Below are 115,343 nucleotides of genomic sequence, written 5' to 3' on the forward strand. Positions count from 1 at the left end.
AGCCCAATGGAACGATTTTTTCGCAGCCTGAAATCAGAATGGGTACCGAACTGTGGATACGCTAATTTTAGCGAAGCAAATAGATCAATAACAAATTACATCATTGGTTATTACAGCCAGCTCAGACCCCACCAATATAACGGTGGCTTAACACCCAATGAGTCAGAGCGATTGTTCTGGAAAAACTCTAAAACTGTGGCCAGTTTTTGTTGACCACTTCATTAAGCCAGAGAGGGGCAAACGGAGGCGGTGGCATTTTACTCCCCATTTTCCAAAACAAGCGCAAGATGGGGGGCGCATAATTGCTCCGCCACATCTTCTTATTTTCCATCAGGTCTATTGCCTTTTTCTTCTTTTCTTCAAATACCATCATCCGACTCCTTTCATTAGATACCAATAAAGACTTGCTAATGATATGCCTTATTCAACGTAAGCCATTAGAGTGAAATAAACTAAACACTCAGCCTCCTATATCAGAATCAGAGCAGCCAAAAACATCGTGAGAAGCACCTCAATAATCGGTTCAAACCGGAATTTTGCATTTTTTGGCCAACGGTTCATTGTAAGTGACCAGTTAGGGCAATCTCATCACCATTTAACCATTTGAAAAATAAAGCAAACATGTAGTGGACAGTTTGAGCATTTTATTCATAAATATTTTTTTGCTCTATGCCTGCATTTGATTTAGACTTTACTTAAATTAGATAAACCTAAAATAAAATATGAAAAATACCGACCTTGAATTTTTGCAAGATAGTGCGGCTCAGGCGACCAGGCTTCTCAAGTCCATGAGTAACGTTAACCGACTATTGATCCTTTGTACTCTCATTGACTCACCAGGAACTTCAGCAGGTAATCTAAGTAAACTGACTGGATTAAGTCCTTCAGCCACATCGCAGCACCTGGCGAGAATGAAGGAAGAGGATTTGATTGAATGTTCCATAGATGAGCAACGAAGAAATTATTTCATTAAAAATGAATCGATTAGAAAAGTTATCGCAACGTTAAAGGACATTTACTGCCCTGAGGATTTGAAATGAGCACAAGAACTGTAAGTCCTGCAGAAGCACATGAACTCATGAAAAATGGCAGCACTCTGATCGACATTCGGGAGCCTGCTGAATTTCTCCGCGAGCACGTTCCTGGAGCTATCTCTTTTCCACTATCAGATATTTTGTTGGGGAAAAAAATCAAGGACCTGCCTGTAAATCATCCTGTTATTTTTCACTGTTTGGCGGGTTCACGCACAGCTCAAAATGAAGATGCACTGGTCAGAACAGCAGACCCGGCAACGGTTTTATTGTTGTCTGGCGGCATTAATGCCTGGAAAAGTGCAAATCTTCCGACGATTGAAGACAAGAAGTATCCTCTTCCAATCATGAGGCAAGTTCAGATTGTAGCTGGAATACTTATCCTCGCAGGAATATTGATGGGATACGCAATAGATGAAAGCTTCTTTCTATTGTCGGGATTCGTCGGTGCAGGCCTGCTTTTTGCTGGTGTAAGTGGTTGGTGCGGAATGGCGGTTTTGCTTTCCAAAATGCCATGGAACAAGCTTAAAAATTAAAGATTAGGTATACGTTTAGGTATACAAACAAAAATTGAATTCAATTTTTTACGGAAACCCGGCAATAGCTGGACAAGCAGGAGTGAATGAAAGTTACACGCTGAAAAAAGGGGCCGTTGAGATGAATTCATCAGTGAGCTGTTCTGATAAAAGCTGAATATCAGTATTTTCATAGTCCAACATGGACCTCACTGATTCCCATGGCGTATTTTGTACCCAATCTGGTATGATCCCACGTATATTGTCGAAGCTTTTAATCAAAAAACCGTAAGTTCCTTTGAAATTAATTTTCATTAAAATAAAAAATTAAGTACTTGCGACTTTCAATAAAAAGATGAGAAGGCACAAATATTTTTAAAAACCACCACATCCCTAATCTTCCTGCATCCAAACCAATATGATTCAGGAGAATAAGCCATGACATCATCTAATGTTAAGGTTCTCCGCTTACCCGCTGTCGCGCTCAAAATGGGTCTTTCCAGATCCACAATTTATGACCGGATGAACCCAAAACCTCCCCCGCTTTGACCCAACGTTTCCCAAACCAAGGTCTTGAGAGAGTCAGTTGGTGGGATGGCGAGAGGCTGATCGTGAGTTCAGCTCCAATCCCTCTCCCCAATAATTACATTTATTTATAATTGGAAGCTAAAACATTTATTTAAATGATGCGAATACCTTTATTATTTAAATACACATGGTTAAGGGTAAGTTTAATTTACTCATTCTTAATATATAATTAAATACTATGCAAATAATGCAAATGATATAAAGGCGCGTATTTCTTGTATCCTTGTTAATAAACGAGTTTATAGACAAATTAGGAAGTCACCTATGCGCTTAAATAAATTAACTAAAGCAATCCTGTTTTCTGCTATTGGATTCCCAATAATTTCGTCTGCTGCCACTGTGACGGCAAGCGATCAGACTAACACCTTCTCCGGCCTCGATTACTCAATGATGATCACCAAAGATGGTGGTCACACCTGGACTGCGTATACCAACGCATCGCAAAACAACTTCCCAGGTACTGTCTTAGCACAAGTCGCGCCAAAACAGGAACTGGCTATTATTTCTGAGGATTACGATCCAAACCGCACCTATAAAGGCGGCGATACCGTTCGCTTCCTGGGATACTACTGGACTGCACAATGGTGGGTTGACCAGGGTATTAGCCCGGGAACCGATCCGGTATGGGTATCTGGCGATGCAATCAACATCAAACCTTATGCAACTTTCCAGTTCACACCGTATACCGGTCAGGACGCTATCGACCTGCAGAACCGTGAAAAAGCCAAAGTGGCTACACAGCGTAAAGTCATTGGTTACTTCCCGGAATGGGGCGTGTATGAAGCACATAACTTCTTTACCCCGGATAAAGTGGACTACTCTGGCCTGACCCACCTTAACTATGGTTTTGCGGTGGTGAAAAACGGTGTGGTGACCATGCATGACACCGACAAAGCTCCGGGTCTGATGAAAGACCTTGAGCAGCGTACTGATGCCGCGAATGTCGCGCATATGATTTCTGTCGGTGGCTGGAATAATTCCCAGGAGGGTGTCTTCGAAGCGGCAACCGCCACGGATGCAGGTATTGAGAAGCTGGCCAACAGCATGGTCAGCTACATGGCACAGTGGCATTTCGACGGTCTGGATATTGACTGGGAATACCCGGACAACGACACGGAGAAAAATCAGTTCACTAAACTGCTCCAGTCACTGCGTACCAAACTGGATACCCAGGGCAAAAAAGATGATAAGTACTATCAACTTTCTGCGGCGGTCACCACTAACCACAACAATATTCAGTTCATCAACCCGGCCGTGACGGCACCGTTGCTCGATAGCGTGAACGTGATGGCGTATGACATCCACGGTGCATTCGAACCATTAACCGGCCATAACGCGCCGCTGTATGAAAACAGCCATGATGAAGATAAAGACCTGAACGTGGCCGACACCATGAATGCTTACGTCAACACCTGGCAAGTGCCAAAAACCAAGCTGATGATGGGGATCCCTTATTATGGTCGTGGCTGGGGTTATGTCCCTGGAACCGAGCTGATTCCTGGTTTACCGGGCATGTTTAACACCGGTGCGGCAACGGTGAAAGGTGCATGGGATGATGCTAAAGACTTCACCGGCACCAACCCGTGGTATGTGCTGAAACAAAAACTGAACAGCGGCGAATATACGCGCTATTGGGACTCAGAGTCGCACGTTCCGTATCTCTACAGCAAAACCAAGCAAGAATTCCTGACCTATGACGATCCGCAATCTATTGGCGAAAAAGTGGATTACATTCTCGATCAGGGCTTCGGTGGTGCGATCCTGTGGGATATCAGTGGCGATACTCCGGAACACGAACTGGGTAATATCGTTAAAGAAGTGAAAAACACGCCACTGCCGGATGATTCCGATGTGCCAGTACCAGATGAAGATCCGGTTATCGATAAGACCGATCTGAAAGCTATTCTGGTCAGTGTGGATGATGGTCAGACTCGTGTTTACATGAATCTCGATTCCAGCAAAATTACGAGTGGCACGGCATATACAGCCTATGTTGACGGGAAATATCTTTTCGGCACAGAAGGCACTCACTATTACTACAGCAACAAGAAAAGTTTAGGTAAAGAAGCTTCATTCCGTACCGGGAATGTTGAAAGCCGCCTGGCAGTAGGGTCTGTCATTTCGGTTAAACGTGAGTATCCGAATCAGGCTGTTCTCGGTCAGATTACGGTCACCCAGGATATGCTTGATGGTATTAGCCCAGTGATCACTGATGGCAGCGTGAAGTCGATGACCGTGTCGAAAATCAATAACGTGCCGTATATTTTCGTTGATTTTGATAACGCGAAACTTCACAGCGCAGATGGTTCTTCTTATGTTGCTAAAATCGTTGATGATAGCAAGAGAGGCAACTATATTTTCAACTGCGATAATGGCAAATGTGATTACAGTACCGAGACTGTAGATGGCGCTATTTCACACGTTAAGTCGGATGAAAAAGACATTTCTATCGGTGAAACCATTGTCATTCAGCGTGTGTCACCTAATCCGGCAGTTGTGGCCCAAATGGTGGTCACCAGTTTTGATCCACAACCGCAGCCAGAGCCAGAACCAGAGCCAGAACAGGTGCACGGTCTTAAAGCCACATTGTTCCAGAACGGTAATGCTACTGGTGATAGCCTGGATATCACCGGGGACATCGATTGCTTAGCCGATGTGAAGATGAAAAACGGTTTTGAAGCCAATGACGAAGTGTCGTCCGTAAAGGTGCCAAAAAGTTCGTTGGGGATATATTTATTCACAGACTGTCATTTCAAAGGAAGTAGTTACTCATATATATATTTTAAATCTAAACCTCTCTATGATATGACCCAGTCAGGCATCGACATGAACAAAGCAGCATCATCTGTTCAGGTCGTTAAAGCGATTGCTTATGACGGTTATTATAATGGCCAATCGATAAACATTATGGGTGATACTCCATTGCTCGATGGGGGTTATGAATATTGGGAATATATGCCTAATTTCGGTAGTAAGATGTCCTCAATAAAGGTTGCTGAGGGTTATAACGCCCGCATATATTCTGAACGTGACTATCGTGGGTCTTATATTGATGTGAAGTCAGGCGAACAGATCCCCGATCTTAAAAAATTGTCATTTGATAACAAAGCCCTTTCAATAAAATTCTCCATCGATAAAACTAAGTAATCTTCAATGAACAGCCTTTGACAATGTCATATTAAGTCAAAGTTAAAGCTTAAATCGCCTTTATCCCTGTGGGTAAAGGCGATTTTTTTGCCGGTTAGCCTCAGACATCGGAAAATTTATCCTGTTGTTTCTAATATGAAAAACAGAAATTACCCTGCTATATACCCCAAAAAACCCCTTACTTGTTCTCCCCAAAAACCAATCATCCCTATATCACGCCACTGCCCGTTTTGAACATAAGTTTGCCGCTTGACCACAACGGGCACGGTCGTCATATTCAAAACAGAGAACCCTGTTTTACCCTCGCCAAAGCCAGACGGGGGTTTATTGTTGAGTATCACCGGAGAACAATTGTGAATAAAATCCCCTTGCTGATCATCGCGGCATTATCGGCCACCAGCGGGCTGGCACATGCGGAGACGACATTGCGTTTCGGTGTGGATCCGTCATTTCCACCTTTTGAATCAAAAGCGCCAGATGGCAAGCTGGTCGGTTTTGATATCGATTTAGGTAACGCCATTTGTCAGCAGGCAAAAGTGAAATGTGAGTGGGTCGAAACCGCCTATGACGGCATTATCCCGGCGCTGAATGCTAAAAAGTTTGATGCGGTACTTTCTGCAATGTCCATGACACCAAAACGTAAAACGCAGGTCACTTTCTCCGACATGCTTTACCACGTGCCAAGTGTGCTGATCGCGAAGAAAGGGAGCGGCCTGCAACCCACAGCCGATTCACTGAAAGGAAAAACGGTGGGTGTTGCTCAGGGCACTACGCAGGAAGCCTACGCCCAGGGCGAATGGCAGAAAAAAGGCGTGGATGTGGTTTCCTATCAGAATCAGGATTTCGTGAACCAGGATCTGGCATCAGGTCGCATAGACGTGACGCTGACCAATGCCGCCGCCGCAGAAACGGGCTTCCTGAAAACCCCGGAAGGCACGGGTTATGCCTTCGCCGGGGAGCCATTAAACGACACCCGTTATTTGGGTGAGGGCACGGCCATCGGACTGCGTAAGGATGATCAGGCACATCTGACAGTGATCAATAATGCACTGGCAGAAATACACAAAAACGGCACTTATCAGACGCTGGAAAAGAAATACTTCACCTTTGAAGTTTATAACAAAAAATCCTGATTGCTTTTCCGTCGCCGCAGGGATCTTGCTCTGCGGCCTTTTTTGAATACCGCTTCCACTTATCAATAGCTGTTACTGAAACAGATAAAAATTTTCTTGCGCGTCTGCGCAACCCTCTGTTATGCCAGTATCTTTTAATCATCATCGGCCATAAAGTCGGCACAGGTTGAAGCCAGAAACCGGATAAAGATTAAACGACAATAATCTCTGTCGATGTTTGTTGGAGCGCCTGTTGCACATCATCGCTGATAGCGGAGTCAGTAATGATGGTGTCGATTTTTTCCATAGGCAGCACCAGGTTATATCCGCGTCGGCCAAATTTAGTCGAATCAGTCACCACGACAACACGCTGAGCGGCATCAGCCATAATACCGCTGATACTATAGCCTTCATTAAATGTGGTGATCCCTGTGGCCGCGTCGAGGCCATCAGCGCCGACAAACATGAGGTTAGCGACGATGCCCTGCAACGCATATTCCGTGATGTTGCCATGTAGCGAACGCGTTTTGTGGCGTAGTGTTCCGCCGCAAACGACCAGAGTGATATCCGGGTTTTCTGATAATACAAACGCAGCCGGTAAGTTGTTAGTAATGACAGTGATATCACCCGCTTTCACTAACTCCTCAGCCAGCAGCATGGTCGTGCTGCCACTGTCGAGGATCACGGTATCCCCCGGTTTAACCAACCCTGCGGCGGTCTGAGCAATGCGTTTTTTCGGGTCGCTGGCGTGAAGATAACGTTCTTCCAGAACCATTTCATCCAGTGGTTTTTCGTGACCAGGCGTTTCCTTTGCGATCCACTTTGCCGCCCCTCCGTGAAAACGACTGAGCGCACCTTTTTGTTCCAGCAAACTCAAGTCTGACCGAATTGTCACCTCTGAAACTTCGAAAGCAGTCGAAAGGTCAGTGACCAGAACACTGCCATTTTCATTCACTAAATCAATGATTTTATTGCGACGTTCATAAGTATTCATTATGAGTAATCCGAAAGGTCATATTCCTCACAGTGTAAACAAAAGGCACCTTAATGAGGAGTAAAAATTCCCTGCGCTGTGAAGCATAGCAACTCCGCATGTGCCTTTGCTGCATTCTCAGACGTTATCTTTTCAATCCCCGAGACGCCCCTGAAACGAAAGAAAACGAATGCAATAAACTTACGAAACATTTCGATCACCATCACATAATGCAGAAAACGCTATTGTTTGCCTTTCGGAAAGGTATGATCCTCTTCGGAAATAAACGGAGGCATAAAATGAAAGACATTATTGCTAAACACAAGACAGGCGAAAGGATCGGGATCTGCTCAGTATGCTCTGCGCACCCGCTGGTGATTGAAGCTGCATTACGGGAAGACTTGCACACTGGCCGAAAAGTGCTCATCGAGGCAACCTCCAACCAGGTAAATCAGTTTGGCGGCTATACCGGCATGCTGCCAATTGATTTTCGGGATTTCGTTCTCGCCATTGCCGAGAAAATCGGATTCCCATTACAACGTCTGATCTTAGGGGGCGATCATCTGGGGCCAAACTGCTGGCAGCACGAAAACGCCGAAACAGCGATGGCAAAAGCACAAGAGCTTATCGCGCGTTATGTCGAAGCCGGATTCAGCAAAATTCATCTGGATGCATCCATGTCCTGTGCAGACGATCCTGTTCCTCTGGATCCTTTCGTCGTGGCGCAGCGCGCGGCGCGTTTATGTCAGGTCGCAGAAGAAGTGGCAACTGCACAGCAGAAAGCGTTGCTGACCTATGTCATCGGTACTGAAGTTCCGGTTCCAGGCGGTGAGTCATCGGCGATTCAGCACGTTCATGTCACTGAAGCCAAAGATGCAAAAGCGACTCTGGATATGCACCATCAGGCATTTCGTGAACTCGGGCTCAATGATGCCATAGATCGGATCGTCGCCATCGTGGTTCAGCCCGGCGTTGAATTCGATCACAGCCGCGTGATTCACTATCAGTCTGATCTTGCTCAGGATCTGTCAGCTTATATTGCGGCTACACCACTGGTTTATGAGGCACATTCCACCGATTACCAGACCCGTGATTCCTACCGCAACCTGGTGAAAGATCACTTCGCTATCCTGAAAGTGGGTCCCGCGCTGACTTTCGCTTTGCGGGAAGCCGTCTTTGCCCTGGCCAACATTGAACAGGTCTTGATTGCGCCCGAATGCCGTAGCCAGATCCTGACGGTCATTGATGGCGTCATGCTGGATGAACCCGGTTACTGGAAAAAGTATTACAACCCAACATTCAGCCTTTCGCTTATCGATCTGCATTTCAGCTTATCCGATCGAATTCGCTACTACTGGCCTCATACACGCATCAACCGGGCGATGGACGTTTTAATGGCCAACCTGCGTTCAACAGATATCCCGCTTGGTCTGCTGAGCCAATATCTTCCTGCTCAGTTTGAACGGGTGATGAACGGCGAACTCGCCAGCGATCCGCATGAACTTATCATCGATAAAATTCAGGACGTTTTACGCGCATATCACTTCGGCTGCACGCCGTTGCAAACGATATGCGAAGGAGCCTGCCATGCATAATTGCGAAATCTTCGTCAAAACAGGTATCAGCTTTGCGGATTATCACGAAGCACTCATGCATATCGGTGAGCGCATGGTGCAGGAGGGCGTGGTGGAATCGACGTATCCGCAGGCGCTGGTCAATCGCGAGGCTGAATATCCCACCGGCATTCAGCTTGAACACCACGCCGTCGCCATTCCTCATTGCGAAGCCACCCATGCCCGCAGCCCGGCCATTTATCTGATCAGGCCAGATACAGCGGTGGAATTCTTTCAGGCTGATGATGAGGGAACGATTCCCGCGACACTCATTATTGCCCTGATTGTCACTCATCCTTCCGAACAGCTGATGTTGTTACGTCAGTTATTCAGCCAGCTACAGGATCCTGTTTTTTTCGAAAGCTTACTGACAGCGCCTGAAGAACAGTTATCCGCGCTTTTTGAACGGCACATTTTTATCCCGGCACCTGAGAAACGATCCGCCGTTTGTACCTGAAAATGTTCTCAGCAATAAACCCGACGTCTTACCTAGAAAAATAATATTTAAAACAATCTGTTAAGGAGCCTTACCGTGAAGCGAAAAATTATAGTCGCCTGTGGCGGAGCCGTTGCCACCTCTACGCTGGCAGCGGAGGAAATCAAAGAATTGTGTGAGGCGCATGGCATACATGTGGATCTCGTTCAGTGCCGGGCAGCCGCTTCACTGGCTAACTCTTAACTTTCATCGCGGCGGGGGGAAATCCCCCGCTTAAGGAATCTGACTATGAAATCAGTCGTTGTGCATGCTGACAGCAGGATAACTATTGAAGAGCAACCTGCTCCTACGCTGAGTGCATCCGATGAGGTTCTGGTTCGCATTGCCTACTCCGGGCTTTGCGGATCCGATATCCCGCGAATTTTCGCCAGCAGTTCACATTTTTATCCCATCACATTAGGCCACGAATTCAGTGGTCACGTCGTTAGCACCGGAGAAGAAGTCAGCGATTTATATGAGGGGGATGCCGTGGCCTGCGTACCTTTATTGCCATGCTTTCAGTGCGAAGAGTGCCGCAAAACAGCGTATTCCCAATGTAAGCATTATCAATTTATTGGCTCCCGACGGAGTGGCGGCCATGCTGAATTCATTGTGGTTTCGCGTAAAAACTTATTTAAATTGCCGGAGAATTTTTCACTTCTGCAAGGCGCTTTTTTGGAACCGCTCACCGTTGGCTTGCATGCCCTGAAGCTGGCAGGAGGCTGTGAGGGTAAAGAAGTGATAGTTATTGGAGCTGGCACCATCGGGCAGTTGCTTATTCAGGCAGCCAGCGCCCTGGGGGCTAAATCGGTGACAGCGATCGATATCAATCCGCAGCGCCTTTCCCTGGCGCAGGAAACAGGTGCCAGCCACGTTTATAACAGCGCAATATGCAACGCCGATGAAATCCGCCAGCAAACTCATGAACGGCGCTTTAATCAGCTGATTATTGAAACAGCAGGCACAGCGCAAACCGTGGCCTTGTCTCTCAATATCGCAGGCCCCAAAGCGCAAATCGCGCTGGTCGGCACCTTACACAAAGACCTGACTTTAGACGTCACTACTTTCGGCCATATCCTGCGCAAAGAGCTGACCTTGCTCGGCAGTTGGATGAACTACTCCTCTCCGTGGCCGGGCAGTGAGTGGCGACTTGCCATACAGCTTTTTGCTGAGAATAAGCTAAACCTGGCCCCCCTGATCGCCAGTGTTGCCCGTCCCACAGAGTTTGTCAGAGACGTCACGGCACTGGCTGGCAAGCCGATGACGGGAAAGATTTTGCTGGATATGACGGGAGGCTAAGAAAATGTATCTGATTTCAAACAGGGAAATGCTGCTCGCAGCTCAGCGCGGAGGTTACGCCGTCCCGGCTTTCAACGTTCACAACCTCGAGACGGTACAAGTCGTGGCAGAAACGGCGGCAGCCATGAGTTCTCCGGTGATCCTTGCCGGAACGCCGGGGACATTCAGTTATGCAGGTACAGACTACCTGATCTCGATATGCCATGAGGCTGCGCGGAAGTATCGCATTCCACTGGCGCTGCATCTGGACCACCATGAAGATCAGGGCGATATCGAAAACAAAGTCCGGTCGGGGATCCGCTCCGTAATGATTGATGCTTCGCATTTCCCGCTGGCAGAAAACATCCAACACGTGTGTGAAACTGTACGGTTGTGTCATGCCTTTGATGCCAGTGTCGAAGCAGAACTCGGCCGTCTTGGCGGGCAGGAAGACGATCTGGTGGTAGACGAAGGCGACAGTTTTTTCACCGATCCCGTTGTGGCCAGGCACTTTGTTGAATCCACACGCATTGACTCGCTGGCCGTTGCGATTGGCTCCGCGCATGGTCTGTATCAGGGCGAACCGAAACTGGACTTCTGCCGCCTTGGGCAAATCCGTCAGCAGGTCGATGTCCCGCTGGTCCTGCATGGTGCGTCCGGTATTCCTGAAAGCATGATCCGTCAGGCAATAGAACTTGGGATCTGCAAAGTCAATGTTGCGACCGAGCTGAAAATCGCATTTGCCGGCGCGGTAAAAGAGTATTTTGCACAACATCCGGATGCTAATGATCCCCGCAAATACATCGTGCCTGGAAAACTGGCGATGCAAAAAGTTGTTGAGGAAAAAATCAGGATCTGTGGCAGTGCCGGATGCTTATAACTGGCCTGTATTAACGAAGCGGGCTAAGCGCCCGCTTTCCGGATTTTTATTAAAGCGCCGGTTGCAGGCGTCATTCCATTCTGATTTTATGGAAGTTCATTGAGAGTAAAATGGAAACGCTATGACCACCCTTAACCACTTCGGCCAACCCATTGGTGATGCCCTTCCCGACTGGCAACCCCGCGAACGACCTTCTCATGTTCAGCTTGACGGCCTCTGGTGTCGTCTGGAGCCTCTGAACGTTGAACGCCATAGTCAGGATCTCTTCAAGGCCTGGCACAGCATTGATGATAATCGCGACTGGACATATCTCTCCGTCGATCGTCCTGCGACCCAGGCTGATTGCGATCTGTTTATTTCTCAACAGGCCAGAAGTGAGGATCCCCTGTTCTTTGCGGTTGTCGATATGCAGACACAACGCGCAGTCGGCAGCGTTTCTCTGATGCGCATTGATGCGGTGAATGGCGTTGCCGAAATTGGCTGGGTGAACTGGTCTCCGCTGATGAAACGCACGCGTTTTGGCACTGAAGCAATTTATCTGCTGCAACGCTATCTGTTCGATACGCTGAAATATCGCCGCTGCGAATGGAAATGCCACAGCCTGAATGAGCCATCAAAACTGGCCGCACAGCGTTTTGGTTTCCACTATGAAGGTATGTTCCGTCAGGCCATCATCAATAAAGGCCACAACCGTGACACCTGCTGGTATTCCGTTCTCGACTATGAATGGCCAGCGTCGAAAGCCGCGTTTGAACGCTGGTTAAGCGCAGATAATTTCACGCCGGAAGGTCAGCAAAAACAACGGCTGGAAACACTGCGTGGGTGAATATTGCCTGCGCTATTCACTGACGCAGGCGGGGGTTTGACCGCCAGGGGGATTTACAGTGCAGTCAGCACGGTAATATCAGGCCACGCATAGATTATGTTAGGCGAGCGCCAGAGTGGCCCGGCATCGGTATATCGTCCGGCTTCGCGGCCACCTAAAGCCTGGTAAAAACGAATGGCCGGTTCGTTTCCTTCGACAACACCCAACCCTGCGCTGCGAAAACCTTCAGCGGAAAGATGCTTTGCGGCTTTGGCGATCAACAGTCGGCCAATTCCCCGACGTTTAAATGCCGGAGAAACATACAGAAATTTGATTTCTGCCATGTCGCCAAATTCCGGGTTTGAGGAAGCCGAAGCCAGACAAAATCCGGCGAATGCTCCATCAGTTTCCGCAATAAAAATGCCCTGACCGTCAGCAGGATGTGCAAATTTATCCTGCCAGAACGCTTGCCGACGCGGTACATCGAGAGCCACAAAAGCCTCCGGAGGAGCAAGCTCACGATAAGTATCACGCCAGATGGCAACATGTAATTGAGCAAGAGCATCGATATCTTTGGGTTCAGCAATCCGTAAAGTGCAGGCTGGCACGGCATCCCTCGTTATAAAAAAGTTCATGAGATCATAAAGTCTGCTCAGTATAGTCAGCCCTTCTCTTCCCGCGCCAGCAAACTGCGTTTTCGTTCTACCCCCCAGCGATAGCCGGAAATATTGCCACCGGTTTTCACCACCCGATGGCACGGGATGGCGACCGCCAGCAGGTTCGCGGCGCAGGCCCCGGCCACCGCGCGGACGGATTTCGGCGAGCCAATTTTGTTGGCGATCTCGGCATAGCTGGCTGTTGTTCCCGGCGGAATATCACGCAATGCCTGCCAGACACGCTGCTGGAAAGCCGTGCCGCGAATATCCAGCGGCAAATCCAGACCCATCTCTGGCGCTTCCACAAAGCCGACGACCAGGGCAATACGCTGCTCGAAATCCGGATCACCGCCCAGTAATTCTGCCTGCGGAAAACTGTTTTGCAGTTCGTTAATCAGCTTTTCAGGGTCATCTCCCAGCAAAATGGCGCAGATCCCCCGCTGGCTTTCGGCGACCAGTATATCGCCGAGAGAAGATTTGCCGATGGCAAACCAGACGCGTACATCACGGCCGCCGGAGCGAAAATTTTGCGGCGTCATACCCAGTGTCGCCACGGAGGTTTCGTAAAACCGGCCATCAGAAGGATAGCCCGCCGCGTGGATCGCCTCGGTGACCGTCGCAGAATCTGTCAGTTTTTCACGTACCCGGCGTGCTCGCTGCGCCTGTTGGTACTCTTTAGGTGTCACGCCGGTTTGTGCTTTAAACAGGCGATGAAAATGATATGCGCTGATGCCCACTTTGGCAGCCAGCTGATTCAGCGTCATCATGTCGGCTGATTGTTCCAGCAACCGGCAGGCCTGAGCCACACGCTGAGCATGAAACTGCGCCAGTGAAATCAGCCCCTGACGGCAACGCTTGCAGGGACGGAATCCTGCCTGTTCTGCGGCTTCGGCATCATCAAAGTAGATAACATTTTCCGGATTAGGCTGCCGCGACGGACACGACGGTGCGCAGTAAATTCCGGTGGTTTTTACCGCATAAACAAATTTGCCATCCGCATTCGCATCACAGTTGACGACCGCTTGCCAGCGAGGATCCTGGCTCTGCACACAGGCAATATTTCCCCATGCCTTATCTTTGATGACTTCTGTTTTACCTGACATTTTATGCCTCACGTTTGCGACTGGATAACTGCCAGCATAAATCGCCGTGAACACCCGCGCCCTCCGGCTCTTGCTTTCTCATTCAGCGCGGCACCCTCAGCCTGCAACCGGCTTTAAGGGCGTTTCGAGGATCATCTGATAAAAAGCCAGATCCAGCCAGCGATCAAATTTGAAAGCCGCCTGTTTAATCGTGCCGGTATGGCTGAATCCATTTTTTTCGTGCAGGGCAATACTGCCACTGTTAGCCGCATCAATGGCGCCAATCAGCGTGTGCACACCCCGTTCACGGGCAGCTTCCACCAGCGCGCTCAGCAGGATTTTTCCCAACCCTTTTCCACGATGATCTTTATGGATATAAATCGAATGCTCGACCGAATATTTATACGCAGGCCAGGCGCGGAAAGTGCCATAACTGGCAAAACCCAGTAACGTCCCCTGCGCGTCTTCCAGCCCGATCACCGGAAAATTATGGGTCAGTTTAGTGGCAAACCACGATGTCATGCTGTCGATATGGCGTGGCTTATAATCATAAAGCGCCGTAGATGTCAGAATCGCATCATTAAAGATATCCAAAATTGCGACAGCATGCTGGCGTTCAGTGCAGGTAATCATTTTCATCAGTCGTTCCCCGGTGGCTTCCGTTATGCACTAAATTCCACTATAGTAGAATTATTTCCACAAAAGTAAACAACGGAACTTACCTCATGTCAATCGACCAATTGATCGCCACGCGCCTGCAGGCTTTGCGAAAATCTCAGGGTTTAAGCCTCGAACAACTGGCCAGCAGTTCGGGCGTCAGTAAGGCAATGATTTCGAAAATTGAGCGGCAGGACAGCAGCCCGAGCGCCAGTCTGTTAGGCCGCCTCGCGGCCAGTCTGGGCGTGTCGCTGGCGCAGTTGCTGTCAGAAGATAACGAGCAGCCTGCACCCTTGCGCCCGCTGGCGCAGCAGGAAGTCTGGCAGGATCCGGATATCGGTTATCTGCGCCGTCAGGTGACGGCGCATGAGGAAAACGGCGGCGCGGAACTGGTCGAAATTACGCTGCCAGCGGCGGCTCGCGTCAGTTATCCGGGCTGGAGCCATCAGGCCTATAAACAACGTTTATGGATGGTGGAGGGGTCGCTGACGATTGATTATGGTGATGAAAAATATGCGTTAACCGCGGGTGATGCGCTGACGTTCGGCGTTGATTTGCCCATCACATTCAGTAATCCCAGCACCAAGCCCTGCCGGTATCTGCTGGTCATGAGCGACAAATAGCCTCCACGCTGTCCAGCAGCGCCAGCGCACGGTCACGCTGACGGCGAAAACGGGTTGCCATCATCAGCCACATTTCCGGCGAGGTATCTTCCCGCCGTGCAGCCAGTTCCTGAAAACCGGGGAACGCACCGCCGCGATAACTCAGATCGTAATGGAAGTCATCCACGGAGCTGTAACGCAGGCGATGCAAACCGGCGATCGCTTGTTTCAGTTGCCGCTGCCAGGTCTGCGGATCCGCCTGCCAGTTCGTGGTCAGTTCGCTCAAAACAGGTTGTAATTGTTGCAATTTTTCAGCCACGGTAAAGAGATCAAATTCAGGTGAAATTGTGGCGGCGAGTTCTGCCAGCGATTGCTGCAAACCGTTCAGGTAAGCCAGCGGATCAAGCGGCAGCGCGGGTTGTGTCAGCAGGCCTTCCAGCCAGTGCGCGTGGATTTGCGTATCGCGCCAGAGAATATCCAGATCCACTTTATCGTAAGTGTCGTCCTGCGTGTGCCACCACCAGCCGCCGCCGCTGCCCGGCGACTGACTGTTTTTTTCCAGCGGGACTTCGCGAAAGGCAAAATGCAGTGGCAGACCGCAGCCCCAGAATGACTGATCGCCGCCTTTGCCCAGGGGGGTAATGCGCTGCGCCGGTTCACCGGTCACGGCTTTCACCGCCGCATTTAAAAAGGTCTGTGATTCCGCACCACTGACATTGAGCACAACATTCACCGCATCCTTACACCCCGGTGAATCGACGTTAATATGCGCCACGCAATGCTGTTTCAGTTGCTGGCGGTAGTTGTCAGCGTACCAGGCCGAGCCACCATAACGGGCGTTGGAATGGCCGGGCCACCAGATAATCCGCAGTCCGCGCAGCAACGTTTGTGGTTGTTGATGAATATGAATTGCCATCGCCAGACAAAGCGCATTACCGGTCGCGTTATCCGTGACGCCTTCGTGCCAGGAATCATAATGTGAGGAAAGGAGAACGAACTCCGGCGAACTGCCGGGAATCTCCACCACCGGCATGCCGCATTCAGCAACGTGAAAATTCAGTTCCGTGGCGATTTCCAGCGTCATCAGCGGGTGTTGCTGACACTGCGCCAGCAAACGCTGACCATCCTGATGATTAACGGAAATCACCGGCAAGCGCGGATAACGCAGAAAATCATCCGGTTCCGGCGTCCCCCAGACCGGCCCGACGGTTTCTTCATGCAATGCGGTTTCAGCCGACCCCCAGATATGGATAAGTCCGGCAGCACCTGCAGCGCACAGGCGTTGCACGTAATCTTCAAAGCCCTGCCCCGCAATCACAATTTTGCCTTTTACGTCCTGCGCCCAACGTTGCCATTCAAGATCGGTACGCGGCTGACAGGCACCGTCATCGTGATAACCCTGTGCTTCCACGCCCTGCGGGCAATGAGCCGAGAACGAACGGGTTTTGGCGTCGCACTGCCATTGCGGGAATTCAGGCAGCCGCAATCTTCCGGCCAGGGGATCGCTGAGATACAGCGGGCACTGCATCAGCCGCGCATCCAGTCCGTGATCCTGCAACACAGACACCATGTGCTGCGCCGCCCGTTGTGCATCATCGCAGCCGGAAAGCCGGTGCAACCCGGAAAACTCGCGCAACAGGTCATCCATCAGCGGTAACAAATGTTCACGAACAGGCGGGCGCAAGCTCATGATTATTTAGCCTTTTCCTGATGAACGGATATATCCAGCGGACCGAAGTATTGCGTCTTAATTTTTTCCCAGGTGCCGTCGGCAATGATTTTCGCCAGCCCGTCATTGAGCAGTTTTTTGATATGGTCGTCGCCTTTACGCAGACCGTACGACGAACCGATACTGAACAGTTTGTCGTCGCGCACTTCCGGGCCGGTCAGGGTAAAATTCTTGCCTTCCGGTTTGTTGAGGAAACCAAAGGTCACCGCCACCGCCGGGCTGAGCGCGCCGTCTAAACGACCGGCCACCAGATCCTGATAAATGGTGTCCTGATCGGCATATGCCACCACATCCACCCCTTTCGGCTGCCAGAAAGTATTGGCATACATTTCCTGAATCGACCCCTGCTGAACCGCGATACGTTTGCCCTGCAACGATTCCGGCGTCGGCAACAGCGGGCTGCCTTTTTGCACCACCAGTTTGGTCGGGATGTGATACACAAAATCGCTGAAGTCGATCACTTTACGACGTTTTTCGGTCGCGCCCTGCGGCGAAATAAAATCCACTTTTTTGGCGATCAGCGAAGGAATTTCAGCGTCAAAGCTGCTGACCACATAGTCACATTTCACTTTCATCTCTTTGCAGATGGCGTTGGTGACATCAATTTCAAAGCCGGTCGGCGTGCCCGCCGCATCACGGAACTGGAATGGCGGATAACTTAAATCTGCGCCGACACGCAAAGTTTCGCCTTCAGCATGTGCCAGCGCACTGCCAAACGTCAGTGCCATAACGGCAGCCACCAGTGTTTTTTTCATCATTATCCTGTCCTCTTACCCAAGGTTATTATTTTGATTGTTAAGTTAAAAATGAGACTTCCAGTTTAAAAACTCTTCCCGCACGGCCTGAAGTTTTGCGCCGTCCTGACACAAATCCACTGTCGTCATCGCCAGCGCTTTTGCCGCCTGCAACATGGCCTGCAAACCGGCTCCGGAACCGGCCGCTTTGGCAAATTCCGGTGTATGCGGCAGCACATCACCGATACGGATATACGGGTGGATCGCCGCTGTTATCTGACTGACATTGCCGATATCCGAAGAACCGATCCCGCCACTGAGCGGCGGCGGAACCACTTCCACACCCAGAATGTCCAGATTCTGTTTAAAGTATTCCGCCAGCGTCAGATTGTTATTGCGCTCGGCGTAGGTCAGCCCTTCTTCAATTTCCAGCCGCGCACCGGCCATCAGCGCCGCGCCCTGTGCCGCATCAAACACTTTTTGTTTAACAATGCTCAGCCCTCTGACCGTACTGGCCCGCATCAGGAACTTCGCCTCCGCATAAGCCGGAACAATATTGGTCGCGCTGCCGCCGTCGGAAATGATGCCGTGCACGCGCACATCGTCGGTGAACATCTGACGCAGGGCGTTAATGCCGTTGAAAGTGTGGATCACCGCATCGAGTGCGCTGATGCCGTTTTGGGGTGCCGACGCCGCATGCGCCGCTTTGCCATAGAATTTAAACACCGCATCGACACACGCCAGCCCGCCGCGCACCACCATGGTTTTGTCGCGCGGATGGAACATCATTACGGCGTCCACATGGTCGAAAATGCCTTTCTCGCTGAGAATAATTTTGCCGCCGCCCTCTTCTTCTGCCGGTGTGCCGATCACTTCCAGCCTGCCGGTCAGCAGATGCGATTGCTGCTTCAGCGCCAGCGCGGCCGTCACGGATGCCGTGCCAATCAGGTTATGTCCGCAGGCATGCCCCAGATCCTTCAGCGCATCGTATTCCGCCAGCAACGCGACCACCGGACCCGGCTTGCCACTGTCATAGGTTGCGCGAAACGCCGTCGCCAGGCCGCCAGGTTGTTCCTCAATCTCAAACCCCGCCGCGCGCAGTGGTGCAATCAGTGCCGCCGCAGATTCGACTTCCTCAAAGCTGAGTTCAGGGTTGGCATGAATATTCATCGCCAGCGCGCTGGCCTGCGCGGCGAGTGAATCCACAGCCGCAATAATCTGAGTTTTCTGTTCCCCGGCGTGATGAACTGATGTAGTGCAATTCGACATGTTTATTCCCTGCGATGGTGCAAAAACCAAAAATTATTTTCGGATGAATACAATCTGGCACTGCGATAAGTCGTCTCTGTGCCTTACAGAAATAGGGCTTTTGACGTTTTCGGTCAAATTGAGCCTTTTTATCTGTTGCGTCTTTTACGCAAAAATTATTTTATGACTGAGGGATTTTACTGGCGGCGGAAAACGATGAACGAGAAAGACTGGCTGATATTGCGGGCGGTATATCAGCATAAAAACATTACCCGGGCGGCAGAGCAGCTTTATACCTCGCAGCCCGCGCTCAGTTACCGTTTGCGCCAGATTGAACGCAAGCTGGCGATCCGTCTGTTTGAAGAAGGACAAAAAGGACTGGTCTTCAGCGCGCAGGGGGAATATCTCGCGCAACACGCGTTGACCGTGCTCAACGATTTACAGCAACTGAAACTCAATCTGCACAGTCTGGATCAGGAACAGCAGGGAGAGATTTCGCTGGGCGTGTCGAGCAACTATGCAGCCTACCGTCTGCCACCGTTACTCAGCCAGTTCCGGCAGACACATCCGGGGATCCGCGTGAATCTGATGAGTGGTTTTAGCGAGGAAATCATTCAGAAACTGTTGCGCGGGGAAATTGATATGGCGCTGGTCAAGGACGATTTTAACTGGAAGGAAGGCAAGCATCTGATTGAGGAAGATGATTACGTACTGATCAACCGTCAGGATTTTGATTTCGCCCTGCTGCCGCACATGCCGCAGATAAAAATTCATCACGGCCCGCACGTGACACAACTGATTGAGCGCTGGTGGAATGCCAACTTTTCCCATGCGCCGACTATCACGATGGAAGTCGATAAACTGGAAGTGTGCATGGCGATGGTGGAACACGGGCTGGGTTACGCGATTGTCGCCACTTATTTACCGCTGCCCGAGCATTTTTACCGCCGCCCGATTAACGTGGACGGCGCGACGGTAAAAAACCGCACCTGGCTGCTGCACCGCCATAACCTGAACGCCACGCCGTACATGCAGGCATTTATTCATCTGTTACAGACGGCACAGCACGGGCTGACGCCCCGCTGATCAGAGATCTAACGTGCCGTCGATCAGCGTACAGGTATCGCCACCGATCCAGGGTTCGCCATCCACAAACGTGACCGTCACGCGGCCATCGCGCTGGAGTTTGGTGCCCTGACGCACGCGGTAAGTTTGTGCCATGTGAGCGCCATCCGGGAAATTCGCCGCTTTCAGCACCCGGGCCAGACAGGCATTGGCGCTGCCAGTGACCGGATCTTCTTTCAGCACACCGTCCTCATCGATAATCGCCCGCACTTCATAATCCGCCGGGCCATTTTTATCGTGTAAACCATAGACCGCGATGCCGTTAATCCCGAGTTGTTTTTGTAGCTGGCTGACTGCCGCGGCATCGGCGGTGATGTTCAGGCAATCCTGCGCACTTTCCATCCGTACGACCAGCCAGATGATGCCCATATCAACCGCAACCGGCATGACATCAGCCTGAATATTGCCGCCGCGCAGCGCGGTTTCCAGCAAGGTGTGATGTTCAGCCGCCAGCGGTTTCATCTGCGCAGGCGGCGCGGAAAATGCCTGACCGCCATCTGCCAGTTGCTTCACCTGCACCAGCCCGACACCGCATTCCTGCACCAGATATCCCGCGTTTTTTGGCTTCAGCCCGCTTTGCAACAGCGCGTACGCCGTGCCCAGCGTCGGATGTCCGGCGAACGGCAGCTCTTTGTCGGTCGTAAAAATCCGCACACGGTAATCCGCTTCGGGTGAAACCGGTTTGAGCACAAACGCCGTTTCCGCCAGATTGGTCCAGCGGGCCATCGCAAACATTTCGGCATCCGTCAGTCCTTCCGAATCCAATATCACGGCCAATGCATTGCCTTTGAGTGGCTCAGCGGTGAACACATCAACTTGTTTAAAACGGCGCAGGCGGGTCATAGCAAATCCTTTTAAATCATTAAGAAAGAGAGGGCGAACTGACTGAGTTTAGAAATATTTCGATAAGTTATCGAGAAAAATGTCAGCCGCTGTCGGCTGACCTATGCTTAATAACGTCGTTTCCAAAATATCCTAAAAACATAAGGAACAGAAAGATGCCCGTGAAGGATTTAATTGGTATTGGTATCGGCCCCTTTAATTTAAGTCTCGCCGCCATGGCAAAAGACACAGAAAAACTCAACGCCGCTTTCTTTGATGCTAACCCGGAATTTAGCTGGCATCCCGGTATGTTATTACCCACGGCGACCATGCAGACCTACGTCCTGCAGGATCTGGTCACTACCGTTGCGCCGCGCAGCGAATTTTCGTTTATTAATTATCTGGTTGATCAGAAGAAGATTTACCGTTTTCTGGCCACGGAACAGCTGATCATCAGCCGCGATGAGTTTTCCGACTATCTGCGCTGGGCGTGTGACCGCATTGCGGGTTTGCATTTTTCCGAACCGGTTGAGCGCATTGATTTCGACGATAAGCGACAGGAATTTATCGTACAGAGTGAAAAAGGCGAGCACCGCGCGCGCAATATTTGCCTCGGCACCGGCCATGCGCCGTGGATCCCAAAACCGGCACGGGCGGCGCTGGGTGATAACTGTTTTCACGCCGCAGAAATAGAACTACGTGAGCCAGATTTCACCGGTAAACGTGTGGTCGTTGTCGGCGGCGGACAAAGCGGTGCCGACATCGTTCTCAACGCGCTGAGCGGCCACTGGGGCGAGTTCACCGAACTGAGCTGGATATCACGACGCCCTAACTTCCAGCCGCTGGATGAATCCATTTTCACCAATGAATATTTCACGCCGGAGTATGTGAATTACTTTTATACGCTGCCGGAAGAGGTGCGCGAGCAGGAAATCGAAACACAAAAACTGCCCTCTGATGGCATCAGTTATCACACGCTGGAAGACATCTACAAGCAGCTTTATCACCGTTTCGACGTGCTGCATCAGCGGCGTAACGTGCGTTTGTTGCCGCACCGTGCACTGGATCATATCGTGCGTAATGCGGCTGGCGATTTCAGTTTGCAGGCAAAACACGGGCTGGAAAAATGCGAGGAACATTTCAGTGCCGATATTGTGATCCTGGCAACCGGCTATCGTCCCGGTTTGCCGGATTATCTCGAGCCATTGCTGGATCGTATTCCTTATGACCGCGAGCAGCATCTGCCGCTGCAGCCGAATTTCAATCTGCGTTGGGACGGCCCGGAGCAGAACCGCATTTACGCGGTGAATGCCGGTATTCACAGCCACGGCAGCGCCGAGGGGCAACTGACACTGACTGCGTGGCGATCGGCGAAAATCCTCAATCATCTGCTGGGCGAAGCGCATTACGATCTGCGGCCGGTGCCTTCACTGGTGCAATGGTGGTCGGACGACGCGGGTAAGAAATAGCAGGCACAAAAAAGCGGAGCATCAGGCTCCGCTTTCCTTTTACTGAATTGAATTAAACACATCAGACGTAAAAATAGATGGCTAAAAAGTGGCAGGCGCTGCCGCCGAGCACAAATCCGTGCCAGATCGCGTGGCCGAACCGAAAGCGTTTCGAGGCGTAGAAAATAACCCCCAGCGTGTATATCACGCCGCCCAGCGCCAGCAATATCACACCGCCAAGAGAAAGTTTGGTCGCAAGCTGATAAATCACAATCAGTGACAGCCAGCCCATCGTCAGATAGGTGACCAGCGAAAGCACCTCAAAACGGTGCGCGAATGCCAGTTTAAAAATCACGCCGAACAGTGCCAGCCCCCAGATCACCGCCATTAATCCTTTTGCCAGCGGGGAGTTAAGCCCGATCAGCAGGAACGGCGTGTAGGTTCCGGCGATCAGCAAATAAATCGCGCAGTGATCAAGTTTTTTCAGCCAGTATTTGGCTTTCTGATGCGGTATCGCGTGATACAGCGTGGAGGCCAGATACAGCAAAATCATGCTGCCGCCGTACAAACTATAACTGGTGATCGCCATGGCGCTGGCGTTATCGCCTGTCGCCTGAACCAGTAACAACACCAGTCCGACAATCCCGAAAACCAGACCAACGCCGTGACTCAGGCTGTTGGCAATTTCTTCGGCCCACGGATATCCCTGTGGGGATGGAGACAACTTACCCATACGTTGAGAATCCTCAAGACAAAAAAGGGAAAATGATTGTTAATAAAACGGTCCAACAGAGTCAGATTAACTGAGAACCATTCCAGTGTACATCTGTAAGCTTAAAATGAGTATTATCTGATGTAACAGTCTCTTAGGCAGATCATCATTTCATTCACCCCGTTGTGTGAAGCCCTTCAATTCATTCAATTTGTTTATAATTTATTCAGATTCCATTTTTGAGACACATGCATTTTCCGCACCCAAAAACATGATTTTTTTATATCAAGCGACTAAGGTGTAGCGGAAAAGTGAAATAACGCCGTTTACCATGCCGTCAATATGACTAAGGTTTTAGTATGTCTGCAGCCACTACCCCGCTGAATTTCGGCGCAATGACCGAAGTTTTTCAGTTCCTGATGGAAATCGACAAACTGAAAAGCGTGCAACGTCGCACCAAAGTGTTAGGCACTGAGCGTCAGGAAAACTCCGCAGAACATAGCTGGCATTTCGCCGTGGCAGCAATGTCCCTGGCCCCTTTCGCACCGGAAGGCGTTGATATCAATAAAGTCATCCGTATGGCTTTGATCCACGACATCGTCGAAATCGATGCCGGTGATGTGCTGGTTTACGATCTCGCTGCCCGCGCAGCAGTTCATGATCAGGAAATCATTGCCGCGAAACGCCTGTTCGGCCTGCTGCCTGCACCGCTGAACACACAATTCCTGGATTTGTGGAATGAATACGAAGCGGGTGAAACCCCGGAAGCGCGCTTTGCGCTGGTGATCGACCGCGTGATGCCGATGATCATGAACCTGAATAATCAGGGGCAGAGCTGGGTGGAGAACAATATCCGTCTGGAGCAGGTGTTAGCCCGTAATGCCTTTATCGCCGATATCCATCCTGAACTGTGGCTGCATATCCGCAGCCATCTGGACAACGCCCACCAGCAGGGCTGGCTGAAGTAATTTTTTTGCTCCTTCCCCTCGTAAAGGGGAAGGAGCGAGATCACCTACTTTGGAACAGTCAGTGCCGTTGATTCCACATAAGGTTTCAGGATGGTGTCGGCGTCTTTCTGTGCCTGTGCCGCCGCCGCTTCCGGCGTGACTTTCTCATCATTAACCAGCGCCGCCAGCTGATTTTCCATCGCCTGACGCACCGCCACGGTTTCATACGTCGCATACCACGGATAGGCGTATTTCAGCTGCTCCAGCGCAATCGCCGCACGCGGATCTTTCGCCAGATATTCTTTCATTTCCGGTGTGTCATAAGACGCCATACGCGGTGAAAAATAGCCGGTAAAGCGGCTCCAGGCACCGTTCACTTTCGGGCTGACCAGATATTGCAGGAAGGTATAAGCCGCTTTTTTCTGGTCATCGGAAATGCCTTTAAAACTCACCAGACTCGCCCCGCCGATGGTGACACCGTTACGCACTTTGGCAGGCATCATCGCCACGCCCAGCTCAAAATCTTTGGTATTTTCACGCATAAAGCCCAGTGCACCGGTGCTCAGCATCGCCATGCCGAGTTTGCCGGAAAAGAACGCCGCGCTGATTTGCTTGGAGTTCAGCACACCCGACGGCATCACTTTGTCGCGGTATACCAGATTCTGCCAGAAGCGCAGCGCGCCCAGGGTGGATGGTTTGTCGTAATACACTTCGCCCGGATAATCGGCGTTGTAATACTGGCCGCCATTGGCGCGGGTCAGTGCCGATAAAATCCAGCCGCCGTAGTCATCGTTGGTCGATGGCAACATGATCCCCCACTGACCTTTCGCCGAATCCGTCAGCTTTTTCGAGTCTTCCAGCAATTCATCCCAGTCTTTCGGCGGCGCGGTAATGCCCGCTTTGGCGAACATGTCTTTGTTGTAATAGAGAATTGGCGTCGAATTATGGAACGGGATTGCGTAAGTGACGCCGTTAAGCTGAGCGTTCTGGCGCATGGCGGGCCAGAAGTTTTGCGTCAGGAACGGCGTGGCTTTCTGGTCGCCGAATTTGAACAGTTCGTCCATCGGCAGAATTTCGTTTTTGATCGCCAGATCCGCCGTGAAGTTAGCCGACATGATCACCAGCGCCGGTGGCTGGCCGGATTTCGCTGCCGCTTCGGCTTTCACTTTGGTGGTGTCATAACTGCCGGTAAATATCCCGCGCACTTCCACATCATTTTGTGACTGGTTAAATTCTTTGATAACGCGGGTCATTTCCATGGTCAGCTTGCCGTCAACCGGCGCAGGGAACATGAAATCGATATTTTCTTTGGCGGACGCCGTGCCTGCGGCAATAAAGCCGATGGCGAGCGCCAGCACAGATACTTTACGCATGATGGTGATTCTCCCGGTGCAGATTCTGCTGGTTTTGGCCTGAAAAAAGATGAAGGTCGTGCAAAGAGAAATACAAAGTAATGCGGTCGCCGGGTTGTGGAATGTCCCCGCTGTTTTCCCGCAGCTGGTTTTTACGTACGTAACGGATTTTCCCGAGCGGCGTGTCGGCATGGCACAGATACTCCGCGCCGAGCAGTTCGCGATAGGTCAGCGTCGCCTGCAATTGCAGGCTTTCGCCTTCCACCGGCCGGTCGCTGATGTGTTCGGGTCTGATGCCCAGATACACCTCATCGAGCGCCTGCGCATGTTCAGTTTGCGGCAGACGGACCGGCTGGTTTTCGACTGTCAGCACGCCAGCGGCGCACGGCAGCAGAAACAGATTCATCGACGGGGTGCCGATAAATCCGGCGACAAACAGGTTGGCCGGGTGCGCGTACAACGTTTCCGGCGCGCCGATTTGTTGCAAATGGCCTTTATCCAGCACCGCGATCCGATCCGCCATGGTCATGGCTTCCATCTGATCGTGAGTGACATAAACGGTGCTGGTTTTCAGTTGCTGATGCAGTTGCATGATGCCGTCACGCACTTCCGTGCGCAGCCGTGCATCGAGATTCGACAGCGGTTCATCCATCAGAAACAGCTTCGGATCGCGCACAATGGCGCGCGCCATCGCCACACGCTGACGCTGACCGCCGGATAACTTGCCGGGTTTACGTTTGAGCAACGGCTCCAGTTGTAATAATCCCGCTACACGATCCACCCGCGCCTGGTGCTGATCTTTCGGCTCATTGCGCATACGCATGCCAAAGGTGATGTTCTGTTCCACGGTCATGTGCGGGAACAGCGCGTAGTTCTGGAAGATCATTGAGAAATTTCGTTCGCGCGGCGACAGCCCGGAGATGTCATTGCCGTCGAGCATAATGCGCCCGTCGCTGACCTCTTCAAGACCCGCCAGCAGGCGCAGCAAGGTACTTTTTCCACACCCCGACGGCCCGACCAGCACCAGAAATTCGCCGTCGGCAATCTCCAGCGACAGCTTATTCACCGCCGTGCTGCCTTCAAACTGTTTGGTAATATTTTCCAGACGAATGCCAGACATCATTGCTCATCCGCCGGGCAACTGATTTGCGCGTCATACAGATACGGCCCCGGATATTGCGACAGCGGATGCAGATAGCTGACCAGCCCGGTGTTATCCACCAGACGGTGCATCACGCAGGCCGCCGGTTCGAGGTTATAAAACGGTGCCGGATTGTGATGATAATACGGCACCTGATGCACCGTGCCGGGAATGGTGGTGATGATCGCCTGTTTGTACTGGGTGAAAATCAGGCGGTGCGTGTGGCCGCAGAACACGCGAACCAGTGACGGGAAGCGGTCGATCAGCGCCAGCAGCTGATCGCCGTTTTCGCAGGAAATCGCGTCCATCTGCGCCGAACCGACTTTCACCGGCGGATGGTGCATAAACACCGCCGTCGGTTTATCGCCGCCCTGCTCCAGCTGACCTTCCAGCCACGCCAGCGTTTCGAGCGTCAGGTACCCTTTCGATTCTCCGGCCAGGCTGGAATCGACAAACAGCAGACGCATCGGGAAATCATCGATGGCATAACGCATATTTTGCGGATCAGTACCGAGCTGCGGGCACAGCGGATGCAGCGCTTCCAGAAACTGCGCTTTGTCGTCGTGGTTGCCGGGAATGATAAACAACGGATAGCGCAGGTTGCCCAGCGTGCGGCGCGCCACTTCATATTCCTGCGGCAAACCGCAGTTAACGATATCGCCGGTGATCACCACCGCATCCGGTTGTTCTTCCAGCGCGTTAAGCTGGCTGACCACTTCGGCGTTACAGCCGTTCACATCGATAAAGTCATACAGTTTGCGGCCGTGGCTGCGAAAGTGCATGTCAGAAATCTGAGCTAAAAACATGGATGACTCCTTTATTTGATGCCCGAGAAGCCGAAGCTTTTCAGGAACTGTTTCTGAAAAATAATGAACGCCAGCATCAGCGGCAGGCACACCATCAGCGTTCCGGCAGTAATTAAGCCCCACTGCCCGCCCGATTCCGCACCCATCGCGAAAGACACCAGTCCGACGGTCAGCACCTGTTTGTCCGGATCGTTAAGCACCATCAGCGGCCACAGGTATTCATTCCAGTGATAGGTAATGCTGACAGTGGCAAAGGCGAGGATGGCGGGCCACGACATCGGGATCAGCACGCGGAACACCACCTGCCACCAGCGGCAGCCCTCCATCAGCGCGGCTTCTTCGATTTCACGGGGAATGCTGAGAAATGCCTGACGCATCAGGAATACGCCAAACGCTGAGGCGAAATACGGCATCATCACGCCGGTCAATGTATTGAGCAGCCCGAACTGTTTGAGGATCATCATGTTCGGCACCATCATAATCACCGGCATGATCATCAGCTGGATCAGCAGCAGGTAGAACAGTGTCTGTTTGCCGCGAAATTCGTGATATGCGAACACGTAACCGGCAGTGGTGATCGTCACCAGCTGAACCAGAAAGGTGCCGAAGGAGAAGAATAGGGTATTGGCGTAAAGCCGCAGCCAGTCGGCGCTGTCCCACGCATCACGGAAGTTTTGCAACGTCAGCGGGAAGCGCGGCAACAGCGAGGCCATATCCGGCGAAAAACTGCTTTCACTGAATGCTGACGACAGCATCCACAGGAAAGGCGCCATCCATAAAAAGGCCGCGCACAGCAGTAAAACCGGCAGTGTCGAACGGCGCGCACCGCGCAATAACATCGATGGCGAACGCACGCCCGCCCGCAATTTTTTACCGGTCATCACCGGCGCTTCAGACGTTTCAACGCTCATAGTGAGCTCCTCTTTCCAGCACACGCAGATTCAGCATCGAAAAACCAAACAGCAGCACCAGCGTCAGGAATGTCGCCGCCGAAGCTTTGCCTAAATCATGGGTGTCATTCGCCAGACTCTGGATGTAATACAGCAAGACGGTGGTGGCGTTATTCGGCCCGCCCTGTGTCATCACTGCGACGTGATCTATCTGGGTAATCGAATAAATCAGCGCGATAGTGACCACAAAACTGATGGTCGGGCGCAGTAACGGCAGCGTGATATAGAAGAAAACCTGCGGGCGCGACGCCCCTTCCATCAGCGCCGCTTCGCGTGCAGAGGCGGGGATCGACTGCAATCCGGCGAGGAAAAACAGCATGTAATAACCGGCGAATTTCCACACGCCGATCACGCTCAGCGCAATCAGCGCACTGTTGCTCATACCGAGATAATTGTTATTCATCGGCCCGAATGCTTTCGCCAGGTAGTAATCCAGCAGCCCCATACCGGGCATGAAAATGAACAACCACAAGGTGGCGGCACTGACCAGCGGGATAATCATCGGGAAGAAAAACGCGGTACGCAGCCAGCGGTTCAGCGAGGTGTTTTCCCACAGCGCAACCGCCAGCAGCAGCGCAAGAATAATGCCGGGCACCACGGTCATCAGGATGTACGCCAGATTATTGAGCAGCGCGCGCCAGAAGACTGAATCCTGGATCAGGCGCAAATAGTTTTGCAGACCGACAAACGGCGGCGCGTCTGACGACAGACGGCTGTCAAACAGGCTGTCCGTCGCTGACTGAAATAAGGGGTAATAGGTGAATAAAAACAGAAAAATCAGCGTCGGCAGCAAAATCAGATAAGGGAACAACGTGCGGCGCATTACAGGGTACCGGTCAGCGAAATAAGGTGCCTATCCTGTCCTGCATTTGTGTCAGCCACATGGCGGGAATGTGATGGTTATTTGAATGAAATATGAGCATTGTTACTGAACAAAATAGAGGTCGGGTTTAAGATTGAACGGTAACATACGGATAAAACCCCACTAAAATGGGGTTGAGTTGAGGTATATAAAGACAGAATCAGATTGGTTGGTAAAACTATAAATAGTTCCTTTAACTGTAAAATAGAGATATCTGCCCTTCAATTGCATTTGGACATTTGAATCTGAAGTAAAAAGAACAGAAGGATAATCTCTGACATCCGCCAGAAACTCTTTCTCTGTTTTTACAGATGGATAAAGATAATATTTATACGTATTTTGGGTCGTTGCACCCGCACTACCTTCAGTCACATAAAGGGTATTAAACTCGCCTATACTTTCCTTTCGTATAATCGTTTGTTCATAAGGTGAAAAATCTAATACCACCTTAATTAAATACCCCAGGAAAGCTATAACCAACACGATGAAAATATATATTTTCCTAAAAACCCGTTCTTTTTGCATAATCAATTCCTGCTCTTATCCATGTCTGATCTTTAGGATCATCCCAATGGGAGTTTGGTCCCTCATAAGAATCCCATTCAGGATCATTTGTACCTGCAAATTTTTGAGCCACGCCAGCACCTCTTAATAAAACACCAGGTGAAATACCTGCTGCTGTTCCTACAGCCCCGTAATGAAAATTCCCGAAATTTTCATATTTTCCACCCAACTGTTTATAGTCCCAGGGTCCATGATTCCTGACCTGATTATAGAACCATATATAAGTTAATGCAGATGGACCTTTGTGTAAACGAGCCGTCATCATATGATTACTCATAGATATGCCTGGGGGGATGATTGCAGATATATCATAAGGAGGATGTTGATTTACACCTTTTACAGGGTGTCTGGACATAATTTACGCCCTTTCATTCCATGAGTCTGTGAACATGATGTTCCCATCGCAATGTTTCCACGTCATTTTTTCGTAACGGAGTTCAACAACTTCAAGATGATTGTGCTTTTCTTTGGTTGGATCTTTAATATCATGCATCAGCGGGGAAATGCTCACAACCTTAACGCCTTCGATAAATATATTGAAATACTCAACTTCTTGCCCTGCATCATTGATATGATACCATTTAAATTCTGCTGACTTTAAAGTTTGGCCTTTTGAAACCGCTTTATATAAATAAGGTGATGATGAATCAAACTCTTTTTGGAAAATCATCGCAGAATGATTACGCGTTGCTGTAATGCTTCCGGTTAAAGGGTCTGTTGGCAATCGTAAATTTATGTGAAAAACCTGTGACCTCAATACTACCTTCTCTATTATTTACATCCACAGACCCTTTGATTTCCGCACCGCCGTCATCTTTCAACCATAAATAAGCTGGAATTGCCATTTAAATATCCTTATTGAAATAATAAATTCACCATACAAACACTACCTCTTTGTAATTTAAAAATCAATCGTCTGAAACAGTAATGCTTTCGCTTAACTATATGCAATAATAACCATCATCAAATTTAATATAATAAATTTTTATCTAAATTGAGAATATCTTTATTAGATCCCAGCCAATGCCTCCGCATTGATTTTGGACGTGTGAGTAAATTGTTATATATATGGTTAAAATAAAGTTGTAATAACGTTCAAGATAAAATCTGGAAGATGTCTCGCAGGAATAACGCAGTCGGCGCCCTCCCCTGCGAAGGGGAGGGTTGGGGTGGGGTATTAAAGCAAAATCAAAAAGTTGAAGTGTGCTTTGAAAAGAGTTAGCCCTTAAAACCCCCTCCCGGCCTCCCCCTTCGCAGGGGGAGGAGCAAAGAAAAACCCGCAGCTTTTGCATGGGGATGAGCAAAAGATTACCCCCCCATTTTCGCTTTCGTTAACGCAATCCCCGCCTTCTCTGACAACTCAAACAGTGCCGGAAGCAGATGCGCAGAGGCTTTCAGATAGGCGCTCACCTGCGAAACGCCTTCCGGCGGCAACAGTTCGCTATTTTCCAGCCCTTCACTCAGGCACAGCAAACCCTGGCAAAGCCCTTCAGCGGATTCAGACGCGACAGCGCCGAGATCGTAAAGCTGGGGATCGGTGAAATGGCTCAGATCCAAATCGGCAATCAGGGCACGGAAAACGGTGAGGGAATTTTCGGGATGGGTGGTTTCGGTAATTGAATCGGTCATTTTAAAGTCTCGAGTAAATTATGTTTTGCCCCACACGAGACGCTAACCTCGGGTGGTGGCTCAGACAGAGTTAGCGTTACCGGACTCGAAAACCGGCGCTTCTGAGAAGCCCCTGCCTGAACCACCATAATTTACAGGTGACTCAAAACCTGCGGCATTATGCCACAGTGCAATCGAGTAAATCTGATCCAGAACGCTAATTCTGACTACGGTTCTTCCGCAGCGAAGCGACTATATTCCTGCCATTTTTCGAATGAAATGGGCTGGATGGAATTACAGGGAGTTACTTTGAAATCTGGAAGATGTCTCGCAGGAATAACGCCGGTCGGCCCTCTCCCAACATCCCCCTTCGCAGGGGGAGTAGTAAAGAAAACCCGCTTCAAACCACCACAACCCCCATCCTCTCCCGCGCTTCTTCATACGTCGGCATCGATGCCGCCGCGCCTGCTCTTTCCACACAAACCGAGGCGTAGGCGGATGCGAACTGCGCGGCTTCGGAGAGTGTGGCGCCAGCGGCAAGCTGGGAGGCCAGCGCGCCGTTAAAGGCGTCACCTGCGCCGGTGGTGTCGACCGGGGTCGCCGGACAGGCCTGGATAATCTGCGTTTCGCCGTTGACTGAAAGCAATGCGCCCTGCGTGCCCAGTGTGATGATCAGCGCCTGGATCCCTTTAGCGTGCAGCGCGTGGGCGGCGCGTTGGGCAGAGGGAATATCGCGGACTTCAATGCCGGTCAGCAGCGTGCATTCCGTGGCGTTCGGCGTCAGTAAATCAACCTGCGACAGCAGATGGTCGGACACCGGCTGGAACGGCGCGGGGTTGAGGATAATGTAGGTGTCATTTTCCTTCGCGATGCCGATCAGTTTTTCAATCGCAGGCAGGTTATTTTCGAGCTGCGTCAGCAGGATATCAGCGGCGGCGACGGCCGGACGGCATTGTTCGACTTCTTCGTCGGTGACCGTCAGGTTGGCGCCCGGATCAACGGCAATCATGTTTTCTGCATCGGCTCCGGCGACATAAATCAGCGCGTTGCCGGTCGGGCATTCGCTGGTGGAAAACAACGTGACGGCATCGAAACCGGCGCTGTCGAGATGGCGGCGGGCAAACATGCCGAAATCATCGCGACCAACTTTACCGATGTAATGCACCCGCGCACCGGCACGCAGTGCGGCGACCGCCTGATTGGCGCCCTTGCCGCCCGCGCCCATCATGCTGTTGCGGGCAATCAGGGATTCCCCCGGTTTGGGGAAACGCGCCATGCCTGCGACGATATCGAGGTTGAAAGACCCAAATACGCATACCTTGCCTTTGTTCATGCCTCTCTCCTGAAGGAAAATGTTCCGGCGGCCAGAGCTGGCTGCGACGGAAAAACGCGCTGTGCGGCTAAACAAGCGCCACGACAACCAGTCTCGTCGGTGACGGCGCTGAAATGAATGGTCAGACCGTTCGCCGGATACGGGCTGCGTAAATGGCTGCGTAACTGTTGTTCCAGTTCGGCCAGCGGGAAGTTTTCCATCGCCAGCACGCCACCGCCCAGCACCAGATATTCGGGATCCAGAATGTTCATTTCGCTGGCGACGGTGCGCGCCAGTCGTGCCACAAATTCAGTTAAATCCACATGCCCCGCATGACGTACAAACAGGTCGGCGAACGGTGTCTGCGGCGCATGTTGCCGTGCCCAGCCGGTCAGCCAGTTGCCGGACGTCAGCGTTTCGACGCAGCCGGTTTTGCCGCACGGACAAAGCAGCGGATTCCCCGCCAGCGGGATGTGCCCCAGTTCACCCGCACCACCGTGCGCGCCGTGGTAAAAATCACCGTGGATCCACAAACTGTTGCCCAGCCCGGTGCCGAGATACAGCCCGACGGCAACATCCGGCAGTGCGCTGTGCTGGGTTAAATCCCACCACATCAGATGGTTAACGTCTTTGTCCATCGCCACAGGCAGATGCAGGCGTTGCGAGAGCAACGCCGCCACCGGCTGATTATCCAGTGCGGAGATAAACGGCAGCGACAGCACGGTCTGGCGGTCGCGGGACAATATGCCCGGCAGCCCGAGCATCACCTGCGCCACCTGATGATGCGGATCCTGTTCCTGCAAATACGCCGTGATCAGGTTTTCCAGCCCCTGTAACGGATCGGACTGCCCCGCCCAGCGTTGGGTCGGGGTTTTGTGGTAGCCGCGAAAATTTTGCTGGCTGTCCATCAGCATTAAACGGGTATTGGTGCCCCCGACATCCACTCCAAGAAAGTGCGGCATACGGCTCTCCTGCCCTCAGGCTGCGTGACGCGCCTGACGCATCTGATCGAGCATTTTGTCCCAGGCAACATCCAGATCGTTGTCCAGCGTGAACAGGCCGGAACTGCCGACGATCAGCACTTCCGCGCCTGCGCCCATCAGATCCTGATAGGTGCGCAGGTTGCAGGATCCGTCGATTTCGATCAGATAGCGGTAGCCTTTTTGCTGTTTGAGATCGCGCAGTTGCGCGATTTTCCCCAGCATTTCAGGGATGAACGGCTGACCGGCGTAACCCGGATCGACGGTCATCACGGTGATTTTATCCAGCAGATGAATGTAGTGCTGTATGTATTCCACCGGTGTCGCGGGGTTGAGCACCACGCCGACTTTTTTACCCAGCGAACGGATCTGGTTGATGATGCGGAACGCGTCGCGGTTAATGGTTTCGGCATGCGGACAAATAAAATCGGCACCGGCAAGGGCTATCGGCTCGATAAAGTCAGCCGGGTTTTCCACCATCATATGCACGTCCAGAACCAGCGGCGTATGCGGGCGGATCTGCTCGATAAAGAACGGCGACAGCGTGATATTTTTGACGTAATGCCCGTCCATGATGTCGATGTGCAGCATGTCAGCGCGACGGTTCAGCACCTCGAGTTGCTGTTTAATGTCGATCAGGCTCATGCACATCAGCGACGGAGAAATTTTGTATTCCATGATGTTTTCCTAAGTCAGAGGCAATTTTAAAAAAGTGTTTAAGGTTGAGCCGCCCGCGCTTTGGCAGCGCTCATTCGCCCTGCCCTTTTTTGCAGATAACGGCTGCGGAAGAATTTCAGCGCCAGCACCACAATCAGTACTGCGCCCCACATCGCCAGGCTGAAATGCGGGCTGACGTTCATCAGATTCAGGCCGGTGGAAATCACCTGCAGGACAATCAGCGAGAGCACCACGCCCGCGACTTTGCCGAAGCCACCGTTGGGATCGGTGCCGCCGAGGATGATGGCCAGCACCGTCAGCAGCAGATACGAGTCGCCGTAGCCCATGCGCGCCGAGTTGAAACGCGCCATCATAATCAGCCCGGCAATCACGCATAACATGCTGGAAATCACGTAGATGGCGATCAGTACGCGGTGGGTATTCACGCCGCTGAAATGGGTGGCGTTGATGTTGCTGCCGCTCATGTAGATGTATTTACCGAGGCGGGTGCGTTCTAAAAACACCGCGATTAAGGCTGCAGTCAGCAGGAAGATAATCAGCGGAACCGGAACGCCGAGCAGGGTTTCCGCGCCGATAAAGCGCACGATGTCCGGCATACCGCTGATCGCCGCACCGCGTGAAAGGTAGATGCCGACGCCGTTCACCATGGTCATGGTCGCCAGCGTCACCAGAATCGGATGGGCACCGACATACGCCACCAGCGCGCCGGTCAGCATGCCAATCACCAGCGCCAGAATCATTGCGCCAACCAGCGCCAGCGTCAGCCAGACCGCCTGCATCGCCATGCTGGCATCCGGCGGCATCCAGGTGAGAAACACCCACGCCATCAGTAAGCTGGTCAGGTTAGCGGTGGCGATAATGCACAGGTTCAGACCACCGCTGAGGATCGGGATAAACATCGCCAGCGTCAGTAAACCGAGTTCCGGCAACTGGAAGGCGACGCTCATAAAGGTGGCATCACTGAAAAACCGCCCCGGCATCGCCAGGCTGAAACCGATGATCACCACCAGCAATAACAGCGATAATCCCAGCGTGGTGTTATCTATTTTCAGGGAAGCGATTTTCAGGCGAGGCCGCGCATCGGGCTTCGCTTTAAGACTCACATTTCTGCTTTTTGCGAACATAGCGGTTTTCCTCAGGCGAAGCCGACTTCGGTTTCTTTGCGTTTCTTGTAATGGGTGACGGTAATGGCCGCGACGATCACCACGCCGATAACGATGTTCATGAAGTAACTGGAAACGCCGATCAGGTTGAGGCCGTTTTTCAGCACGCCAATCAGGAACACGCCCATCAGGGTGCCGACCACGCTGCCTTTGCCGCCGTTGAGGCTGGCACCGCCGAGCACTGCTGCCGCCAGTACATCCAGCTCGCCGCCGACCAGTGCATTCGGCACCACTTCACCGACGCGATACACCTGCACCAGCCCGCCAATCGCCGCCATCGCGCCGAGATAACCGTAGGCAAAAAGATGCAGCAAACCGACGCGAATACCGATACGGCGCGCGGATTCCTGATCACCGCCGACGGCAAATAACTGGCGTCCGAGATGGGTTTTGTTAAGCAGGATCCAGCTCAGCCCGGCGACTGCCAGCATCACCACCACCGGCAATCCAATCTGATAATGCTGTTCGCCGACGCTGAACGGCAGCACACGGATTGGCGTCGTCAGCCAGTCCGGCAGGTCATACAGACTGGTGCCGTTGGTCAGCCACATCAGCATGCCAAACAGCAGCGACTGCATACTGATGGTGACGATGATCGACACGATGCGCAGGCAGTAGATCAGAATCGCGTTGATCATCCCGAGCACCGTGCCGATGGCGACCGCCAGTAAAATGCTGCCGGTCGGGCTGCTCAGGCCGTAGTGAATCGCCAGCGTGGCGATGAGGTACTGCACGACAGAAGCCACGGCGGCGAACGAAATATCGATTCCGCCGGTGACCAGCACCACGAACAGGCCGAGGGCAAAGATGCCGCTGACGGCGTAGCTTTCGGTCAGATCCAGCAGGTTCTGTAAAGTCAGAAACTGGTTGGTGAGTAAGGAAAAGGTGACGATCACCACCAGCAATACCCAGGCTAAGTAACCTTCGTTGCTGGACGGGCGTAACCGGCTGAGCTTAAGCATTGACCGCCTCCGCAAGTTGTTGCTGGGTAATCGCGCCCGGCAGATATTCGCCAACCACCGTGCCTTCACTGAAATGCAGCACGCGGTCACAGTTGAAATAGACTTCCGGCACTTCGTCGGAAATCAGCAGGATGGAAATCCCCTCTTCCGCCAGCTGATGGATCAACTGATAAATGCTGGCTTTCGCACCGACATCGACGCCGACCGTTGGCGAATCGAGGATCAGGATTTTCGGCTGCGTCAGCACCCATTTCGCGAGGACGATCTTTTGCTGATTACCGCCGGAAAGGGTGGAAATCGCCTGTTCAGGACTGGCGACTTTGACGCCGAGTTTTTCGATCCACTGCTGGATGATCTTGTTTTTGCGGTATTCGTCGATCAGATGAAAACGGCTGCGCAGCTGATCCATGATCGCCAGCACGGTGTTGTCGCCCACCGATTGTTGCTGGATCAGGCCGAGCGTCAGGCGATCTTCCGACACATAACCGACGCCGGATTTGATCGCGTCTTCATGGCTGCGAAAACGCACCGGCTTACTGTCGAGGTAGATTTTGCCGCTGTCAGGTTTGGTCATGCCGAACAGACTGAGTGCCAGTTCGGTGCGGCCCGATCCTAGCAGCCCGCATAAACCGAGCACTTCTCCGGCATGCAGTTTGAAACTGACGTCGTGATACTGGCCTGCGCGGCTGAGTTTGTCGGTTTCCAGCATGATGCGTTCGTCATTCATGTTGGCGGCTTTCAGGCGGTAATCGAGTTTCAGGCCGGTCATCAGTTCGGTCAGGCGTTCGCTGCTGACTTCAGAGGCCGGGAATGTGCCGACCTTTTTGCCGTCACGGATCACCGTGACGCTGTCGGAAATCTCCAGCACTTCATCGAGGCGATGGCTGACGAACACCACGCTGATGCCTTTGCTTTTCAGATAATGCACGGTGCGCAGCAGCTGATTCACTTCGGTGCGGGTCAGCGAGGCAGTCGGCTCATCCATAATCACTAACCGCACATCGGCGACCAGCGCACGGCAAATCGCCACCTGCTGGCGCTGGGCAATCGGCAGCGCCGAGACTTTGCTGTCGAGATCCAGCGTGTAATTCAGTTCAGTCAGAATGCGCTGCGCGGTTTCCCGCAGGCGTGACGGACGATACCAGCCCATCAGCCCTTGTAAGTTGTGGTCGAAGGCGATGTTCTCGAACACGCTGAGGTTCGGGAACAGCGACAAGTCCTGATAAATCACCTGCACGCCAAACTGACGTGCCTGATCCGGAGAGAGTTTGCTGAAACTCTGGCTGCCCTGCGACGGCGAACTGAGCGTGATCTGGCAACCGTTATCCGGCTGATAAACCCCCGAGATCACTTTGATCAACGTACTTTTCCCGCAGCCGTTGGTGCCCGCCAGGCAGTGAACTTCGCCCTGCATCAGCCGCAGGGAAATGTCGTTGAGTGCACGCTGCCCGCCAAACGTCACCGACAGGTTTTGCACATCAATCAGCGGCGCGTTCTCTGTTTGAATGATCTCGGAGATTGCCATGATTACAGCCCCATTTTGACCAGTTTCGGCAGGTTAGCTTTGTCCAGGCTTTCGGTTTCGTTGCCCAGAATGGTGTGCGTTGCTTCATCGACTTTCACTTTGCCCATGCCTTCAATGGTCATGCCGTCAGTGATTTTTTCGCCTTTCTCCAGCTTCTCGGCGATGCGCACAAAGACTTCACCCGCGACCATCGGGTTCCAGATAAAGCCGCCTTTGATGGCCCCGGCTTTCACCAGACTGGCGCCCTGACCCGGACTGAATGGCCCGAACACACAGATGTCGTCAGTTTTGCCACGGTTAAGCACCGCGCGGCCTGCGCCAATCGGGCCTTGCGAGCCGATCGCCAGAATGCCTTTCAGGTTGGCGTCTTTGGACATCAGGTCGTTGGTGGTACGGATGCTGTCATCAAGGGATTCGCCGACACCAAATTTGTCACCGACCAGATGCATATCCGGATAATGTTCTTTCTGGTAATTGATGGCGGCATCAGCCCATTTCTGATGGAGCGGCACGGTAAGACTTCCGACATACACCGCATAGTCGCCCTTCTCTTTCATGCACTGCGCCAGCGCGATCATGTGATTAATGCCATGCTGCGTGGCATCGACCATTTCGAAATCCCAGTCGGCATATTTCTGATCCGGCGATTCATGCACGATGACTTTGATCCCGGCGTCGTGAGCGCGTTTCAGTACCGGCTCCAGCACGCGGGCGTCGTTGGGCACCACGCCGATCACATCCACTTTCTGGGCGATCAGATCTTCAATCGCACGCACCTGTAACGCCGGATCCGCGCTGGTCGGCCCGACCTGCCACGCGTCGATCCCGCGTTTGGCCGCTTCGCTTTTGATCCCGGCTTCCATCGCGTTGAACCAGGCGTTACCGCCGACTTTCACCACCACGCCCATGCGAATTTTGTCGGCGGCGTGCGCAGACAGGGACAACATGGCTGTGGCGAACAGGCAGGCAAGAACGGATTTCTTGATCATGTTTACTCTCCTGGGAGGTCAGTTATGTGCCGCAGCTAACGGGCCGTTGCGGCTGTTTTTAGTTTTTTTCTGTAGGGGTGACGGAGAAACTTCAATCACGTTAACGTTGCTCCAGGCCAGTTCCTGGCGGAATTCTTCATCCTCCAGATGGTCTGTTATCAGTGTGTCGATTTCCCGGTAGTGGCAGATCCGCGCAAAAGAGCGGCGGCCGAATTTGCTGGAGTCAGCCAGCAAAATTTTGTGCTCGGAGGAAAGCAGCATTTGCTGTTTCAGCCGTGCGTGATGTTCATTGCTTTCACGGATGCCGCCTTCGTGGCTGATACCGTGACAGGAGAAAAACAGTTTGTTGATGACGAACTCTTTCAGCATTTGTTCGGCCAGCACACCGACAAAATCTTCGTATTTCGCCGAGTATTCGCCGCCCAGTCCGATCACCCGCACGTTAGCTTTCACCGCCAGCGTCTGAATGATGTGCACCGAGTTGGTCAGCACCACCAGCTGAATGTCAGGCAACTGGCGCGCCAGAAACCAGCTGCTGGAACTGCTGTCGAGCAGCAGGCAATCGCCGGGATTGATCAGCTGTAACGCCCGTTTGGCGATACGCGTTTTGCTGTCCGGTGACTGATTGCTGCGGTCACGAAAGGATTCACCCTGTTCAATCTGCGACGGCACATAGGTTTTTTCTGCCGCCGAATGTTCTTTAAACACCGCGCCGCCATGGCTGCGTAACAGCACGCCACGCTTTTCCAGCAGCGCCAGATCCCGCCGCGCGGTTTCCAGCGAGATGCGGCATAACTGCGCCACTTCCTGCACAAGAATGCGTCCGCGCTGGCTGAGAATTTCGGTGATATATCGATGTCGCTCTACTGGCAGCATGTGGTGATTCCTCTTTCCCGATGTCAAATAGGATACGCAGCCGGATGTTTATGGAATGCGCAGTGCCTCAAAGGCGACTGTGCGCATTTTTTGCCACAATCGTCCTGTGATAGTTGTCACGAAAAGGTGAGAAAAGATGAAATGTTAAAGTTTGGATCTGTGGTGGGAACGGCATTAAATCGTCATTTGCGTTGCAACAGAACAGCAACAGATTTGCAAACGGTCACAATTCCTCGTGCAATTTAATGACCGTTAATGACCGTTTGTGTGGATTTGACCGTTTTGGGGGAGTGAACGGGGAGCGAACCCCGCTATCGATGATTTACGCTGACTATCTGCCGCCAGCCAGATCGAGAAAGCTGCCGGTGGCGTAAGAGGCGGAATCCGACAGCAACCAGGCAATCGCCTGTGCGACTTCTTCCGGCTGACCGCCGCGCTGCATCGGCAGATTGGCTTTCACGCGATCGACACGCCCCGGCTCACCGCCACTGGCATGCATTTCGGTGTAGATCAGACCCGGACGCACACAGTTAACGCGGATACCGTACGCCGCCACTTCCAGCGCCAGACCGGTTGTCAGGGTATCCACCGCACCTTTCGATGCCGCGTAATCGACATATTCACCCGGCGCACCTAAACGGGAAGCCGCCGAGGACACATTCACAATCGCCCCGCCCTTTCCGCCATGCCGGTGTGACATGATTTTCACCGCCTCGCGGCAGCACAGGAAATACCCGGTCACGTTAGTCGTCAGCACTTTGTTGATACGTGCAGCAGAGAGATTTTCAATGGTGGTCTGCTGGAACAAAATCCCGGCATTATTCACCAGCGCGGTGATCGGGCCGAGTTCGGCGCTCAACTGTTTGAACATCGCGACAACCTGCGCTTCATCGGCAATATCAGCCTTCAGCGCGATGGCTTTGCCACCAGCCTGATGGATTTCATCGATGACAGATTGCGCTGCGGTTTCGTTATTCACGTAATTCACACCGACGGCGTAACCCTGCTGCGCAAGAAGAAGAGCCGTTGCACGGCCGATGCCGCGACTGGCGCCGGTGACGAGAGCGATTTTCATGAGTGTAAGATTCCATTGGGGGAAATGAGGAAAGTGTAGGAGAAACAGAAAGAAAGGGGAATTTGGCTTAGCTCCTCCCCCTGCGAAGGGGGAGGCCGGGAGGGGGTTTTAAGGACTAACACTTTGACAAAGCTAACTTTAATTTTTGGATTCTGACCTTAATACCCCACCCCAACCCTCCCCTTCGCAGGGGAGGGAGCAGCCCGAGTTTTTTACTCCTCACCCTTCTCAGCGAGGAGCAGATCGGCGTCTTACTCGTAATCTGACATCGGTACACACGAACAGAACAAATTCCTGTCCCCGTACACGTCATCCAGACGTTTCACCGTCGGCCAGTACTTGTTGTCGTAACCGGCCGGGAATACCGCGACTTCGCGGGTGTACGGATGGTTCCAGTCGCTGACCAGCTCGTTCTGCACGTGCGGTGCATTCACCAGCGGGTTGTCTGCCAGCGGCCATTCGCCTTGCGCCACGCGGTCGATTTCACTGCGGATCGCCAGCAGCGCATCAATGAAGCGATCCAGTTCCACTTTGCTTTCTGATTCGGTTGGTTCAACCATCAGCGTACCGGCCACCGGGAAGGACATGGTCGGCGCGTGGAATCCGTAGTCGATCAGACGCTTGGCGATATCCATTTCGCTGATACCGGTCGTCTCTTTCAGCGGACGAATATCCAGAATGCATTCGTGCGCCACACGACCATCACGGCCGGTATACAGCACCGGATACGCGTCTTTCAGACGGGTCGCGATGTAGTTCGCATTCAGAATTGCCACCTGGCTGGCTTGTTTCAGACCTTCCGCGCCCATCATGCGGATATACATCCAGCTGATTGGCAGGATGGAAGCACTGCCGAACGGTGCCGCAGAAACCGCGCCGTTTTGCGTCAGCACGCCGTCAATCTGCACCACACTGTGACCCGGAACGAACGGCGCCAGATGCGCTTTCACACCAATCGGGCCCATGCCAGGACCGCCGCCGCCGTGCGGAATACAGAAGGTTTTATGCAGGTTAAGGTGCGAGACGTCCGCGCCGATGTAACCCGGCGTGGTAATGCCGACCTGTGCGTTCATGTTCGCGCCGTCGAGGTAAACCTGACCGCCGTACTGATGCACAATCTGGCAAACTTCGCGGATAGTTTCTTCGTAAACGCCGTGCGTTGAAGGGTACGTCACCATGATACAAGACAGCTCATCGCCCGCTTTCGCCGCTTTTTCACGCAGGTCACTCAGATCGATGTTGCCCTGTTTGTCACACGCGACCACTACGACGGTCATGCTCGCCATCTGCGCGGAAGCCGGGTTGGTGCCGTGCGCTGAACTTGGGATCAGGCAGATGTGACGGCCGCTTTCGTTACGGCTTTCGTGGTAACGACGGATGGCCAGCAGACCCGCGTATTCGCCCTGCGCGCCGGAGTTTGGCTGCATGCAAACTGCGTCGTAACCGGTGAGCTGAACCAGCCATTGTGACAACTGACCAATCATCTGCTGATAACCGCCAGCCTGTTCTGTCGGACAGAACGGGTGCAGATCGGCAAATTCCGGCCAGGTTATCGGGATCATTTCTGCCGCAGCGTTCAGTTTCATGGTGCAGGAACCCAGCGGGATCATGGCCTGATTCAGCGCCAGATCTTTTTTCTCCAGACGGTGCATATAACGCATCATCTCGGTTTCGCTGTGGTACTGGTTGAATACCGGATGGGTCAGGATCGGATCCACACGCAGCATCGCCGCAGGAATAGAGTTGCTGTCGGTCGATGCCGCCTTGTCCAGCTTGTCGATATCCAGACCATTGTCGTCACCCAGCAGGGCAGCGAACAGAACCTGAACGTCTTCGCGGGACGTGGCTTCGTCGAGGGTGATACCGACTGCGCCGTGAATGTCAGTACGCAGGTTCAGACCGAAACTCAGTGCGCGTTCCAGCACAGCGGCTTTGTCTTTGACTTCAACAGTCAGCGTGTCAAACCAGGTGTTATGACGCAGCGTCAGGCCACCCTGTTTCAGGCCAGCGGCCAGAATGTCGGTCAGACGGTGAATACGTGACGCAATGCGTTTCAGGCCTTCTGGACCGTGGAATACCGCATACAGACTGGCAATATTCGCCAGTAAAACCTGCGAGGTACAAATGTTGGAGTTGGCTTTTTCGCGGCGGATATGTTGCTCGCGGGTCTGCATCGCCATACGCAGTGCAGTTTTGCCTGCGGCATCACGGGAAACCCCGATGATACGGCCCGGCATGGAACGTTTGAATTCGTCTACACAGGCGAAGAATGCCGCGTGCGGGCCGCCGTAGCCCATCGGCACACCAAAGCGTTGCGCGGAACCGAAGACCACGTCTGCGCCCTGCTTGCCCGGTGCAGCCAGCAACACCAGCGCCATAATGTCAGCGGCGACGCTGGTAATAATTTTGCGGGATTTCAGTTCGCCCAGCAGCGCGGTGTAATCGTGAACTTCACCGGTGGTGCCAACCTGCTGCAACAGCACGCCGAACACGCCTTCCAGCTCGAGCACTTTTTCGGCTTTATCAACGATGATGTCAAAACCGAAGGTTTCCGCACGGGTACGCACCACATCCAGCGTTTGCGGATGCACGTCGTCTGCCACGAAGAAACGGTTGGCATCTTTGAGTTTGCTGGCACGTTTTGCCAGCGCCATCGCTTCAGCTGCGGCAGTCGCTTCATCAAGCAAAGAAGCAGAAGCCAGATCCAGCCCCGTTAAGTCTAAAGTCAGTTGCTGGAAGTTCAGCAGCGCTTCAAGACGGCCCTGTGATACTTCCGGCTGATACGGCGTGTACGCGGTGTACCAGCCCGGATTTTCCAGCATATTGCGCTGGATAACCGGCGGTGTCAGCACCGCGCTGTAACCCATACCGATGTAGGATTTATAGCGTTGATTCTGGCTGGCAATGGCTTTCAGCTCAGCCAGCGCCTGATGTTCCGTGACGGCATCACCGACAGCCGGCGGGCCTGGTAACTGGATATCGACCGGAACGATCTGCTGGATCAGCGCATTTAAAGAATCCGCACCGACCGTTTCCAGCATCTGTTGCTGCTGCTGAGAAGACGGACCGATGTGGCGGCCGATAAAGGCTTCGCTGTGTTCGAGTTGGCTGAGAGTCTGAGTCATTTGCTACGCATTCCTGAAATCTGCTGGAGGTGTCTTGGGATACTGACAAAAGCTACGGGTCTGGAACTGCCCCGCAAGCGGTTTGCGGGGCGGGTAATGCAATGTGTAATTACTCGTCGATGGACGCTGAGTAGGCTTCTGCATCAAGCAGCTTAGCCAGTTCGCTTTCGTCTGACGCTTTAATCTGGAACAGGAAACCGGTGCCGTATGGCTCGCTGTTGACCAGCTCCGGAGAACCTTCCAGTTCGCCGTTAACTGCAACGATTTCGCCGCTAATTGGAGAGTAAATATCTGACGCCGCTTTGACGGATTCAGCCACGGCGCAGTCTTCACCGGCGGCAACTTCACGGCCGACTTCTGGCAGATCAACGAAAACCATATCGCCCAGTAACTCCTGTGCGTGTTCGGTGATGCCTACGGTATAAACGCCGTTGCCTTCTGAACGTATCCACTCGTGGGAGGATGCGTATTTCAAATCTGCTGGAACATTGCTCATGTTACTTTCTCCAAAAAAGTGCTTAATTCAGCGTTAACCGGATAATTTTTATCACGAATTCGTTACTGCACCAGCGGTTTGCCGTTACGGACAAAACCGGGTTTGGTGACTTTTACCGGCATTTCACGGTTGCGGATCTGCACAATGGCATTTTCGCCAATGCCTGCCGGAACGCGTGCCAGTGCAATACTGTAGCCCAGCGTCGGAGAGAATGACCCGCTGGTGATCACGCCTTCCAGCGTGTTGCCCGCGCTGTCGGTGAATCGCACCGGCAGTTCGTTACGCAATACACCTTTCTCGGTCATCACCAGGCCGACCAGCTGTTCGGTGCCCTGCTCGCGCTGTCTTTCCAGTGCGTCACGGCCAATAAAGTGACGGTCTTCCGGCGCCCACGCGATGGTCCAGCCCATGTTGGCCGCCAGCGGCGAAACGCCTTCGTCCATTTCCTGACCGTAGAGATTCATACCGGCTTCCAGACGCAGCGTGTCGCGCGCGCCCAGACCGGCGGGCTTCACGCCTGCTGCCAGCAATTTCTGCCAGAAATCCGCCACCTGCTCTTGCGGCAGCGCGATTTCATAACCCGCTTCGCCGGTATAACCGGTTGTCGCGATAAACAGGTCGCCGGACTGCACGCCAAAGAACGGCTTCATGCCCGCGACAGCTTGTTTTTGCCCGGCGGTAAACAAGGTTTCCGCTTTTTCTTTCGCCTGCGGCCCCTGTACAGCGACCAGCGCCAGATCATCACGCACCGTCAGTTCAACGGCGTACGGTTCTGCATGCTGCGAAATCCATGCCAGATCTTTCTCGCGGGTTGCGGAGTTAACCACCAGACGGAAATAATTTTCGTTGAGGAAGTAAACAATCAGGTCGTCGATCACGCCGCCGGACGCATTGAGCATACCGGTATAGAGCGCTTTGCCGGGAACGGTGAGTTTGGCGACATCGTTCGCCAGCAGGTAACGGAGGAATTCACGGGTACGGGCACCGTGGAGATCGACAATGGTCATGTGCGAGACGTCAAACATACCGGCATCCTGACGCACGATGTGGTGTTCATCCAGTTGGGAGCCGTAATGCAGAGGCATCATCCAGCCGTGGAAATCGACCATACGCGCACCGCACGCAACATGTTGTTCATAAAGCTGAGTCTGCTTAACCATCTTATTCCCCATGACGAAAAGGCTGCCTGAAAGTTGAAAATGACAGGGAGCGCAAACGATACCCTTGCTCGAACTTACCACTGAATCTCCCTGCTAACCATAAGTTAAAATATGCAGAGCGGAACGAATGTCAGTGATCTCACAAGGGCATTGTGCAGAGTTTTTGACTGGCAAACTGGGGTTTATGGCGCAAAATCTACAAATAAACATCAAAAGTATCGATGTTATATAACGACAAGGCCGGATTTCTCACCATTTGCAGAATGAGAAATCCGGCCCCGAATTAGAAAATGTAATGGAAAAATTGAGCTAAAATTAGATTATTTCAATCGAAGCGAATCGTCCCGTAACCATTCCGGTAAATCATTCAGCCCCATTGCCTGGCGGACCAGTTTCGGCTTCACGCCCGGCAGGGAATCCGCCAGCGTCAGGCCAATATCACGCAGCAGTTTTTTGGCCGGATTGTCACCGGCAAACAGTTCGCGGAAGCCCTGCATCCCGGCAAGCATCAGCGCAGCGCTGTGTTTACGACGACGCTCGTAACGACGCAGGTACATGTGCTGGCCGAAATCTTTGCCTTCTTTTTGCAGGCGTTTGATTTCGGAGGCCAGTTCTGCGGCATCCATAAAACCTAAGTTGACACCCTGCCCGGCCAGCGGATGCACGGTGTGTGCCGCATCGCCCACCAGCGCCAGACGTTGTCCGGCAAAACTGCGGGCATAACGGCCGGTCAGCGGGAAGGTCACGCGCTCGCTTTCTACGGTACAAATACCCAGACGCAGGTCAAAGGTGCTGGCGAGGATTTTGTTGAACTCTTCCGGCTCAAGCGCACTCAGGCGCTGCGCTTCATCCGGTGACACTGACCAGACGATAGAAGACAGATGTGCATCTGCCAGCGGCAGAAATGCCAGAATACCTTCGCCGTGGAATACCTGCCTTGCGACAGACTGGTGCGGTTTTTCAGTGCGTATGGTCGCCACCAGTGCATGATGGCGATAATCCCAGAAGGTCAGCGGAATATCGGCGTGCTTACGCAGCCACGACTGTGCGCCATCCGCGCCGACCACTAAACGCGCGCTGAGCTGGCGATCATCATTAAGGGTGATAAACGCTTCGTTTTCGCCCCAAGCTACATTCTTCAATGTGGCTGGTGCGAGCAACGTGATGTCGGAAGATTTTTCCGCACGTTGCCACAAGGCGCGGTGGATCACCTGATTTTCAATAATATGACCCAGATGGCTGAAACCGTATTCTTCACCGCGGAACGCGATTTTGCCGAAGCTGTCGCGATCCCAGACTTCCATCCCCTGATAGGCATTGGCACGCTGCGCAATAATGTTGTCCCAGACGCCGATATATTTCAGCAGACGTTCACTGGCAGCATTGATCGCTGAAACCCGCAAGCCAGGCTGTGCCGGCAATGGCGTATCAAGATCCGGCTGCTGATTTTCCAGCACGGCAACACGCAGACCGCTGCCCTGTAATCCGCACGCCAGCGCCAGACCAACCATTCCGCCACCGGCGATAACCACATCAAAAGATTGCATAATTTTTCCTGTAGGGATTAACGGTCAACCCAACCTAACGTTCTGCGAGTGAAAGCATCGCGTAATGGCGTAATGCCTTCCATCGCCAGTAAACCGAGATTGCGCCCGACCATTAACGGCAGCCAGCGGTTGGCAAAGAGGTGGATCAAACCATCGGTAACGCCGACGGTTGCCTGCTGATCGGGCTGACGGCGCTGCTGATATTCACTCAGCACGCGGTAACTGCCGACATCGGCACCTTGTGCAGCAGCATTAGCCAGTGTTTCCGCCAGCGTCATGACGTCACGCAGACCGAGGTTAAAACCCTGTCCGGCAATCGGATGCAGCGTTTGCGACGCGTTGCCAACCAGCGCCAGACGGTGGCTGATGTGACTATTGGCTTGCTGTAATTGCAGCGGATAACTGAACCGTTTACCGGCCTGTTTCATGGTACCCAGCCGCCAGCCGAAGGCTTTTTGCAGCTCACTGAGGAACTGTGCTTCAGTCCAGTTATCGATCTCGCCTTTCGCTTCGCGCGGATGGCACCAGACCAGTGAACTGCGGCCATCGGACATCGGCAGCAGTGCCAGCGGACCGTGTTGGGTGAAACGCTCGAAAGCACGATTGTTGTGCGGCTCGCTGGTCGCCACGTTGGCGATGACGGCAATCTGGCCATAATCTTCACGCTGCCAGCCAATATTGCAGGCTTTTGCCAGCGAAGAATGCGAACCGTCAGCGGCCACCAAAAGCTGTGCTGTCAGCGTTTGACCGCTGTCTAGCGTCACGCTGGCGGAATCTTGTGAACGCGCGACATCCATAACTTTCGCCGGACAATGCAGCGTGACGCCGGGTGCATTTTTCAGCAACGCAAACAGACGTTTGCCAACTTCATGCAGCTCAACCACCTGCCCCAGCGCCTCAACGCCATAATGCGCGGCATTGAGATTCACAAAGGCCGCGTGACCACGATCGCTGACATGGATATCACGGATTGGCGTGGCGATTGCCGCCAGGGCAGACCAGATCCCCACCCGCGATAATTGCTGGCAGGTTCCCTGCGCCAGTGCAATCGAGCGGGCATCAAAACCCGGGTGTCCGTGATGTTCCGGCGCAGTGGCTTCCACCAGATGCACCGCCAAACGTCCCTGCGTCAGCGAAGAAATCGCCAGCGCCAGCGTGGCACCGGTCATGCCGCCGCCAACAATTACGATGCTCATATTATTTCTTTGCCGCCGCCATTAACGCTTCAATATCATCGGCTTCTTTCACCACATCGCCGGTCAGAATTTCAATACCGGTGGTGGTGATCAGAATGTCGTCTTCAATACGGATACCGATGCCGCGGTATGCTTCCGGTACGTCGGCATCCGGCGCGATATACAGACCCGGTTCAACGGTCAGCACCATGCCCGGCTCCAGCGTACGGCTGCGATCCACTGAGCCATAATGGCCGACATCATGAACGTCCAGCCCCAGCCAGTGGGAAAGACCGTGCATGAAGAACTGGCGGTGTGCCTGCTCCGCGTAAAGGGTTTCAACGTCACCTTTCATCACGCCCAGTTTGACCAGACCTTCAATCATCACGCGAACTGCGGCTTCGGTCGCGGCCTGAATGCTGCTGCCCGGCCCGAACACTTCCAGCGCTTTATATTCTGACGCCAGCACGATGTCGTAGATTTCGCGCTGCGCTTTGCTGAATTTGCCGTTCACCGGGAACGTGCGGGTGATATCACCCGCATAACCCTGATATTCACAACCGGCGTCGATCAGCACTAAATCGCCGTCACGCAGTTCACATTCGTTTTCGGTGTAATGCAGGATGCAGCCGTTTTCGCCGCCGCCCACAATGGTGTTATAGGAAGGATAACGTGCACCGTGACGGGTGAATTCGTGATGAATCTCGCCTTCAAGCTGATATTCGAACATGCCCGGACGGCATTTTTCCATCGCACGGGTATGGGCCAGCGCGGTGATGTGTCCGGCGCGGCGCATAACGGCAATCTCTTCAGCCGATTTGAACAGGCGCATGTCATGCACCCACGGACGCCAGTCGGTGACAGTGGCCGGGGCCGAGAGATTCTGACGGAAGCCTTTGCGCAGTTTTTCCATGGCACGGTTAACGATTTCATCCGCATAGGCGTAATCGCCCTGTGCGTGATACAGCACGTCGAGACCGTTAAGCAGCAGATGAAGCTGATCGTTGATATCATCAAAAGGCAGCGCTTTGGTCACGCCAAGCCTGGCGGGCGCGGCTTCCTGACCTAAACGACGACCAAACCAGATTTCAGCGGTGAGATCACGGACGCGGTTAAACAGGACGCTGTGGTTATGATTTTCATCACTTTTCACCAGGATCAATACCGCTTCCGGCTCATTGAAACCGGTGAAGTACCAGAAATCACTGCTCTGACGATACGGGTATTCACTGTCGGCACTGCGTGGTGCTTCGGGCGCAGAAAAAATTACCGCAGCACTTCCCGGGGCCATCTTCGCTAACAGCGCCTGACGACGATTCTCGTACTCTTGCTGAGTCATCACCTTCTCCTGAAATCGTTTTAATGAGTGCAATCAGTTTATGTAATGCAATGTACCATCAATGCAAAGTACGGTGATTTTCCGCAGCCGTCGGGCGGCTGTGGCCAAATTCACCAAAGCACAGAATGGCGGCAACACGGACGTACTCCACCACTTCCTCTAAAGATTGCGCCAGTTGTTCCTGATCTTCATCTTCGTCGTAGCCCAGTTGCGCGATGCTGCGCAAATCGTCGATCGCTTCACCGACTTCGCCTTTCACTTTGGCGAGTTTTGGCTGCATCATGCCCAGGCCAAGCAGGAAATGGTTAACCCATCCGGCCAGCGCATCGGCACGCTCAAAGATGTGTTTTTCATCGTCGGGCATCAACATTTTGAATTCGAAGCTGTCATCTTCGAGAGTGTCTGACGTCACTTTGCGCAATTGTTGTAGCAAATCTGCCAGCGTGTGCGGGAAGGCCATACCTTCGTTAGTCAGATCATGCACCATCGTCAGCCAGCTGCCGTCGCGATTGCCACCGCACAGCAAACCACTGATCAAACCGTGCATTTCTGCTGCGGTCAAAGCAACCGATTGTTGTTTCAGGTTTTGATCCAACGAATCGTAAGTAGGGTAAGTATTCTCTATAGACATGCGCATTCGCCATCGTTGGCAGGTTAAGTTCGTGTTATGCTACCACCAAGGTCTGTCGTAGTACCAGATTAGCAGCCCGTGATGGGGTGGTCTTAGACATGAATGGCACGCTCTGAACAATCGGGCAGCAGTCAGCCGGTCATGGGGTTGTAACCTGGTATTGAGATAGTTATAGTGGCGCCCGCTTCCAACATCCTGCGCCAGGTCGTAGTGGTCACGTTGGGGCGGACGAATAAATCAGCAGGAAGGTGGCATGTCTGCACAACCGGTAGATATTCAAATTTTTGGTCGCTCTTTACGGGTGAATTGTCCGCCAGAACAACAGGAAGCACTGAATCTGGCAGCTGAAGATCTTAATCAGCGGTTGCAAGATCTGAAAGTTCGCACTAGAGTCACCAATACGGAGCAACTGGTATTCATCGCGGCATTGAACGTATGTCACGAACTTGCTCAGGAAAGGTTGAAAACGCGCGACTACGCATCCAATATGGAACAACGTATACGGATGTTGCAACAAACCATCGAGCAGGCATTGCTCGAACAAGGCCGGATCTCTGAACGTGAAGGGGCGCCTTTCGAATAACACACGTTGCTGACTGACTGGTCACAGGTCGTCAGAAACGGTAAAAAATTTCTCTGAGATGTTCGCCAGCGGGCCCGTCCCCTGAGCCGATAATTAGTACCAACAGAATGTGATGATCCGTAATCGGTGCGCATGCTCGGTCCGTCCGAGAAGCCTAAAGATTGCGACAGCACGTTCACCTTGAACCATGGGTTCAAGGGTTACAGCCTGCGACGGCATCTCGGAGATTCCCCTTTCTTTTTGGTACATCCCTTTCTGGTGTTTGTATCTATGCCCTACACGCCGCTTTTTGCTTCTGCCCGACAAACCATCCGCAGTGAAATACGCCAACGCAGAAATACGCTGACCGCTGAACAGCAAACTCATTTTGCGCTGCAGGCTGCAGAACGCGTTGCAACCCATCCGAAAATTCAGTCCGCCACTTCAGTCTCCCTGTTTCTGTCCTTTGATGGTGAGCTGGATACCGCACCGTTGATCGCCCGTTTGTGGAACGAAGGCAAACAGCTTTGTCTGCCAGTGCTGCACCCTTTCTCGCCGGGTAATCTGCTTTTTCTGCGTTATACGCCCGATACGACGCTGGTGCGCAACCGGCTCAACATTCTTGAGCCACAACTGGATGTCACGCAGGTGATCCCGCTGGCGCAGCTGGATATCATCCTGACGCCGCTGGTGGCGTTCGACAGTGCGGGGCAACGTTTAGGTATGGGTGGTGGCTTTTATGACCGCACACTTGAGCGCTGGAAAGAAGGCGGGCCGTATCCGATCGGATTAGCGCACGATTGTCAGCATGTCGATGCTTTACCGGTGGAACACTGGGATGTGCCTTTACCTGAGGTCATCACGCCTGGAAAAGTGTGGAGATGGTGATGCCAGACGATATAAATCCACGGTAAGCAGAGTGCCAGCCAGAAATAGAAAGCACACCTCATAAGTATGTTGTAACTAAGCTTGGAACCCGCACCTCTCCCTCGCTTTTTAAAACCCCAACCAATTGAAATTGATAATACTTTATCTTTATACATACCGTTACACGCCGAAACCAATCACTCACGGACAGCAAGGTTTGTCACGCCTATTATTCTCACATCGGCCCCGCAGTGGGGTAGACACACAAACCAAGATCCCTGAGGAATTAAAGATGAAAAAAGTATTAGCTCTGGTTGTAGCCGCTGCAATGGGCCTGTCTTCTGTCGCTTTCGCTGCTGAAACTACCGCAACGCCGGCACCTGCTGCTACCACAACCACCGCAGCTCCGGCTCATGCCACTAAGCATAAAGCACACAAGAAACCTGTTCAGAAAGCGCAAGCTGCCAAGAAACACAAAAAAGCCGCTAAAAAAGCACCAGTCGCTCAGAAGGCGCAGGCGGCTAAGAAACACGTGAAACACGCTAAAAAAGCGGCACCTGTTGCTCAGAAAGCGCAGGCGGCTAAGAAGCACGTGAAACACGCTAAGAAAGCTGCTCCTGTTGCTCAGAAGGCGCAGGCGGCTAAAAAGCACGTGAAACATGCTAAGAAAGCTGCTCCGGCTAAAGCAACTCCGGCAGCATAAGAAGTCACTAAGAAGTCTTTGTGAACGAATCTGTTCACTCTTATCAAGACTGAAAAATTTAACACCCGGTTCGCCGGGTGTTTTTTTCTCCGTTTTCTGCCCTGAGGTACTGACAGATGATGCTGCGCCGCTACCTGTTCGAAATCACTTTTTCATCAATGATCCTCTGCGGTCTGATTACCCTGTCCTTTTACTTCTGACGTTTTGATCCCCCCTTTATTCCCTCTGCAGACATTTTTTAACGCCCTGATGCCATAAAACAAAAAACCGCCTTTCGGCGGTTGGTATTTTGTCTGTTTCAGAAAGGCTTATCAGTAAAGCAAACGGGCACGAATGGTTCCCGGAATCGCCTTCATCAGTTGCAGCGCGGTAGTCAGCGTATTGATATCCGTTTCTGCATCAATCACCACATAACCGATTTCTGGACTGGTTTGCAGGTACTGCGCAGCAATGTTGATGCCCTGTTCCGCAAAAATCTGGTTGATGCTGGTCAGCACACCCGGACGGTTTTCATGGATATGCAGCAGACGGCTGGCTTTCTCGGTATGCGCTGGCAGAGACGCTTCCGGGAAGTTAACCGCTGACAGTGTAGAACCGTTGTCAGAGTATTTCGCCAGTTTGCCTGCCACTTCGAGGCCGATACCTTCCTGCGCTTCCATCGTCGAACCGCCGATGTGCGGCGTCAGCAATACGTTGTCGAATTCACACAGCGGAGAATTGAACGGGTCACTGTTAGTCGCCGGTTCTTCCGGGAAGACGTCGATAGCCGCACCGGAAAGATGTTTGTTACGCAGCGCATTGCACAGAGCAGGAATGTCGATCACGGTACCGCGTGAGGCGTTGATTAACAACGCGCCAGGCTTCATCTGCGCCAGCTGCACTTCAGAAATCATGTCTTTGGTTCCGGCTGTTTCCGGCACATGCAGCGTGACCACGTCGCTGGTATTGAGCAATTCTTCCAGTGTGGCAATCGGCTGCGCGTTGCCCAAAGGCAGTTTGCTTTCGATGTCATAATAGAAGACGCGCATCCCCAGGCTTTCCGCCAGAATCCCCAGCTGCGTGCCAATGTGGCCGTAACCGATGATACCCAGACGCTTGCCGCGCGCTTCGAATGAACCGACCGCCAGCTTGTTCCAGACACCACGGTGCGCTTTCGCATTCGCTTCAGGAATGCCGCGCATCATCAGCAACATCTCGCCCAGCACCATTTCCGCAACCGAACGGGTGTTGGAGAAGGGTGCGTTAAAGACCGGAATACCGCGACGGGTCGCAGCTTTCAGATCTACCTGATTGGTGCCGATACAGAAACACCCAACAGCCACCAGTTTTTCGGCTGCCTGGAACACTTCTTCAGTCAGCTGAGTACGCGATCGGAGTCCAACAAAGTGCGCATCACGGATCGATTCTTTCAGCGATTGCGTGTCTAAAGCACCTTTGTGAAATTCAATATTGGTGTAACCCGCGGCACGGAGTGTATCAACCGCACTTTGGTGGACGCCTTCCACTAACAAAAATTTAATCTTGTCTTTCTCAAGTGATACTTTTGCCATTTCCCGACCCTATATTTTTCTGGCTGAATTCGAACTGCAAGATGACTGCTCACAGTCAACATAACAAAAAATCCGCCATCATCAATACAAACGATTGCCTGCCCCCCAGCAGAAGGCTCAGCACGCCTGCCGGTTTTTAGCATTTCATGCTGGTTCAATTTTACTGTGCCAGACGTTCAGGAGGAGAAATACAGAAATGTGACATAAGTCACCAAATTAAAGCCTTTGAAGAAAAGATGATTCAGTCAGAAAATTATCATCTTCATAACATTGCGTTATGACAGTGCAATGACGAGGCTTAGGCTGGCTGCCTTGCCCTAAAGCAGCCAGATCTTCTGCTTATATTCTGATTACTTCAGTTTGACGGTTTTGACACCTTCAGAAGTCCCGACCAGCGCCACGTCAGCACCCCGGTTGGCGAACAGGCCGACAGTCACAACACCGGCAATACTGTTGATCTTATTTTCCATCGCGACGGCATCAAGAATGTTCAGGTTATGCACATCAAGGATCACATTGCCATTGTCTGTCAGCACATTCTGGCGGTATTCCGGCAGGCCGCCGAGTTTAACCAGTTCACGCGCAACATAAGAGCGCGCCATTGGGATCACTTCCACCGGCAGCGGGAATTTACCCAGCACATCAACCTGCTTGGAAGCATCCACGATACAGATGAATTTTTTGGCAATCGCGGCAATGATTTTTTCGCGGGTCAGCGCAGCGCCCCCCCCTTTGATCATCTGCATCGAGCCGTTGATTTCATCCGCGCCATCGACATACACATCCAGCGAATCCACTTCATTGCTGTCGAAAACATGAATACCCAGACTCTTCAGTTTTGCGGTAGAAGCATCGGAGCTTGAAACCGCACCTTCAATCTGGCCTTTGATGGAACCCAGTGCATCAATGAAATGTGCGGCGGTGGATCCGGTACCGACACCGACAATGGTGCCCGGCGTGACGTAATCCAGTGCGGCCCAGCCGACTGCTTTTTTCAATTCTTCCTGCGTCATAATGGCTTCTCTGTCTGATAACACGTAAGTGGCGTGAATAGTTCGGTGGAACGAAGAGTGCCGGTGATTATAAAGCATGTCCCGGCAATTTGGATAAACAACACCGCAGCCAGATCACACTTATTAAGTGCAATTGTGCTGCAAACACAAAGATTTTCCTCACCACAAATCCTGACAATCTGTGGCATAGTGTTCGGATAAAATTAAATCTAAGGGACAGAACTCCGATGAAACGCCCGGACTATAGAACGCTGCAGGCACTGGACGCGGTGATCCGTGAGCGCGGTTTTGAGCGCGCAGCGCAGAAGCTTTGCATCACACAATCGGCCGTCTCTCAGCGCATCAAGCAACTGGAAAATTTGTTCGGCCAGCCGCTGCTGGTTCGTACCGTTCCACCCCGGCCGACTGAACAGGGACAGAAATTACTGGCCTTGTTACATCAGGTGGAATTACTGGAAGAAGAGTGGCTTGGCAGTGACAGCAACAATGAAAGCAATGATACACCTCTGCTGCTTTCACTGGCGGTCAATGCCGACAGTCTGGCAACCTGGCTGTTACCGGCGCTGAAATCAGTGCTGGTTGATTCCCCTATCCGCCTGAATTTACAGGTGGAAGATGAAACGCGCACGCAGGAACGTCTGCGTCGTGGTGAAGTGGTGGGCGCGGTAAGTATTCAGCCCCAGCCACTGCCGAGCTGTCTGGTGGATCAGCTTGGTGCGCTGGACTATTTGTTTGTGGGTTCGAAACCTTTTGCTGATCGCTATTTCCCGAACGGCGTTACCCGCTCCGCCTTGCTGAAAGCGCCTGCGGTAGCGTTTGACCATCTGGACGATATGCATCAGGCCTTCCTGCAACAGAACTTCGATTTATCGCCGGGCAGCGTGCCGTGCCACATCGTTAACTCGTCGGAAGCCTTTGTGCAACTGGCCCGTCAGGGCACCACCTGCTGCATGATCCCGCATCTGCAAATCGAGAAAGAGTTGGAAAGCGGCGAGCTGATCGACCTGACGCCCGGCCTGTTCCAGCGCCGTATGCTTTACTGGCACCGTTTTGCGCCCGAAAGCCGCATGATGCGTAAAGTCACCGATGCACTGATCGCCCACGGACATCAGGTGTTGCGTCAGGACTGACAGAATTATCCGGCGTGAAAAGCGGCGTTTAATCGCTTTTCTCCCGGACCATCTCGATCAATGCCCGCAGGCTCGCGGGCACATGCCGGTTGCCCGCGAAGTAGAGAAACAAACCGGGGATTGGCGGGCACCAGTCTTCCAGCACTGCGATTAGCCGCCCTTCTTTCAGCGCAACCTGCGCATAATCTTCAGGAACATACGCGATCCCCAGCCCGTCCTGTGCGGCCTCAATCATCAGTTGCGTATTATCCAGCGTCAGATTTCCCGGCACGTCCACCGCCACTTCCTGTCCGCGTTTGTGGAACTCCCAGCGATAGCGTTTTCCGCTGGGCAGGCGCTGACGCAGACACTGATGGCGGGCGAGATCATCCGGCGTTTCAGGGGCGGGATGCGCCGCAAGATAATCCGGCGAAGCCACGGCCAGAAAGCGCATGTCGGGGCTGAGTCGCACGGCGATCATGTCCCGTGGAACCGCTTCTCCCAGCCGGATCCCTGCGTCAAACCCTTCCCCGACAATATCCACCAGCTTTCCTTCCGCCACCAGATCCAGCGCCACACCGGGATAACGCGCCATGAATTGCGGCACAATATTGCGCAACAACAAGCGGATAGCGCCCTCGCTGCCGTTGATACGTAATTCACCCGTCAGCCGCCCCGGCTCGCCCGCCACGTCTTCCAGCGCCGCATCAAGCCCGTTCATCAGCGGATTAATCCGTTTCAGCAGGCGTTCACCCGTTTCGGTCAGTGACACACTGCGCGTCGTGCGGTGCAAAAGGCGTGCGCAAAGACGATCTTCAAGCCCGCGCATAATATGGCTGAGCGAGGATCGGGTAATGCCCAAAAGATCGGCGGCGCGGCGGAAACTGCGATGTTCAGCAACGGCCATAAAGGCCCTGAGTTCTGCCAGGGTCGGTTTGCTCAATAATGGTTTGCTCATTGGTGTGGAATATTCACCTGTTCATGCGGGTTATTGGGTATTAACGCAACAATAGTATTGCCCTACCCTGAATGTCTGGCAACTTCTGCAACAGAGGCATTTGATAATGGCAAAGACATGGTTTATTACCGGCACATCGACCGGCCTTGGACGCCTGCTCACTGAACAGCTACTTGAGCGCGGTGACCGGGTGATCGCCACCTTACGCAAGCCGGGTGCGCTTGACGCCTTACAGGCGATCTATGGCGATCAGTTGCATAGCATCACGCTCGACGTCACAGACACTCCGGCAATCAGAGCAGCCGTTGCCGGCGCATTCACTAAGATGGGACGTATTGATGTCGTGGTCAGCAATGCCGGTTATGGCCTGTTCGGCGCAGGCGAAGAAACCAGTGACGAACAAATCGACAGGCAGATCGCCACTAACCTGGTGGGTTCGATCCAGCTTATCCGCGCCGTTTTACCCTACCTGCGCGGACAAGGTGGCGGCCGGATTGTGCAGGTTTCATCGGAAGGCGGACAGATCGCTTATCCCAACTTCAGTCTTTATCATGCGACCAAATGGGGGATTGAAGGGTTTGTCGAATCCGTTGCGCAGGAAGTGGCACCGTTTGGCATTGATTTCCTGATCGTGGAACCCGGCCCGACCAGCACAGAATTTGGCGCCGGGCTGGATCATGCAACGCCCTTGCCGTGCTACGAAAAGACACCCGCCGGTGAGGTACGCCGGGCGATTGCATCCGGTGATTTCGCCATTAAAGGTGACGCGGTAAATACTGTCCGGGCGATGATCACCGCTGCCGATGCCGTCAGTCCGCCACTACGTCTGGCGCTGGGCAGTACCGCTTATGCCTCGATCAGCCAGGCGCTGACAGAAAGATTGCGGGTGCTGGAAGCACAGAAACAGGTGACCTTTTCAGCCGATAAAGAAGTCCGACAGGCAACATAAAAGGTCAGAAACAAAAAACCCGCCGGAGCGGGTTTTTTCATTTTTACAGAATCATTCTTACTGAGCCGGGGCTGGTGCAGGTGCCTGAGGCTGCAATTCGAATACCACATCGACCTGATCGTCGAAATGAATACTTTGCTGCTCGTAGGTTTGCGCGACATCGCTCTGCCCTGCGGCTTCGGCGGTTTTATACATACGCGCCACCGGCATCGGCTGGTAGTTAGCAACGTGATAACGAATGCTGTAAACCGGCCCCAGTTTGGTATGGAAACCTTCGGCCAGCGATTTTGCCTGCTGCGTGGCGTTTTCAATCGCTTTCTGACGCGCTTCATCACGGAATTTATCCGGATTGGCGACGCCCAGTTCAACCGCACGCACTTCATTCAGGCCGGATTTCAGCGCGCCATCCAGCAGTTCATTCAGTTTGTCGAGCTGACGCAAAGTTACCTGAACCTGACGCACGGCGCGGTAGCCCTTGAGCTGTGACGTGCCATCTTTCAGGTAGTTATATTCCGGCTGAGTACGCAGGTTGGCCGCATTGATATCTTTTTTCTCAATGCCGTTTTTCTGCAGGAAAGCAAAGTACTCTGCCACGCGTTCATCAGCCTGCTTCTTGGCGCTGGCTGAATCGTTCGCCGACACGCTGACTTCAATCGCCAGCGTCGCGATATCCGGCGTGGCATCCACGCTTGCGGTGCCTGACGTCACGACGTGCGGCCCGGCAGGTAATTCTGCCGCCTGTAACGCCAGCGGTAATGTCCCTAATCCCAACATCGCTGCTACAGCCAATGCTTTCAGTTTCACAGTGCCTCCATTAATCATCAAAGATCTGGCAATAGATAGGTCAAACAATCTGCGAAACCGTAGCATAATCCGTTACAACAGAAACTAAGATTAGTGACAAAACTCAAAATACCCCGGTCTGACGCGCCAGTTGTATTGCAATTCCCCACATAATTGCACCGACGATAAAGTTGATGACGCGCTGCACTTTGCCGGTATTCAGCCAGGGCGCGAGCATGGCGGCGAGGATCGCAAGCCCGAAGAACCACATCACTGACGCACTGACCGCGCCGAGCGCAAACCACGAACGCTCATCATGGCTCAGGCTGCCGCCCAGACTGCCGAGCACCACGAAAGTATCGAGATAAACGTGCGGATTCAGCCAGGTGACCGCCAGCATGCTGACCACGATTTTCCAGCGGCTTTGCTTCGCCACTTCGGCCTGCGCCAGTTCGGGATTTTTGCTGAAGGCAGTACGAAACGCGCCCCAGCCATACCAGAGTAAAAACGCCACGCCGCCCCAGCTCACCAGCATCAGTAAGGTCGGGGATTTGCTCAGCAGCGCGCTGCCGCCAAAGATACCGCCACAAATCAGCGCAATGTCGCTCAGGGCGCACAAACCGGCGATCATCAGATGATACTGACGACGGATGCCCTGATTCATCACAAATGCATTCTGCGGGCCAATGGGTAAAATCATCGCGGCGCTCATCGCCAGTCCTTGCAGGAAAATAGCCAGCATGGGATATCCTTCAGAGAGTGAATAACAGAGATTGCGCGCAGTGTAAGGGCTTAGCCGGTATAAGAGGAAATGGATATTTCTAATCGGTCATTAGACTGGCTTATCAGTGGCAGGATGATATTTCAGGCATGAAAAAGGCGCCCGCAGGCGCCTGAGAAAATCTGAATCCGGGAAGCATACTTTATTCGAAAGTGCGTCGTTCTTCCTGCTGGTTGCCCGCCGCATTCGCCACCTGATACAGGTGAACATCCATCTGCGGATACGCAATATTGATATTGTTTTTATCCAGCGCGCGTTTGAACGATTCCAGCAGATCCCATTTCACGTTCTGTGCATCACCGTTGCTGGTCCAGGCGTACACAATGAAATTCAGGGTTGAAGCTGCCATTTCGTTGAGGCGAACCACGACGTCTTTATCTTTCAAAACGCGCTGATCGGCTGTGATGATATCGGTCAGGATCGTTTTCACCAGATCGATGTCAGAGTCATAACCCACGCCCACCGTCAGCTCGATACGGCTGGTCGGTTCGCGTGAATTATTGATGATGTTACCGGCGATGATTTTACCATTCGGCACCACAATGATTTTGTTGTCCGGCGTACGCAGGGTAGTGGAAAAAATTTGTACCTGAGTGACGGTACCGGCCACGCCGCCGAGATCGACATATTCACCGGCACGAAACGGACGGAAGATCACCAGCAAAACGCCGGCCGCAAAGTTGGACAGCGACCCCTGTAATGCCAGACCGACGGCCAGACCGGCGGCACCGATGACGGCGATCACGGACGTGGTTTGCACGCCAATCCGCCCCAGAACCGCAATCAGCGTGAACGCGATAATCGCGTAACGCACCATGGCGGAAAGGAAGTCGGAAACGGTGATGTCAATACCACGAACTTTTAAGACCCGGCTGACGGCACCGGAAACGACACGGGCGATAATCATCCCCACAATCAGAATGAAGATCGCTGCCACAATATTCACCGCGTAATGAAGCAGTAACGCCTGGTTTCTCACCAACCAGTTGCCAGCATTATTGATGCTGCCCACAACGTTTAAATCATCCATTTAAAGTACCCCAAAATTACACCCTCACGGGCTGCAAGAAACCAAAGCTGCCCCGTTTAACGAGGCAGCAAGTGTTCTGTAAGGTTAACTAACAATGCGATGAAGTGCCAATTTCGCAGCAAAGAGTTCAGATAAATTAAGAATTTGCGTGGCTGTTTTTTAACGGTTCAGGGGTTTTGAATGCCTGAAGGGGGCCGCGGCCGCTCAGCGTAAAGGCTGCGATCACCGTGAAGGTCAGCGCGACGACTCCGAGGATCAGATAGGTGCCGTGGAAACCGATTCGGTCATACATGTTGCCCGCGAAAACGGACATAAAGATGATCGCCACCTGTTTGAAGAAGCAGAACGTCACCAGATAAATCGTCGCCGAGAAACGCACTTCAAATACTGAGGTGATGTACTTGAAGCAACCGACAATCAGGAACGGCACCTCAAACATGTGCAAGGTTTTCAGCACCACCACTTCCAGCGGCGATGACGCGAAAGACGAGCCGATGATGCGCACTGACATGATGGTACCGGCCAGCAGCAAAGCATTCTTGCCACCAATGCGGTTCACTATCAGCGGTGCGAAAAACATGATGCTGGCGTTGAGCAGTTCGCCCATCGTGGTCACATAGCCAAAGACGCGCGTCCCTTCAGAAGATGACGTGAAGAAGGAGGTAAAGAAGTTGGCAAACTGCTGATCGAACACGTCGTACGTACAGGAAACACCGATGACGTACAGCGCCAGGAACCACAGCTTCTTGTCTTTCAGCAGTTCGAGGGCGAGTTTGAGATTGAACGGTTTGCTGTTCGCCCCCAGTTCGTTGGCCACGCGCGCGCTGGACGTGACTTCCGGTTTGGCGATCAGCAACAGGATGGCTAGGATCACCGCACAGCCGGAGCCGAGCCAGAACACAAATTCATTGTTGATGGTAAACATGATGCCGACCACCGATGCGCAAAGCGCCCAGCCGACACAACCGAACATACGTGCACGGCCAAATTCAAAGCTGCTGCGACGGCTGACTTTCTCGATATAGGCTTCAATCGCAGGCGCACCGGCGTTGTAAATCAGGCCAAGGTAAATCCCGCCCACCACCGAACCGAGATAGATATTAATTTTCAGTAACGGCCCAAACACGTAGATAAAGAATGGCGCAAACAGGATCAGCATGCCGGTGATGATCCACAGCAAATGCTTTTTCAGCCCCAGTTTATCCGCCAGTAAACCAAACACCGGCTGGAACAACAGTGAGAACAGCGAAATGCTGGCGAAGATAATGCCGGTGTCGCTTTTGCTGATCTGATTAATATCATGCAGCCAGATCGGGAAGAACGGGAAGTAGGCACCCATGATGAAAAAGTAAAAGAAGAAGAACAGCCCGAACATCCAAAAGTTAGTATTTTTCAGGTAATACATAAGCATTTTCCTTACGTCTGAATATCGCGCCGCCGGGGATTAACACGGCGGCGCAGGCTGTCAGGCACGTTTCCAGGTGAACGAATAATGGTACTGACCGGCTGTCAGCAGGAAATCAGGGCTGACGCTCGGGCTCCACGAATCATCACCGCCGACGCCCATATGGAAACCGTCGATGTTCAGCCAGGTGCCCTCTTCTTCACGCAACAGGTGACGATGGCAGGTGTCCATCAACTGTTGCAGGCTGTAGCGGCTCAGGCCAAAGTGGAAATTGCCACGCAGCGTCCATCCGGCGTAATCCAGCTCACGGGTCTCTCCGCGCAGACCGTTTTCGGTCGGGAAAACGTAAGGCGTGTACATCTCTGTCAGCGGCAAATTCCAGCGCCCGTGCTGCGCAGCCAGACGGCGATCCGGGTAGTTTTCATGCGGTCCCAGGCCCAGCCAGCTAACGTTTTTTGCGGTTTCAGCCAACTGACAGGTCAGGCCAATGCGCCCCGGTGACGGCACGTTTGATGCCACGCGAACCTCCGCGCTGATATGCAGTTCGCCCTGATTATCAATGCGGAAAATCTTGCGGCTCAGCAGTCGCGTTTCTTCCTCCGCCATAAACGCGTGAGTGGTCGTGATCACTACCCCGTCCTGTAACTGATCGGCTGAGATGTTTAATAAACGCGATTCCAGATGGTACATACCCGCCGCTTTCCAGCGCTCAACCCAGGCATTCGGGTCAATACGGGTGACTTCGCTGACGCCGATATCGTTATCCACCGGCGCACGGACAAACTGGTCACGCAGCGCAGAAAGCAGACGCGGCGTTTTGCCATCGAACCACTGTTCCAGCAATCCGCTTTGCTGACTGAACTGCCAGCACTGCGCGCCGTGCAGTACGGAAATCACATCACCTTGCTGATCGAGAACCGGCGTGGCGGCAGAGATTTTTTCCGGCACCGGCAATATCAGCGGTTGCGGCAACTGCCATTGATCCCAGGCACTACGGTGTCCGGCTTCTGACCACGCAGTTGCCTGTGGCTGGTATACCGCAACATTCAGCCACAAATCGCCTTCTGCCTGCGGTATATCGCCCAGATTCAGGGTTTGTTTGCCGTTGGGCGCGATATTCAGTACCGCCTCGCCCTGTGAAATGACTTCGCCGTCACGTTCGATGCGCCAGACTAACTGCTCATTATCACTGTGCCGGAACAGGTATTCGCTTTGTATTTCAATCGTCAAAGGCGAAGTGCCTGTGAGCGAGAACTGGAAAAATTGCTGGGCGCGCTGGGCTTCAAACAAGGACGGATGCGGCGTGCGGTCAGCGAATACCAGACCGTTCATGCAGAACTGCCGGTCATTTGGCGTATCACCAAAATCGCCGCCGTAGGCCATATAACGCTCACCGTTTTCGCTGGTGCGCAGCAGACTCTGATCAACCCAGTCCCAGACAAAACCGCCCTGCAGACGCGGGAACTGACGGAACGCTTTCCAGTATTTATCAAAGCCGCCAAAGCTGTTGCCCATCGCATGGGCGTATTCGCAGAGGATCAGCGGACGCGTTTCGTCCGGCATGCTGATCCACTTTTTAATCGACCATTTCGGTACAGCCGGGAACGGCTGATCCTGCTCAACGCGGGAATACATCGGGCAGATAATGTCGGTCGCCGCGCTGTTGGCGCCGCCGCCTTCGTACTGCACCGGGCGGGTCGGATCGACAGATTTGATCCAGCGGTACAGCGCGTCATGAGTGGCGCCATGACCGGACTCATTGCCCAGTGACCAGATGATGATGCACGGATGATTGCGGTCGCGCTGAACCATGCGCGTCACGCGTTCGCTGAAGGCGTTGAACCACACCGGATCATCCGACAGACGGTTCATCGGCTGCATGCCGTGGGTTTCGATATTGGCTTCATCCACGACGTACAGACCGTATTCGTCACAGAGCCGGTACCACAGCGGATGGTTCGGATAATGCGAGCAGCGCACGGCGTTGAAGTTGTGCTGTTTCATCAGCACGATATCGCGGCGCATCGTCGCTTCGTCCATCACCTGACCGTTTTCGGGATGATGCTCGTGACGGTTGGTGCCCCGGATCAGCACCGGCTGATCGTTCACTTTCAGCAGCCCGTTGCTGATTTCCACCTGACGGAAACCGACGTCACAGGCCTCGGCTTCAATAAGCTGGCCCTGCGGCGAAATCAGGGAAATGACAGCACGGTATAAAGCGGGCTGTTCAGCGCTCCATAATGCGGGCCGGCTGACCGGCAGACGCAGCGTGGTGCGGTCAAATGCCGTCCCGCGTTCATCAATGATTTCACTGCCGAGCGGTTGCTGATGTTCTGCGACCGGTTTATCGCCCTGCCATAACTGGACGCGCACCTGATAATCAGCTGCGGTGTCCTGTGGTACCGCGGCGCTGACTTGTACTTCCAGCTCGGCCTGCGTGAAGCCGTGGAACAGATGCGTGCGCACCTGCAAATCGGTGATCTGCTCTGCCGGTTTATGCAGCAAGGTGACATCACGGAAGATGCCGCTCATGCGCCACATATCCTGATCTTCCAGATAACTGCCGTCGCTCCAGCGCAGCACCATCACCGCCAGACGGTTTTCACCCGCGTGCAGCACATGACTGAGATCGAATTCCGCCGGTAAACGGCTGTCCTGGGAATAGCCGATCCACTGACCGTTGCACCATAAATAGAACGCAGAATTGACGCCGTTAAACACGATGCGCGTCTGCCCGCTGCTCAGCCAGTCATTATCCACAGAAACTGTGAGCGAGTAACAACCCGCAGGGTTTTCTTCCGGTACAAATGGCGGATTGACGGGGATCGGGTACTGCACGTTGGTATAAATCGGCGCGTCATAACCCGCTAACTGCCAGTTTGACGGCACCTGCACAGCATCGGCATCAGGCAGATCCTGTTGCAGCCATTGCTCCGGCACGGCTTCAGGACGGTTAAAATAGCTGAACGCCCACTCGCCATTCAGGTTACGAATTTTTTCTGAAGCCTTGTTGTTTCTCGCTTCCTCTGCATTTCGCCAGCTGTTGAACGGCGGGTGTGCGGGTAATCGGTTGCACTGCGTCGAGGCCGGTTTTTCCCAGTCACGGCGGGCCAGAACAGTGGCCAGCGATGATAATTTATCTTCCGCTGATGGATTCATAATATCTCCCCGGTAAATTGTTATGCGCTCACAATAATATAAACATGCGTAACCGGAGAGAGTAAGTAAAGTGCGGGGATGCGGGAAAGGGACGCGGATCACAAATTCCGCGTCAGTCAGTTCTTAAAAAAGATTTACAGCGCGCTGAGCTGACGTGCGATGCGGATCAGTTCCTGCGATAAAGTTTCCTGCGACACAGTGTCTGTACCCGGTCTGGCGGTTGTATGGCGTTCAACCAAAGAAGTGGGCAGTAACAATGAGGACTGCGGGTGATCGCCATGCGTATGCAGATGCTCTACCAGCCGGTTAATGCTCTCGTGACCGAGCAGGCGGAAATCCTGTTTGATGGTGGTCAGCGGCGGGAAGAAAAATGCGCTGTCTTCAGTATCGTCATAGCCCATCACCGAGATTTGCTCCGGCACCCGCAGGCCAAACTCATGGACAGCGCGCAGTACGCCCAGCGCCATCTGATCATTGGCGACCAGAATCGCCGTAGGGCGTGCGGGCTGATTGAGCAACAATAACGCCTGCTGGTAACCCGAAGCCGCGCTCCAGTCGCCATGCTGAACCGTGCACGGCGTAATATCGTGCAATGCCAGCGTATTCAGCCAGCCTTCATAACGTAAGCGTGCAGATATGGATTCGAGCGGGCCGGTCAGTACGGCGATCTGCTGATGTCCGAGCGCCAGCAGATGTTCGACGCCCTGCTCTGCCCCGCAGTGAGGATCGAACAGAATTTTAAACACATCGGCCTGCGGATCGACATCCAGAAACAGCGCCGGTAAATTGCCACAAAGCTGTGCGATCGCGTCTGCGTCCTCATTCGACAGCGGCACGTTAATCAGCACGCCATCGACACGCTGCGACATCAGTTCATTCACCGCAGTACGACACGCGGCAAGGCTCAGGTTATCAATCATCGATATCACGACGTTGAAACCTAGCTGGTTTGCGCGGGTTTTCATTGCCGACGCGATTTGCGACGGGGCATGTAGCGCCAGCTCGGTGGTCGCCAGCCCAAGCGTGTAACTTTGTTTGCCCGCCAGTTGCTGGGCGACACGGTTCGGGACGTAATTCAGCGCAGCCATTGCCTGTTCGACTTTGTTGCGCGTTCTGACCGAGACGTGTGCAGCCTGATTCAGGACGCGCGAAACGGTCTGATAAGACACACCGGCGTGGCGCGCGACATCATCGAGGGTGACAGATTTTGGCTTCATGGCTCTCTCTTCGGGGATTCTGGCGAAACACGGATAACGGGCTATTGTGGCCGGAAAGCAGGCAATAAAAAAGGGGCCTAAGCCCCTTTGACGATTATCCTCACATTCCGGTGGTCAAGCACCGGAAGCGTAAGAATTACAGTACGTCGATTGCGTTCAGTTCTTTGAATGCCAGTTCCAGGCGAGTCACCATGGAAGACTGTGCAGAACGCAGCCATACGCGCGGGTCATAGAATTTCTTGTTAGGTTTGTCCGCGCCTTCCGGGTTACCCAACTGACCTTGCAGGTAAGCTTCGTTTTTCTTGTAGAACTGCAGGATACCGTCCCAGTTAGCCCACTGGGTATCGGTATCGATGTTCATTTTGATAACACCGTAACCTACAGATTCTTTGATTTCTGCTGCAGTAGAACCGGAACCGCCGTGGAATACGAAGTTCAGGCTGTTGTGTGGCAGGTTATGTTTCTTGCACACGTATTCCTGAGAATCACGCAGGATCGTTGGAGTCAGTTTAACGTTACCTGGTTTGTAAACACCGTGTACGTTACCGAATGACGCAGCGATAGTGAAACGCGGGCTGATGGCGTTCAGTTTTTCGTATGCATAATCAACGTCTTGCGGTTGAGTGTACAGTGCAGATGCGTCCATATGGCTGTTGTCTACGCCATCTTCTTCACCACCGGTACAACCCAGTTCGATTTCCAGAGTCATGTCGATTTTTGCCATGCGAGCTAAATACTTGCTGCAAATTTCGATGTTTTCTTCCAGAGACTCTTCAGACAGGTCGATCATGTGAGAAGAGAACAGTGGTTTACCGGTTTTCGCGTAGTGAGCTTCACCCGCGTCCAGCAGTCCGTCGATCCATGGCAGCAGTTTTTTCGCGCAGTGGTCGGTGTGCAGGATAACGGGCACGCCGTAATGTTCTGCCATCTGATGCACGTGGTGTGCGCCAGAGATTGCACCCAGGATTGCCGCGCCTTGTGGCACGTCAGTTTTCAGGCCTTTACCGGCGATGAACGCAGCGCCACCGTTAGAGAACTGGACGATAACCGGTGAACGGACTTTCGCAGCAGCTTCGAGAACGGCGTTGATAGAGTCGGTGCCTACGCAGTTAACCGCTGGCAGAGCAAATTTGTTTTCTTTAGCAATAGCGAAAACTTTCTGTACATCATCACCAGTGATAACGCCTGGTTTTACGAAATCAAAAATTTTAGACATAGTTCTTTGTCCTGTATTCGTCGGCCGTAGATGGATTGAATCGGTTTGCTATGTCGCGCGGGCTCCACTGTGCAGCCCCCCGCGCGGCAAAGAAGAACGGACAGCATTATGCTCCCCGTTCAGGGTTCATTACTTCTTAGCACGCTCTTCCAGCATCACAACCGCTGGCAGTGCTTTCCCTTCAACGAATTCCAGGAATGCGCCACCGCCAGTGGAGATATAGGAAATTTTGTCAGCGATACCGAACAAATCGATAGCTGCCAGTGTGTCGCCGCCGCCTGCGATAGAGAATGCATCGCTGTCAGCAATAGCCTGCGCCACAATTTCGGTCCCTTTACGGAAGTTAGGGAACTCGAACACGCCTACAGGACCATTCCACAGAATGGTTTTAGCGTTTTTAATGATCTCAGCCAGGCGGTATGCAGACTCATCGCCCATGTCGAGAATTTGTTCGTCATCTTTGATGTCTTTAACAGACTTCACCGTTGCAACGGCTGTTTCAGAGAACTCAGTCGCCACGCGAACATCGGTAGGAACAGGAATGTCGCAGGTTTCCAGCAATTTGCTTGCGGTACCGACCAGGTCTGCTTCGTACAGGGATTTACCGACGTTGTTGCCTTGAGCAGCCACGAAGGTGTTCGCGATACCACCGCCAACGATCAGCTGGTCAGCGATTTTAGACAGGGAATCCAGAACGGTCAGTTTGGTAGAAACTTTAGAACCACCAACGATAGCCACCATCGGACGTGCCGGGTTACCCAGCGCTTTACCCAGTGCTTCCAGCTCTGCAGACAGCAGCGGACCGGCACAGGCGATCGGAGCAAATTTGCCCACGCCGTGGGTAGAAGCTTGCGCGCGGTGCGCGGTACCAAATGCGTCCATCACATAGATGTCACACAGGGCAGCATATTTTTTGGACAGGGCTTCGTCGTCTTTCTTTTCGCCTTTGTTAAAGCGAACGTTTTCCAGAACCACCAGCTCACCTTCGGCAACTTCAACACCATCAAGGTAATCTTTCGCCAGACGTACTGGGGATTTCAGATGCTCTTTGAGGTAATTAACAACCGGCAGCAGAGAAAACTCTTCGTTATATTCGCCTTCAGTCGGACGACCCAGATGCGAGGTAACCATCACGCGTGCGCCTTGTTTCAGGGCAATTTCGATGGTTGGTAAAGAAGCGCGGATACGTGCATCTGACGTTACTTTGCCATCTTTAACTGGCACGTTCAGATCGGCACGGATTAGTACGCGTTTACCCGCTAAATCCAGATCGCTCATCTTAATAACAGACATGGTGAATCCTCTCGTTGATTCTCTTTAAAGTTGCTTGAAGGCCGTTTCGGTCGGGAGACCGGAACAGCCGTACTAGAAACCGCTAGCGGACATTGCCAATGTTGTATCCAACATTCGGTTGGCAAAACCCCACTCGTTATCGCACCAGACCAGTGTCTTAATCAGGTGCTGTCCACTTACCCGCGTCTGCGTTCCATCTACGATGGCGCTATGGGGATCATGGTTAAAATCTGTCGAGACTAATGGTAGTTCGGTATAGTCAACAATACCACGAAAAGCACCTGTTGCAGCCTTTTGCAGCAACTGGTTAACCTCGCCTACCGTCACAGAACCCTCGACAAATACACTCAGATCAATGGCTGTGACATTGATTGTCGGCACACGCACCGAGATCGCTTCAAAGCGATCGCAGAATTTGGGCATGATGCGTGTGATCCCTGCGGCCAGCTTGGTATCGACCGGGATAATGGACTGGCTGGCGGCGCGCGTACGGCGTAAATCCGCATGGTACGCATCGATAACCGGTTGGTCATTCATTGAGGAATGGATGGTCGTTACCGTGCCGGACTCAATGCCAAAAGCATCGTCGAGCAGTTTGATCACAGGGATAATACAGTTGGTGGTGCAGGACGCATTGGACACAATGCGGTGCTGACGTTCGAGCAACTGGTGGTTCACACCGTAAACCACCGTGGCGTCAAGATCATGAGCGCCCGGATGCGCGAACAGAATTTTTTTGGCGCCGGCCGCAAGCTGGGCTTCACCGTCTGCACGGCTGCCATAAACGCCAGTGCAATCAAGCACGACGTCAATGCTCAGTTCGCCCCACGGCAACTGGCTGGCATCAGACTGATGAAGTAAACGGATGGAGTCATCGCCGACGTAAAGGTTTTCACCTTCCTGGCGGACATCCCAGGCAAAGCGCCCGTGGCTGGAGTCGTATTTAAGCAGATGTGCCATGCCTTCAGGGCTGGCGATTTCATTGATGGCAATGACGGAGATTTCCGCCCGACGCCCGGATTCGTATAACGCGCGCAATACGCTACGGCCAATGCGACCAAAGCCATTAATTGCAATACGTATTGGCATACATCTCCCTGTTACACGGTTGTTACTCAATATCAGTAACACCTATAGTAATGCAGCGTGCGTTTACGGTGAATCACCATCATCATCTGTCCGCACAATGCATGCGGCAGAAAAGTTTCAGTTTCAGGCACGATAACAACCTGGTGACGATGTTAAGCTCAAATAGCCTGACTGAAACGGTTCAGCTGAGAATAAACCAAACGATGAATAAAAGGAATAATTCGTAGAACAACCCCGCATTAATCGCGCCGATCGCTGAAAAAAACACCAGTCAATTCTGTGTATTCACAGTGATTTTACTTTTTCGTCACCTTTTCGACAGTGATTTTTCGCAAAAAATGACCGAATGAAACATTTTCAGAATGCAGGCAGTGTAACCGAGTCCGCGTCAGAAGGGTTTGACCTGCGTCATTTCGTACGAAACTGAGAACCGGCGCATGAAAATGCAGGCGAAAAAAAAGCACCCGAAGGTGCTTTTAAGCAGTTTTAAGAAAGCGGGATTACTTCAGTAACGCTTGTGCCTGAGCAACAACGTTATCAACAGTGAAACCGAATTCTTTGAACAACAGTTCTGCTGGCGCAGATTCGCCGAAGCTGTGCATTCCGACGATAGCACCATTCAGGCCAACGTATTTGAACCAGTAATCAGCAATACCGGCTTCAACCGCAACGCGCGCAGAAACGGCTTTCGGCAGGACAGATTCACGGTAAGCCGCGTCCTGTTTGTCGAAGGCATCCGTAGACGGCATAGAAACCACGCGCACTTTGGTGCCCGCAGCAGCCAGTTTGTCTGCCGCTTCTACCGTGATACCGACTTCAGAACCGGTCGCGATCAGGATCACTTCTGGCGTACCGTCACAATCTTTCAGCACGTAACCCCCGCGCGCCACGTTGGCCAGCTGTTCAGCGGTACGTGGTTGCTGGGTCAGATTTTGACGGGAGAAGATCAGGGTAACCGGGCCGTCATTACGCTCGATGGCGTATTTCCATGCCACGGCAGATTCAACCTGATCCGCAGGACGCCAGGTGCTCATGTTTGGCGTAACGCGCAGGCTGGCGATTTGCTCAACCGGCTGGTGCGTCGGGCCATCTTCACCCAGACCGATGGAGTCATGGGTGTACACGAACACGTTGCGGATCTTCATCAGTGCGGCCATACGCACGGCGTTACGCGCATATTCCACGAACATCAGGAAAGTCGCAGAGTACGGCAGGAAACCGCCGTGCAGCGCGATACCGTTGGTGATCGCGGTCATACCGAATTCACGTACGCCATAATGGATGTAGTTACCTGCCTGATCGTCGCCGATAGACTTCGAACCAGACCACATGGTCAGGTTGCTTGGTGCCAGGTCAGCAGAGCCGCCCAGGAATTCAGGCAACACTTTACCGAAAGCTTCCAGCGCATTCTGGGAGGCTTTACGGCTGGCGATGTTCGCAGGATTAGCCTGCAATTGTTCGATGAATTTCTGTGCTTCGGTTTCCCAGTTTGCTGGCAGCTCGCCGTTCACACGACGTTTGAACTCTTTTGCCAGTTCAGGGTGCGCTTTAGCGTAAGCGTCAAACTTGTCGTTCCACGCCGCTTCTTTGGCTTTACCGGCTTCTTTCGCGTCCCACTGCGCATAGATATCTTGCGGGATTTCAAACGCAGCGTATTTCCAGCCCAGTGCTTCGCGGGTAGCGGCCACTTCGGCTGCGCCCAGTGCGGCACCGTGTACATCGTGAGTACCGGCCTTGTTCGGCGAACCGAAACCGATCACGGTTTTACACATCAGCAGGGAAGGCTTGTCGGTAACTTTGTGCGCTTCTTCAATAGCCGCTTTGATAGAGTCAGGATTGTGACCATCAACACCACGTACAACATGCCAGCCGTAAGCTTCGAAACGTGCCGCAGTGTCATCGGTGAACCAGCCTTCTACGTGGCCGTCGATGGAGATACCGTTGTCATCATAAAACGCGGTCAGTTTGCCAAGTTTCATGGTACCGGCCAGAGAACACACTTCGTGAGAAATGCCTTCCATCATGCAGCCGTCGCCCAGGAATGCATAAGTCTGGTGATCGACAATGTCATGGCCTGGTTTGTTGAACTGCGCTGCCAGCGTACGTTCTGCGATAGCAAAACCGACGGCGTTCGCGATGCCCTGACCCAGCGGGCCAGTAGTGGTTTCAACGCCAGGCGTATAACCGTATTCCGGGTGGCCCGGGGTTTTCGAGTGCAGCTGACGGAAGTTAGCCAGTTCGCTCATCGGCAGATCATAGCCAGTGAGGTGCAGCAGGCTATAAATCAGCATAGAACCATGACCATTGGACAGCACGAAGCGGTCACGGTCAGCCCAGTGCGGGTTAGTCGGGTTGTGATTCAGGTAATCGCGCCACAGCACTTCGGCAATGTCTGCCATGCCCATAGGGGCGCCAGGGTGGCCGGAATTCGCTTTCTGCACGGCATCCATACTAAGTGCGCGAATAGCGTTCGCAAGCTCTTTACGAGAGGACATGTTCTACTCCAGGTCGGATTAAAAAAGCAGTCAAGAAAGTCATTTTCTCAGACTCGGCATTAAAACGGCAATCTCTAATCACTCTCGTGATTAAGTTCACAAAATCCGCTTTTAAATCAGGGCGTTTTTTCGGACTTACACTATAGATCGTGCACTGTGAAAAACCTACCTTAACGCTATCCTTACAACCAGAGCCTTTTTCAGGCTACATTTTCTGTTTTGTTAACTTTTTCTGGGAACACAAATTGATGAAATTTCACCCTCTTCTGTTAAGCCTTTTTACCGCGTCACTGGTCAGCGGTTGTGCGACCGTCAATACCGACACTTTAATGCAGTCCGGCGCGCAGGCTTATCAGGCGTATACCCTGAGCGATGCCGACGTCAAAACGCTGAGCGTGCAGTCTTGTGAAGAAATGGATAAAAAGGCGCAGATAGCACCCGACAGCAGCGAATACGCACAGCGCCTGAAAAAAATCTCCGCAGCACTGGGCGATAACATTAACGGCACGCCCGCCAACTATAAGGTTTACCTGACCAAAGACGTCAATGCCTGGGCAATGGCCAACGGCTGTATCCGCGTTTACAGCGGCCTGATGGACATAATGAACGACAATGAAGTGGAAGGCGTGCTCGGCCATGAAATGGGCCACGTCGCACTCGGCCATACCCGTAAAGCCATGCAGGTCGCCTACAGCGCCACGGCGGCACGTTCCGCGATTTCGTCACTCGGCGGCGTCAGCGCAACATTGTCACAATCGCAACTGGCGGATCTGGGCGAGAAATACGTCAATGCGCAGTTCTCGCAGAAACAGGAATCCGAAGCGGATGATTACTCGTTTGATTTGCTGAAAAAACGCGGTATCGACCCGACAGGTCTGGCAACCAGTTTTGAGAAACTGGCAAAACTGGATCAGGGCAGCAGCATCGGCTGGTTTGATGATCACCCGTCTTCAGAAGCACGTGCTAAACATATTCGCGAGCGTATTGCTGCCGGGAAATAATAAAGAGATGCATAAGAAGTCATCCTGCGGTTCGTCACTAAAAGCGTCGGGCCTCTGACTTTTAATTTCCGTGTTAATCATCCAGGCACCTTCGGGTGCCTTAATATTTTTCCTTTCTGCCTCCCCTCCTCTTCAGCATGTCATTACACCTGTACGTTATGCAAGCAAACAAAACCTGATTACCTTATCCACTTTCAATAGCACAATTTGTTTATCATTTTCACGGATTTTAAAACTAAATCCATCATATATTTTGATATATATTTCCATGCACTTTTCCATTTCAATTAGAAAAATCGATCCTTAAGATCTCTTTATCTGATAATTAATAACTTCCCTCATAATAAAATTCAATACTTAAAAAATAATTATAGGATTAATTACACACCCCACAATGAAATATTTAGTTACATCCATATTGCAGTGTGTACAACTTGATATAAACAACAACGTAATTATAACCCCCCCCTTAGTAAGTCTTTGAAAAAAGCTTATTTAGTCCACTAATACTTTCACCTTACTATTTTGTTATTTTCATAATGAAAAGGACATTTCATGAAAAAAATTAAGACGCTCTTCCCTTTATCCGTCTTTTGTCTGGCATTCGGCAGCTTATCTGCCCAGGCAACGGATTTGGGATTAATTACCTTTGATGGTGCGGTCTCTGACACGACCTGTGAAATCACCACTAACAACGGTATTGCAGCGAATAATGTCACTATCTCAATGCCTGTGGTGACGAAAGCGGCAGTGGATGTCACCACTCGCGCTGCTGGCGGTGTCGGTGCCAAAGAGTTCGAGTTAATGCTGAATGATTGCGCCGAATCAGTGAAGAAAGCCTCCGTCAGCTTCTCTTCACAGCAATTTGCTGAATTGTCCAGCGGTACGCTGAAACCTGACTCTACCGTCTCTGGTAGTGCGCAAAACGTCAGTATTGCGCTTTACAACAACACAGCAACCAACGTTAGCCAGGTTCTGATCGGCGACCCGACTGATGTGGCACAAAGCGTGGCTCTGGTCGAAGGTCGTGGTGTGTTTGCCTATAAAGCAGCCTATGTACCCAGTGCTGACTGGTCTGCAACAAATAGTGTTCAGGCGGGTAAAGTAAATACTAACGTCACCTTTACTATGAACTACGAATAATATTCAACGTTAATTAATGATTAAGCGTACCCGATGAACAAACAGGTGCGCTTTTATTATAAAATTTAATAGAGGGAAATATGAATTTTATACCGACACCAAAAATCATTTCATTCTGCCTTGCCGTTCTGGGGTTTATTGCTTGTGATGTCTGTGCAGATGTTGTCATTTCTGGCACCCGGATTATTTATCCGGCTCAGGCGAAAGAGATTACGGTGAAACTGGATAACCGCGGAGAAAAAGCCTTGCTGGTTCAATCCTGGCTGGATGATGGCCGCGAGGATGTGAATCCGCAGGAGATGAAAATTCCTTTCCTTGTGACCCCCCCTATTTCACGAATGAACGCCAAACAAGGCCAGACAGTGAAAATTTCCAGCTTTGGGGGCGAATTGCCCAAAGATAAAGAAACTGTATTTTGGTTTAACGTTCTTGAAGTTCCTCCTAAAGCCCAAAATAGTACCGATGAAAATTTGCTTCAGTTGGCTTTTCGTACCCGCATAAAGTTGTTTTATCGTCCTGAGGGGCTGAAGGGTTCCGCTTCTGAAGCAGCGACGGCATTGACATGGAAAATAGTGAAAAACGGTCAACAGGTTTTTGCAGAAGTGAAAAATGCTACCCCTTACTTCGTCACTGTGAACGAAGCTTTTCTGAATGCGAATGGCCGCAAGTACGAACTGGAGACAAAAATGATCGCCCCCGATTCCACTCAGTTGATGAAAGTCGACGGGCTGACGACGACGGTAAACGCAGGGAAGATAAATTATACCGCAATTAATGATTATGGCGGAAATATGAAATACGAAGTATCCCTTTAAATAAAACCCTGACGCCATCTGATTCATAAAAAAAGCAATATTATGAAAAAAAATAAAATCACAACGGGTTTATTACTGCTTCCTTTGACTATAGGCGTCAGCGCTGTGTGGTCACCCAGGTCCGTGGCGGAAACTGCGGTTACTAATGATAAATCCGATGATCAAGTTGGAGACGATGATGAAAATGTAGAGTTTGATAGTCAGTTTCTCTACAGCACAGCAAACAGTGAAAAAATAGACACCCGCCGTTTTAGCAAGGGAAATCCTGTTGTGCCAGGCGTTTACAGCGTCGGTATTTTTATTAACGGTTCATTAAAACTAAATTCTAAAGTCAATTTCGTTGATAACGGGACGAATATTGCCAGCCCGTGTCTCACGCAAAAATTGCTTGAGCAGTTAGATATCCTCATCGATATCGATAAAGAAGATACTGCAGATATTTCGCCGGAAGGCGGGGAAACCACGTGCATTAATCTGACCGAAAAACTCAGTCATTCAAAGGTCAAATTCAATTCATCGGAACAACGCCTGGATATTACTATTCCGCAGATTTATCTCGCAAAACGTCCTTCTGGTTATGTCAATCCGGCTCTGTGGGAAGAAGGCATTCCAGCGTTCATGCTGTCTTACGACATGAATGCCTACCGTTCAAGCGCTGACGGAGATTCTCGCGACAGCGCCTATGCAGGGCTGAATTATGGCGCGAACTTATCTGGCTGGCGTTTTCGTGCCAGAGGTTCAACCAACTGGGATCAGGAAAATGGCCTGTCCTATACCAGTCAGGATGCTTATGTTCAGCACGATATCACCGGATTAAAAGCCCAGTTCGTTTTGGGTGATACTTACACTCAGGGCGATGCCTTTGATTCCATCAATCTGAGAGGATTCAGGGTGTTCAGTGACAGCCGCATGCAACCGGGTTCATCTAACAACTATGCGCCAGTGATCCGCGGCACCGCAAACAGTAATGCGAAAGTGACTGTCCGCCAGAGCGGTACGGTGATTTATGAAACCACCGTACCGCCGGGACCTTTTGCTCTTGATGACATTAACCCAACGGGTTATGGCAACAGTATAGACGTGACAGTAGAAGAATCAGATGGCACCCGGCGTTCTTTCTCAGTGCCCTTCTCCTCGGTCACACAGATGTTACGCCCCGGTAATAGCCGCTGGGATGTAGGCTTCGGCAAACTCAATGAGAGTTCATCCAGCAACTCCCCCGAGGTGGCGGTGCTGACTGGCTATTATGGGATCAATAATACCTTCACCGGCTATGCCGGTGCTGAAGCGATGTCATCGGACTACCTTGCCCTGCTGACAGGGGTTGCGATGAATACCCCGGCGGGTGCATTTGCCTTCGACATTACCCACTCCCGTGCCGATATCGACGACGACCGGTCACTCGACGGTCAGAGCTATCGAATCTCTTACAATAAGCTGTTGACTGAAACCAATACGTCGCTGAATGTTGCGGCTTACCGATTTTCGACACAGGACTATCTGAGCTTACGCGATGCCGCTTCACTTCAGGATGAACTCAGCCGGGATCCAATGAATGAAGAGGAAACTTTTAAAAATTACGACAGAATGAAAAACCAGATACAAATTAATGTTAACCAGCCTCTGGAATATCGTGAACAGAGTTATGGTTCTCTTTATATGACGGGCAGTTGGGAAACTTACTGGAATCAAAATAAGAAAACGTCTCAGTTTTCTCTCGGATATAACAATAGCTATCGTTGGGCAAACTATAGTATTTCCCTTCAGCGTGAGTATAACGAGAATGGCGACCAGGATAATCGACTGTATGTTAATCTGAGTATTCCTCTGGAAAACATTTTCACGCAGGGTAAACGTCCCGGTGGATTTACCAACCTAAATGCCGGCATAAGCACTGACTTTAAAGGCTCCTCGCAAATGGACATGAGTGCTGGCGGTTATAGCGAGGATAATCGCTACAACTACAGCGTTAATACGTCATCTTCACTCGCCGACTCAGAGAATTTAAATCAAATTGGCGGATACGGAAGCTATAACAGCGCTTACGGCCCCGTGAGTCTTTCCGCCTCTTTAACCGATGACGGAGGACGGCAGGCGTCTTTCGGCTCCAGCGGAGGCATGGTTATTCATGCTGACGGGATTACATTTGCTCCCGGAAACATCAATGACTCCGATACGCTGGCACTGGTCAGCGCCAAAGGGGCGAAGGGCACAAAAATGAGTACGGGTGAAGGTCGGATTGACAGTAACGGATATGCAATCACACCTTATCTTTCACCCTATCAGGAAAATACGGTGGGTCTGGACATCAGCACACTGGAGGCCGACGTTAATATTGTTAATACCAGCACGATTACCTACCCGCGCAGTGGTTCAGTGGTATTAGTTAATTTCGAAACCGATGAAGGCCGCTCAGTTATTATGGAGTTGCAACGTTCCGATAACGGATTCATTCCTTTAGGTGCTGATGTTTTTAATGATAAAAACATCCTCGTGGGAAATATGGGCCAGGGCGGAATGGCTTTCATTCGCGGTATCGATGATAAAGGGACACTGCATGTTGTCTGGGGAAGTCAGTCTGACCAATCCTGTCAGATTAATTATTCCATCCCGGAAAACCCGGAAAAAGTGAACATGACAATCATGTTAAAAAACATCCTTTGCAAAATCACCCATTGATTTCCAGGTAAATAGAATAAACAGGAGAAAAAGAATGAGAAAGGGATACAGAATATCATTCTCGATATTTTCAGCTTTATTTATCAATATAAACATGACACCGACTTTCGCACAAAATGTTAACGTTACTTTTAGCGCTAATATTATTGAAACGACGTGTGAAATGAGACTGGAAGGCGGTTCAGGAAATGGCATTAACAATACCATTCCTGTTGGTTCGGGTGGAAAGGTAGGGTTAGATAAAATTATTGCCGGTGATACTGCTGCTACGGCAACCTTCAAAATAAAAATTGTGGAATGCCCGGCGGGAGTCACATCGATTAAAACCACCATAAAGGGCACGCAGTCAAATTATGCTGACACATTGATTACTAATGGAATTTCAGGTGAAGGGGCATCCTCATTTTTGGGCATTTCTATTGCACGGGCTTCGGCTTCAAACCAGCCTTTTGTGATTAACTCCACCAATGACAGCCAGCGGCTCAACTGGAGCAGCGCAGAAATCAATGCAAAAGAGGTCACCCTGATTTCACGCCTGCAAGAAACGCAATCAAATAAAGGAACAACGGGGAATTTCAGCGCCGTTGCCACCTTTAACTTTAACTATGAATAAAATAGAAAAAATCAGGTTATGAAAGATCTGCATGGAGAAGAATAACGTGAAACCCAATCAAATTTTACTGCTTACAGCAGCATTCATCATGACGTGTTCAGCACATGCCGTTGAGCTCACGCCGACTGAAAATTTAACCGCTACTTTTACTTCTACTATTGAAGCAGGGACTTGTGCTGCCCAGATTCAAGACTCATCAGGGACACCGACATCCGCCATTAACTTTAATGATGTCTATAAATCAGAACTGAAACAGAAAAGTAAAATTCAGCCTTTTAAACTGGTTTTCAGCGATTGCTCCGGCGTTAAATCCGCCGAGATCACCGCCAACCCAACAGCAGGAGCCTGCTCCGGTACCGGAGCCAGTGGTGATTCATTTGCCAACAATGGCGGCACTGCAGCGGCGACTGCGGTTGAACTCTGGCGGAATGCACCTGACAGCGGCACTCAGTTCAGTTGTGTCGACAGAGCCACACCGCAAACGGTCACACTCACCACTGCGGGCACAACCCTGAATATGAATGCCCGAATGGTGATTGCAGCAGGCAGTACACTATCAAATGTTACCCCAGGGAACTTTATTGCACCGATCACGTTTGTGATTATCTATCAATAAATCGCCGAGCAAAGACTAATGGAAGGAATATGATAAATCACCCGGTGAATATGAATAATACATTATTACGTTTGTTAACGGTATTAGCCGTGGGGTTTCCTTTCGTCACCAGTGCAGAAAGTGATCTCAACCTGAATATACAAGCTAATATTCTCGAGACGACCTGCCACTTAACCGTAAAAAATGGCGGCGCCATTCATTTACCTACCGTCAGCGTCAATTATTTTGATGATCGCGGTTCCCCGCCTGCGCCAATATTACCCACTGATCAGCTGGGCGGTTATCCGTTCACTGTTAGCCTGAGCGAATGCACGGATGTGATAGAGAATGTTCATTTCAGTTTTGCCCCGCAATCAGGAAATTTCGCACCTGGCTCTAAACAGGTATTTATCAGCGAAACAGACGGTGCAGCAGATGGCGCCGATAACGTGGGCCTGGTGATATTTTCCCAGAAATACAACACCAATGTGCTGGAGGCAGACGGTTCTTCCGATGTGAATTTCCCGATAAACGCCGCAACACCCGTTGCTGAAATAACGGACTATCACTTCTACACACGTTATCAGAATACAGGCGCTGTCTCAGCAGGCCGGGTTACATCAAAAGTATTAGTGAGTGTTAGCTATGAATAATCATTTACCTTTTAATACAGTGTATATACGGTCGTCTCGTTTCATCCGCACATTCATTTTTACCGTTTTATTAGTACTAACGGGGGATTTAACCGTTAAACCGGCTGAGGCGGCAGAAGAATGTTATTTCAGGGACGCTCCCTACACCGCCACACTAAGCTTTTCCGGCCCTGTGGTTTCCCTGTTACCGCACGTTTCCAGGACGCAAATGATTACGGACTTAAATCAAAAAGCAACCACAACTAGGAATGCGCGTACCGATTGTCGCGCGGGCGATTCTGGTGAGATTTTATATGGGATCGCCGGCGCCATTCCTCAGGTTGACGATTACGCGGGGGCTTCCCCCAGTGCGGGGTTATATGCCACCAATATCCCGGGGATCCTTTATTCAGTTCAAATCAGAGGCACCGGGGCCAGTTACAGAATTCAAGCTTTTATGCCTTATTTTTACCTTGAAAATGAAAGCACGGCACAGTATACCTCCAATATGGAAAGCTCAATGGATGGGGGTCAGTGGTATGATTACTATATTGTGCTTTTTCAGACCCCCCAGTTCACCGGTATACCCGCAGGCGTAACCTCCATTCGACCGGCTTCGGCGGGTTATATTGGTGGATTCAGGGTGGGTAAGGAGGACTCTGACAACCATCATATTAGTCTGAATATGAGTACTTTCTCCTTCCCCGTGCAAACCCCAACCTGTACTGCGCTGGTCAGCAGTGCGGGCGGCGGTACTATCCCGCTGGGGGATTACAGTGCAGCAAAAGTCAATTCAGGGGCTACCAGCGTGATGAAATTCAGCCTGAATGCTTCCGGCTGTACGAATGTGAACATGTTTAAGACCCGGGTGACGACGAATATTGTCGCGCCGGGGAACAATATGTTGTTGGGTAATTCGGTGACGTCAAGTGCGGCAACCGGGGTAGGTGTGAAAATCACCACGGGTTCTGGCAGTCAGTTAAAACCTAACGACACCAATTCCGTTTACTCAGTGACTGATTTGAATATGCCCTCATCTAAACAATTACAATTCAACGCGCAACTGGTCGGCGATTCCAGGAATATTTCGGTAGGACGCTTCTCTGCCACCGGTACTTTTGTTGTCAATTATGAATAGTAAAAAAATGGCGAAGGGGGACCCCTTCGCCATTTTATTGGGACGGTAATACGACGTATTATTTCAACGAATTATTCATCTTCTTCCAGATACGTATAACCGTATAATCCGGATTCAAACTCTTCAACAAACTGCGCCTGCAATTCCGCATCCAGATCAGTTTCTTTTACCTGATCGCGGAAACGGGCCAGCAACACATTCGGATCCAGCTGCACGTATTCCAGCATATCCGCCACGGTATCGCCTTCGTCGGACTGCTGCACTTCAATGCTGCCGTCAGGGAAGACAAAGACATCTACCGCTGCGGTATCGCCGAACAGGTTATGCATGTTGCCGAGAATTTCCTGATACGCACCGACCATAAAGAAGCCCAGCACCGGCGGATTCTCAGGGTCGTACGGCGGCATCGGCATGGTTGTGGCTACGCCGTCACCGTCGATGTAGTGATCAATAGTGCCGTCGGAATCACAGGTGATGTCCAGCAGCACAGCACGACCTACCGGTGGCTTATCCAGACCTTCCAGCGGCAGCACCGGGAACAACTGATCAATACCCCACGCATCCGGCATCGACTGGAACAGCGAGAAGTTGACGTACAGTTTGTCCGCCATACGTTCCTGCAATTCGTCAATGATCGGGCGGTGTGCACGGTTGCTCGGATCCAGCTGATCCTGAATTTTGTTGCAGATATTCAGGTAGATATCTTCCGCCCAGGCGCGCTGCGTCAGATCCAGAATACCGTGTGCGTATTGCGAATGGACATCATGCAAATCCATCTGGCTGTCGTGCAGCCATTCACGCAATGAGCGGCGGTTTTCCGGATCGTGCATTTCGTTCCAGGTATCCCACATGCTGCCCAGCGCGCGCGGTGCATCATCTTCAGGCGCAACCGGCTCTTTGAACTCGTTACGTTCAACACCAATCACATTGGAGACCAGCACGGTATGGTGCGCGGTCACGGCGCGGCCAGACTCGGTGATCACCGTCGGGTGTGGCAGGCCATGTTCGTTACAGGCATCGCCGATACCCCAGATGACGTTGTTAGCGTATTCATTCAGGCCATAGTTCACCGAGCAGTCAGACTGCGAACGGGTGCCTTCGTAATCCACGCCCAAACCACCACCCACGTCGAAGCACTGAATGTTGACGCCCAGCTTGTGCAGTTCAACGTAGAAACGCGCAGACTCACGTACACCGGTCGAGATATCACGGATATTCGCCAGCTGTGAACCCAGATGGAAATGCAGCAGTTGCAGGCTTTCCAGACGCCCTGCTTCACGCAGCATTTCGACCAGTTGCAGAACCTGAGAGGCCGCCAGACCGAATTTGGATTTCTCGCCGCCGCTGGACTGCCATTTACCGGAGCCCTGCGAGGAAAGACGTGCACGCACACCCAGACGTGGGATCACGTTCAGACGTTCGGCTTCTTCCAGCACCAGTTTAATCTCCGTCATCTTCTCGATAACCAGATACACCTTATGACCGAGCTTCTCACCGATCAGCGCCAGACGAATATATTCGCGGTCTTTGTAGCCGTTACACACGATCACGGAACGGGTCATCCCGGCGTGCGCCAGAACGGCCATCAGTTCAGCTTTCGAGCCAGCTTCCAGACCCAGCGGTTCACCGGATTCCACCAGCGATTCGATCACGCGGCGGTGCTGGTTAACCTTAATCGGATAAACCAGGAAGTAGTCACCCTCATAACCGAACGATTCACGCGCACGTTTGAACGCCGCGTTAATCGAACGCAGACGGTGCTGCAAAATTTGTGGGAAACAGAACAGTGCCGGCAGACGCTGACCGTCCTGCTCACGCATGTCTTTCACCAGTTGTGCCAGATCAACACGGGCAGAAGGCTCGTCAGGATCCGGGCAGACACTGATGTGGCCCAGTTCGTTGACGTCAAAATAGTTGTTACCCCAATAGGCAACGTTGTAAGTGCGCAGCATCTTGCTGGCATCACGATCGTTCACGGCAACCTCCTGCATGGAGCGCAAAGAAACAGTATCGCCCGCGTGTGACGGACGGTGGGACTGGATGTCATCAGACATAGGTAAATCCTCTTTCTATACTGACAACATGGCCAGCCACTATCGCAGTAACAACAGGTGAGAACAACCCGCAAGGCTGGCTTTCAGACAGGATAAAACCCTGCGAGCCACAGCCACGGGACTGTTTTCCACTCATATCATTGTAAAACACGTTTTTAGACTCCGTGTAACGAGTCGGGAGAAATCAGGAGCAAATGCCCCGGGAGATTGCAGGCTACATCAGTTATATGTCGGGAATGCGATGTTCACGCAGACCTGAGCTTACTGAGTAGCGTACCGATGTCGGTGACTGACCTGTCTGTAATCAGGCTGTCTGAAACATCGCAGAGATGACAGACGCTTTTCTGAATGAAGGTCTGAAAGAAGTGCTGCAGAACGCAATAAAGGCTGCAGGGGATGCTGTTGAAATGTTACAAACGGTAAAAAGTGGGTCATTAAACTAACCACCTCCACACGTGCCACGCATCACCCGCGGGCATTCGAGCTGAGAAAACAGTAATTACTGGAATACGCTGCTTCTGCAGGGCCTGCAGAAATGTGCATAGCGCGCGCCGTTTATACCGATAACACGCTGTAAATGCAAAATGAAAATGCAGTACAAATAGTTTCAGACCGTGAATATCACTGCAAACCCGCACAATAACACCCACTCCGTCACAAAAATGACTGGCATTCAGAACGCCTGCTATCCTAAAATAGCCATCCAGATGTTAATCCGTCCACACGCTTGGGTGGTTTAACGCGCAAACTGCTTCAAGGCTTTGCCTAATGGGGACATGCAGGACGCATTGCGACAATGGCGAGCTCTGCTCCTCATCTGCCAGTCTCCCCAGTGCTATGCAGTGATATCTAACCCGTCGTATGTAAGGTAAAGAACATAATGGCTAAACATCTCTTCACGTCCGAATCCGTTTCGGAAGGACATCCAGATAAAATCGCTGACCAGATTTCCGACGCGGTACTGGACGCAATTTTAGAGCAAGACCCAAAAGCACGTGTTGCATGTGAAACTTATGTCAAAACCGGCATGGTCCTGGTTGGCGGTGAAATCACCACCAGCGCATGGGTCGACGTTGAAGAAATCACACGTCAGACTGTTCGTGAAATTGGTTATATCCATTCCGACATGGGTTTCGATGCCAATTCCTGCGCAGTACTGAGCGCTATCGGTAAGCAATCTCCGGATATCAATCAGGGCGTTGACCGTAGTGATCCGCTGGAACAAGGCGCGGGCGACCAGGGTCTGATGTTTGGTTATGCGACCAACGAAACCAGCGTACTGATGCCAGCACCTATTACTTATGCTCACCGTCTGGTGCAGCGTCAGGCTGAAGTGCGCAAGTCAGGCACCCTGTCATGGCTGCGTCCGGATGCGAAAAGCCAGGTCACTTTCCAGTATGACGAAGGCAAAATCGTCGGTATCGATGCCGTGGTATTGTCTACTCAGCACTCTGAAGACATCTCGCTGAAAGATTTGCAGGAAGCGGTGATGGAAGAAATCATCAAACCTGTCCTGCCAGCAGAATGGCTGAACGCCGGTACCAAATACCACATTAACCCGACTGGCCGTTTCGTGATCGGTGGCCCGATGGGTGACTGCGGTCTGACCGGTCGTAAAATCATCGTGGATACCTACGGCGGCATGGCCCGTCACGGTGGCGGTGCGTTCTCTGGTAAAGATCCGTCTAAAGTTGACCGCTCAGCGGCCTACGCGGCACGTTATGTGGCGAAAAACATCGTGGCTGCCGGTCTGGCAGATCGTTGCGAAATCCAGGTGTCTTACGCTATCGGCGTGGCAGAACCGACTTCCATCATGGTGGAAACCTTCGGTACCGGTAAAGTCTCCAACGAACAGCTGACCCTGCTGGTGCGCGAGTTCTTCGACCTGCGTCCGTACGGTTTGATCCAGATGATGGATCTGTTGCACCCTATCTATAAAGAAACCGCAGCCTACGGTCACTTTGGTCGCGAACATTTCCCTTGGGAAAAAACCGACAGAGCCGCTCAGTTGCGCGAAGCCGCGGGTTTATAAGAAACCCACGCGACATAAAACCTCTCAAACCCCGCCGCAAGCGGGGTTTTTTATTTCTCTGGTTTCCCTTTATTTTCTTTTTCCTTTCTTTTTCATCATTCTAATACCTAAACAGCTTACAACAACAGATAAACACAGTTGTTTTATCTGAATGATTTTTAAGGTTATTTTCTTAGATGCATTCTTATTTATTTTACTTAATACATTATGTAGATATGCGTAATATTTAAATTACCCCCTGTCTTTTTTTTAACATTGACGATAACTAACATAAAATACTGATTAAAAGCCCTTCATAATCAGTATGGTGAGCGTTTTTTCAAATGTTATATTTGTGTTGTCGAACATTTATACTTAAACAAATAACACAAATAGCTAATTTGCGTGCCATTGACCTGAACATTCATTGAATCTATTATTCACCCCATCGAAAGCGTTCAGACTAATATTTACTCAAAGGGAATTAACGAAATCTTCTTCAGGATAGCGACTTATTAAACATTGAGAAAATGACAATGCCATCAAATAAATTAAAATCATTAATAATGATTTTAGCGGCCTCCCCATTACTTTTATCAGCATCATCATTTGCAGGAATAAGCGTCTACCCTATTTCGGTTCCTATGCAGAAAAGCGGTGGCGCACAAATTAGCGTAACAACAAACTCCGCTACCACGGAATATGTAAAAACGACAGTAAAGAAAATAAATAACCCGGCAACGCCGCAGGAAAATGAAACAACAATAACTCAGTCATCTGGCAACGGTATTGTTGTGACACCGGAGAAATTCGGACTGGCACCCGGCACCACCCGAATTATACGTCTGATTAATATTCAGCAACCGCAAACAGAAGAAGCGTACCGCGTTTACTTTGAAGGTGTTCCGGGGCTGAATAATAACGGCGGGAAAAGTGACCAGAAGAATCAGACCAAACTCGGCATCAGCATGATCTGGGGCGTACTGGTTACCGTCCCGCCTGCCGCACCGCGGCTGGACTTCACGCTGAACCTGGAGAGTCGTGAGGTAAGCAACACCGGCAATATTCATCTTAAAATTAACAGTATCGGTTTATGTCCTCAGCAACTCACTGATGACGGATGTAAATGGAGTAAACCGATAAAAAATAGCATTTACCCTAATCAGCACGCAACGTTATCTCCGGCATTATTTAAAGGAAATAATTACCACGTGGTGAAAGTGAAATACTTCAACTGGACAGATAAAACCGTTGGCGTAAAAGAATTCAGCGCAAAATAGATCTCATTATTTTGCATAAAGAATAACTCTTGTTATAAACCCCGCATATCAATATGCATCTTCTAAATTAGGAATTAAAAATGAAATCAATTATCAAACCACTGCTGGTCACTGCAATCATGGGCTTCGCTATTAACGCTTCTGCTGTACAGAAAGATATTACTGTGACTGCAAACGTTGACGCCACTCTGGATATGACCACTGACACTGGCGAAGTATTACCTTCTACGATGGAAATGACTTATATGCCTGGCGTAGGTCTGGAACCTGTTACACAGATGACCAAGATCTATTCTAACGATGCTGAAAAAGATGTGAACATCAACCTGGCAGGTACCCCGCAATTAATGGATACCGTGGGTACCAACCCAAATATCCCACTGACTGTTAAATACGGCGAACTGACCCTGACTCAGGCTCAGCAGACCATGGCTGCAACTACCCTGTTCCCGAACGGCGATACCACTAACGGTTCCATCATTCAGCCTCTGAAAGTCAGCCAGACCACTCAGGCACCTGTTGCTTCCGGTAACTACAGCGGCGTTGTCAGCGTGGTACTGACTCAGGCAACTGAAACGCCATAAGCGTTCATTCCACCTGAATCACTCCTCATCGGCCTGTTAATCAGGCCGATTCTTTTCACCTCCCAGATTTTTGAATAAAGGAAAAACAATGAAACCTAACTTGAAAGTGTCGCTCTGCTTTCTGGCGATTCATTTTGCTTTATTCAGCAATCTTGCTTTAGCTGTCTCTGACGTTCCTCCGGGTTTCGAAGAGCTGGTCTCAGGTCAGAACGTCTGGCTGAACGTCAATCTGCTCGGCCAGTCTGCCGGCTTATTTGAAGCCAGCGTCACACTGGAAACCATACAGTTTAAAGACCCGCAGGCGGTACTTACCGCACTGAATCTGCCGCTGAAAACAGGCACGCCGGATTACCAGAAAATGCTGGCGACCTTGTCTGCACCGCTTCCCCGCCATGGCAACCTGGCCTGTGGCAGCAATGCCGATGCCCGGGGCTGTGGTTATCTGGAAACCGACTCGCTGGCGTTGATTTACGATGAAAACAACAGCGCCGCCGACGTCTTTGTCAGCAAAGCACTCGTGCCTGATGCTGATAAAAAAGCCCTTTATTACACCCCGACCGCGCAGACTGAAAATGCCTTAATTCATCAGCAAACCCTGAACGTGGCAGCGCAGGATCAATACCAGAGTCTGTCACTACAAGGCTCCGGCGCACTGGGCGTGCTGACCAGCGGCTATGTGGGTTTCGACTGGTCGCTTGATTCTTACAAAAGTGACGACAGTGACAGCCAGACAGTATCTGTCGATGATCTCTATTTCCGCCAGAGCTTAGGTAAGCGTCACTACGTGCAGGCCGGACGCATGGACTCACGCGACCTTTCCAGCAACCTGGGCGGTAATATCAGTTTCTCGCTGTTACCGCTGAATGCGATCGATGGCGTCCGTGCCGGGAGTTCCCTGAGCTACCTGAATCTTGATGAAGCCAGCAAAGGTTCACCGCTGGTGGTACTGCTTTCCAACAAATCCCGCGTCGATGCTTATCGCGGCAATCAGTTGCTCGGCACGTTTTATCTCAATAACGGTTCAAATACGCTGGATACCGGCAACTTCCCGAGCGGCAGTTATGCCGTCACCCTGCGAATTTATGAGAATAACCAGCTCGTGCGCACCGAAACCCAGCCGTTTACCAAAACGGGCGGGATCAGCGACGGGCATATGCAATGGTTTGTACAGGCCGGTGAAACGGCAGATAACAAAGTTGTCAGCTCAACAGATGACGAAGAAAATGACAGCACATCACGCAAACCGGTGATGCAAGCCGGTGCGCGTCTGCCGGTGTTTGCCGAGCTGACAGCGACGGCAGGTATTGCCAATACCGATAATGAAAATTATGGCGAAGCGGGCCTGCAATGGACACACGGTTTTAACGGCAAAGTGATCGACGGCGTGCTGGATATGCAGACCAGCGTGTTTAGCGGCACCGACGGTTCCAAAGGTAACGTTGAGCAAATCAGCTACAACGACGGTTTTTCCATGAGCGTCTATCGCAATGCCGCATACGGTAAAAGCTGCACCAGTGCCGATGTCGGGGAAAATGATTATGCGGATATTGGCTGCTACGAATCCGTTAACGCCACACTTTCCGTGCCGGTTAAGGGCTGGTCTGCCTCTCTGGGCTACACTTACAATAAAAATACCAGTCTCTCACCGGACTCTGCGACGTACGATCCTTCAAAACCTTTTGAAGACAACATGATCAACAATACCGAATCACAGAGCACATCCAAAACCTTGCAACTGAGCCTGAATAAAAGCTTCAACTGGAAACAGATGACGATCACCACGCGTTTTGGTGGCTACCGTCGTCAGAGCAGCAGTGACAGCGATAGTGACAAAGGTGTCTACGTCGGCTTCTCCCTGTCACGTAATACGCCAAAAGATGCGCAGCTTCGCAGCAGTAACACTTCATTCAGCACCGATTATCAGGGCAGCCAGAACGGCGATGCGCAGATGACGTATAACGCCAGTCAGAACTGGGACTGGGGCAGCAATAACGACCGCGAACTGGGTATTGATGTGGGCGGCACAGATACCGACAACGCTAACGCCTCGGTTCATGGCCGTCTCAATGGCCAGTATGGCGAAGGCGAACTGACCGTTTCCGACAGCTATGACAATGAGCAAAAAAACCATCAGGGCGCAGTGACCGGCAGCTACAGTTCTTCCGTTGCGGTATCTAAATCCGGCTTCTTCTGGGGGCCAGGCGGTACAGGCTCACCGGGTGCTGCGGTAGCCGTGAAGGTGAAAGGCAGTAATGAAGAAGAGGCAGATGCCGCAGATGACGCACTGATCGACGTTTCAGTTCAGGGCGGCGGCGCGGCCCACATGAAGCAGAACAGCAAAGCGTTATTCCCGGTGACCGGTTTTGAAGAAGGTAAGGTGTCCGTTGATGAAAGCCGTGATGTCAGTTCAGGTAGCCAGGCCAGCATTACACAGGGCGCAGGCAGCCAAAAATTGTTCCTCCTGCCGGGGAAAATGAAAGTACGCGAAGTGACGATGGAATCGCATTATACCTATGTCGGACAACTGGTTACCGCCACGGGTGCCCCCCTCAATGGCGGCAACATGCTCAATGCCAATGCTTTCAGCAGTTCGGAAGATGGCGGCTTTACCGCAGAAATGACGTCATTAGCAAAAACGCTATATGTCAAAAACGGTGAGCAAAATTACCAGTGCGCAGTCACCGTGCAATCAAGCCGCGATGTCGTGCGTTATGTCGGTAAAACATTGTGTAAACCGGTTCAGCCCGCGGATTTGCCCGCTGCAATTCGAGAAAGAAAATGAAACATAAACAACTTCTGACTGCTTTATTTATTTTACTGAGCACCCTGTTAGTCACGTTGTCCGATGCGCAGGCTGACACGGTTGCTCCGTTGGATCACAGCATCAATACAGAACTGAACATCGCGAAGGGTACCGCATCAACGGTAAATATATGGTCGAGAGAAAGCGGCGGATACGACTCGACTAATTCCAGTCGCTGGGGCCTTAACTATTGGGCCTGCACGTCAAGCACCAGCGATGAAAATGGTAAATGCCCAACGGGTAAAGGCGGATATGCCGCCTATCTGCCGGTTTATCTTAAATTTACGGAAAAGCGCAGTGGCGCAACGCAGACTCTCGAATTGCAGGGAATACGCGAAGCCTACTGGTATAACGGAAATTGCGCGATGTATGGCGATCCTAAGCCCATGAATCAAAGCGCACAAAACTCCTGCAGCGGTGATTCAACAGATGGTGTTAACTTAACCCTGAAAATCCCTGCCACCGAACTCAATAAGTTACCGGTTGGCGGCATCTGGACTGCTCAGCTAAAAATCCTTCTGCATAACAGCAGCGGAACAGAGGTTTATCACTGGGATTCCAACATCACAGTCAATCTCACCGATACCAACAACCAGCAAATCTATTTACCCGAATTTGGCGAAGCCGCACCGCGTGTTGACCTTAACCTGCGTCCATTGCCCGGCACTAAAGGTAATCAAATGCAAATGAACGGCTCGGCTACTATAGATATGTGTTTGTACGATGGGTATGGCTCGAACAGCAGCAGTTTCACCATAAAATTTGACGATCAGCAGCAGGGGACAACCCAGCGCAATAACGGATACTTCTCTATTTATTCTGATCACGGCGACACTAATTTGGATTCAGGACGCATTGATTATTATGTGCGAATGCAGGCACCCGACGGCAAATACGTCAGCGTAATACGCGGTGATGATCTGGTGATTTCTGATATTCAGACCGCTCATATCCGGCCTGTACATCTGCCCGGGATCCCACAGGCAGTATTGTGTGTTCCTGCGCCACTGGAACTCAGCACCAAGACAATGGATATCAACAGTAAACAAGCCGGGAATTATACCGGACATCTGATTGTGAATTTTACACCGCAGCTTTAGGCGATTCTTAAAATGGATAGAAAAGAAACGTACTTTCTCGTCATTCTGTTAATCCTGTTTAGCGCCCTGACAATAACGTCAGCGAAGGCCGAAAGAGTTGAACCTGCGGGTCGGGATACGCCCGTTACTGCTACGTTTGATCGTTCCTCCCCCCCCTCAGAAATCGATATCTGGGTGCAGCAAAGCGGGGGATATGATACGGATAAAGATTCGTTATGGGGCCGAAACACCTGGATTTGTTTATCCAGCTCCAACCCCGTTAATGGTCAATGCAGTACCAATGTCACCGGGGTGGTCAGTGGCAAAACTTCCATTCCCATTCTGTTAACCGAGCAGCGGTCTCATACAACGGCCATTATTAATCTCACCGCTTTTCACTATTTGACGTCCGATATCGGGACATCTTGCTGGCCTGCGGGCAATCTCTGGGGTCCCTATCTGGTCAATGCCGGCATGGAAGTCACCTGTTCAGATGGAAATAAAACCGATAATTCATTACTCAACGTCAATATTTCTGCCAATGAACTGAAGAAACTCCCTGTCGGAGGCATCTGGAAAGCTGAGTTAAAAATGAGCTTAATGCAGTGGGATCCGCGTATTAAACTCGCAGATTGGAACGCCCATATCACCCTCAACGTCACCGACAATAACAACCAGCAAATCTATTTACCCGAATTTGGCGAAGCCGCACCACTGGTGAATCTCAATATGCGTCCGTTGCCCGGCGCAGGCACCCAAAAAATGTCTTTTACTGGCAGAGCAAATATTGATGTCTGCTTATATGATGGTTACAACGCCAACAGTAGTACCTTTATGCTCACCCTTAACGATGACTTCACCGGACAGAGTGACCGTTCAGGACTCAATTTTTCCATCGTCCGCCAGGGGGGGAATGTGAATGAAAAAAGAGATCGCATTGATTACACGATTAATATTCTCAACCCTGATACGAATACCATGCAAACCGTGAGCCGTGCCCGTCAGATAAATTTCACAAAGATACAACAGGCACATATCCGACAGGTACATTTACCGGGCATCCCGGAACCGGTCATTTGTGTGCCTGCGCCGCTTGAGCTCAGTACCGATTATATAGAAGTGAGCAGTAAAAATGCCGGATATTACCGTGGCACACTTCAGCTTAATTTCACCCCGTCTCTTTACTAACTTCACCCGAAGGCGACATATATGCCACGAAGAAATTTTTCCGTCTCAGCCATGCAAGTGCTCCCGTTACTGATGCTGGCGATGCCTGCCCTGTGCTTAGCCAATATCACCGTTTCACCGATGAAAGTAACGCTTAACGAACAACATGCTGCTGCACTGGTCATCAGTTCTAAAAGCGAAACTACCCAGTATATTCAGGGAAAAATCACCGAGGTTCATAACCCCGGCACACCACAGGAAAGTGAAACGCCTGCACCACAGGGCGCACAAAACAGTCTGGTGGTCTCGCCGCTAAAATTTGGTTTGCCCGCCGGTAACAGCCAGCCGGTGAGGATCGTCGGCCTCGGTGAAAGCAACGAAGAAAAAATCTACCGCGTGCATTTTCAGTCAATGACTCCGGAAGAATTCAAAAACCCTGCCAGCAACAAAAATTTCACCAGCGAACTGAACCTGACCATTGTCTGGGGTGTAGTCGTCATGGTGCCGCCAGCAAAACCGGTCACCAGACTGGGTTGGGATCCATCCACTCAGCAAATTACCAATACCGGCAATATCCATCTGCTGGTACAGCGTATTGGCCTGTGCGACAGCGATAAAAAGGAAGCACGGTGCCAGTGGAAAGAGCTGAAGAAAAACGTCTATCCGGGCAAGCCATACACCCCATCGTTACCATTTTCGGCTTCAGCATCGTCTGAAAAAGTCCGAATTGAGTATTTCAACGATTACACTCAAAAGCAGGAAGCGGGAAGTTTTACGGCCAGATGATGGCTAAAATGAAAACGGTTACAGAAAATAACTTGTTATAAATTAATAATTTATTTGTATATGTAAAAGTTTGAAACACTGTATTGATTGATATAAATCAATTTATGAGCTATTACTCTCCGGCACATCTCCTTCCTGTTACGCTATCCGTTTGAAACCCTTCAGAAACAAGATACCCAGCCACACCTATTAGTGTAAACGATTACAACACTGTGACCGGGTTCACGTTAAGCTGTGTGCAGGGTTAATAACATAACAGCCTAAGCATTATTACAAACTCAAAACGATTGCATTATTTTGGAGACCGGATGAACAACTCAACTTCGACCAAAGGAAAACGCTCGAACAAAAGCGTCACTTTCTTTGTCTGTTTTCTTGCTGCACTTGCCGGACTGCTGTTCGGCTTAGATATCGGCGTCATCGCGGGCGCCCTGCCCTTTATCAGCCATGACTTCCAGATTACTAACCACCAACAGGAATGGGTTGTCAGCTCCATGATGTTTGGTGCCGCCGTCGGTGCTGTCGGCAGTGGCTGGCTGAACTTCCGTCTGGGACGTAAATTCAGCCTGATGATCGGCGCAGTTCTGTTCGTTGTCGGCTCCCTGTGTTCCGCCTTTGCGCCCAACACAGAAGTACTGATTGTTGCCCGCGTTCTGCTGGGTCTGGCTGTCGGTATTGCCTCTTACACCGCACCGATTTACCTGTCAGAAATCGCACCGGAAAAAATCCGCGGCAGCATGATTTCCATGTACCAGTTGATGATCACCATCGGTATTCTGGCCGCATACCTGTCGGATACCGCGTTCAGCTACACCGGCGCATGGCGCTGGATGCTGGGCATCATCACCATTCCGGCATTGCTGTTGCTGGTTGGCGTCTTCTTCCTGCCGGACAGCCCGCGCTGGCTGGCCGCCCGTGGTGATGACGGTAAAGCACGCCGCGTACTGGAAAAACTGCGTGATTCCAGTGAGCAGGCAAAACATGAACTGGATGAAATCCGTGAAAGCCTGAAAGTAAAACAAAGCGGCTGGGGTTTGTTCGTTAATAACAAAAACTTCCGGCGTGCGGTTTACCTCGGCGCTCTGTTGCAGGTCATGCAGCAGTTCACCGGTATGAACGTCATCATGTACTACGCACCAAAAATCTTCGGCATCGCCGGTTTCGCCAGCACCTCTCAACAGATGTGGGGCACGGTGATCGTCGGGCTGGTTAACGTTCTGGCGACGTTCATCGCCATCGGTCTGGTTGACCGCTGGGGCCGTAAACCTACGCTGAAACTGGGCTTCCTGGTGATGGCCGTCGGTATGGGTGTGCTGGGTACTATGCTGCATATCGGTGTCGAATCCGATGCGGCGAAATACTTCTCCATCGCCATGCTGCTGATGTTCATCGTTGGTTTTGCGATGAGTGCCGGTCCGCTGATTTGGGTACTGTGTTCTGAAATTCAGCCGCTGAAAGGCCGCGATTTTGGTATCACCGTGTCTACTGCGACCAACTGGATCGCCAACATGATTGTCGGCGCAACCTTCCTGACCATGCTCGACAGCCTCGGCAATGCCAATACCTTCTGGGTATACGCCGCGCTGAACGTGGTCTTCATCTTCATCACTATTGCGCTGATCCCTGAGACCAAAAACGTCTCTCTGGAACACATCGAACGCAACCTGATGAAAGGTGAAGCCCTGCGCGACATCGGTAAGTAAGTTAGCAATAAATAAGCCTGCCATTCCTCCCCTGCAAAGGGGAGGAATTCCATATTGCATCTCTCCCCCGCCAGATTTATCCTTCGCCAGATGAAAACCTCACGTCTCCCCATCGCCCTGCAACAAGCCGTTATGCGCTGCCTGCGGGAAAAACTCCAGATGGCAAATCAGTTTTTTGGCACCGATTACACGGAGCCGGAAATCAGCTATCAGCAACGCGGCACCAGCGCGGGAAGCGCGTATCTGCAACACTGGCAAATCCGCCTTAATCCGGTATTACTGCTGGAAAATCAGCAACCGTTTATCGATGAAGTGGTGCCACACGAGCTGGCCCATTTGCTGGTATACCGCCGTTTTGGTCGCGCTCCTGCACCGCACGGCAAAGAGTGGCGCTGGATGATGGAGCACGTGCTGGGTGTCTCAGCGAGCAGAACCCACAAGTTCGAAGTGGCATCCGTGCAAAGTAAAACCTATCCGTATTTATGCGCCTGCCGCGACCACCAGTTGACCGTACGTCGCCACAATAAGGTGATGCGCAAGGAGTCGGAATACCGCTGCCGCCATTGCGGCGAACTGTTACGTTTTAACGCTAACGGCATCACTAATTGCTGATTTTTCAATCACTCATTAGCAGCAAAGTCCCATTGTCACATCGCGCCGCATCCGTTACCCTTCCGGCCTTTTAGTCCTGGGTCTTTCAGAAACATGTTTCATAAAACGTTCTTATCTTTTCTGTTTATCAGTGCGCTGACACCGCTGAGCGCCTTCAGCCAGTCCGGCAACGCCATCAATAACTTCAGTCAGGCCAAAGCCGCTGCCGTTAAAATCAATCAGGGCGCGCCAACATTTTACTGCGGCTGCAATATCAGCTGGCAGGGGAAAAAAGGCACGCCGGATCTGCAATCCTGCGGTTACGCGGTACGTAAAAGTGAACAGCGCGCCAGCCGGATCGAATGGGAACATGTGGTTCCCGCGTGGCAGTTCGGCCACCAGATGCAATGCTGGCAGGATGGCGGGCGCAAAAATTGCGCGAAAAGCGCCGACTATCGCAAGGTTGAAACTGACCTGCACAACCTTGAACCGGCCATCGGTGAAGTGAACGGCGACCGCAATAATTTCATGTACAGCCAGTGGAACGGTGGCGAAGGTCAGTATGGCCGCTGTGAAATGAAAATCGACTTCAAAGCGAAAGCCGCCGAGCCGCCAGCCCGCGCCCGTGGGGCCATTGCGCGCACTTACTTCTACATGCGTGACCAGTACAAACTGAATTTATCCCGCCAGCAGACACAGCTGTTTACCGCCTGGGATCGCCAGTATCCGGTCACTTCATGGGAATGTGAACGCGATAACCGCATTGCCAGGGTACAGGGGAATCACAACCCTTACGTTCAGCAGGCTTGCGTGCAAAGAAAAAGCTAACCTACTATAGAGCACAATAGTCAGCGACAGGGCTGGCAACAGTTGCCAAAATAGCCCACTTCACCACTTTAAGGACAGCAGCCACACATGCGCATACCCCGCATTTATCATCCGGAAAACCTGACCGCTCACAGCGAGATTGCGTTGAGCGAAGATGCCGCCAATCACGTCGGACGCGTTCTGCGTATGCAGCCGGGTCAGGCGATTCAGTTATTTGACGGCAGCAACCAGGTCTTCGAAGCCAGCATCACGCAGGTTGATAAGAAAAGTGTGCGTGTCAGCCTGAATCAGGGCGTGCTGGCGGATAATGAATCCCCGCTGAATCTGCATCTTGGTCAGGTGATCTCGCGTGGTGAGAAGATGGAATTCACCATTCAGAAATCTATTGAGCTGGGCGTGAATACGATTACTCCGCTGTTTTCCGAGCGCTGTGGCGTCAAACTTGACGGCGAACGTCTGGAGAAAAAATTGCAGCAATGGCAGAAAATCGCCATTGCCGCCTGCGAACAGTGCGGACGTAACCGTATCCCTGAAATTCGTCCGGCGATGCAGCTCGAAGCCTGGTGCGCCGAACAGGACGACAGCCTGAAGCTGAACCTGCACCCGCGCGCCAGCCACAGCATTAACACCCTGCCGCTGCCGGTAAGCCATGTCCGCCTGCTGATCGGTCCGGAAGGCGGTTTATCCGCTGAAGAAATTGCAATGACCTCCGGCTACGGATTTACTGATATCCTGCTGGGACCCCGTGTTCTGCGTACAGAAACCACAGCACTCACCGCGATTACAGCCTTACAGGTTCGTTTCGGCGATCTGGGTTAAGAGGAAACCAAATGATTAAGCTTGGCATCGTGATGGATCCGATCTCTTCCATCAACATTAAAAAAGACACCAGTTTCGCTATGTTGCTGGAAGCGCAGAGTCGTGGTTACGAACTGCATTACATGGAAATGAATTCCCTGTATCTGCGCGGCGGCGAAGGCCGTGCGACCACCAAAAAACTCAGCGTGAAGCAGGATTACGATGGCTGGTATGAGTTTGGCACAGAGCAGGATATCGCCCTGCAGGAACTGGACGTGATCCTGATGCGTAAGGATCCGCCGTTCGATACCGAATTCATTTATGCCACTTACATCCTCGAACGTGCCGAAGAAAAAGGCACGCTGATCGTCAATAAACCGCAGAGCCTGCGCGACTGTAACGAAAAGCTGTTCACTGCGTGGTTCCCTGAACTGACGCCGGATACGCTGGTTACCCGCAATGCAGCGCAGTTGAAAGCGTTCCATAAAGAACACACTGACGTGATCCTCAAGCCACTCGATGGCATGGGCGGCGCTTCCATTTTCCGTCTGAAACCTGAAGACGCCAACGTCTCCGTCGTTATCGAAACACTGACCGAACACGGCAGCCGTTTCTGTATGGCACAAAACTACCTGCCAGCCATCAAGGACGGTGACAAACGCGTTCTGGTGGTCGACGGCGAACCGGTGCCTTACTGCCTGGCGCGTATTCCGGCGCAGGGTGAAACCCGCGGTAATCTGGCTGCCGGAGGCCGTGGCGAAGCCCGTCCGCTGAGCGAAAGTGACTGGGCAATTGCCCGTACCGTCGCGCCAATCCTCAAGCAGAAAGGCCTGATTTTTGTCGGTCTGGATATTATCGGCGATCGCCTGACGGAAATTAACGTCACCAGCCCGACCTGTGCACGTGAAATCGAAGCCGCCTTCCCGATTTCCATCACCGGCATGCTGATGGACGCCATCGAGAAACGTCTGGCTTCACGATAAGCACAGATTAAAATCGATAAACGGGTTGTTCAGCATTGCTGGATAACCCGCTTTTTTTGGCGAGCCTGACGTAATAAACTGGCCTGCCTGCACTGATTTCAATTCTGAGGTTAAACATCCTGCATACCATGAATCTACAACATCACTTTCTAATTGCGATGCCTGGCCTGGATGAACCCCAGTTCAAACGTTCGGTCGTGTACATCTGCGAGCACGATGAAGACGGCGCCATGGGTCTGGTGATTAACAAACTGGTCGACGATTTCACCATTGAAAGCGTACTCGACAAACTCGACATCACCCCCGAACCCCGTGACCTGAGTATTCGTCTTGATCGCCCGGTTTTTTCCGGGGGCCCGCTGGCAGACGATCGCGGTTTCATTTTGCATACGCCGCGCGAGGGTTTTGGCTCCAGCATCCGCATCTCTGACTGCACGATGATCACCACCTCGAAAGACGTGCTGGAAACGCTGGGCACGCCCGATCAGCCAAAAGATGTGCTGGTGGCGCTGGGTTATGCCGCATGGGAACAGGGCCAGCTTGAAAAAGAATTACTGGAAAACTCGTGGCTGACCATTGAAGCCAGCAGCGATATTTTGTTCCGCACCCCCATTGCTGACCGCTGGCGCGAAGCAGCGAAAATGATCGGCGTTGACGTCGGACAGCTCGCCACCCATGCGGGGCACGCATAATGGCAAACCGCACGGTTTTTGCTTTCGACTTCGGCACCAAAAGCATCGGTCTGGCTATTGGTCAGGAAGTCACCGGCACCGCCCGTCCGCTGACCTCGTTTAAAGCGCAGGACGGCACACCGGACTGGCAGAAAATTGAAAAACTGCTGAAAGAATGGCTGCCGGATCTGGTGGTTGTCGGTTTGCCGCTGAACATGGACGGCACAGAACAACCCCTGACCGCCCGTGCGCGCAAATTTGCCAACCGTCTGCATGGCCGTTTTGGCGTTCAGGTTGAACTGCACGACGAACGCCTGAGTACCGTAGAAGCCCGCGCTGATTTGTTCGATCGCGGCGGTTTCCGTGCGCTGGATAAAGGCAGCGTGGATGCCGCTTCCGCCGTCATTATTCTGGAAAGCTGGTTCGAGAAACAGTGGAGTCAGTCCTGATCTTCCGCCAGTAATCCCGCACGTTGCCGTTGCTGACGGCTTTGTGCGAACGTCTGCATGCCGGCCTGCGCGCCGGTTTGCAGGATATCCGCCAGCTGATGCGTTTTCCCTTCACGAATTAAATTGCACACCGCCGGTGTGGAGGTCAGCACTTCAAAAAGCGCTACCCTTCCCGCTTTTCTCCCATCCTTTTCTTCAGTCACCGCCAGTTTTTGCGCGATCACGGCCCGCAGGCTGCCCGCCAGTTGCGCGCGGACAAACGCTTTTTCTTCTGCCGGAAACACATCAACCAGCCGGTCAATGGCCTGTGTGGCGTTGCGCGTATGCAGTGTCGCGAGAACCAGATGTCCGGTTTCTGCCGCCGTCAGCGCCAGCCGGATACTGTCAGTGTCACGCAGTTCGCCCAGTAACAATACATCCGGATCTTCACGCAGAGCACCGCGCACCGCTTCGCCAAATGAACGCGTATGCAGCCCGAGTTCGCGCTGCTGAATCAGACATTGCCTGCCAGTATGGATAAGCTCGATGGGGTCTTCCAGCGTAATAATATGGCGCTTCGCATGGCGGTTGAGATGATCAATCAGCGCCGCCAGCGTGGTGGATTTCCCGCTGCCCGTCGCACCGGTGACCAAAATCAGGCCGTCTTCCTGCATAATGACGTGCTGCAAGATATCCGGCACCCTCAATGCAGCCAGCTCGGGGCAACGGGCAGGCACCGGTCTCAGCGCCGCAGACAACCCGTGCAGTTGCTGAAAGATATTGAGCCGCATCCGCACGCCATCACCCAATGTCAGCGCTTTATCCACCTGTCCGGCCAGCTGCAAAGTATGTTGTTCAGTGGCATCCAGCCACCCATGGATCAGCCCCAGCATCTGCGAAGCCTCCACCACCGGCAGATCTTCACAGCGACATAATTCCCCGTCAATGCGCAACACAGGGGGATAGCCGGTACAAAGGTGCAGATCGGAGGCATTTTGCTTTACACTACGTCCCACTAATCCATCAATATCCATGTTGAAATCCTCCTGAGTCCCTATGAGCCTTAGTCAGCAAAACGCTATTGAGCAGAACTTACAGAATGTCCGCGAGAAAATCGCAGCCGCTGCACAACATTGCGGCAGGTCTCCAGAAGAAATTACCTTGCTTGCAGTCAGCAAAACAAAACCTGCGAGCGCTGTCGAAGAAGCGATTGCCGCCGGGCAGTTAGCTTTCGGCGAAAACTACGTGCAGGAAGGCGTGGATAAGATTGCCCACTTTGCCGGACATCAGCCTGCGCTGACCTGGCATTTCATCGGGCCATTGCAGTCGAATAAAAGCCGCCTGGTGGCGGAGAATTTCGACTGGTGCCATACCATTGACCGCCTGAAAATCGCCCAGCGGCTGAACGAACAACGTCCGGCCGGTTTAGCGCCTTTACAGGTGCTGATTCAGGTCAACATCAGCGATGAGGCCAGTAAGTCCGGCATTGCAGTGGGCGATATCGCAGAACTGGCCCGACAGATTATGGCGATGCCCCGCCTGATACTGCGCGGCCTGATGGCGATTCCGGCAGTGGAAACGGATCACGCTCGACAGCTTGAGGTCTTCGGCAAGATGCGGGATGCGCTGAAAGATTTACAAAATATTTGTCCGCAGGCCGATACGCTGTCGATGGGTATGACCGATGATATGCCTGCGGCAATTGCGGCTGGCAGCACGATGGTTCGCATCGGGACCGCCATTTTCGGTGCCCGTGATTACAGCATAAAACAGTAACCTTTATCTTTGGGTTTACTGCTTTACTCTTGATAGGCTCAATTCAGCCCCCATTAAAAGCAAGGAGCATGAATGCAACATCGCAAAATCAGTTTTATCGGCGCCGGTAATATGGCGGGCGCAATTATTTCCGGCCTGGTCGAAAGCGGCTATCCGGCAAATCTCATCAGCGTTTGTGCCCCTTCCACCACGCATCGCGATGCGCTGGCTGATAAATATGGCGTGCAAAGCAGCAGCGATAACAGCGGCTGTGCAAAGGAGGCGGATGTCGTTGTTTTGTCGGTAAAACCGCAAATGATGGCCGATGTGTGTAAAGCACTGCAAAAAGACGTGGATTTTAGCGACAAGCTGGTACTGTCGATTGCCGCAGGCGTCAGTGTGGCGCGCTTCTGCGAGTTGCTGGGCGATAATCTGAACATCGTGCGTATCATGCCGAACACGCCATCTCTGGTCGGGAAAGGCATGAGTGGCCTGTACGCACCTTCTCAGGTTTCTCAGGCAGACCGTGATTACAGCGGTGAACTGATGACCGCCGTCGGCAAAATTTGCTGGGTCGATACCGAAGAAGGTATCAACCACGTAATTGCCGCCGCAGGCAGCGCCCCGGCGTATTTCTTCCTGTTTATGGAAGCAATGCAGGCTGAAGCGCAACGTCTGGGTTTCAGCGCTGAAACCGCACGGATGCTGGTTGAGCAAGCCGCCAGCGGCGCCAGTGCTTTAGTCGCCGCCAGTCCGGACACGCCATTGTCACAACTTCGTGAGAATGTGACGTCCAAAGGCGGCACGACGTTTGAAGCTCTGAAGGTTTTCACCGACCGTAAATTACCGGAGATTGTCTCCGAGGCCATGCAGGCCGCCATTACCCGCGCGCAGGAAATGGAAAAACTGTTCTAATAAGAGCAAATAATAAAATAACACTGCCCAAAATCATTCGTGTTGCCTCAAGACGACACGCGAAGGATGAAGGGCATAGGAGAATTATGTTAACGCTGACGTTTCTGGTTAAAACCCTCATAGATCTCTACGTGATGGTTCTGCTACTGCGCATCTGGATGCAATGGGCACGTACAGATTTTTATAACCCGTTTTCACAGTTCGTGGTGAAAATTACTCAGCCAATTATCGGACCACTTCGCCGGATTATTCCGCCGCTGGGCCCGATTGACAGCGCGAGTTTGCTGCTGGCGTTTATCCTTTGCACCATCAAATTCCCGCTGCTGTTGCTTATTCAAAGCGGCGCTATTTTCTTTGGTCTGAGCAGCCTGCTGATTGGCCTGATAGGGCTGGTTAAAGCCGCCGGTTATCTGGTGTTCTGGCTGGTGATTATCCGCTCGCTGATGAGCTGGGTGAGCCAGGGCCGCGGGCCGATGGATTACCTGCTGATGCAACTGACTGAGCCGCTGATGGCGCCAATCCGTCGTATTCTTCCGGCGATGGGCGGCATCGATTTCTCGGCGATGGTGGTGATCCTTATCCTCTATATGCTGAATTATCTGGGGATGGATCTGCTGGGTGCGTTGTGGTTCCAGCTTTAAGCCCGGCGTTCTGGCAATCTGATGCGCTGGTTTTGCGGCTGGTTATCCAGCCCAAAGCCAGCCGCGACAGCCTGGTGGGTTTGCATGGCGACGAACTGAAAGTCGCCATCACCGCCCCGCCGGTTGATGGTCAGGCGAACACACATCTGGTGAAATTTCTCGCGAAACAGTTTAAAGTCGCCAAAAGTCAGGTCAGCATTGAAAAGGGCGAACTGGGCCGCCATAAACAAGTCCGCATTACACATCCGCAAAATATCCCGACTGAGGTCGCGGTACTGCTCGCAGAATAACGTTTACGTCAGGACTCTCCCATGCAGAAAGTCGTATTAGCTACCGGCAACGCCGGTAAAGTGCGTGAGCTCGCACATCTTCTGGCCAGTTTCGGGCTGGACGTGGTCGCGCAAACGGAACTCGGTGTTGAATCTGCCGAAGAAACCGGGCTGACGTTCATTGAGAACGCCATCCTGAAGGCCCGCCATGCGGCAGCGGTCACCGGTTTGCCAGCCATTGCTGATGATTCAGGTCTGGCGGTGGATTTTCTCGGCGGCGCGCCGGGGATTTACTCCGCACGCTACGCAGGCGTTGATGCCAGCGATCAGCAAAACCTCGATAAACTGCTGGTGGCGCTGAAAGACGTGCCACAGGGTCAGCGCGATGCGCAGTTCCATTGTGTGCTGGTGTATATGCGCCACGCTGAAGACCCGACGCCGCTGGTGTGTCACGGCAGTTGGGCCGGTGAGATTACCTTTGCCGAAGCAGGCGAAGGCGGCTTCGGTTATGACCCGATTTTTTATGTTCCTGAGCTGGGCAAGACCGCCGCAGAACTGACCCGTGAAGAAAAAAGTGCGGTCTCGCACCGTGGACAGGCACTGAAACTATTGCTTGCCGCGATGAAAGAGGCTGTACAAAAGAATGCGTAAGTTACCGCCGCTGAGTCTCTACATCCATATTCCGTGGTGCGTGCAAAAATGCCCTTACTGCGATTTCAACTCGCACGCGTTAAAGGGTGAAGTGCCGCATGACGATTATGTCGCGCATCTGCTGGCTGATCTGGATGCAGACCTGCATCTGGTGGGCGGACGCAGTGTGGGGACGATTTTTATCGGCGGCGGAACCCCAAGTCTGCTGAGCAGCGAAGCGATGCAGAATCTGCTCGACGGCGTGCGTGCGCGGTTGCCGCTCGATGCTAATGCTGAAATCACCATGGAAGCTAATCCGGGTACCGTCGAAGCAGACCGCTTCAGCGGCTATCAGCGCGCCGGTGTGAACCGTATCTCCATTGGCGTGCAAAGTTTCGATGCGCAGAAACTGGAGCGTCTGGGGCGTATTCATGGCCCTGACGAAGCCACGCGCGCGGCGCATCTGGCGACCGGCCTGAACCTGCGCAGCTTCAATCTGGATCTGATGCACGGCTTGCCGGATCAGACGCTGGAAGAAGCGCTGGACGATTTGCGTCAGGCTATTGCACTCAACCCGCCGCATTTGTCGTGGTATCAGCTGACTATTGAGCCGAATACAATGTACGCCTCGCGCCCGCCGACCCTGCCGGATGACGATGCACTGTGGGATATTTTCGAGCAAGGCGACCAGTTGCTGACTGCGGCTGGTTATCAGCAGTATGAAACCTCGGCGTATGCCAAACCGGGCTACCAGTGTCAGCACAATCTGAACTACTGGCGCTTCGGGGATTATCTCGGCATCGGTTGCGGCGCGCATGGCAAACTGACGCAGCCCGACGGGCAAATCCTGCGTACCGTAAAAACCAAACATCCTCGCGGCTATATGCAGGGACGTTATATGGACAAACAGCATCCGGTCGAAACCGAAGATTTGCCGTTTGAATTCTTCATGAACCGCTTCCGCCTGCTGGAAGCCGCGCCGCGTGAAGAGTTTGGTCTGTATACCGGGCTGGATGAGTCGGTGATACGCGCACAGCTTGACGAAGCGATCACCAAAGAATATCTGGTGGAAACCGCCACGCACTGGCAGATCACCGGCAAAGGAAAATTATTCCTCAACTCACTGCTGGAGCTGTTTTTGGGGGAGTAAGGTGCAGTTCACAAAGGACGGTTCGTTTTCCCACAAAAAAACCGCGTAATCGCGGTTTTTTTGTGTCTGTCATTTAGCCGGTTACTTTTTCAAATCCGCCAGCAAGGCTTTGTGCTGAGTATCCAGATTCGTCACACGCTTACAGACGTCATCGCCAAAGGCTTTGAACTCTTTTTCCTGCTTGTTCCACTCTTCCTGAATGGCTTGCTGCAGCCCGCCAAGATTACCCATCATCGCCTGCAACGGATTCCCACCGCTGGTAGCCTGTTTGAGGCCCATTTCGTTGATGCTGTCCTGCATCACGCCGCCCATGGTTTGTTCCATCAGCTTCTGACCGTTTTGCTTAACCTGATCCACCGCTTTATGGTGGAAGGTCAGACCGTCGGCGCGGTGCTCAATGATCAGGTTCATTTGTTGCTTCAGTTGCTTGTCGAGCGTGACCAGACGGTTACGCACGTTGCTGTCGGTGCCCAGTTTCTCGACGATCACCCGATCTACCGCCACGCGGCCTTTTTCGAGATGCGCCGTCGCACCCTGATCAATCCACGGCAGGTCGCGGCGCAAACCGGCCTGATAATCGATCGCTTCCTGACGCTGTCTGGCGCTCAGGGTCATGTCTTTACCGTTGAGGGTCACGTTACCATTTGGCGTGATCAGCAAATCACCGCTGTTGCCGACCACCTGAACGGTCTGCGGCTTAATGATCACATCATCTTTAGGCTGTACGGCACACTGATAGTCCGCCTGTGCGCTCCACGCACTGAGAGCCAGCAACGCAGCAAGTCCGGTTTTTACCACTCCACTTTTTACTAACATGTACTCTCCCTTAAGACAGCAAACTCAAAAAATTGAACGGCCAATACGTTGCGCCAGTAGTTCTAAGGCAGCAATACCTGCCAAAGAGTTCCCTGCCGCATCAAGTTCCGGCGACCATACCGCGATACACATCTCACCCGGCACCAGGGCAATAATACCGCCACCGACACCGGATTTGCCCGGCATCCCGACGCGATAGGCGAACTCACCCGCACCATCGTACATACCGCTGGTCACCATCATCGCATTAATCTGCCGTGCCTGACGGGCATCGATGAGCGGTGTCTCGCTACCCAGCGGATGCCCTTTATTGGCCAGATACACAAACGTCCGCGCCAGTTCTTCACAACTCATGCGCAATGCGCAGTAGTGAAAATAGGTGTGCAAAACGGTGATGACGTCGTTGTCGAAATTACCGAAAGACTTCATCAGATAGGCAATCGCCGCATTGCGGTCGGAGTGCTCAAACTCGGAACGCGCAACGTGCCGATCGTAGTTGAGATCTGCCGATCCGGCCAGCTGACGCACCACTTCCAGCATTCTCTGCTTCGGTGCCGAAAGCCGGGTTTGCAGCATATCGCAGACCACCAGTGCGCCCGGATTGATGAACGGGTTACGCGGTTTACCCTGTTCCAGCTCAAGCTGTACCAGAGAATTGAATGGCTGACCGGACGGCTCTTTGCCGACACGCTGCCAGATTTCGCTTTCCTGATAACGGGTCAGCGCCAGCGTCAGGCTGAGAACTTTTGAGATCGACTGGATCGAGAAACGAATATCGGCATCACCGGCACGAAAGATCTCCCCTTTCGTGGTACACACGGCGATTCCTAAATGATCGGGGCTGACTTCCGCCAGAGCAGGAATGTAACCGGCCACTTTACCCCGACCTATCAGCGGCCTGACCTGCGCAAGAATATCTTCCAGCAAACTGTTATCAAGTTCGGTACCCAACGTCCTGCCTCCAGATGTAACAAAGGTGCCGGAAGGCACCTTTATGAGATTCAGAGATCCTCAGGATCTGCCTAAATCATTCGAGTTGTATCAAGGCGACAACTGAACTTATCCCCGGGAGCTTACAAAAGTAAGTGACCGGGGTAAGTGAAGGCAGTCAACGCAGAGACAATTCGAAGGATGACGGCAGAATCAGTCCCACCAGATATCGAACAACTCTGAAACTTCCACGTCTTCCATTTTATGGTCTTCTAACCATTTTTTGACCAGCGCACGCTGTTCATCAGTGCAATGGCCGATGTCCTGACGGCAAACCAGACCTTCCCATTGCAGATAGCCACTGCCGTCGAAGGCCAGCTTGTTTGGCTCGATCACACCGTCAATGAATTTATCCAGTGATTCGTCAATGGTTTCTACCGCGGTACCTTCCGGGAAACGCCATTTTACAGAGAAGCCCAGTTCCTGGAACTCGGCAATGTGTAACTTCTTACGTAAACGACGACTGCGATTTGTAGCCATTATTGCTTCCTCTCAAACATCAGATCCCATACGCCGTGGCCTAAACGCTGGCCACGCATTTCGAACTTGGTCACCGGGCGGGATTCCGGACGCGGGACATAATTGCCCTCCTGCGACAGGTTCACCCAGTTTTCTAAACTGGTCATGACGTCAAGCATGTGCTCCGCATAAGGCTCCCAGTCGGTTGCCATGTGGAATACACCGCCCACTTTCAATTTCTTGCGCAGCTTCTCAACGAACTCCGGCTGCACGATACGGCGCTTATTATGACGCGCTTTGTGCCACGGGTCAGGAAAGAATAGCTGCACCATGTCAAGCGAGCCATCCGGAATCATTTTTTCCAACACTTCGACCGCATCGTGACACATTACGCGCAGGTTACTGACACCCTCTTCATGCGCGGTCGCAAGACAGGCACCGACGCCAGGCGAGTGAACTTCAATGCCGATGAAATTCTGGTCCGGGTTCTGTTTCGCCATCGTGACCAGCGAGGTGCCCATCCCGAAACCGATTTCCAGCACAACCGGTGCCGGGCGACCAAACAAGGCATCAATTGCCAGAGGTTCTGCCTGAAACTCCACGCCCATCACCGGCCAGAAATTGTCCAGCGCGAATTGCTGACCTTTGGTCAGACGGCCCTGACGGCGGACAAAACTACGGATACGGCGCATCGCGCGACCGTTCTCGTCGAACTCCGGTGAAATGACGTCGTTTTTCATGGTGTTTCCACTCCGATTGGCAAGACGCGGTACCCGCGCGCGGATGCCTGTGCTTTGGTCACTGAATATAAGGAAAGGCGCATTATCCAAACTTACTCCCGATTAGCAAGGTTTGACGGCAGGAAATCCGTCAATACAGTGCGGAAAGTTCCGGTTTACAGCCAGACGGGAACTGTGATGTGATCAGCCCCGTCTTTTAACCCTGCCGGACTGTAATTCACCCATGATGGAAACCCCTGGTTTTATGGAAGCAAAAAGTTTTTCGCCGCTGGTGCTCGACTGGTATCAGCGCTATGGCCGCAAAACGCTGCCCTGGCAAATCGCAAAAACCCCCTATAAAGTCTGGCTTTCTGAAGTGATGTTGCAGCAAACGCAGGTAGCGACTGTCATCCCGTATTTTGAACGCTTTATGGAACGTTTCCCGACGGTGTCTGATCTCGCCGCCGCGCCACTCGATGAAGTACTGCATCTGTGGACCGGGCTGGGTTACTACGCCCGCGCACGAAACCTGCATAAAGCGGCGCAAACTATCGTCAGCCAGCACAGCGGCGTATTTCCAACAACCTTTGATGAAATTCTTGCGCTGCCCGGCATTGGCCGTTCCACAGCGGGTGCCGTTTTGTCGCTGGCACTGAATCAGCATTACCCCATTTTGGACGGCAATGTGAAACGCGTGCTGGCCCGCTGCTACGCCGTTGACGGCTGGCCGGGCGAGAAGAAAACCGAAAATAAACTGTGGGCGATCAGTGAGGACGTCACACCTGCCGAAGGGGTCGCGCAGTTTAATCAGGCAATGATGGATCTGGGTGCGATGGTGTGTACCCGCAGTAAGCCGAAATGCGAGCTATGTCCGGTGAAGTCAGGCTGTGAAGCCTATGCATATCACAGCTGGGCAAAATATCCGGGGAAAAAACCCAAGACGACGTTACCGGAAAAAACGGCCTTTATGCTGATGATCCAGCAGGAGGATAAAGTCTGGCTGGAGCAGCGTCCGTCCGTCGGCCTGTGGGGCGGATTGTTCTGCTTCCCGCAATATTCGACCGAAGACGAACTCACGCTGGGGCTGCAAAAATACGGTGTTACGCAAAATGCGTTGCAGCAGCAGACCGCCTTTCGTCACACTTTCAGCCATTTCCATCTGGATATCGTCCCGATGTGGTTAAATCTGCGTTCTCCGGCAGGTTGCATGGATGAAGGTGCGGGTCTCTGGTATAACTTAGCGCAACCACAATCCGTCGGGCTGGCTGCGCCGGTTGAACGTCTGCTGATGCAATTAGCAAAACAGACCGCTGGCAAATAACCGCCCCAAAAGAACGATCGATAAGGAATTAGCATGAGCAGAACGATTTTTTGCACCTTTCTCAAGCGCGATGCCGAAGGGCAAGACTTCCAGCTGTACCCTGGCGAGATTGGCAAACGTATTTTCAATGAAATTTCCAAAGAAGCCTGGTCACAGTGGATGGCCAAACAGACCATGCTGATCAACGAAAAGAAACTCAGCATGATGAACCCGGATGACCGTAAATTGCTGGAACAGGAAATGGTGAATTTTCTGTTTGAAGGTCAGGACGTTCATATCGAAGGCTACACCCCGCCATCAAAATAATCATTTGTAACAATGGTTGAAACATTAAGGCAGGCGCTCCGGGCGCCTGCTTCTTTCAGCAGAAACGGCTTGTAAGATGAAGAAAATTTTAGCTTTGCTGATTATCGCGCCAATGTTGATCTCCTGCTCCGGCAGTAAGAAAAACCAGTTCAACGAAGCTTATGTGAAAGATACCAACGGATTCGATATTTTGATGGGGCAGTTCGCCCATAACATCGAAAACATCTGGGGCATAAATGAAGTGCTGATCGCGGGTCCGAAAGACTACGTGAAATATAGCGATCAGTATTACACCCGCAGCCACATCAACTTTGATGCGGGTACCATCACCCTCGAAACCATTTCAGGCACCGATCCGGCCGCAAGCCTGCGTAAGGCAATTATCAGCACCTTACTGGTGGGCGATGATCCGGGTAACGTTGATCTCTATTCAGACATCAACGATATCCAGATCAGCCGTGAACCGATGTTGTACGGTCAGGTTCTCGACAACACCGGTCAGCCAATCCGCTGGGAAGGCCGCGCAGCCAGCTTTGCCGACTATCTGATCCAGAACAAGCTGATGCGTCGTCAGTCCGGTCTGCACGTGATTTATTCCGTGACGATTCAGATGGTGCCAAACCACCTGAATCAGCGTGCGCATAAATACCTGCCGATGATCCGGGAAGCTTCCGCGAAATATGGTGTCGATCAGTCGCTGATACTGGCGATCATGCAAACAGAATCGGCCTTTAACCCGTATGCGGTCAGTAATGCTGATGCGCTGGGTCTGATGCAGGTTGTGCAGCACACCGCAGGCGTAGATGTGTTCAAATCCGAAGGGAAATGGGGCAAGCCGAGTCGCAGCTATCTGTTTGATCCGCAGAACAATATTAATACCGGCACCGCGTATCTGGCGATGTTGCAAAACGTGTATCTGGGGAATATCAGCAACCCGACATCGCGTCGTTATGCGGTGATTACTGCTTATAATGGTGGGGCGGGCAGCGTGTTGCGCGTGTTCTCAAGTAATAAAACTCAGGCGTTTAACATCATCAACAATATGTCACCGGGCGATGTCTACACCACCCTGACGACCAAACATCCGTCCGGGGAATCGCGCCGCTATCTGTATAAAGTGAACAATACTCAGCGCAGCTATCGCCGCGTGGATTAACATTTTGTCAGCAAATAGCCCTGAAGCGGAGGCAGAATAGCCGCCGTTTCAGGGCAAGACTTGTTCGATCGCCTTCAGATAACGGGAAATAACGATCTTTTCATCGAACTCCCTGACCATCTTTTTCCGACTCTCATTGCCCATTTCCAGACGTTGCACATGAGTCATATTAATGAGCCGTTCCATCGCCCGCGTTAAGCAGTCCGTATCTTGCCGCTCACACAGAAAGCCATTTATCCCGTCATCTACCGTATCCTGACAGCCAATATTACGGGTGGTAATCAGCGGCTTTCCCATCGCTCCGGCTTCAAGTAATGATTTCGGCACGCCTTCACGATAAAAAGAAGGCAGCACAATACAATCAACCTGCGCGATTTCCTGCTCAACATTATCGGATGTCCCCAGATATAGAATATTACCTTCCTCAATCCAGGCGGCCATACGCTCAGTCTTCACCGCTGCCGGATTGCTAACATCCAGAAATCCCAACAAGCGAAATTCGCAGCGTTGACCATGACGCTTCTTGAGTTTACGTGCGGCTTCAACATAATGCTCAACCCCTTTGGAATAAAGCATGCGTGCAATCAGGGTGAAACGCACGACATCGTCGTCGGGTGCTGGTGTCACATTAAAACGAACCAGATCAACCCCAGAACCCGGTAAACGTTCGGTATGTAAGTAATCAGGCAGCATTTCAGTCAGGAATAATTCGCGGTCACCCTCATTTTGGAAAAATATTTTGGCCGCGTAGCGCTGGCTGAACCGATACAGGTGCTGACAGATTACCCTTACCATCCCTTTGCTCATGAAAACACTGCCCAGTCCGGCGATATTATTAATGGCTGGAATATTCAATACCTTTGCTGCGAGCGTAAAGTAGATATTATTTTTAGGTGTAAAATTCAGAATGACATCCACTTTTTCTTTACGTAACACATACCAGGACGAAAGCAGAGTAATAGAATCTTTAATAATGCTAGTCCCACCAGAGTCTATTTTCACTGAAACGGTTTTACATCCCAGTTCAGCAAGCCGGTGAGTATATTCATCCACAGGTGAGATGGCTATAACCTGATAGCCACTCTCTAACAGCGCAAGAATAGTATTTTTACGAAAATTATAAAGATACCAACTGGTGTTGGCGGTGATTGCGATGGTGTTTTTCTTATCGATTCCGTTCAAAATTATAGTTCCTTTTTGTGGCAGAAAATAACTTTCAACTCTTATTGCAATACATCCTGATTTATCCTTAAAGATTTCCAGCATGAATCAGAATACTTTTCTATTGCAGGAAGATTGTTACCTGTCGCAGCATTGACATTACAAATGCTGTAATCTCCTTTACTTGCAGATGAACTCCGATTATCAAAAATGTGAAAATTATTATTAACCTGAATTTTAGGAATTGCCGATTTGATGAGAATACCTCTGACAACCTTGTCGAAGATATTACCTTTGATCGTGACGTTATCAGGAACAGTCCCTCCCGCATGCCTCAGGCTTATCACAATAGCAGCCATTCCATGCACATCAGTGAAATGATTACGACTGATCATAATGTTATAAATGCGCTGAAGCGAAGTGTTAGGTTCCAGATCAATGCTGCCTGGCATTCCTTTACGGGAAATACGGGTAAAGCGATTTCCATCAATAAGGATATCATGCCCGTCAATAATACTAATGCCATTACGGTTACTGAAGTTAACGCCGTCAAAGATGACGTTTCTTATCACAATATGGTGGTTTGAAACAACATTCCCCTGCCCGACATAAACTCCATCGCCACGAAACCCTGTGAGGTTTAAATTTGAAAGCGTAACATCGTGCGCATTGAATATACTGATCAGAGGATTATGTTCTGCGAAGCCGTTTTTTTCTGCGCCGCCAATAAAAGAAACCCCCGAAATTTGCACATTACTGACAGCCCTTGTGCTATCGCCCGAAGAAATATTTATCACGCCAACAGTATCCGGTAAGGTAAAAGTCTGCTGAATTTGCGCACCTTTTTCACCGGAAAGCGAGGTATTGCTGTCAATGAAGAGAGGATGACTGAGGAAACAGCCAGGGTGAATTATTTTAATCTGCGTATTTTTTATTTCCCTCTCTCTAAAAAAGTGATAAATGTCAGGCGTAATCAGGCAGTCAATGATGACTGTCTCAGCCCGACATAAAGAGCCGCTCATCAGCACTATCAGTACGACGCAACAAAAACAAAGAGGATGTTGCACCCTAAGCGCTCCTGCGGGAAAGCAAATAATCTTTATAGTGGCTGAAGAAATCAAAGCGAATTCTTTCTAATAACTCAGGTTGATAAAAACGCGCCTTATTAAACGAGTAGTGCGCCATCATTAACATTTCATGACGGTTATTCAGTAATTTCTCAATGTTTTTTGCCAACCCATTGGCATCATCGGGCTTATGCAAATATTCGCTTTGACATAACTCAGGCATTCCTCCGGCAGAACTGGTGATCACGGGGCAGGCTCGCGACATGGCCTCTATCACAGCCCGTGGCAACCCTTCCTGATTACTCGGCTGCACATAGAGATCGACAGTATCAAGAAATGAAAAAATGTCTTTCCCCGGCGTCCTTGGTCCGGAGAAAATAATATTGTCACGCAGGGATAATTCATCAATCATTTTAATATTCTTGAATTTACTTCCCGCACCCGTGATTTCAAGAACGATCGAAAAACCTCTTTTTTTTAGCCGATAAATTGCTTGATAAAGGGTATTAAAACCTTTGTGTGGACTGTCAAGAGAAGCAATCATACCTATTTTGAAAGGCCCGCTGGAAGACGCAGTGATTTTATGCAGCCTTTGATTAAGAACATAAGCCGAAGTCGGCAATAATTCTACGTTAGAAGCAGACACTACATGATGTCTGTTGGGATAGCGTTTTTGCAAAAAACTGCCTGTCACATAAATAGCACCCCAGGCTTTTTTAATCGCCTGCTTCACTCGCCAGGTTAATACCGGGGCATAGAGTAATCCTTTCAATGAGCCGTATCCGACCATCGCATCCCAGGGGCATGCGACCACCTCAACGACATAAGGAATATTCATCTGCCGCGCAAGCTTTGCGGTAATAAGACCTGTTTCGCTGGGTAACCTGATCACAACGCCATCACAGCCCCTGAGAGCCTCTTTAATTGCGATGACATTTTTACGGGAGGGTAATAACACAGACTTCAAAGAGGAATGATTTTCTATTTTTTTGAAAACCATTCCGTTGCCGCTGGCCAGAGTCCAGTGCGGCGAAAATGAGGAATCACTTTTATAACGGGATAAAACTATTATTTCATCAAAATGATGCAAATACCGGGCAAAAGCAGAATAAGGAAGTTTACCAGGAGAATATACTTTCTCATCGTGATGAATAAAATAGTGGTCATGCGCAAAAACCATTTTCATGGTAATTCCTTAACTTTCATTGCAGGGGATCCAGCATACACCCCCGCAGTCAGGTGTTTTTTGGTAACAGAATTCGCCGCTACCACGACGTCAGAATCAATGACCGAACCCGCGAGGATCCTTACTCCGCATCCCACCCATACATTTGAAGCAATACAAACATTTCTCAGGTCGAGCGACTGATATTTAAAGGGCTGTCCGCACAATTCGTAACGATGTTCAAAGGAGATGATCGAAACAGAATGTGCAAACGATACATCACTGCCCACAGAAATATTTCCGGCAGCATCAACATAAGCGCGTTCATGAAAGCTGATATTACTACCCAGTGAGAGGTTTTGCGGATTTTTGAATACGCACCATCGTGCGATATAGACATTCTCTCCGCACGTTTTTACCAGCGTACGAATAAGAATATAACGGATCCCTACCCCGATTCTTCCGGGAAAACCGGAGAAGACATCCAGAAGATAAGCGCGGAAAATTTGCGGTAAAAGAGACGTTATGGCACATAAAACGAGAATAACTCCCCGCCAGCGACGAAAAGACGCACGGCCAGTTTTAATATTTTCAGGCATATAACCTCAATATTTCTGTCGCATTCTGCCCGATTGAAAAACGGCCTGTTATAACATCAGTATTAATTTTTCTCGTTGCTGACTGAGTCATCAATACATCAATCTCTGACGTCCATGCGCAGAGATCGCTGAGTGACTGATGGGAAATACGCTCAGTCACATCAATAAGCCGCGGAACGTGCAAGGACGCGATGACCGGTAATCCGGCAGCCTGAGCTTCAATAGCCGCAAGCCCGAGACCTTCGTGCAGCGACGGGAACAGGAACACATCCATAACATCGCGTAAAATTAACAATGCATCGTTTCTTGCGCCGGTCAGGATAACTTTGTCAGCGAGACCCCGCTCAACGGCTCTTTTGTGTAAGTCTTTTCGCAAACTTCCTTCACCGACAATCAGTAAACACACATCTTGATCCCGGTATTGCGACAGTATTTCAAGCAGGAATTTGTGATTTTTGACGGATTCCATTCGCCCGACGGTTCCCAATACGAACGTGCTTTCAGCAATGCCCAGATCATGTTTAAGGCTGGTGGGAGCAGCAGACACAAGACGATGGAAATCTTTACCACAGGGAATAATATTGACCACAGGCGCCCCTGTTTTATAGTGGCAACGCGCTGAATCTTCACTTACCGCGACGCAACAGGTTGAATAACGCTTAGCCAGGAAAATTTTGAAACTGATTTCAACGCGTTTTATCGGACCAGAATTTTGGTAGTGCAGCGTTCGATCTGAATGAGCATGAGAAATAATCCGTGCTATTCCACACTTTTTAGCAATGTACGCCACGAGACCATTATTGAAGCTGACATGACTATGACAGACGTCATATTTGTTCTTCCTGAAAACGGAGAATAAGGCAGCCAGGTATTTCAGCGGTTTTTTATAAGAAGGAATATGTATTATTTTGCAATCCATAGCTAATAAAGCATCTTCGTAAAACCCTTTATGGGACTTATCGACGATAAAGGTGTGTTGAATACTTCCTGAGGTTTCTATCGCAAAATCAAAAAGCCAGCTTTCAATCCCACCGATATCCAATTGACCTAACAGGTGTACAACTTTAATTTTCTTCATCTGATGTCCCTGAGGCATAGGTTCTTAAATAAAGGAGTATGGAGAAAATAACCAGTGGCATAATTAGCAATTGTTTTCTGAAAACGGCAT

At 51.6% G+C, this 115,343-nt stretch carries 109 protein-coding genes, 1 other RNA gene and 3 pseudogenes (1 of these 113 running past the window's edge); 53 read left to right on the plus strand and 60 right to left on the minus strand.

What is annotated here, in order from left to right; genetic code table 11:
• Window positions 1-213, plus strand: a 213-nt coding sequence (locus tag AACU55_RS03245; RefSeq protein WP_167686162.1) for an IS3 family transposase, incomplete at its 5' end; no start/stop codon positions are given.
• 13 nt (window positions 214-226) lie between these two features.
• Here AACU55_RS03245 and AACU55_RS03250 read toward each other — a convergent pair.
• A pseudogene (locus AACU55_RS03250) lies at window positions 227-370 on the minus strand (DUF6404 family protein); the annotation flags it as partial.
• Between the two features lie 352 nt (window positions 371-722).
• Between AACU55_RS03250 and AACU55_RS03255 the strand changes: the two are divergent.
• The 5 genes from AACU55_RS03255 (at window position 723) to AACU55_RS03275 (ending at window position 6,414) form a co-directional block, all read left to right on the plus strand.
• The gene (locus AACU55_RS03255; protein ID WP_015690325.1) at window positions 723-1,040 is read left to right on the plus strand and encodes an ArsR/SmtB family transcription factor; all 318 of its coding nucleotides are present in this window, start codon (window positions 723-725) and stop codon (window positions 1,038-1,040) included.
• A complete protein-coding gene (locus AACU55_RS03260; protein WP_134706644.1) occupies window positions 1,037-1,567 on the plus strand; it encodes a rhodanese family protein in 531 nt (176 codons plus the stop codon). The genes AACU55_RS03255 and AACU55_RS03260 overlap by 4 nt, the downstream gene beginning before the upstream one ends.
• Before the next feature lie 468 nt (window positions 1,568-2,035).
• Window positions 2,036-2,095, plus strand: a complete 60-nt coding sequence (locus AACU55_RS25710) for a hypothetical protein (RefSeq protein ID WP_371687427.1) — start codon at window positions 2,036-2,038, stop codon at window positions 2,093-2,095.
• Window positions 2,096-2,398: 303 nt separating this feature from the next.
• Entirely contained in the window at window positions 2,399-5,281 is a 2,883-nt protein-coding gene (locus AACU55_RS03270) for a glycosyl hydrolase family 18 protein (RefSeq protein WP_134706645.1), read from the plus strand.
• Between the two features lie 353 nt (window positions 5,282-5,634).
• Complete coding sequence (locus AACU55_RS03275; RefSeq protein WP_037036734.1) at window positions 5,635-6,414, plus strand: ABC transporter substrate-binding protein; 780 nt, start codon at window positions 5,635-5,637, stop codon at window positions 6,412-6,414.
• Between the two features lie 190 nt (window positions 6,415-6,604).
• Here the strand turns inward: AACU55_RS03275 and AACU55_RS03280 are convergent, their stop codons facing one another.
• On the minus strand, window positions 6,605-7,387 hold the full coding sequence (locus AACU55_RS03280) for a DeoR/GlpR family DNA-binding transcription regulator (protein WP_013576745.1): 783 nt from the start codon (window positions 7,385-7,387) through the stop codon (window positions 6,605-6,607).
• Between the two features lie 278 nt (window positions 7,388-7,665).
• Between AACU55_RS03280 and gatZ the strand changes: the two genes are divergently transcribed.
• The 6 genes and pseudogenes from gatZ to AACU55_RS03310 all read left to right on the plus strand — a co-directional run bounded on the left by gatZ (window position 7,666) and on the right by AACU55_RS03310 (window position 12,438).
• Entirely contained in the window at window positions 7,666-8,961 is a 1,296-nt protein-coding gene (gene gatZ / locus AACU55_RS03285) for a tagatose-bisphosphate aldolase subunit GatZ (protein ID WP_037036731.1), read from the plus strand.
• Complete coding sequence (gene gatA / locus AACU55_RS03290; protein WP_013576747.1) at window positions 8,954-9,436, plus strand: PTS galactitol transporter subunit IIA; 483 nt, start codon at window positions 8,954-8,956, stop codon at window positions 9,434-9,436. The genes gatZ and gatA overlap by 8 nt, the downstream gene beginning before the upstream one ends.
• Before the next feature lie 75 nt (window positions 9,437-9,511).
• Window positions 9,512-9,631: pseudogene (locus AACU55_RS03295) on the plus strand (PTS galactitol transporter subunit IIB); the annotation flags it as partial.
• A 72-nt stretch (window positions 9,632-9,703) separates the two neighbouring features.
• Complete coding sequence (locus AACU55_RS03300; RefSeq protein ID WP_134706647.1) at window positions 9,704-10,753, plus strand: alcohol dehydrogenase catalytic domain-containing protein; 1,050 nt, start codon at window positions 9,704-9,706, stop codon at window positions 10,751-10,753.
• A gap of 4 nt (window positions 10,754-10,757) precedes the next feature.
• The gene (locus AACU55_RS03305; RefSeq protein WP_037036724.1) at window positions 10,758-11,612 is read left to right on the plus strand and encodes a tagatose bisphosphate family class II aldolase; all 855 of its coding nucleotides are present in this window, start codon (window positions 10,758-10,760) and stop codon (window positions 11,610-11,612) included.
• A 121-nt stretch (window positions 11,613-11,733) separates the two neighbouring features.
• Window positions 11,734-12,438 carry a GNAT family N-acetyltransferase gene (locus AACU55_RS03310; protein ID WP_134706648.1) on the plus strand — a complete coding sequence of 235 codons (705 nt, stop codon included), beginning with the start codon at window positions 11,734-11,736 and terminating at the stop codon, window positions 12,436-12,438.
• A gap of 53 nt (window positions 12,439-12,491) precedes the next feature.
• On the opposite strand, the gene AACU55_RS03315 is transcribed toward AACU55_RS03310, so the two are convergent.
• From AACU55_RS03315 to AACU55_RS03325, 3 genes are all read right to left on the minus strand, one after another.
• Entirely contained in the window at window positions 12,492-13,025 is a 534-nt protein-coding gene (locus AACU55_RS03315; protein ID WP_013576753.1) for a GNAT family N-acetyltransferase, read from the minus strand.
• A 53-nt stretch (window positions 13,026-13,078) separates the two neighbouring features.
• Window positions 13,079-14,176 (minus strand): bifunctional DNA-binding transcriptional regulator/O6-methylguanine-DNA methyltransferase Ada, encoded by a 1,098-nt coding sequence (gene ada, locus AACU55_RS03320; protein ID WP_134706649.1) that lies wholly within the window; start codon window positions 14,174-14,176, stop codon window positions 13,079-13,081.
• Window positions 14,177-14,272: 96 nt separating this feature from the next.
• Window positions 14,273-14,794 carry a GNAT family N-acetyltransferase gene (locus tag AACU55_RS03325; protein ID WP_037036720.1) on the minus strand — a complete coding sequence of 174 codons (522 nt, stop codon included), beginning with the start codon at window positions 14,792-14,794 and terminating at the stop codon, window positions 14,273-14,275.
• An 86-nt stretch (window positions 14,795-14,880) separates the two neighbouring features.
• On the opposite strand from AACU55_RS03325, the gene AACU55_RS03330 reads away from it, so the two are divergent.
• Window positions 14,881-15,435 (plus strand): helix-turn-helix domain-containing protein, encoded by a 555-nt coding sequence (locus AACU55_RS03330; protein WP_134706650.1) that lies wholly within the window; start codon window positions 14,881-14,883, stop codon window positions 15,433-15,435.
• On the opposite strand, the gene AACU55_RS03335 is transcribed toward AACU55_RS03330, so the two are convergent.
• The 3 genes from AACU55_RS03335 to AACU55_RS03345 are packed head-to-tail and all read right to left on the minus strand — an operon-like array spanning window position 15,419 to window position 19,146.
• Window positions 15,419-17,104, minus strand: coding sequence for a M28 family peptidase (locus tag AACU55_RS03335; protein WP_134706651.1), 1,686 nt, complete (start codon window positions 17,102-17,104; stop codon window positions 15,419-15,421). The genes AACU55_RS03330 and AACU55_RS03335 overlap by 17 nt on opposite strands.
• Window positions 17,105-17,106: 2 nt before the next feature.
• Complete coding sequence (locus tag AACU55_RS03340) at window positions 17,107-17,901, minus strand: transporter substrate-binding domain-containing protein (protein WP_134706652.1); 795 nt, start codon at window positions 17,899-17,901, stop codon at window positions 17,107-17,109.
• Between the two features lie 42 nt (window positions 17,902-17,943).
• Window positions 17,944-19,146, minus strand: a complete 1,203-nt coding sequence (locus AACU55_RS03345) for a M20 family metallopeptidase (RefSeq protein WP_134706653.1) — start codon at window positions 19,144-19,146, stop codon at window positions 17,944-17,946.
• A gap of 195 nt (window positions 19,147-19,341) precedes the next feature.
• Between AACU55_RS03345 and AACU55_RS03350 the strand changes: the two genes are divergently transcribed.
• Window positions 19,342-20,211, plus strand: coding sequence for a LysR family transcriptional regulator (locus AACU55_RS03350; RefSeq protein WP_037036709.1), 870 nt, complete (start codon window positions 19,342-19,344; stop codon window positions 20,209-20,211).
• Here the strand turns inward: AACU55_RS03350 and AACU55_RS03355 are convergent, their stop codons facing one another.
• Entirely contained in the window at window positions 20,212-21,093 is an 882-nt protein-coding gene (locus AACU55_RS03355; protein ID WP_134706654.1) for a PhzF family phenazine biosynthesis protein, read from the minus strand. It lies immediately after the preceding gene.
• A gap of 155 nt (window positions 21,094-21,248) precedes the next feature.
• Between AACU55_RS03355 and AACU55_RS03360 the strand changes: the two genes are divergently transcribed.
• A complete protein-coding gene (locus tag AACU55_RS03360; RefSeq protein ID WP_013576762.1) occupies window positions 21,249-22,541 on the plus strand; it encodes a lysine N(6)-hydroxylase/L-ornithine N(5)-oxygenase family protein in 1,293 nt (430 codons plus the stop codon).
• A 61-nt stretch (window positions 22,542-22,602) separates the two neighbouring features.
• Here AACU55_RS03360 and trhA read toward each other — a convergent pair whose 3' ends face one another.
• Window positions 22,603-23,253 (minus strand): PAQR family membrane homeostasis protein TrhA, encoded by a 651-nt coding sequence (trhA, locus tag AACU55_RS03365; protein ID WP_037036705.1) that lies wholly within the window; start codon window positions 23,251-23,253, stop codon window positions 22,603-22,605.
• Between the two features lie 338 nt (window positions 23,254-23,591).
• On the opposite strand from trhA, the gene AACU55_RS03370 reads away from it, so the two are divergent.
• Complete coding sequence (locus AACU55_RS03370; protein WP_013576764.1) at window positions 23,592-24,200, plus strand: HD domain-containing protein; 609 nt, start codon at window positions 23,592-23,594, stop codon at window positions 24,198-24,200.
• A gap of 44 nt (window positions 24,201-24,244) precedes the next feature.
• Here AACU55_RS03370 and AACU55_RS03375 read toward each other — a convergent pair whose 3' ends face one another.
• The 25 genes and pseudogenes from AACU55_RS03375 to AACU55_RS03495 form a co-directional block, all read right to left on the minus strand.
• Window positions 24,245-25,552 (minus strand): ABC transporter substrate-binding protein, encoded by a 1,308-nt coding sequence (locus tag AACU55_RS03375; RefSeq protein WP_134706655.1) that lies wholly within the window; start codon window positions 25,550-25,552, stop codon window positions 24,245-24,247.
• The gene (locus AACU55_RS03380) at window positions 25,545-26,651 is read right to left on the minus strand and encodes an ABC transporter ATP-binding protein (RefSeq protein WP_015690330.1); all 1,107 of its coding nucleotides are present in this window, start codon (window positions 26,649-26,651) and stop codon (window positions 25,545-25,547) included. Before AACU55_RS03380 ends, AACU55_RS03375 begins: the two co-directional genes overlap by 8 nt.
• Window positions 26,651-27,478: a phosphodiesterase gene (locus AACU55_RS03385; protein WP_013576767.1), complete on the minus strand. Its 828-nt coding sequence runs from the start codon at window positions 27,476-27,478 to the stop codon at window positions 26,651-26,653. The genes AACU55_RS03380 and AACU55_RS03385 overlap by 1 nt, the downstream gene beginning before the upstream one ends.
• 11 nt (window positions 27,479-27,489) lie before the next feature.
• Complete coding sequence (locus tag AACU55_RS03390; RefSeq protein ID WP_037036698.1) at window positions 27,490-28,389, minus strand: carbohydrate ABC transporter permease; 900 nt, start codon at window positions 28,387-28,389, stop codon at window positions 27,490-27,492.
• Window positions 28,379-29,251 (minus strand): carbohydrate ABC transporter permease, encoded by an 873-nt coding sequence (locus AACU55_RS03395; protein WP_013576769.1) that lies wholly within the window; start codon window positions 29,249-29,251, stop codon window positions 28,379-28,381. The genes AACU55_RS03390 and AACU55_RS03395 overlap by 11 nt, the downstream gene beginning before the upstream one ends.
• A 162-nt stretch (window positions 29,252-29,413) precedes the next feature.
• Window positions 29,414-29,815 carry a hypothetical protein gene (locus AACU55_RS03400; RefSeq protein WP_037036695.1) on the minus strand — a complete coding sequence of 134 codons (402 nt, stop codon included), beginning with the start codon at window positions 29,813-29,815 and terminating at the stop codon, window positions 29,414-29,416.
• Window positions 29,793-30,131: a polymorphic toxin type 44 domain-containing protein gene (locus AACU55_RS03405; protein WP_234300274.1), complete on the minus strand. Its 339-nt coding sequence runs from the start codon at window positions 30,129-30,131 to the stop codon at window positions 29,793-29,795. The genes AACU55_RS03400 and AACU55_RS03405 overlap by 23 nt, the downstream gene beginning before the upstream one ends.
• Before the next feature lie 81 nt (window positions 30,132-30,212).
• Window positions 30,213-30,699 (minus strand): annotated as a pseudogene (locus AACU55_RS03410) (Hcp family type VI secretion system effector).
• 463 nt (window positions 30,700-31,162) lie between these two features.
• Window positions 31,163-31,483, minus strand: coding sequence for a hypothetical protein (locus tag AACU55_RS03415; RefSeq protein ID WP_112150861.1), 321 nt, complete (start codon window positions 31,481-31,483; stop codon window positions 31,163-31,165).
• Between the two features lie 379 nt (window positions 31,484-31,862).
• Window positions 31,863-32,795 (minus strand): ribokinase, encoded by a 933-nt coding sequence (rbsK, locus tag AACU55_RS03420; protein ID WP_037036693.1) that lies wholly within the window; start codon window positions 32,793-32,795, stop codon window positions 31,863-31,865.
• Window positions 32,792-33,736 (minus strand): allose kinase, encoded by a 945-nt coding sequence (gene alsK / locus AACU55_RS03425; RefSeq protein WP_134706657.1) that lies wholly within the window; start codon window positions 33,734-33,736, stop codon window positions 32,792-32,794. Before alsK ends, rbsK begins: the two co-directional genes overlap by 4 nt.
• A 15-nt stretch (window positions 33,737-33,751) precedes the next feature.
• Window positions 33,752-34,432, minus strand: coding sequence for a D-allulose 6-phosphate 3-epimerase (gene alsE, locus AACU55_RS03430; RefSeq protein ID WP_013576774.1), 681 nt, complete (start codon window positions 34,430-34,432; stop codon window positions 33,752-33,754).
• Window positions 34,433-34,470: 38 nt separating this feature from the next.
• On the minus strand, window positions 34,471-35,556 hold the full coding sequence (locus AACU55_RS03435; RefSeq protein WP_134706658.1) for an ABC transporter permease: 1,086 nt from the start codon (window positions 35,554-35,556) through the stop codon (window positions 34,471-34,473).
• An 11-nt stretch (window positions 35,557-35,567) separates the two neighbouring features.
• Window positions 35,568-36,557 carry an ABC transporter permease gene (locus AACU55_RS03440; protein ID WP_013576776.1) on the minus strand — a complete coding sequence of 330 codons (990 nt, stop codon included), beginning with the start codon at window positions 36,555-36,557 and terminating at the stop codon, window positions 35,568-35,570.
• Window positions 36,550-38,082, minus strand: a complete 1,533-nt coding sequence (locus AACU55_RS03445; protein ID WP_134706659.1) for a sugar ABC transporter ATP-binding protein — start codon at window positions 38,080-38,082, stop codon at window positions 36,550-36,552. Before AACU55_RS03445 ends, AACU55_RS03440 begins: the two co-directional genes overlap by 8 nt.
• 2 nt (window positions 38,083-38,084) lie before the next feature.
• Entirely contained in the window at window positions 38,085-39,071 is a 987-nt protein-coding gene (locus AACU55_RS03450) for a substrate-binding domain-containing protein (RefSeq protein WP_013576778.1), read from the minus strand.
• A gap of 18 nt (window positions 39,072-39,089) precedes the next feature.
• On the minus strand, window positions 39,090-39,947 hold the full coding sequence (locus AACU55_RS03455; RefSeq protein ID WP_013576779.1) for a DeoR/GlpR family DNA-binding transcription regulator: 858 nt from the start codon (window positions 39,945-39,947) through the stop codon (window positions 39,090-39,092).
• Window positions 39,948-40,278: 331 nt separating this feature from the next.
• Window positions 40,279-41,022, minus strand: coding sequence for an SDR family oxidoreductase (locus tag AACU55_RS03460; protein WP_134706660.1), 744 nt, complete (start codon window positions 41,020-41,022; stop codon window positions 40,279-40,281).
• A 251-nt stretch (window positions 41,023-41,273) separates the two neighbouring features.
• Window positions 41,274-44,147: an aminomethyl-transferring glycine dehydrogenase gene (gene gcvP / locus AACU55_RS03465; RefSeq protein ID WP_013576781.1), complete on the minus strand. Its 2,874-nt coding sequence runs from the start codon at window positions 44,145-44,147 to the stop codon at window positions 41,274-41,276.
• 109 nt (window positions 44,148-44,256) lie between these two features.
• Window positions 44,257-44,643 carry a glycine cleavage system protein GcvH gene (gene gcvH / locus AACU55_RS03470; protein WP_037036686.1) on the minus strand — a complete coding sequence of 129 codons (387 nt, stop codon included), beginning with the start codon at window positions 44,641-44,643 and terminating at the stop codon, window positions 44,257-44,259.
• A gap of 62 nt (window positions 44,644-44,705) precedes the next feature.
• A complete protein-coding gene (gene gcvT, locus AACU55_RS03475) occupies window positions 44,706-45,803 on the minus strand; it encodes a glycine cleavage system aminomethyltransferase GcvT (RefSeq protein ID WP_013576783.1) in 1,098 nt (365 codons plus the stop codon).
• Between the two features lie 320 nt (window positions 45,804-46,123).
• On the minus strand, window positions 46,124-47,350 hold the full coding sequence (gene ubiI / locus AACU55_RS03480) for an FAD-dependent 2-octaprenylphenol hydroxylase (RefSeq protein ID WP_037036684.1): 1,227 nt from the start codon (window positions 47,348-47,350) through the stop codon (window positions 46,124-46,126).
• Between the two features lie 17 nt (window positions 47,351-47,367).
• Complete coding sequence (gene ubiH / locus AACU55_RS03485; protein WP_134706661.1) at window positions 47,368-48,546, minus strand: 2-octaprenyl-6-methoxyphenyl hydroxylase; 1,179 nt, start codon at window positions 48,544-48,546, stop codon at window positions 47,368-47,370.
• 1 nt (window position 48,547) lies between these two features.
• Window positions 48,548-49,864: a Xaa-Pro aminopeptidase gene (gene pepP / locus AACU55_RS03490; RefSeq protein ID WP_013576786.1), complete on the minus strand. Its 1,317-nt coding sequence runs from the start codon at window positions 49,862-49,864 to the stop codon at window positions 48,548-48,550.
• Window positions 49,865-49,922: 58 nt separating this feature from the next.
• A complete protein-coding gene (locus tag AACU55_RS03495; RefSeq protein WP_015690331.1) occupies window positions 49,923-50,495 on the minus strand; it encodes a YecA/YgfB family protein in 573 nt (190 codons plus the stop codon).
• 253 nt (window positions 50,496-50,748) lie between these two features.
• On the opposite strand from AACU55_RS03495, the gene zapA reads away from it, so the two are divergent.
• The 4 genes from zapA to asr all read left to right on the plus strand — a co-directional run bounded on the left by zapA (window position 50,749) and on the right by asr (window position 52,627).
• The gene (gene zapA / locus AACU55_RS03500; protein ID WP_013576788.1) at window positions 50,749-51,078 is read left to right on the plus strand and encodes a cell division protein ZapA; all 330 of its coding nucleotides are present in this window, start codon (window positions 50,749-50,751) and stop codon (window positions 51,076-51,078) included.
• 47 nt (window positions 51,079-51,125) lie between these two features.
• Window positions 51,126-51,309: non-coding RNA, 6S RNA (gene ssrS / locus AACU55_RS03505), on the plus strand.
• 39 nt (window positions 51,310-51,348) lie between these two features.
• Window positions 51,349-51,945 carry a 5-formyltetrahydrofolate cyclo-ligase gene (locus AACU55_RS03510; protein WP_037036679.1) on the plus strand — a complete coding sequence of 199 codons (597 nt, stop codon included), beginning with the start codon at window positions 51,349-51,351 and terminating at the stop codon, window positions 51,943-51,945.
• A gap of 271 nt (window positions 51,946-52,216) precedes the next feature.
• Window positions 52,217-52,627 (plus strand): acid resistance repetitive basic protein Asr, encoded by a 411-nt coding sequence (gene asr / locus AACU55_RS03515; protein ID WP_013576790.1) that lies wholly within the window; start codon window positions 52,217-52,219, stop codon window positions 52,625-52,627.
• 311 nt (window positions 52,628-52,938) lie between these two features.
• On the opposite strand, the gene serA is transcribed toward asr, so the two are convergent.
• Window positions 52,939-54,177, minus strand: coding sequence for a phosphoglycerate dehydrogenase (gene serA, locus AACU55_RS03520; RefSeq protein WP_037036675.1), 1,239 nt, complete (start codon window positions 54,175-54,177; stop codon window positions 52,939-52,941).
• Between the two features lie 350 nt (window positions 54,178-54,527).
• The gene (rpiA, locus tag AACU55_RS03525) at window positions 54,528-55,190 is read right to left on the minus strand and encodes a ribose-5-phosphate isomerase RpiA (RefSeq protein WP_013576792.1); all 663 of its coding nucleotides are present in this window, start codon (window positions 55,188-55,190) and stop codon (window positions 54,528-54,530) included.
• A gap of 227 nt (window positions 55,191-55,417) precedes the next feature.
• Between rpiA and AACU55_RS03530 the strand changes: the two genes are divergently transcribed.
• A complete protein-coding gene (locus AACU55_RS03530; protein ID WP_013576793.1) occupies window positions 55,418-56,320 on the plus strand; it encodes a LysR family transcriptional regulator ArgP in 903 nt (300 codons plus the stop codon).
• Window positions 56,321-56,348: 28 nt separating this feature from the next.
• On the opposite strand, the gene AACU55_RS03535 is transcribed toward AACU55_RS03530, so the two are convergent.
• On the minus strand, window positions 56,349-57,257 hold the full coding sequence (locus AACU55_RS03535; protein WP_134706662.1) for a LysR family transcriptional regulator: 909 nt from the start codon (window positions 57,255-57,257) through the stop codon (window positions 56,349-56,351).
• Between the two features lie 106 nt (window positions 57,258-57,363).
• Here AACU55_RS03535 and AACU55_RS03540 point away from each other — a divergent pair, with 106 nt between their 5' ends.
• Window positions 57,364-58,206, plus strand: coding sequence for an SDR family oxidoreductase (locus AACU55_RS03540; protein WP_037036671.1), 843 nt, complete (start codon window positions 57,364-57,366; stop codon window positions 58,204-58,206).
• A 57-nt stretch (window positions 58,207-58,263) separates the two neighbouring features.
• Here the strand turns inward: AACU55_RS03540 and AACU55_RS03545 are convergent, their stop codons facing one another.
• The 10 genes from AACU55_RS03545 to tkt form a co-directional block, all read right to left on the minus strand.
• Window positions 58,264-59,010: an oxidative stress defense protein gene (locus AACU55_RS03545; protein ID WP_013576796.1), complete on the minus strand. Its 747-nt coding sequence runs from the start codon at window positions 59,008-59,010 to the stop codon at window positions 58,264-58,266.
• 103 nt (window positions 59,011-59,113) lie between these two features.
• On the minus strand, window positions 59,114-59,731 hold the full coding sequence (gene argO / locus AACU55_RS03550) for an arginine exporter ArgO (RefSeq protein WP_037036668.1): 618 nt from the start codon (window positions 59,729-59,731) through the stop codon (window positions 59,114-59,116).
• A 181-nt stretch (window positions 59,732-59,912) separates the two neighbouring features.
• The gene (gene mscS, locus AACU55_RS03555) at window positions 59,913-60,800 is read right to left on the minus strand and encodes a small-conductance mechanosensitive channel MscS (RefSeq protein WP_013576798.1); all 888 of its coding nucleotides are present in this window, start codon (window positions 60,798-60,800) and stop codon (window positions 59,913-59,915) included.
• 136 nt (window positions 60,801-60,936) lie between these two features.
• Window positions 60,937-62,205: an MFS transporter gene (locus tag AACU55_RS03560; RefSeq protein WP_134706663.1), complete on the minus strand. Its 1,269-nt coding sequence runs from the start codon at window positions 62,203-62,205 to the stop codon at window positions 60,937-60,939.
• 60 nt (window positions 62,206-62,265) lie between these two features.
• A complete protein-coding gene (locus AACU55_RS03565) occupies window positions 62,266-65,364 on the minus strand; it encodes a beta-galactosidase (protein WP_134706664.1) in 3,099 nt (1,032 codons plus the stop codon).
• A 134-nt stretch (window positions 65,365-65,498) separates the two neighbouring features.
• On the minus strand, window positions 65,499-66,581 hold the full coding sequence (locus AACU55_RS03570; RefSeq protein WP_037036665.1) for a LacI family DNA-binding transcriptional regulator: 1,083 nt from the start codon (window positions 66,579-66,581) through the stop codon (window positions 65,499-65,501).
• A 136-nt stretch (window positions 66,582-66,717) separates the two neighbouring features.
• Window positions 66,718-67,797 (minus strand): class II fructose-bisphosphate aldolase, encoded by a 1,080-nt coding sequence (gene fbaA / locus AACU55_RS03575; protein WP_013576802.1) that lies wholly within the window; start codon window positions 67,795-67,797, stop codon window positions 66,718-66,720.
• 129 nt (window positions 67,798-67,926) lie between these two features.
• Window positions 67,927-69,090 carry a phosphoglycerate kinase gene (pgk, locus tag AACU55_RS03580; protein ID WP_013576803.1) on the minus strand — a complete coding sequence of 388 codons (1,164 nt, stop codon included), beginning with the start codon at window positions 69,088-69,090 and terminating at the stop codon, window positions 67,927-67,929.
• A gap of 72 nt (window positions 69,091-69,162) precedes the next feature.
• Window positions 69,163-70,179, minus strand: a complete 1,017-nt coding sequence (epd, locus tag AACU55_RS03585; protein WP_013576804.1) for an erythrose-4-phosphate dehydrogenase — start codon at window positions 70,177-70,179, stop codon at window positions 69,163-69,165.
• 500 nt (window positions 70,180-70,679) lie between these two features.
• Window positions 70,680-72,674, minus strand: coding sequence for a transketolase (gene tkt, locus AACU55_RS03590; RefSeq protein ID WP_013576805.1), 1,995 nt, complete (start codon window positions 72,672-72,674; stop codon window positions 70,680-70,682).
• A gap of 248 nt (window positions 72,675-72,922) precedes the next feature.
• Here tkt and AACU55_RS03595 point away from each other — a divergent pair, with 248 nt between their 5' ends.
• The 8 genes from AACU55_RS03595 (at window position 72,923) to AACU55_RS03630 (ending at window position 81,290) form a co-directional block, all read left to right on the plus strand.
• Window positions 72,923-73,675 carry a M48 family metallopeptidase gene (locus AACU55_RS03595; RefSeq protein WP_013576806.1) on the plus strand — a complete coding sequence of 251 codons (753 nt, stop codon included), beginning with the start codon at window positions 72,923-72,925 and terminating at the stop codon, window positions 73,673-73,675.
• Between the two features lie 555 nt (window positions 73,676-74,230).
• Window positions 74,231-74,818, plus strand: coding sequence for a fimbrial protein (locus AACU55_RS03600; RefSeq protein WP_037036661.1), 588 nt, complete (start codon window positions 74,231-74,233; stop codon window positions 74,816-74,818).
• Window positions 74,819-74,898: 80 nt separating this feature from the next.
• A complete protein-coding gene (locus AACU55_RS03605) occupies window positions 74,899-75,633 on the plus strand; it encodes a fimbrial chaperone (RefSeq protein WP_037036659.1) in 735 nt (244 codons plus the stop codon).
• Window positions 75,634-75,675: 42 nt separating this feature from the next.
• A complete protein-coding gene (locus tag AACU55_RS03610) occupies window positions 75,676-78,312 on the plus strand; it encodes an outer membrane usher protein (protein WP_134706665.1) in 2,637 nt (878 codons plus the stop codon).
• Between the two features lie 34 nt (window positions 78,313-78,346).
• Window positions 78,347-78,925, plus strand: a complete 579-nt coding sequence (locus AACU55_RS03615) for a fimbrial protein (RefSeq protein ID WP_134706666.1) — start codon at window positions 78,347-78,349, stop codon at window positions 78,923-78,925.
• 31 nt (window positions 78,926-78,956) lie between these two features.
• A complete protein-coding gene (locus AACU55_RS03620) occupies window positions 78,957-79,541 on the plus strand; it encodes a fimbrial protein (protein ID WP_037036655.1) in 585 nt (194 codons plus the stop codon).
• Between the two features lie 29 nt (window positions 79,542-79,570).
• Complete coding sequence (locus AACU55_RS03625) at window positions 79,571-80,173, plus strand: fimbrial-like protein (RefSeq protein ID WP_134706667.1); 603 nt, start codon at window positions 79,571-79,573, stop codon at window positions 80,171-80,173.
• Window positions 80,166-81,290 (plus strand): fimbrial protein, encoded by a 1,125-nt coding sequence (locus AACU55_RS03630; RefSeq protein WP_134706668.1) that lies wholly within the window; start codon window positions 80,166-80,168, stop codon window positions 81,288-81,290. The genes AACU55_RS03625 and AACU55_RS03630 overlap by 8 nt, the downstream gene beginning before the upstream one ends.
• A 71-nt stretch (window positions 81,291-81,361) precedes the next feature.
• On the opposite strand, the gene speA is transcribed toward AACU55_RS03630, so the two are convergent.
• Window positions 81,362-83,344, minus strand: coding sequence for a biosynthetic arginine decarboxylase (gene speA, locus AACU55_RS03635; RefSeq protein ID WP_013576814.1), 1,983 nt, complete (start codon window positions 83,342-83,344; stop codon window positions 81,362-81,364).
• Between the two features lie 880 nt (window positions 83,345-84,224).
• Here speA and metK point away from each other — a divergent pair.
• The 14 genes from metK to ruvX all read left to right on the plus strand — a co-directional run bounded on the left by metK (window position 84,225) and on the right by ruvX (window position 99,077).
• Complete coding sequence (gene metK / locus AACU55_RS03640; protein WP_134706669.1) at window positions 84,225-85,376, plus strand: methionine adenosyltransferase; 1,152 nt, start codon at window positions 84,225-84,227, stop codon at window positions 85,374-85,376.
• A 623-nt stretch (window positions 85,377-85,999) separates the two neighbouring features.
• On the plus strand, window positions 86,000-86,635 hold the full coding sequence (locus tag AACU55_RS03645; protein ID WP_231576096.1) for a fimbria/pilus periplasmic chaperone: 636 nt from the start codon (window positions 86,000-86,002) through the stop codon (window positions 86,633-86,635).
• Window positions 86,636-86,715: 80 nt separating this feature from the next.
• Window positions 86,716-87,219, plus strand: a complete 504-nt coding sequence (locus AACU55_RS03650) for a fimbrial protein (protein ID WP_013576817.1) — start codon at window positions 86,716-86,718, stop codon at window positions 87,217-87,219.
• Between the two features lie 88 nt (window positions 87,220-87,307).
• Complete coding sequence (locus tag AACU55_RS03655) at window positions 87,308-90,001, plus strand: TcfC E-set like domain-containing protein (RefSeq protein WP_134706670.1); 2,694 nt, start codon at window positions 87,308-87,310, stop codon at window positions 89,999-90,001.
• Window positions 89,998-91,122: a CfaE/CblD family pilus tip adhesin gene (locus tag AACU55_RS03660; protein WP_134706671.1), complete on the plus strand. Its 1,125-nt coding sequence runs from the start codon at window positions 89,998-90,000 to the stop codon at window positions 91,120-91,122. The genes AACU55_RS03655 and AACU55_RS03660 overlap by 4 nt, the downstream gene beginning before the upstream one ends.
• A 12-nt stretch (window positions 91,123-91,134) precedes the next feature.
• Window positions 91,135-92,289 carry a CfaE/CblD family pilus tip adhesin gene (locus tag AACU55_RS03665; protein ID WP_134706672.1) on the plus strand — a complete coding sequence of 385 codons (1,155 nt, stop codon included), beginning with the start codon at window positions 91,135-91,137 and terminating at the stop codon, window positions 92,287-92,289.
• 21 nt (window positions 92,290-92,310) lie between these two features.
• Window positions 92,311-93,054 carry a fimbria/pilus periplasmic chaperone gene (locus AACU55_RS03670; RefSeq protein WP_037033266.1) on the plus strand — a complete coding sequence of 248 codons (744 nt, stop codon included), beginning with the start codon at window positions 92,311-92,313 and terminating at the stop codon, window positions 93,052-93,054.
• Window positions 93,055-93,362: 308 nt separating this feature from the next.
• Window positions 93,363-94,757 carry a sugar porter family MFS transporter gene (locus tag AACU55_RS03675; RefSeq protein ID WP_134706673.1) on the plus strand — a complete coding sequence of 465 codons (1,395 nt, stop codon included), beginning with the start codon at window positions 93,363-93,365 and terminating at the stop codon, window positions 94,755-94,757.
• A 90-nt stretch (window positions 94,758-94,847) separates the two neighbouring features.
• Window positions 94,848-95,369 (plus strand): SprT family zinc-dependent metalloprotease, encoded by a 522-nt coding sequence (locus tag AACU55_RS03680; RefSeq protein ID WP_037033267.1) that lies wholly within the window; start codon window positions 94,848-94,850, stop codon window positions 95,367-95,369.
• A gap of 93 nt (window positions 95,370-95,462) precedes the next feature.
• On the plus strand, window positions 95,463-96,176 hold the full coding sequence (gene endA / locus AACU55_RS03685) for a deoxyribonuclease I (RefSeq protein WP_037033268.1): 714 nt from the start codon (window positions 95,463-95,465) through the stop codon (window positions 96,174-96,176).
• An 87-nt stretch (window positions 96,177-96,263) separates the two neighbouring features.
• Window positions 96,264-96,995: a 16S rRNA (uracil(1498)-N(3))-methyltransferase gene (gene rsmE / locus AACU55_RS03690; protein ID WP_037033269.1), complete on the plus strand. Its 732-nt coding sequence runs from the start codon at window positions 96,264-96,266 to the stop codon at window positions 96,993-96,995.
• An 11-nt stretch (window positions 96,996-97,006) separates the two neighbouring features.
• Window positions 97,007-97,957 (plus strand): glutathione synthase, encoded by a 951-nt coding sequence (gene gshB, locus AACU55_RS03695; RefSeq protein WP_013576826.1) that lies wholly within the window; start codon window positions 97,007-97,009, stop codon window positions 97,955-97,957.
• Window positions 97,958-98,085: 128 nt separating this feature from the next.
• Window positions 98,086-98,649 (plus strand): YqgE/AlgH family protein, encoded by a 564-nt coding sequence (locus tag AACU55_RS03700; RefSeq protein WP_134706674.1) that lies wholly within the window; start codon window positions 98,086-98,088, stop codon window positions 98,647-98,649.
• On the plus strand, window positions 98,649-99,077 hold the full coding sequence (ruvX, locus tag AACU55_RS03705; protein ID WP_013576828.1) for a Holliday junction resolvase RuvX: 429 nt from the start codon (window positions 98,649-98,651) through the stop codon (window positions 99,075-99,077). Before AACU55_RS03700 ends, ruvX begins: the two co-directional genes overlap by 1 nt.
• On the opposite strand, the gene AACU55_RS03710 is transcribed toward ruvX, so the two are convergent.
• Window positions 99,068-100,090 carry a type IV pilus twitching motility protein PilT gene (locus AACU55_RS03710; protein WP_134706675.1) on the minus strand — a complete coding sequence of 341 codons (1,023 nt, stop codon included), beginning with the start codon at window positions 100,088-100,090 and terminating at the stop codon, window positions 99,068-99,070. The genes ruvX and AACU55_RS03710 overlap by 10 nt on opposite strands.
• Window positions 100,091-100,112: 22 nt before the next feature.
• Between AACU55_RS03710 and AACU55_RS03715 the strand changes: the two genes are divergently transcribed.
• From AACU55_RS03715 to hemW, 6 genes are all read left to right on the plus strand, one after another.
• Window positions 100,113-100,832, plus strand: a complete 720-nt coding sequence (locus tag AACU55_RS03715) for a YggS family pyridoxal phosphate-dependent enzyme (protein ID WP_013576830.1) — start codon at window positions 100,113-100,115, stop codon at window positions 100,830-100,832.
• 72 nt (window positions 100,833-100,904) lie between these two features.
• Window positions 100,905-101,726 (plus strand): pyrroline-5-carboxylate reductase, encoded by an 822-nt coding sequence (gene proC / locus AACU55_RS03720; RefSeq protein WP_013576831.1) that lies wholly within the window; start codon window positions 100,905-100,907, stop codon window positions 101,724-101,726.
• Window positions 101,727-101,812: 86 nt separating this feature from the next.
• Window positions 101,813-102,367: a YggT family protein gene (locus AACU55_RS03725; protein WP_013576832.1), complete on the plus strand. Its 555-nt coding sequence runs from the start codon at window positions 101,813-101,815 to the stop codon at window positions 102,365-102,367.
• Window positions 102,352-102,657 carry a DUF167 family protein YggU gene (gene yggU, locus AACU55_RS03730; protein WP_013576833.1) on the plus strand — a complete coding sequence of 102 codons (306 nt, stop codon included), beginning with the start codon at window positions 102,352-102,354 and terminating at the stop codon, window positions 102,655-102,657. The genes AACU55_RS03725 and yggU overlap by 16 nt, the downstream gene beginning before the upstream one ends.
• A 21-nt stretch (window positions 102,658-102,678) precedes the next feature.
• A complete protein-coding gene (locus AACU55_RS03735) occupies window positions 102,679-103,287 on the plus strand; it encodes an XTP/dITP diphosphatase (protein WP_112150890.1) in 609 nt (202 codons plus the stop codon).
• A complete protein-coding gene (gene hemW, locus AACU55_RS03740; RefSeq protein WP_013576835.1) occupies window positions 103,280-104,416 on the plus strand; it encodes a radical SAM family heme chaperone HemW in 1,137 nt (378 codons plus the stop codon). Before AACU55_RS03735 ends, hemW begins: the two co-directional genes overlap by 8 nt.
• An 81-nt stretch (window positions 104,417-104,497) precedes the next feature.
• Here hemW and AACU55_RS03745 read toward each other — a convergent pair whose 3' ends face one another.
• The 4 genes from AACU55_RS03745 to trmB form a co-directional block, all read right to left on the minus strand.
• Window positions 104,498-105,232 carry a YggN family protein gene (locus AACU55_RS03745; RefSeq protein WP_013576836.1) on the minus strand — a complete coding sequence of 245 codons (735 nt, stop codon included), beginning with the start codon at window positions 105,230-105,232 and terminating at the stop codon, window positions 104,498-104,500.
• Between the two features lie 24 nt (window positions 105,233-105,256).
• Window positions 105,257-106,183, minus strand: a complete 927-nt coding sequence (glsB, locus tag AACU55_RS03750) for a glutaminase B (RefSeq protein ID WP_037033273.1) — start codon at window positions 106,181-106,183, stop codon at window positions 105,257-105,259.
• A gap of 192 nt (window positions 106,184-106,375) precedes the next feature.
• On the minus strand, window positions 106,376-106,702 hold the full coding sequence (locus AACU55_RS03755) for a YggL family protein (protein ID WP_013576838.1): 327 nt from the start codon (window positions 106,700-106,702) through the stop codon (window positions 106,376-106,378).
• The gene (gene trmB / locus AACU55_RS03760; RefSeq protein WP_013576839.1) at window positions 106,702-107,421 is read right to left on the minus strand and encodes a tRNA (guanosine(46)-N7)-methyltransferase TrmB; all 720 of its coding nucleotides are present in this window, start codon (window positions 107,419-107,421) and stop codon (window positions 106,702-106,704) included. Before trmB ends, AACU55_RS03755 begins: the two co-directional genes overlap by 1 nt.
• A gap of 244 nt (window positions 107,422-107,665) precedes the next feature.
• On the opposite strand from trmB, the gene mutY reads away from it, so the two are divergent.
• The 3 genes from mutY to mltC all read left to right on the plus strand — a co-directional run bounded on the left by mutY (window position 107,666) and on the right by mltC (window position 110,183).
• Window positions 107,666-108,721: an A/G-specific adenine glycosylase gene (gene mutY / locus AACU55_RS03765; protein ID WP_205960145.1), complete on the plus strand. Its 1,056-nt coding sequence runs from the start codon at window positions 107,666-107,668 to the stop codon at window positions 108,719-108,721.
• A gap of 33 nt (window positions 108,722-108,754) precedes the next feature.
• A complete protein-coding gene (locus AACU55_RS03770; protein WP_013576841.1) occupies window positions 108,755-109,027 on the plus strand; it encodes an oxidative damage protection protein in 273 nt (90 codons plus the stop codon).
• A 76-nt stretch (window positions 109,028-109,103) separates the two neighbouring features.
• The gene (gene mltC / locus AACU55_RS03775) at window positions 109,104-110,183 is read left to right on the plus strand and encodes a membrane-bound lytic murein transglycosylase MltC (RefSeq protein WP_134706677.1); all 1,080 of its coding nucleotides are present in this window, start codon (window positions 109,104-109,106) and stop codon (window positions 110,181-110,183) included.
• Between the two features lie 48 nt (window positions 110,184-110,231).
• Here the strand turns inward: mltC and AACU55_RS03780 are convergent, their stop codons facing one another.
• The 6 genes in view from AACU55_RS03780 to AACU55_RS03805 are tightly spaced (at most 41 nt apart) and all read right to left on the minus strand, a layout consistent with a single transcriptional unit that may run on beyond the window.
• Window positions 110,232-111,365, minus strand: coding sequence for a glycosyltransferase family 4 protein (locus AACU55_RS03780; RefSeq protein ID WP_134706678.1), 1,134 nt, complete (start codon window positions 111,363-111,365; stop codon window positions 110,232-110,234).
• Between the two features lie 41 nt (window positions 111,366-111,406).
• Window positions 111,407-112,411, minus strand: coding sequence for a right-handed parallel beta-helix repeat-containing protein (locus AACU55_RS03785; protein ID WP_134706679.1), 1,005 nt, complete (start codon window positions 112,409-112,411; stop codon window positions 111,407-111,409).
• A 1-nt stretch (window position 112,412) separates the two neighbouring features.
• Window positions 112,413-113,597 (minus strand): glycosyltransferase, encoded by a 1,185-nt coding sequence (locus AACU55_RS03790; RefSeq protein ID WP_013576845.1) that lies wholly within the window; start codon window positions 113,595-113,597, stop codon window positions 112,413-112,415.
• A complete protein-coding gene (locus tag AACU55_RS03795; protein WP_134706680.1) occupies window positions 113,594-114,175 on the minus strand; it encodes an acyltransferase in 582 nt (193 codons plus the stop codon). Before AACU55_RS03795 ends, AACU55_RS03790 begins: the two co-directional genes overlap by 4 nt.
• On the minus strand, window positions 114,168-115,253 hold the full coding sequence (locus AACU55_RS03800) for a glycosyltransferase (protein ID WP_134706681.1): 1,086 nt from the start codon (window positions 115,251-115,253) through the stop codon (window positions 114,168-114,170). Before AACU55_RS03800 ends, AACU55_RS03795 begins: the two co-directional genes overlap by 8 nt.
• On the minus strand, window positions 115,240-115,343 hold the final stretch of the coding sequence (locus tag AACU55_RS03805) for a hypothetical protein (RefSeq protein WP_134706682.1). Its footprint extends 1,120 nt past the window's final position; 104 of the gene's 1,224 nt are visible here — the last part of the coding sequence; the start codon falls outside the window, past its right edge — the gene reads right to left on this strand; it ends in the stop codon at window positions 115,240-115,242. Before AACU55_RS03805 ends, AACU55_RS03800 begins: the two co-directional genes overlap by 14 nt.

This window comes from Rahnella sp. CJA17(1/100), assembly GCF_963881615.1.
Classification (GTDB): domain Bacteria; phylum Pseudomonadota; class Gammaproteobacteria; order Enterobacterales; family Enterobacteriaceae; genus Rahnella; species Rahnella aceris.

Coding starts and splice junctions, on each gene's coding strand:
- AACU55_RS03620 (WP_037036655.1), top strand. CDS start 78,957: ATGGAGAAGAATAACGTGAAACCCAATCAAATTTTACTGCTTACAGCA.
- AACU55_RS03385 (WP_013576767.1), bottom strand. CDS start 27,478: ATGTTTTTAGCTCAGATTTCTGACATGCACTTTCGCAGCCACGGCCGC.
- AACU55_RS03645 (WP_231576096.1), top strand. CDS start 86,000: ATGCAGAAAAGCGGTGGCGCACAAATTAGCGTAACAACAAACTCCGCT.
- AACU55_RS03360 (WP_013576762.1), top strand. CDS start 21,249: ATGCCCGTGAAGGATTTAATTGGTATTGGTATCGGCCCCTTTAATTTA.
- rpiA (WP_013576792.1), bottom strand. CDS start 55,190: ATGACGCAGGAAGAATTGAAAAAAGCAGTCGGCTGGGCCGCACTGGAT.
- AACU55_RS03305 (WP_037036724.1), top strand. CDS start 10,758: ATGTATCTGATTTCAAACAGGGAAATGCTGCTCGCAGCTCAGCGCGGA.
- argO (WP_037036668.1), bottom strand. CDS start 59,731: ATGCTGGCTATTTTCCTGCAAGGACTGGCGATGAGCGCCGCGATGATT.
- AACU55_RS03530 (WP_013576793.1), top strand. CDS start 55,418: ATGAAACGCCCGGACTATAGAACGCTGCAGGCACTGGACGCGGTGATC.
- fbaA (WP_013576802.1), bottom strand. CDS start 67,797: ATGTCTAAAATTTTTGATTTCGTAAAACCAGGCGTTATCACTGGTGAT.
- AACU55_RS03565 (WP_134706664.1), bottom strand. CDS start 65,364: ATGAATCCATCAGCGGAAGATAAATTATCATCGCTGGCCACTGTTCTG.
- tkt (WP_013576805.1), bottom strand. CDS start 72,674: ATGTCCTCTCGTAAAGAGCTTGCGAACGCTATTCGCGCACTTAGTATG.
- AACU55_RS03610 (WP_134706665.1), top strand. CDS start 75,676: ATGAAAAAAAATAAAATCACAACGGGTTTATTACTGCTTCCTTTGACT.
- AACU55_RS03605 (WP_037036659.1), top strand. CDS start 74,899: ATGAATTTTATACCGACACCAAAAATCATTTCATTCTGCCTTGCCGTT.
- AACU55_RS03655 (WP_134706670.1), top strand. CDS start 87,308: ATGAAACCTAACTTGAAAGTGTCGCTCTGCTTTCTGGCGATTCATTTT.
- AACU55_RS03725 (WP_013576832.1), top strand. CDS start 101,813: ATGTTAACGCTGACGTTTCTGGTTAAAACCCTCATAGATCTCTACGTG.
- AACU55_RS03595 (WP_013576806.1), top strand. CDS start 72,923: ATGAAATTTCACCCTCTTCTGTTAAGCCTTTTTACCGCGTCACTGGTC.
- AACU55_RS03335 (WP_134706651.1), bottom strand. CDS start 17,104: ATGAGCTTGCGCCCGCCTGTTCGTGAACATTTGTTACCGCTGATGGAT.
- AACU55_RS03270 (WP_134706645.1), top strand. CDS start 2,399: ATGCGCTTAAATAAATTAACTAAAGCAATCCTGTTTTCTGCTATTGGA.
- zapA (WP_013576788.1), top strand. CDS start 50,749: ATGTCTGCACAACCGGTAGATATTCAAATTTTTGGTCGCTCTTTACGG.
- pepP (WP_013576786.1), bottom strand. CDS start 49,864: ATGACTCAGCAAGAGTACGAGAATCGTCGTCAGGCGCTGTTAGCGAAG.
- AACU55_RS03710 (WP_134706675.1), bottom strand. CDS start 100,090: ATGGATATTGATGGATTAGTGGGACGTAGTGTAAAGCAAAATGCCTCC.
- ada (WP_134706649.1), bottom strand. CDS start 14,176: ATGTCAGGTAAAACAGAAGTCATCAAAGATAAGGCATGGGGAAATATT.
- AACU55_RS03280 (WP_013576745.1), bottom strand. CDS start 7,387: ATGAATACTTATGAACGTCGCAATAAAATCATTGATTTAGTGAATGAA.
- AACU55_RS03510 (WP_037036679.1), top strand. CDS start 51,349: ATGCCCTACACGCCGCTTTTTGCTTCTGCCCGACAAACCATCCGCAGT.
- AACU55_RS03460 (WP_134706660.1), bottom strand. CDS start 41,022: ATGAAAATCGCTCTCGTCACCGGCGCCAGTCGCGGCATCGGCCGTGCA.
- AACU55_RS03310 (WP_134706648.1), top strand. CDS start 11,734: ATGACCACCCTTAACCACTTCGGCCAACCCATTGGTGATGCCCTTCCC.
- asr (WP_013576790.1), top strand. CDS start 52,217: ATGAAAAAAGTATTAGCTCTGGTTGTAGCCGCTGCAATGGGCCTGTCT.
- trmB (WP_013576839.1), bottom strand. CDS start 107,421: ATGAAAAACGACGTCATTTCACCGGAGTTCGACGAGAACGGTCGCGCG.
- AACU55_RS03395 (WP_013576769.1), bottom strand. CDS start 29,251: ATGCGCCGCACGTTGTTCCCTTATCTGATTTTGCTGCCGACGCTGATT.
- AACU55_RS03435 (WP_134706658.1), bottom strand. CDS start 35,556: ATGTTCGCAAAAAGCAGAAATGTGAGTCTTAAAGCGAAGCCCGATGCG.
- gatZ (WP_037036731.1), top strand. CDS start 7,666: ATGAAAGACATTATTGCTAAACACAAGACAGGCGAAAGGATCGGGATC.
- AACU55_RS03795 (WP_134706680.1), bottom strand. CDS start 114,175: ATGCCTGAAAATATTAAAACTGGCCGTGCGTCTTTTCGTCGCTGGCGG.
- mltC (WP_134706677.1), top strand. CDS start 109,104: ATGAAGAAAATTTTAGCTTTGCTGATTATCGCGCCAATGTTGATCTCC.
- alsE (WP_013576774.1), bottom strand. CDS start 34,432: ATGGAATACAAAATTTCTCCGTCGCTGATGTGCATGAGCCTGATCGAC.
- AACU55_RS03615 (WP_134706666.1), top strand. CDS start 78,347: ATGAGAAAGGGATACAGAATATCATTCTCGATATTTTCAGCTTTATTT.
- AACU55_RS03400 (WP_037036695.1), bottom strand. CDS start 29,815: ATGCAAAAAGAACGGGTTTTTAGGAAAATATATATTTTCATCGTGTTG.
- serA (WP_037036675.1), bottom strand. CDS start 54,177: ATGGCAAAAGTATCACTTGAGAAAGACAAGATTAAATTTTTGTTAGTG.
- rsmE (WP_037033269.1), top strand. CDS start 96,264: ATGCGCATACCCCGCATTTATCATCCGGAAAACCTGACCGCTCACAGC.
- AACU55_RS03350 (WP_037036709.1), top strand. CDS start 19,342: ATGAACGAGAAAGACTGGCTGATATTGCGGGCGGTATATCAGCATAAA.
- AACU55_RS03670 (WP_037033266.1), top strand. CDS start 92,311: ATGCCACGAAGAAATTTTTCCGTCTCAGCCATGCAAGTGCTCCCGTTA.
- AACU55_RS03345 (WP_134706653.1), bottom strand. CDS start 19,146: ATGTCGAATTGCACTACATCAGTTCATCACGCCGGGGAACAGAAAACT.
- AACU55_RS03700 (WP_134706674.1), top strand. CDS start 98,086: ATGAATCTACAACATCACTTTCTAATTGCGATGCCTGGCCTGGATGAA.
- mscS (WP_013576798.1), bottom strand. CDS start 60,800: ATGGATGATTTAAACGTTGTGGGCAGCATCAATAATGCTGGCAACTGG.
- AACU55_RS03675 (WP_134706673.1), top strand. CDS start 93,363: ATGAACAACTCAACTTCGACCAAAGGAAAACGCTCGAACAAAAGCGTC.
- gcvT (WP_013576783.1), bottom strand. CDS start 45,803: ATGGTTAAGCAGACTCAGCTTTATGAACAACATGTTGCGTGCGGTGCG.
- AACU55_RS03440 (WP_013576776.1), bottom strand. CDS start 36,557: ATGCTTAAGCTCAGCCGGTTACGCCCGTCCAGCAACGAAGGTTACTTA.
- trhA (WP_037036705.1), bottom strand. CDS start 23,253: ATGGGTAAGTTGTCTCCATCCCCACAGGGATATCCGTGGGCCGAAGAA.
- gcvP (WP_013576781.1), bottom strand. CDS start 44,147: ATGACTCAGACTCTCAGCCAACTCGAACACAGCGAAGCCTTTATCGGC.
- AACU55_RS03665 (WP_134706672.1), top strand. CDS start 91,135: ATGGATAGAAAAGAAACGTACTTTCTCGTCATTCTGTTAATCCTGTTT.
- AACU55_RS03540 (WP_037036671.1), top strand. CDS start 57,364: ATGGCAAAGACATGGTTTATTACCGGCACATCGACCGGCCTTGGACGC.
- AACU55_RS03770 (WP_013576841.1), top strand. CDS start 108,755: ATGAGCAGAACGATTTTTTGCACCTTTCTCAAGCGCGATGCCGAAGGG.
- AACU55_RS03375 (WP_134706655.1), bottom strand. CDS start 25,552: ATGCGTAAAGTATCTGTGCTGGCGCTCGCCATCGGCTTTATTGCCGCA.
- AACU55_RS03790 (WP_013576845.1), bottom strand. CDS start 113,597: ATGAAAATGGTTTTTGCGCATGACCACTATTTTATTCATCACGATGAG.
- AACU55_RS03260 (WP_134706644.1), top strand. CDS start 1,037: ATGAGCACAAGAACTGTAAGTCCTGCAGAAGCACATGAACTCATGAAA.
- AACU55_RS03455 (WP_013576779.1), bottom strand. CDS start 39,947: ATGCTGCCAGTAGAGCGACATCGATATATCACCGAAATTCTCAGCCAG.
- AACU55_RS03630 (WP_134706668.1), top strand. CDS start 80,166: ATGAATAATCATTTACCTTTTAATACAGTGTATATACGGTCGTCTCGT.
- AACU55_RS03450 (WP_013576778.1), bottom strand. CDS start 39,071: ATGATCAAGAAATCCGTTCTTGCCTGCCTGTTCGCCACAGCCATGTTG.
- proC (WP_013576831.1), top strand. CDS start 100,905: ATGCAACATCGCAAAATCAGTTTTATCGGCGCCGGTAATATGGCGGGC.
- AACU55_RS03800 (WP_134706681.1), bottom strand. CDS start 115,253: ATGAAGAAAATTAAAGTTGTACACCTGTTAGGTCAATTGGATATCGGT.
- pgk (WP_013576803.1), bottom strand. CDS start 69,090: ATGTCTGTTATTAAGATGAGCGATCTGGATTTAGCGGGTAAACGCGTA.
- ruvX (WP_013576828.1), top strand. CDS start 98,649: ATGGCAAACCGCACGGTTTTTGCTTTCGACTTCGGCACCAAAAGCATC.
- AACU55_RS03755 (WP_013576838.1), bottom strand. CDS start 106,702: ATGGCTACAAATCGCAGTCGTCGTTTACGTAAGAAGTTACACATTGCC.
- epd (WP_013576804.1), bottom strand. CDS start 70,179: ATGCCAATACGTATTGCAATTAATGGCTTTGGTCGCATTGGCCGTAGC.
- AACU55_RS03650 (WP_013576817.1), top strand. CDS start 86,716: ATGAAATCAATTATCAAACCACTGCTGGTCACTGCAATCATGGGCTTC.
- AACU55_RS03570 (WP_037036665.1), bottom strand. CDS start 66,581: ATGAAGCCAAAATCTGTCACCCTCGATGATGTCGCGCGCCACGCCGGT.
- hemW (WP_013576835.1), top strand. CDS start 103,280: ATGCGTAAGTTACCGCCGCTGAGTCTCTACATCCATATTCCGTGGTGC.
- AACU55_RS03735 (WP_112150890.1), top strand. CDS start 102,679: ATGCAGAAAGTCGTATTAGCTACCGGCAACGCCGGTAAAGTGCGTGAG.
- AACU55_RS03390 (WP_037036698.1), bottom strand. CDS start 28,389: ATGAGCGTTGAAACGTCTGAAGCGCCGGTGATGACCGGTAAAAAATTG.
- AACU55_RS03560 (WP_134706663.1), bottom strand. CDS start 62,205: ATGTATTACCTGAAAAATACTAACTTTTGGATGTTCGGGCTGTTCTTC.
- AACU55_RS03535 (WP_134706662.1), bottom strand. CDS start 57,257: ATGAGCAAACCATTATTGAGCAAACCGACCCTGGCAGAACTCAGGGCC.
- ubiH (WP_134706661.1), bottom strand. CDS start 48,546: ATGAGCATCGTAATTGTTGGCGGCGGCATGACCGGTGCCACGCTGGCG.
- ubiI (WP_037036684.1), bottom strand. CDS start 47,350: ATGCAATCTTTTGATGTGGTTATCGCCGGTGGCGGAATGGTTGGTCTG.
- gcvH (WP_037036686.1), bottom strand. CDS start 44,643: ATGAGCAATGTTCCAGCAGATTTGAAATACGCATCCTCCCACGAGTGG.
- AACU55_RS03325 (WP_037036720.1), bottom strand. CDS start 14,794: ATGAAAATGATTACCTGCACTGAACGCCAGCATGCTGTCGCAATTTTG.
- metK (WP_134706669.1), top strand. CDS start 84,225: ATGGCTAAACATCTCTTCACGTCCGAATCCGTTTCGGAAGGACATCCA.
- AACU55_RS03380 (WP_015690330.1), bottom strand. CDS start 26,651: ATGTCTGGCATTCGTCTGGAAAATATTACCAAACAGTTTGAAGGCAGC.
- AACU55_RS03370 (WP_013576764.1), top strand. CDS start 23,592: ATGTCTGCAGCCACTACCCCGCTGAATTTCGGCGCAATGACCGAAGTT.
- AACU55_RS03680 (WP_037033267.1), top strand. CDS start 94,848: ATGAAAACCTCACGTCTCCCCATCGCCCTGCAACAAGCCGTTATGCGC.
- AACU55_RS03445 (WP_134706659.1), bottom strand. CDS start 38,082: ATGGCAATCTCCGAGATCATTCAAACAGAGAACGCGCCGCTGATTGAT.
- AACU55_RS03660 (WP_134706671.1), top strand. CDS start 89,998: ATGAAACATAAACAACTTCTGACTGCTTTATTTATTTTACTGAGCACC.
- speA (WP_013576814.1), bottom strand. CDS start 83,344: ATGTCTGATGACATCCAGTCCCACCGTCCGTCACACGCGGGCGATACT.
- gshB (WP_013576826.1), top strand. CDS start 97,007: ATGATTAAGCTTGGCATCGTGATGGATCCGATCTCTTCCATCAACATT.
- AACU55_RS03745 (WP_013576836.1), bottom strand. CDS start 105,232: ATGTTAGTAAAAAGTGGAGTGGTAAAAACCGGACTTGCTGCGTTGCTG.
- AACU55_RS03300 (WP_134706647.1), top strand. CDS start 9,704: ATGAAATCAGTCGTTGTGCATGCTGACAGCAGGATAACTATTGAAGAG.
- AACU55_RS03715 (WP_013576830.1), top strand. CDS start 100,113: ATGAGCCTTAGTCAGCAAAACGCTATTGAGCAGAACTTACAGAATGTC.
- AACU55_RS03405 (WP_234300274.1), bottom strand. CDS start 30,131: ATGAGTAATCATATGATGACGGCTCGTTTACACAAAGGTCCATCTGCA.
- AACU55_RS03495 (WP_015690331.1), bottom strand. CDS start 50,495: ATGTCTATAGAGAATACTTACCCTACTTACGATTCGTTGGATCAAAAC.
- alsK (WP_134706657.1), bottom strand. CDS start 33,736: ATGCCGCACTTTCTTGGAGTGGATGTCGGGGGCACCAATACCCGTTTA.
- AACU55_RS03415 (WP_112150861.1), bottom strand. CDS start 31,483: ATGACCGATTCAATTACCGAAACCACCCATCCCGAAAATTCCCTCACC.
- AACU55_RS03355 (WP_134706654.1), bottom strand. CDS start 21,093: ATGACCCGCCTGCGCCGTTTTAAACAAGTTGATGTGTTCACCGCTGAG.
- mutY (WP_205960145.1), top strand. CDS start 107,666: ATGGAAGCAAAAAGTTTTTCGCCGCTGGTGCTCGACTGGTATCAGCGC.
- AACU55_RS03340 (WP_134706652.1), bottom strand. CDS start 17,901: ATGATGAAAAAAACACTGGTGGCTGCCGTTATGGCACTGACGTTTGGC.
- gatA (WP_013576747.1), top strand. CDS start 8,954: ATGCATAATTGCGAAATCTTCGTCAAAACAGGTATCAGCTTTGCGGAT.
- AACU55_RS03600 (WP_037036661.1), top strand. CDS start 74,231: ATGAAAAAAATTAAGACGCTCTTCCCTTTATCCGTCTTTTGTCTGGCA.
- AACU55_RS03625 (WP_134706667.1), top strand. CDS start 79,571: ATGATAAATCACCCGGTGAATATGAATAATACATTATTACGTTTGTTA.
- rbsK (WP_037036693.1), bottom strand. CDS start 32,795: ATGAACAAAGGCAAGGTATGCGTATTTGGGTCTTTCAACCTCGATATC.
- AACU55_RS03255 (WP_015690325.1), top strand. CDS start 723: ATGAAAAATACCGACCTTGAATTTTTGCAAGATAGTGCGGCTCAGGCG.
- endA (WP_037033268.1), top strand. CDS start 95,463: ATGTTTCATAAAACGTTCTTATCTTTTCTGTTTATCAGTGCGCTGACA.
- AACU55_RS03330 (WP_134706650.1), top strand. CDS start 14,881: ATGTCAATCGACCAATTGATCGCCACGCGCCTGCAGGCTTTGCGAAAA.